88 protein-coding genes, 1 tRNA gene and 1 riboswitch (1 of these 90 cut by a window edge) are annotated in these 87,300 nt (G+C 40.4%); of the genes, 19 read left to right on the forward strand and 70 right to left on the reverse strand.

The genetic code is table 11. From position 1 onward, the window contains the following. From ADH51_RS00285 to ADH51_RS00315, 6 genes are all read right to left on the reverse strand, one after another. A protein-coding gene (locus ADH51_RS00285) for a transporter substrate-binding domain-containing protein (protein ID WP_038676552.1) crosses the window boundary here: on the reverse strand, nt 1-413 show its 5' portion. The gene continues 385 nt to the left of window position 1, outside the view; the window shows 413 of its 798 coding nt (coding positions 1-413); it begins with the start codon at nt 411-413; the stop codon falls past the left edge of the window. An 11-nt stretch (nt 414-424) separates the two neighbouring features. Next, nucleotides 425-1,237, reverse strand: a complete 813-nt coding sequence (locus ADH51_RS00290) for a transporter substrate-binding domain-containing protein (RefSeq protein WP_038676554.1) — start codon at nt 1,235-1,237, stop codon at nt 425-427. Nucleotides 1,238-1,452: 215 nt separating this feature from the next. Then, the gene (locus ADH51_RS00295) at nt 1,453-1,917 is read right to left on the reverse strand and encodes an 8-oxo-dGTP diphosphatase (RefSeq protein WP_038676556.1); all 465 of its coding nucleotides are present in this window, start codon (nt 1,915-1,917) and stop codon (nt 1,453-1,455) included. A 327-nt stretch (nt 1,918-2,244) separates the two neighbouring features. Continuing rightward, nucleotides 2,245-4,236 carry an excinuclease ABC subunit UvrB gene (gene uvrB / locus ADH51_RS00305; RefSeq protein WP_021143783.1) on the reverse strand — a complete coding sequence of 664 codons (1,992 nt, stop codon included), beginning with the start codon at nt 4,234-4,236 and terminating at the stop codon, nt 2,245-2,247. Then, complete coding sequence (locus tag ADH51_RS00310; RefSeq protein WP_048673750.1) at nt 4,226-4,846, reverse strand: hypothetical protein; 621 nt, start codon at nt 4,844-4,846, stop codon at nt 4,226-4,228. The genes uvrB and ADH51_RS00310 overlap by 11 nt, the downstream gene beginning before the upstream one ends. Nucleotides 4,847-4,916: 70 nt before the next feature. Then, the gene (locus ADH51_RS00315; RefSeq protein WP_048673752.1) at nt 4,917-5,852 is read right to left on the reverse strand and encodes a CPBP family intramembrane glutamic endopeptidase; all 936 of its coding nucleotides are present in this window, start codon (nt 5,850-5,852) and stop codon (nt 4,917-4,919) included. 199 nt (nt 5,853-6,051) lie between these two features. On the opposite strand from ADH51_RS00315, the gene ADH51_RS00320 reads away from it, so the two are divergent. Continuing rightward, nucleotides 6,052-8,250: an ABC transporter substrate-binding protein/permease gene (locus ADH51_RS00320; protein WP_048673755.1), complete on the forward strand. Its 2,199-nt coding sequence runs from the start codon at nt 6,052-6,054 to the stop codon at nt 8,248-8,250. Beyond that, entirely contained in the window at nt 8,250-8,990 is a 741-nt protein-coding gene (locus ADH51_RS00325; protein ID WP_048673757.1) for an amino acid ABC transporter ATP-binding protein, read from the forward strand. Before ADH51_RS00320 ends, ADH51_RS00325 begins: the two co-directional genes overlap by 1 nt. Nucleotides 8,991-9,065: 75 nt before the next feature. Here ADH51_RS00325 and ADH51_RS00330 read toward each other — a convergent pair whose 3' ends face one another. The 7 genes from ADH51_RS00330 to ADH51_RS00355 form a co-directional block, all read right to left on the reverse strand. After that, entirely contained in the window at nt 9,066-9,263 is a 198-nt protein-coding gene (locus ADH51_RS00330) for a hypothetical protein (protein ID WP_002884415.1), read from the reverse strand. A gap of 127 nt (nt 9,264-9,390) precedes the next feature. Then, the gene (obgE, locus tag ADH51_RS00335) at nt 9,391-10,704 is read right to left on the reverse strand and encodes a GTPase ObgE (protein WP_002891491.1); all 1,314 of its coding nucleotides are present in this window, start codon (nt 10,702-10,704) and stop codon (nt 9,391-9,393) included. 94 nt (nt 10,705-10,798) lie between these two features. Beyond that, on the reverse strand, nt 10,799-10,927 hold the full coding sequence (locus ADH51_RS09675) for a DUF4044 domain-containing protein (protein ID WP_002884629.1): 129 nt from the start codon (nt 10,925-10,927) through the stop codon (nt 10,799-10,801). An 80-nt stretch (nt 10,928-11,007) separates the two neighbouring features. After that, complete coding sequence (locus ADH51_RS00340; RefSeq protein WP_048673760.1) at nt 11,008-11,739, reverse strand: pseudouridine synthase; 732 nt, start codon at nt 11,737-11,739, stop codon at nt 11,008-11,010. Next, nucleotides 11,740-12,714: a GyrI-like domain-containing protein gene (locus ADH51_RS00345; protein WP_048673762.1), complete on the reverse strand. Its 975-nt coding sequence runs from the start codon at nt 12,712-12,714 to the stop codon at nt 11,740-11,742. A 13-nt stretch (nt 12,715-12,727) separates the two neighbouring features. Then, on the reverse strand, nt 12,728-13,111 hold the full coding sequence (locus ADH51_RS00350) for a PaaI family thioesterase (RefSeq protein ID WP_048673764.1): 384 nt from the start codon (nt 13,109-13,111) through the stop codon (nt 12,728-12,730). 93 nt (nt 13,112-13,204) lie between these two features. Then, nucleotides 13,205-13,570 carry an OsmC family protein gene (locus ADH51_RS00355; RefSeq protein WP_037611863.1) on the reverse strand — a complete coding sequence of 122 codons (366 nt, stop codon included), beginning with the start codon at nt 13,568-13,570 and terminating at the stop codon, nt 13,205-13,207. Nucleotides 13,571-13,817: 247 nt separating this feature from the next. Between ADH51_RS00355 and ADH51_RS00360 the strand changes: the two genes are divergently transcribed. After that, nucleotides 13,818-14,183 carry a hypothetical protein gene (locus ADH51_RS00360; protein WP_048673766.1) on the forward strand — a complete coding sequence of 122 codons (366 nt, stop codon included), beginning with the start codon at nt 13,818-13,820 and terminating at the stop codon, nt 14,181-14,183. Between the two features lie 115 nt (nt 14,184-14,298). After that, on the forward strand, nt 14,299-15,189 hold the full coding sequence (locus ADH51_RS00365; protein ID WP_022495785.1) for a DMT family transporter: 891 nt from the start codon (nt 14,299-14,301) through the stop codon (nt 15,187-15,189). A gap of 36 nt (nt 15,190-15,225) precedes the next feature. On the opposite strand, the gene ADH51_RS00370 is transcribed toward ADH51_RS00365, so the two are convergent. From ADH51_RS00370 to ADH51_RS00435, 14 genes are all read right to left on the reverse strand, one after another. Continuing rightward, nucleotides 15,226-15,465 (reverse strand): hypothetical protein, encoded by a 240-nt coding sequence (locus tag ADH51_RS00370; protein ID WP_002884756.1) that lies wholly within the window; start codon nt 15,463-15,465, stop codon nt 15,226-15,228. 291 nt (nt 15,466-15,756) lie between these two features. Beyond that, nucleotides 15,757-16,404, reverse strand: a complete 648-nt coding sequence (serB, locus tag ADH51_RS00375; RefSeq protein WP_048673767.1) for a phosphoserine phosphatase SerB — start codon at nt 16,402-16,404, stop codon at nt 15,757-15,759. A 111-nt stretch (nt 16,405-16,515) separates the two neighbouring features. Next, nucleotides 16,516-18,240 (reverse strand): septation ring formation regulator EzrA, encoded by a 1,725-nt coding sequence (gene ezrA / locus ADH51_RS00380; RefSeq protein ID WP_048673769.1) that lies wholly within the window; start codon nt 18,238-18,240, stop codon nt 16,516-16,518. A gap of 96 nt (nt 18,241-18,336) precedes the next feature. Then, entirely contained in the window at nt 18,337-20,289 is a 1,953-nt protein-coding gene (gyrB, locus tag ADH51_RS00385; protein ID WP_048673771.1) for a DNA topoisomerase (ATP-hydrolyzing) subunit B, read from the reverse strand. After that, complete coding sequence (locus tag ADH51_RS00390) at nt 20,290-20,850, reverse strand: HAD-IA family hydrolase (protein WP_048673773.1); 561 nt, start codon at nt 20,848-20,850, stop codon at nt 20,290-20,292. It abuts the gene before it with no gap. Nucleotides 20,851-20,935: 85 nt separating this feature from the next. Further along, on the reverse strand, nt 20,936-21,631 hold the full coding sequence (locus ADH51_RS00395) for an LrgB family protein (RefSeq protein ID WP_037598330.1): 696 nt from the start codon (nt 21,629-21,631) through the stop codon (nt 20,936-20,938). After that, a complete protein-coding gene (locus ADH51_RS00400; RefSeq protein ID WP_037598332.1) occupies nt 21,624-21,998 on the reverse strand; it encodes a CidA/LrgA family protein in 375 nt (124 codons plus the stop codon). Before ADH51_RS00400 ends, ADH51_RS00395 begins: the two co-directional genes overlap by 8 nt. A gap of 152 nt (nt 21,999-22,150) precedes the next feature. Beyond that, nucleotides 22,151-22,221, reverse strand: a tRNA-Thr gene (locus ADH51_RS00405). A gap of 57 nt (nt 22,222-22,278) precedes the next feature. After that, the gene (locus ADH51_RS00410; RefSeq protein ID WP_048673775.1) at nt 22,279-22,632 is read right to left on the reverse strand and encodes an arsenate reductase family protein; all 354 of its coding nucleotides are present in this window, start codon (nt 22,630-22,632) and stop codon (nt 22,279-22,281) included. A 34-nt stretch (nt 22,633-22,666) separates the two neighbouring features. Beyond that, entirely contained in the window at nt 22,667-23,161 is a 495-nt protein-coding gene (locus ADH51_RS00415) for a methylated-DNA--[protein]-cysteine S-methyltransferase (protein ID WP_048673777.1), read from the reverse strand. A 54-nt stretch (nt 23,162-23,215) separates the two neighbouring features. Beyond that, nucleotides 23,216-24,394: a 3-phosphoglycerate dehydrogenase family protein gene (locus tag ADH51_RS00420; RefSeq protein WP_048673779.1), complete on the reverse strand. Its 1,179-nt coding sequence runs from the start codon at nt 24,392-24,394 to the stop codon at nt 23,216-23,218. Between the two features lie 18 nt (nt 24,395-24,412). Then, complete coding sequence (locus ADH51_RS00425) at nt 24,413-24,970, reverse strand: GNAT family N-acetyltransferase (protein ID WP_002884484.1); 558 nt, start codon at nt 24,968-24,970, stop codon at nt 24,413-24,415. 12 nt (nt 24,971-24,982) lie between these two features. Continuing rightward, the gene (serC, locus tag ADH51_RS00430) at nt 24,983-26,077 is read right to left on the reverse strand and encodes a 3-phosphoserine/phosphohydroxythreonine transaminase (RefSeq protein ID WP_048673781.1); all 1,095 of its coding nucleotides are present in this window, start codon (nt 26,075-26,077) and stop codon (nt 24,983-24,985) included. Between the two features lie 154 nt (nt 26,078-26,231). Beyond that, complete coding sequence (locus ADH51_RS00435; RefSeq protein WP_048673783.1) at nt 26,232-27,125, reverse strand: ROK family protein; 894 nt, start codon at nt 27,123-27,125, stop codon at nt 26,232-26,234. 115 nt (nt 27,126-27,240) lie between these two features. On the opposite strand from ADH51_RS00435, the gene ADH51_RS00440 reads away from it, so the two are divergent. Further along, nucleotides 27,241-27,636 carry a VOC family protein gene (locus ADH51_RS00440; protein ID WP_002884456.1) on the forward strand — a complete coding sequence of 132 codons (396 nt, stop codon included), beginning with the start codon at nt 27,241-27,243 and terminating at the stop codon, nt 27,634-27,636. A gap of 43 nt (nt 27,637-27,679) precedes the next feature. Here ADH51_RS00440 and ADH51_RS00445 read toward each other — a convergent pair whose 3' ends face one another. The 8 genes from ADH51_RS00445 to folB form a co-directional block, all read right to left on the reverse strand. Beyond that, a complete protein-coding gene (locus ADH51_RS00445; RefSeq protein WP_004183097.1) occupies nt 27,680-28,579 on the reverse strand; it encodes an SPFH domain-containing protein in 900 nt (299 codons plus the stop codon). A 309-nt stretch (nt 28,580-28,888) separates the two neighbouring features. Continuing rightward, on the reverse strand, nt 28,889-29,956 hold the full coding sequence (locus ADH51_RS00450) for an ABC transporter substrate-binding protein (protein WP_002884479.1): 1,068 nt from the start codon (nt 29,954-29,956) through the stop codon (nt 28,889-28,891). After that, a complete protein-coding gene (locus tag ADH51_RS00455; protein ID WP_002884421.1) occupies nt 29,949-30,725 on the reverse strand; it encodes an ABC transporter permease in 777 nt (258 codons plus the stop codon). The genes ADH51_RS00450 and ADH51_RS00455 overlap by 8 nt, the downstream gene beginning before the upstream one ends. Then, nucleotides 30,722-31,516 (reverse strand): ABC transporter permease, encoded by a 795-nt coding sequence (locus ADH51_RS00460; protein WP_048673786.1) that lies wholly within the window; start codon nt 31,514-31,516, stop codon nt 30,722-30,724. Before ADH51_RS00460 ends, ADH51_RS00455 begins: the two co-directional genes overlap by 4 nt. Beyond that, nucleotides 31,500-32,654 carry an ABC transporter ATP-binding protein gene (locus tag ADH51_RS00465; protein WP_002884517.1) on the reverse strand — a complete coding sequence of 385 codons (1,155 nt, stop codon included), beginning with the start codon at nt 32,652-32,654 and terminating at the stop codon, nt 31,500-31,502. Before ADH51_RS00465 ends, ADH51_RS00460 begins: the two co-directional genes overlap by 17 nt. 46 nt (nt 32,655-32,700) lie before the next feature. Further along, complete coding sequence (murB, locus tag ADH51_RS00470; RefSeq protein WP_048673787.1) at nt 32,701-33,603, reverse strand: UDP-N-acetylmuramate dehydrogenase; 903 nt, start codon at nt 33,601-33,603, stop codon at nt 32,701-32,703. 189 nt (nt 33,604-33,792) lie between these two features. Then, on the reverse strand, nt 33,793-34,284 hold the full coding sequence (folK, locus tag ADH51_RS00475; RefSeq protein ID WP_048673789.1) for a 2-amino-4-hydroxy-6-hydroxymethyldihydropteridine diphosphokinase: 492 nt from the start codon (nt 34,282-34,284) through the stop codon (nt 33,793-33,795). Then, nucleotides 34,281-34,640, reverse strand: coding sequence for a dihydroneopterin aldolase (gene folB / locus ADH51_RS00480; protein ID WP_048673791.1), 360 nt, complete (start codon nt 34,638-34,640; stop codon nt 34,281-34,283). The genes folK and folB overlap by 4 nt, the downstream gene beginning before the upstream one ends. Nucleotides 34,641-34,860: 220 nt before the next feature. Between folB and ADH51_RS00485 the strand changes: the two genes are divergently transcribed. Then, nucleotides 34,861-36,312, forward strand: a complete 1,452-nt coding sequence (locus tag ADH51_RS00485) for an alpha-amylase (RefSeq protein ID WP_048673793.1) — start codon at nt 34,861-34,863, stop codon at nt 36,310-36,312. A gap of 31 nt (nt 36,313-36,343) precedes the next feature. Here the strand turns inward: ADH51_RS00485 and folP are convergent, their stop codons facing one another. From folP to ADH51_RS00530, 9 genes are all read right to left on the reverse strand, one after another. Continuing rightward, nucleotides 36,344-37,144 carry a dihydropteroate synthase gene (gene folP, locus ADH51_RS00490; RefSeq protein WP_048673794.1) on the reverse strand — a complete coding sequence of 267 codons (801 nt, stop codon included), beginning with the start codon at nt 37,142-37,144 and terminating at the stop codon, nt 36,344-36,346. Between the two features lie 8 nt (nt 37,145-37,152). Beyond that, nucleotides 37,153-37,716, reverse strand: coding sequence for a GTP cyclohydrolase I FolE (folE, locus tag ADH51_RS00495; RefSeq protein ID WP_002884345.1), 564 nt, complete (start codon nt 37,714-37,716; stop codon nt 37,153-37,155). A 145-nt stretch (nt 37,717-37,861) separates the two neighbouring features. Continuing rightward, complete coding sequence (locus ADH51_RS00500) at nt 37,862-39,706, reverse strand: APC family permease (protein WP_048673795.1); 1,845 nt, start codon at nt 39,704-39,706, stop codon at nt 37,862-37,864. A gap of 66 nt (nt 39,707-39,772) precedes the next feature. Next, nucleotides 39,773-41,035, reverse strand: coding sequence for a bifunctional folylpolyglutamate synthase/dihydrofolate synthase (locus tag ADH51_RS00505; protein ID WP_048673797.1), 1,263 nt, complete (start codon nt 41,033-41,035; stop codon nt 39,773-39,775). Between the two features lie 162 nt (nt 41,036-41,197). Continuing rightward, on the reverse strand, nt 41,198-41,446 hold the full coding sequence (locus tag ADH51_RS00510) for a KH domain-containing protein (protein WP_002884680.1): 249 nt from the start codon (nt 41,444-41,446) through the stop codon (nt 41,198-41,200). Nucleotides 41,447-41,457: 11 nt separating this feature from the next. Further along, nucleotides 41,458-41,730, reverse strand: a complete 273-nt coding sequence (gene rpsP / locus ADH51_RS00515; RefSeq protein WP_002884675.1) for a 30S ribosomal protein S16 — start codon at nt 41,728-41,730, stop codon at nt 41,458-41,460. 161 nt (nt 41,731-41,891) lie between these two features. After that, nucleotides 41,892-43,271: a hypothetical protein gene (locus ADH51_RS00520; RefSeq protein WP_048673799.1), complete on the reverse strand. Its 1,380-nt coding sequence runs from the start codon at nt 43,269-43,271 to the stop codon at nt 41,892-41,894. Nucleotides 43,272-43,382: 111 nt separating this feature from the next. Beyond that, entirely contained in the window at nt 43,383-44,561 is a 1,179-nt protein-coding gene (locus tag ADH51_RS00525) for a sensor histidine kinase (RefSeq protein WP_002884300.1), read from the reverse strand. A 310-nt stretch (nt 44,562-44,871) separates the two neighbouring features. Continuing rightward, nucleotides 44,872-45,609 (reverse strand): LytR/AlgR family response regulator transcription factor, encoded by a 738-nt coding sequence (locus tag ADH51_RS00530; protein ID WP_022496803.1) that lies wholly within the window; start codon nt 45,607-45,609, stop codon nt 44,872-44,874. A gap of 213 nt (nt 45,610-45,822) precedes the next feature. On the opposite strand from ADH51_RS00530, the gene ADH51_RS00535 reads away from it, so the two are divergent. Together ADH51_RS00535 and tehB are read left to right on the forward strand one after the other, a co-directional pair. Beyond that, complete coding sequence (locus ADH51_RS00535; RefSeq protein WP_048673802.1) at nt 45,823-47,145, forward strand: matrixin family metalloprotease; 1,323 nt, start codon at nt 45,823-45,825, stop codon at nt 47,143-47,145. 778 nt (nt 47,146-47,923) lie between these two features. Continuing rightward, nucleotides 47,924-48,802 (forward strand): SAM-dependent methyltransferase TehB, encoded by an 879-nt coding sequence (tehB, locus tag ADH51_RS00540; protein WP_048673803.1) that lies wholly within the window; start codon nt 47,924-47,926, stop codon nt 48,800-48,802. Nucleotides 48,803-48,885: 83 nt separating this feature from the next. Here tehB and ADH51_RS00545 read toward each other — a convergent pair whose 3' ends face one another. Then, entirely contained in the window at nt 48,886-49,638 is a 753-nt protein-coding gene (locus ADH51_RS00545) for a DUF4767 domain-containing protein (RefSeq protein WP_048673805.1), read from the reverse strand. A 95-nt stretch (nt 49,639-49,733) separates the two neighbouring features. After that, nucleotides 49,734-50,783: an LLM class flavin-dependent oxidoreductase gene (locus ADH51_RS00550; RefSeq protein ID WP_048673807.1), complete on the reverse strand. Its 1,050-nt coding sequence runs from the start codon at nt 50,781-50,783 to the stop codon at nt 49,734-49,736. A 542-nt stretch (nt 50,784-51,325) separates the two neighbouring features. On the opposite strand from ADH51_RS00550, the gene ADH51_RS00560 reads away from it, so the two are divergent. Beyond that, complete coding sequence (locus ADH51_RS00560) at nt 51,326-52,153, forward strand: exodeoxyribonuclease III (RefSeq protein WP_048673809.1); 828 nt, start codon at nt 51,326-51,328, stop codon at nt 52,151-52,153. Between the two features lie 72 nt (nt 52,154-52,225). Next, complete coding sequence (locus ADH51_RS00565; RefSeq protein WP_048673811.1) at nt 52,226-52,705, forward strand: QueT transporter family protein; 480 nt, start codon at nt 52,226-52,228, stop codon at nt 52,703-52,705. Nucleotides 52,706-52,743: 38 nt separating this feature from the next. On the opposite strand, the gene ADH51_RS00570 is transcribed toward ADH51_RS00565, so the two are convergent. From ADH51_RS00570 to ADH51_RS00635, 14 genes are all read right to left on the reverse strand, one after another. Then, on the reverse strand, nt 52,744-54,372 hold the full coding sequence (locus ADH51_RS00570) for a hypothetical protein (RefSeq protein ID WP_048673813.1): 1,629 nt from the start codon (nt 54,370-54,372) through the stop codon (nt 52,744-52,746). A 109-nt stretch (nt 54,373-54,481) separates the two neighbouring features. Next, entirely contained in the window at nt 54,482-55,468 is a 987-nt protein-coding gene (locus ADH51_RS00575) for a helix-turn-helix transcriptional regulator (protein ID WP_048673815.1), read from the reverse strand. An 80-nt stretch (nt 55,469-55,548) separates the two neighbouring features. Next, entirely contained in the window at nt 55,549-56,292 is a 744-nt protein-coding gene (locus ADH51_RS00580; RefSeq protein ID WP_239682160.1) for a hypothetical protein, read from the reverse strand. A 401-nt stretch (nt 56,293-56,693) separates the two neighbouring features. After that, a complete protein-coding gene (locus ADH51_RS00585) occupies nt 56,694-57,707 on the reverse strand; it encodes a diacylglycerol kinase (protein WP_048673817.1) in 1,014 nt (337 codons plus the stop codon). Nucleotides 57,708-57,716: 9 nt separating this feature from the next. Beyond that, on the reverse strand, nt 57,717-59,675 hold the full coding sequence (gene ligA / locus ADH51_RS00590) for an NAD-dependent DNA ligase LigA (protein ID WP_048673819.1): 1,959 nt from the start codon (nt 59,673-59,675) through the stop codon (nt 57,717-57,719). A gap of 50 nt (nt 59,676-59,725) precedes the next feature. Continuing rightward, nucleotides 59,726-60,235, reverse strand: a complete 510-nt coding sequence (locus ADH51_RS00595) for a QueT transporter family protein (protein WP_004183169.1) — start codon at nt 60,233-60,235, stop codon at nt 59,726-59,728. A gap of 90 nt (nt 60,236-60,325) precedes the next feature. After that, nucleotides 60,326-61,285, reverse strand: coding sequence for a YihY/virulence factor BrkB family protein (locus ADH51_RS00600; protein ID WP_037602829.1), 960 nt, complete (start codon nt 61,283-61,285; stop codon nt 60,326-60,328). A gap of 1 nt (nt 61,286) precedes the next feature. Continuing rightward, complete coding sequence (locus tag ADH51_RS00605) at nt 61,287-62,147, reverse strand: methionyl aminopeptidase (protein ID WP_004183173.1); 861 nt, start codon at nt 62,145-62,147, stop codon at nt 61,287-61,289. A gap of 44 nt (nt 62,148-62,191) precedes the next feature. Then, the gene (gene spxR / locus ADH51_RS00610) at nt 62,192-63,472 is read right to left on the reverse strand and encodes a CBS-HotDog domain-containing transcription factor SpxR (RefSeq protein ID WP_048673821.1); all 1,281 of its coding nucleotides are present in this window, start codon (nt 63,470-63,472) and stop codon (nt 62,192-62,194) included. Further along, the gene (locus ADH51_RS00615; protein WP_048673823.1) at nt 63,465-64,010 is read right to left on the reverse strand and encodes a GNAT family N-acetyltransferase; all 546 of its coding nucleotides are present in this window, start codon (nt 64,008-64,010) and stop codon (nt 63,465-63,467) included. Before ADH51_RS00615 ends, spxR begins: the two co-directional genes overlap by 8 nt. 65 nt (nt 64,011-64,075) lie before the next feature. Continuing rightward, nucleotides 64,076-65,338: a UDP-N-acetylglucosamine 1-carboxyvinyltransferase gene (locus tag ADH51_RS00620; protein WP_021143745.1), complete on the reverse strand. Its 1,263-nt coding sequence runs from the start codon at nt 65,336-65,338 to the stop codon at nt 64,076-64,078. 85 nt (nt 65,339-65,423) lie between these two features. Then, nucleotides 65,424-67,664, reverse strand: coding sequence for a DNA internalization-related competence protein ComEC/Rec2 (locus ADH51_RS00625; protein ID WP_048673825.1), 2,241 nt, complete (start codon nt 67,662-67,664; stop codon nt 65,424-65,426). Beyond that, nucleotides 67,654-68,349: a helix-hairpin-helix domain-containing protein gene (locus ADH51_RS00630; protein ID WP_037599199.1), complete on the reverse strand. Its 696-nt coding sequence runs from the start codon at nt 68,347-68,349 to the stop codon at nt 67,654-67,656. The genes ADH51_RS00625 and ADH51_RS00630 overlap by 11 nt, the downstream gene beginning before the upstream one ends. Nucleotides 68,350-68,456: 107 nt before the next feature. Continuing rightward, complete coding sequence (locus ADH51_RS00635) at nt 68,457-69,212, reverse strand: lysophospholipid acyltransferase family protein (protein WP_037599200.1); 756 nt, start codon at nt 69,210-69,212, stop codon at nt 68,457-68,459. Nucleotides 69,213-69,342: 130 nt separating this feature from the next. On the opposite strand from ADH51_RS00635, the gene ADH51_RS00640 reads away from it, so the two are divergent. Genes ADH51_RS00640 through ADH51_RS00650 form a run of 3 tightly spaced genes read left to right on the forward strand, consistent with a single transcriptional unit; the run spans nt 69,343 to nt 71,365 of the window. Beyond that, on the forward strand, nt 69,343-70,278 hold the full coding sequence (locus tag ADH51_RS00640; RefSeq protein WP_037599201.1) for a polysaccharide deacetylase family protein: 936 nt from the start codon (nt 69,343-69,345) through the stop codon (nt 70,276-70,278). A gap of 49 nt (nt 70,279-70,327) precedes the next feature. After that, complete coding sequence (locus ADH51_RS00645; RefSeq protein ID WP_037599202.1) at nt 70,328-71,092, forward strand: tRNA1(Val) (adenine(37)-N6)-methyltransferase; 765 nt, start codon at nt 70,328-70,330, stop codon at nt 71,090-71,092. A 3-nt stretch (nt 71,093-71,095) separates the two neighbouring features. Further along, nucleotides 71,096-71,365, forward strand: coding sequence for a GIY-YIG nuclease family protein (locus tag ADH51_RS00650; RefSeq protein ID WP_037599203.1), 270 nt, complete (start codon nt 71,096-71,098; stop codon nt 71,363-71,365). Between the two features lie 56 nt (nt 71,366-71,421). Here ADH51_RS00650 and ADH51_RS00655 read toward each other — a convergent pair whose 3' ends face one another. From ADH51_RS00655 to ADH51_RS00665, 3 genes are all read right to left on the reverse strand, one after another. Then, nucleotides 71,422-73,008 carry a DEAD/DEAH box helicase gene (locus tag ADH51_RS00655; protein WP_048673827.1) on the reverse strand — a complete coding sequence of 529 codons (1,587 nt, stop codon included), beginning with the start codon at nt 73,006-73,008 and terminating at the stop codon, nt 71,422-71,424. 194 nt (nt 73,009-73,202) lie between these two features. Next, nucleotides 73,203-74,108 (reverse strand): magnesium transporter CorA family protein, encoded by a 906-nt coding sequence (locus tag ADH51_RS00660; RefSeq protein WP_048673829.1) that lies wholly within the window; start codon nt 74,106-74,108, stop codon nt 73,203-73,205. 12 nt (nt 74,109-74,120) lie between these two features. Next, nucleotides 74,121-74,501 carry a PH domain-containing protein gene (locus ADH51_RS00665; RefSeq protein WP_013991039.1) on the reverse strand — a complete coding sequence of 127 codons (381 nt, stop codon included), beginning with the start codon at nt 74,499-74,501 and terminating at the stop codon, nt 74,121-74,123. A gap of 103 nt (nt 74,502-74,604) precedes the next feature. After that, a riboswitch (TPP riboswitch) is annotated at nt 74,605-74,724 on the forward strand. A gap of 81 nt (nt 74,725-74,805) precedes the next feature. On the opposite strand from ADH51_RS00665, the gene thiT reads away from it, so the two are divergent. The 3 genes from thiT to ADH51_RS00680 all read left to right on the forward strand — a co-directional run bounded on the left by thiT (nt 74,806) and on the right by ADH51_RS00680 (nt 77,708). After that, the gene (gene thiT / locus ADH51_RS00670; protein ID WP_048673832.1) at nt 74,806-75,381 is read left to right on the forward strand and encodes an energy-coupled thiamine transporter ThiT; all 576 of its coding nucleotides are present in this window, start codon (nt 74,806-74,808) and stop codon (nt 75,379-75,381) included. 168 nt (nt 75,382-75,549) lie between these two features. Then, a complete protein-coding gene (locus tag ADH51_RS00675) occupies nt 75,550-76,413 on the forward strand; it encodes a helix-turn-helix domain-containing protein (RefSeq protein ID WP_048673834.1) in 864 nt (287 codons plus the stop codon). 116 nt (nt 76,414-76,529) lie between these two features. Beyond that, entirely contained in the window at nt 76,530-77,708 is a 1,179-nt protein-coding gene (locus tag ADH51_RS00680; protein WP_048673836.1) for a ryptide export MFS transporter, read from the forward strand. Nucleotides 77,709-77,890: 182 nt separating this feature from the next. On the opposite strand, the gene ADH51_RS00685 is transcribed toward ADH51_RS00680, so the two are convergent. From ADH51_RS00685 to ADH51_RS00695, 3 genes are all read right to left on the reverse strand, one after another. Further along, nucleotides 77,891-79,435 (reverse strand): peptide chain release factor 3, encoded by a 1,545-nt coding sequence (locus tag ADH51_RS00685; RefSeq protein WP_002884210.1) that lies wholly within the window; start codon nt 79,433-79,435, stop codon nt 77,891-77,893. 349 nt (nt 79,436-79,784) lie between these two features. Beyond that, the gene (locus ADH51_RS00690; protein WP_048673838.1) at nt 79,785-80,450 is read right to left on the reverse strand and encodes a TIGR02206 family membrane protein; all 666 of its coding nucleotides are present in this window, start codon (nt 80,448-80,450) and stop codon (nt 79,785-79,787) included. A gap of 88 nt (nt 80,451-80,538) precedes the next feature. Beyond that, nucleotides 80,539-81,912: a UDP-N-acetylmuramoyl-tripeptide--D-alanyl-D-alanine ligase gene (locus ADH51_RS00695; RefSeq protein ID WP_048673839.1), complete on the reverse strand. Its 1,374-nt coding sequence runs from the start codon at nt 81,910-81,912 to the stop codon at nt 80,539-80,541. Nucleotides 81,913-82,054: 142 nt separating this feature from the next. Here ADH51_RS00695 and ADH51_RS00700 point away from each other — a divergent pair, with 142 nt between their 5' ends. From ADH51_RS00700 to ADH51_RS00710, 3 genes are read left to right on the forward strand one after another with little or no spacing between them, the layout of a single operon-like run. Further along, nucleotides 82,055-82,750, forward strand: a complete 696-nt coding sequence (locus ADH51_RS00700; RefSeq protein WP_239682161.1) for a hypothetical protein — start codon at nt 82,055-82,057, stop codon at nt 82,748-82,750. Then, the gene (locus ADH51_RS00705; RefSeq protein ID WP_048673841.1) at nt 82,719-83,447 is read left to right on the forward strand and encodes a hypothetical protein; all 729 of its coding nucleotides are present in this window, start codon (nt 82,719-82,721) and stop codon (nt 83,445-83,447) included. Before ADH51_RS00700 ends, ADH51_RS00705 begins: the two co-directional genes overlap by 32 nt. Further along, nucleotides 83,416-84,117, forward strand: a complete 702-nt coding sequence (locus ADH51_RS00710) for a hypothetical protein (RefSeq protein ID WP_048673843.1) — start codon at nt 83,416-83,418, stop codon at nt 84,115-84,117. The genes ADH51_RS00705 and ADH51_RS00710 overlap by 32 nt, the downstream gene beginning before the upstream one ends. A 99-nt stretch (nt 84,118-84,216) precedes the next feature. On the opposite strand, the gene ADH51_RS00715 is transcribed toward ADH51_RS00710, so the two are convergent. The 4 genes from ADH51_RS00715 to ADH51_RS00730 are packed head-to-tail and all read right to left on the reverse strand — an operon-like array spanning nt 84,217 to nt 87,192. Next, complete coding sequence (locus tag ADH51_RS00715) at nt 84,217-85,071, reverse strand: cysteine ABC transporter substrate-binding protein (protein ID WP_002891583.1); 855 nt, start codon at nt 85,069-85,071, stop codon at nt 84,217-84,219. A gap of 43 nt (nt 85,072-85,114) precedes the next feature. Then, entirely contained in the window at nt 85,115-85,873 is a 759-nt protein-coding gene (locus tag ADH51_RS00720) for an amino acid ABC transporter ATP-binding protein (RefSeq protein ID WP_014632733.1), read from the reverse strand. Between the two features lies 1 nt (nt 85,874). Beyond that, nucleotides 85,875-86,552, reverse strand: coding sequence for an amino acid ABC transporter permease (locus ADH51_RS00725; protein WP_014632732.1), 678 nt, complete (start codon nt 86,550-86,552; stop codon nt 85,875-85,877). Continuing rightward, nucleotides 86,512-87,192, reverse strand: a complete 681-nt coding sequence (locus ADH51_RS00730; protein WP_002884251.1) for an amino acid ABC transporter permease — start codon at nt 87,190-87,192, stop codon at nt 86,512-86,514. Before ADH51_RS00730 ends, ADH51_RS00725 begins: the two co-directional genes overlap by 41 nt. Nucleotides 87,193-87,300: the final 108 nt, after the last annotated feature.

Genomic DNA, 87,300 nt, shown 5'->3' on the forward strand with positions numbered 1-87,300 from the left:
TAGTCATTTACCTTGTCTTTTTTGACAATCACTACATTTTCTGACGTATAGTAGCTGTCTGAAAAATCATAAACCTTCTTACGTTCGTCTGTCACCGAAATCCCTGCAATGGCGATGTCAGCTTTACCACTTTGTACGTTAGCAAGAACATTATCAAAAGACATCACTGAAAATTCAACCTTTACACCGAGTTTTTCACCGATAGCTTTGGCCAACTCGATATCTGCTCCAACTAGCGTATCTTTGCCGTTAACCAACGATTTGAACTCAAAAGGCGCAAATTCAGATTCTGTTGCCACGACAATTTTCTTCTTTTCCTTAATCGTTTTGGGACTTACTCCCTGACTTCCGCTACAAGCAACTAGAAAGCAGGTAGCGACTAGAGCTGTAAGGATAAACCAATATTTCTTCATATAATAACCCCTTATTTAGTAGAACTCTTAAGTGAAAGAGTATAGGCATCTTGAACATAGCTGTCAATCTTACCTTCTTTTTTGAGTTTAGCGATAACCTTATTAACCTTTGCTTTTAGCTTATCGCTTCCTTTATGCATTGCGACGGCATAGGCATCTTTTGAATCAGACTTGAGCGTAATGTCTGACACAGCTAAGTCACTGTTTTGGTCTACATAACCTTGTGCAATGGCTTTTTCAAGAACCACTCCTTCAACTTGACCAGATTTCAATTCATTGATAGCTTCACCAGGTTGTGCCAAGGATACCACATTAGCATCTGACAAGTTGGCTTTGGCGATATTTTCTTGAATAGAACCTTTTTGAACGGCTACAGATTTTTTTGCAAAATCACCCGTTTGTTTGTAAGTTCCTGTTGCATCTTTTTTGACAACAAGAACCGTTTCAGACTCATAGTAGGTATCTGAGAAATCAAAGATTTTCTGACGTTCTTCAGTGGCTGAGATTCCGGAAATGGCGATGTCTGCCTTACCAGATTGAACATTGGCTAAGACATTATCAAAAGACATTTCAGAGAATTTGACTTTTACACCAAGCTCATCTGCAATAGCCTTAGCAATTTCGACATCTGCCCCAACAATCGTATCCTTACCATTTTGGATTGTCTTGAATTCAAAAGGAGCAAAGTGTGGATTAAGAGCAACTGTCAAAGTTCCTTTATCTTGTACCTTTTCCAAAGTGTCCTTCGACGAAGAACAAGCTGCTAAAGTCGTCAAAGCAAAGATCCCTGCAAATCCCAACAAAAGTTTTTTCCATGTTTTCATAATCAATCTCTTTTCTATATTTATTAACTTATATAAGTATAATAATGTATTATTATGCATTTGTCAATGAAAAAATGAACTTTTATTGATTAAAATTCTCATTTTTATTAATTTTATCGTCATTACAAAATCTAAAAAATGCTTATTTAAAGCTCTTCTTTCTGATTTTAACGACAAAAAAACTATTCATTCATTTGAATAAATAGTTCATATTCTTACCAAAATTCTCGGATAAAGTCATTTTCAAGACGCTCACGATAGAAAAGTTCAGAGAGTTGGTCCTCTTCAAACACGCGCAGGAGGTTGAGCATGTCATAGGCCAGCTCCATCTTAGGTACGTCCTCCCTGGCAACCCAACGGACTTCTCCCTCTTCTGTCGAATGAATGTCTCCTTCAAAGTCTGAAGTTCTATAGAGGAAAACGAGATAACGCTCGTCCTCTGTTGTGTACCAATGCTTCATACCAACCAATTTAGGATTTTTAATGGTCAATCCAGTTTCTTCCTTGACCTCACGAATAACTGACTCCACTAGCCCCTCGTGTGCTTCAATATGACCACCAGGTAGGGCAGCACCCGACCAAGAATAACGCTTGGGATCGCGAATTTGCATGACAATATTTCCATGACCATCTTCGATGAGACACATGTTGGTCAGAATAGTAGCTTGTGAACGTGACATAGATAGTCCTTTCTAGTAAGTAGTCAAGTAAAATCTTAACAATTAGTTTTTAATCGACTCTCGATGTCGCAAATGCAGATAAATAGAAGCATAGAAAGCCATAAACAATATATAACCAAACATTGGTATCCAAACAAGTTCTCTTTTTATAGTCCACATGGGCTCAAAAATAATTTGCGTATAATTCTCCCTCTCTCCCTCTCTTTCAATTTTTATACCTTCTATAGCATGCATCAGAAATACAAAAAGGTTAAAATTTAAAAAAATAAAAGCTGCAATTTTTCTCTGGCCCATCTTGTTAAAGTGTTAACCCAAGGCTCAGTGTTTCTAATCCATACTCTTCAATTCTAGCACCATATCACGGATTTGAGCCGCCAATTCAAAGTCAAGTAGTTCTGCTGCTTCATGCATTTGTTTTTGAAGTTTCTTGATAGCTTCTTGGCGTTCTTTCTTGTTCATAGCACTGTAGTCCACAGTATCCTCTGCCACTTCTGCTTCATTAGCCTTGGTAATCGAAATAAGGTCACGAATTTCTTTCTTAATGGTTTGTGGAACAATGCCATGCTCCTTATTATAGGCCATCTGGATTTCACGACGTCGAGCTGTTTCATCCATGGCTTTTTGCATAGACTCCGTAATCTTATCCGCATACATGATAACATGCCCTTCGCTATTTCGGGCAGCACGTCCAATCGTTTGGATAAGCCCACGTTCATTACGAAGGAAGCCTTCCTTATCAGCATCCAAAATAGCAACCAGACTAACCTCGGGAACATCAATCCCCTCACGAAGAAGGTTAATCCCAATAAGAACATCAAAGACACCCAAACGTAGGTCACGGATAATCTCAGTACGCTCCAAAGTCTTAATGTCAGAGTGCATGTATTTGACCTTGACACCCATTTCCTTGAGATAGTCAGTCAAGTCTTCAGCCATCTTCTTAGTCAAAGTGGTTACAAAGACACGCTCGCCTTTTTCAGTTCGGGCATTGATTTCACCAAGGAGGTCATCCATTTGTCCCATAGTTGGACGCACTTCGACTTCTGGATCAAGGAGCCCTGTCGGACGGATAATTTGCTCAACGACTGTCTCAGTTTGCTCCATCTCATAGTCACCTGGAGTGGCAGACACATAGACAATCTGATGAACATGACTCTCAAATTCTTCACGTCGAAGTGGACGGTTATCAAGCGCTGATGGCAAACGGAAACCGTAATCAACCAACATCTTCTTACGGGCCTGGTCCCCGTTATACATTCCCTTAATCTGACCCATGGTCATGTGACTTTCATCAATCATGATAAGGAAATCTTCTGGGAAGAAATCAAGCAAGGTGAACGGTGGCTCGCCCTCTTTTCGCCCATCCATGTGTCGTGAGTAATTTTCAACACCATTTGTGTAGCCCATCTCACGAAGCATTTCAACATCGTATTCTGTCCTTTGGCGGATACGTTGAGCCTCGATGAGCTTACCCTCAGCTTCAAATTGTTTAACTTGAGCTTCCATCTCTTCCATAATATTCTTGATGGCCTCTTCCATATGCTCTTCATTAGTCATAAAGTGAGTCGCCGGGAAAAGAACAAGGTGCTCGACTTCACCGAGATTGCGTCCTGTCAAACTCTCAATCTCACAAATGCGGTCAATCTCATCACCGAAAAATTCGACACGAAAGGCATGCTCATCACGGCTGGCAGGAAAAATTTCGACCACATCGCCACGCACACGGAATTTCCCACGTTGGAAATCAATATCGTTTCGCTCAAACTGGATATCAACTAGGTCATTTAGCAGCTTGTCTCGAGAAATCTCTTGGCCTGGTCGAAGGCTGACTGCTGAATCAGCATATTCTTTGGGCGAACCCAAACCGTAAATACAAGAAACAGAAGCCACAACGATAACATCATTACGCTCAAGGAGGGCCGACGTTGCTGAGTGTCGTAGCTTATCAATTTCATCGTTTACAGAGCTATCTTTTTCGATATAGGTATCTGATGATGGCACATAGGCCTCTGGCTGATAGAAATCATAGTAGGAAACGAAGTATTCCACAGCATTGTCTGGGAAAAACTCCTTGAATTCTCCGTAAAGCTGACCTGCTAAGGTTTTATTGTGGGCGATAACCAAGGTTGGTTTATTCACGCGCTGGATGACCTGACTCATGGTATAGGTCTTACCTGTCCCTGTTGCTCCCTTTAGGATTTGAGCCTTCTCCCCACCTTCGATATTATCAACCAAGGCTTCAATGGCCTGAGGTTGGTCCCCAGAAGGTTCATATTTAGAAACCAAATGAAATTGGTTGTCTTCTTTTCTATCTATCATGGTTTTTCCTTTCATTTATGTAATCATTCATCTCTTGGTCGGAGAAAAATTCTCCACTACTGATGGGAATATGTATCATTCGTGTCTCAGCAACGTATTTGCGCTTTTTTCGTGTCTGAAAACCAAGTTTTTTATCATATTTCAAGGCCGTTTTACTATCATTGAAAAAAATGTATAAAACTCTATACCTCTTCCTTTCCCAAGACCTTATATTTCCGAAATCATCGATACGTTTTAGAATATAGTATATAGTCGACGAGTGTTTGGCATCATCCATTGGCGTTGACCAGTCCTTCATAACCAAGTCAATCTCAGACAGCGGAATCTCAAAGGTGACCCGTCCACATAATCTTCCATAATAAATAAAGGTATCATTGTTAATTTCCAAAATTTTTTTATGACCTTTAAGTCTCACAATATTGTCAACTAAGTTAGTCAGAGCATGAAGAAATATTAGTAAAACGAGGAAGGCAACACAGTTATCCACAAAATTCCCAAAACGATAATCATCTATAAGAAAACAACAGAATAAACCGATGGAAGCGATAAGAAGTATAAGTTCATAGACAATCTGTACCCAAATTATACCTCGCTCAATCTTAACTATCATCTCTTCCTCTTTTCCAAACTTTCTTCTATTTTAACACAGAAGTAAAAAGACCGAGTCTTTGAACTCAGCCTTAAAAGTTTTCTTTCTTCAATTGTAATCGAAGGATGATGATACCTACCACCAGAACCACACAGGTAACGATATTCCCTTCTAGGCCAAAGGCCCCACCTGACAACCAATCAGGTACACCTGACCTGGCCTGAAAGTGCAATAAGCTGCCACCTGCATTCTGTCCACTAACTGACACGCCAACTAGATTTCCTTGCGCAAAGTTCCAAGCACCGTGAAGGGCAGCGACCCCCCAGATATTATCTGTCTTGAGCATGTAAAGGGCCATGAGAACCCCTACTAGAACAATACTGATGAGAGACAAGGCAGTAACTCCTTGATTTCCTAGGTGTAGTATTGAAAAGAGAGAACTTGAAATAGCAATTCCCCAAGAAAGGTTCAATCTATTAGTCACCGTCTGAAGCAACCAACCACGTGTCACCAGTTCCTCGGTTCCACCTTGGATAAACCAGAAAGGTATTAGAGATAGTATATATAGGATTGTTCTCTGAGAAAAGTCCACTTTTACAAATTCTAACCCTCCAAGTAAATAAGTCCCAAGGAAACTAACTAACAAGAGTAGAGTCCCAAATCCCCACCCCTTAAGCAAGTTCAACCAAATATGACCCTTAAAAAATCCTAGTGTACGAATGGGGCGTTTTTCAACAACTTTAACCCAGAAAAAGATAGCTAAGGCAGTAAAGACAAAGGTTCCCAACTGAAAATATAAGGTTGAAAACAATTTATAGGAAATCGTATTTATATCTTGGAACTGAATATTGCCATTTAATACTAAGAACCAAAGGACAATAGCCACTGGAATTCCCACAACAACCCCTGATAGAAATCCACCTATGAGGACATAACCAAAGGCAATAAAACAGGACAGCATAATCATCAGCCAACTTGGGACTTTATCATATAGGCTAGTATATTTCTCAAGCACACGTTTCTTCATTTTTTTAGCTCCTGTAACAAATCTTACATGTATTCGATTACAGTGTAACTAATTGACACAAGCTTGTCAAATTCTTCTAAAACTCTTCTCATATCTAACGAACTTTGTTATATTTCCTAACATCAAACTCTAAGAAGTTTGATAACAAGACCTTTTTTTGATAGAATAGGAAGGTATTTTATAAAGGAGACTTTTTATAATGAAGAAAAAACTTCTGACACTCTTCTTGAGTGTCATGTCAGTTTTCTTTGTTTTCGGAGCTAAGGTATCTGCCGAGACTATCTCAGTCGTTTCAGATACAGCCTATGCCCCATTTGAATTCAAAGATTCTGATCAGACCTACAAGGGTATCGACGTTGATATCATCAACGAAGTTGCCAAACGTAAAAATTGGGACGTTAACCAAACCTTCCCTGGTTTCGATGCAGCTGTCAATGCTGTTCAATCAGGCCAAGCTGACGCCCTTATGGCCGGTACTACTGTTACCGACGCACGTAAGAAGGTCTTTACTTTCTCAGACACTTATTACGACACCTCAATTGTTATCTACACACGTAGTAGCGATAAAGTCAGCGACTACAAACAATTGAAGGGTAAAACAGTCGGTGTTAAAAACGGTACCGCTTCTCAAACTTGGCTTGATAAAAATGCTAGCAAATATGGTTTCACTGTTAAAACTTTTGACACTAGCGACTTGATGAACAACAGCTTGGATTCTGGTTCTGTTGATGCAGCTATGGACGACACACCAGTTGTTAAATACGCTATTGGTCAAGGAAAAGACTACGCTATCAACATTAAGCCTGAATCTATCGGTAGCTTCGCTTTCGCTGTTAAAAAAGGTGGAAAACACGAAGATCTTATCAAAGATTTCAACGAAGCTCTTAAGGAAATGAAGAATGACGGCACCTACGACAAAATCATGAACAAATGGTTGGGTGACTCATCAAAATCTTCTTCATCAAAACCTTCAGCAGATCTTAAATTGACTGGTGATGCCAACGCAAAAGCCACTCCTGCTAAGGAAACCTACACTATCTCAATGGACTCATCTTTTGCTCCATTCGAATACCAAAATGGTTCAGGTAAATATGTAGGTATCGATGTCGATATCATCAATGCCATTGCTAAAAACCAAGGTTTCAATGTCAAATTGACAAACCCTGGTTTCGATGCATCACTTAATGCTGTACAATCTAGCCAAGCTGATGCCGTATTGGCTGGTATGACCATCACTGATGCTCGTAAACAAATCTTTGACTTCTCTGATCCTTACTACACATCAAACATTCGTTTGGCTGTAGCTAAAGGAAGTAAGGTTAAATCTTACAAGGATCTCAAAGGTAAGACTGTAGGAGCTAAAAATGGTACGTCATCTTACTCATGGTTGGAAGACCATGCTGGTGAATATGGCTTTACTGTTCGTGCTTACGATGAAGCTTCTACTATGTACGACAGCTTGAACTCTGGTTCAATCGATGCTCTTATGGATGATGAAGCCGTTCTTCTATACGCTATCCAACAAGGGCGTAACTTTACAACACCAATTGAAGGTATTGCTACTGGTGAAGTCGGCTTTGCTGTTAAAAAAGGTGCTAATCCTGAGTTGATTGAAATGTTCAACAATGGTTTGGCTGCTATCGTGAAAGATGGTACTTACGATAAGATTATCAATAAATACCTCGATAGCAACAAATCAAAAGAAGGAAGCACAAAAAAAGCTACCGATGAAACAACCATCGTAGGCTTGATTAAAAACAACTACAAACAGCTTCTCCAAGGTCTTGGAATTACCCTTGGTTTGACCCTTCTTTCATTTGCTATTGCCATGATTATCGGTGTTATCTTCGGTATGATGGCAGTTGCACCAAACAAGACACTTCGTGTGATTTCACAAGTCTTCGTTGACGTGGTTCGTGGTATCCCATTGATGATCGTTGCAGCCTTCATCTACTGGGGTATTCCTAACTTGATTGAAAACATCACTGGTCACCAGTCACCAATCAATGACTTCGTGGCAGCAACAATCGCCCTCTCACTTAACGGTGGTGCTTACATTGCCGAAATTGTGCGTGGTGGTATTGAAGCTGTCCCTATTGGTCAGATGGAAGCCAGCCGAAGCTTGGGTGTTCCTTACAATACAACAATGCGTAAGGTCATCTTGCCACAGGCGGTTCGCTTGATGTTGCCAAACTTCATCAACCAATTTGTTATCTCATTGAAAGATACAACTATCGTATCAGCTATCGGTTTGGTTGAACTCTTCCAAACTGGTAAAATCATCATTGCTCGTAACTACCAATCATTCCGTATGTATGCGATCTTGGCCATCCTTTACTTGGTTATCATCACATGCTTAACGAAATTGGCTAAACGACTAGAAAAGAGACTTAAATAATGGCTGAATTGAAAATCGATGTGCAGGACTTGCACAAATCATACGGCGACAATGAAGTCCTTAAAGGCATTGACGCCAAATTCTACGAAGGTGACGTTGTATGTATCATCGGTCCTTCAGGTTCTGGTAAATCAACCTTCCTTCGTACGCTTAACCTACTTGAGACAGTGACATCTGGTAAAGTAGTCGTTGATGGCTATGAATTATCAGACCCTAAAACAAATCTTGACAAAGCCCGTGAAAATATCGGGATGGTCTTCCAACATTTCAACCTCTTCCCACACATGACAGTCCTTGAAAACGTAACATTTGCACCTGTTGAACTTGGACGTATGAACAAGGAAGAAGCTGATAAATTAGCTATGGATCTTCTTGATCGTGTTGGACTTGCTGACAAAGCCGATGCTACACCTGATAGCTTGTCAGGTGGGCAAAAGCAACGTGTGGCAATTGCACGTGGTTTGGCGATGAATCCTGACATCATGCTCTTTGACGAACCTACTTCTGCCCTTGACCCCGAAATGGTCGGAGACGTTCTTAATGTTATGAAAGAATTGGCAGAGCAAGGTATGACCATGATTATCGTTACTCACGAAATGGGATTTGCCCGTCAGGTAGCCAACCGAGTAATCTTTACTGCGGACGGTGAGTTCCTCGAAGATGGTTCGCCAGATCAAATCTTCGATAACCCACAACACCCACGTTTGAAAGAATTCTTGGACAAGGTTCTAAACGCTTAATCATCACAACAGTTACTCTTGCTAGAGTAGCTGTTTTTGATTACCAATTTGGATAAGAAAAAAACAGAGCAAGTGCTAGACTTGCTCTGTTTCTTCATTTAATTCAGGGTGTTTTGCTGCTTCTTCCCTTGCCAAACGTTCACGCTCAAGACGGAGTTTTCGGTTAGGATTTAAGCGCGTAAAGAGTTCTTCAAGTTTCTTTGGATTCCAAACATCGGCCGCAGAAACAAAGTTCCCATCTTTATCCCTAAAGGATATCGGTTTATCTCCCATTGTAAACCTCTTATTTCAATATTTTTATATTTCACTGACTTTACGCAGTTAGTGAGGTTGATAGGCCGTCCGCCATAGCGGCTGCCGTAGACTATCAAGTGCTTGGCACTTAGAGAGTCTTTCAACGTCAATCCACAAACTCAAATTCGAAGTTACCAATACGAACGATATCGCCATCCTTAGCACCACGTTCACGAAGCGCTTCATCAACTCCCATACCACGCAATTGACGTGCAAATTTCATGATTGATTCGTCACGTTCCATGTTGGTCATAACAAAGAGTTTTTCAAGTTTCTCACCAGAAAGTACCCATGAGGCATCGTCGTCACGGCTAATTTCAAATGGACGTTCATCCTCGTTAAAGCCGTAGTAAACTTCTTCTTGTTCCATATCATCTTCGCTATAAAGCAAGAATTCGTCTGTCTCATCAAGCAATTTTGCAGTAGCTTCTAAGAGATTTTCCAAACCTTGGTGAGCCAAACTTGAAATTGGGAAAATTTGTGGCAACTCATCGAATTCATCGTAGTTAGCAGCCAATTTTTCCTTAAACTCTTTCAAGTTTTCCTCAGCCTCAGGCATGTCCATCTTATTAGCCACAATAATTTGTGGGCGTTCCATCAAGCGTAAGTTGTAAGTTTCCAACTCTTTATTGATTTGAAGGTAATCCTCGTAAGGATCACGTCCTTCACTCGCTGACATATCAATCACATGGAGGATAACACGTGTACGCTCAATGTGGCGAAGGAACTGCGTTCCCAAACCAACACCCTGACTAGCCCCCTCAATCAATCCTGGAAGGTCAGCCATAGCAAAGCTCTCACCTGACTTAGTACGGACCATTCCCAAGTTAGGAACAATTGTCGTAAAATGATAGGCACCAATCTTTGGTTTTGCTGCTGTTACCACACTGAGAATCGTTGATTTACCAACAGATGGGAAACCAACCAAACCAACATCAGCCAAAATCTTCAATTCCAATTGAAGTTCGCGTTCTTCACCTGGTTCACCATTTTCAGCGATTTCAGGAGCAGGGTTACGAGGTGTTGCAAAACGGATATTTCCTCGACCACCACGTCCACCGTGAGCAATGACAAACTCTTGGCCATCTTCAACCAAATCAGTAATAACTTTGCCGGTCTCAGCATCACGAACTGTCGTACCTGGCGGGATGCTAACGATGAGGTCTTCAGCACCTCGACCGTGCATTCCCTTGGTCATCCCTTTTTCGCCATTCTTAGCCTTGAATTTACGGTTATAACGGAAATCCATAAGGGTACGCAAGCCTTCGTCAACCTTGAAAATGACTGAGCCACCCTTACCACCGTCACCGCCCCAAGGACCGCCATTGGGTACATATTTCTCACGACGGAAAGCGACCATCCCGTCACCACCACGACCAGCTTTGACACTAATCTTGGCTGTATCTAAAAACATACTCATCTCTCTATCTCTCTTTCTGATTCATGTGTCCTATATCAAGACATTCTCATATAAAAGAATTTCCGACAGACACAAAAAAACGCTTGATAGCGTCTTAAAGGACAGCTGCGACTGCTTGGAAAATCAATGCCCCAACTGTTACTAATAGCATAATCAAAACGACCAATACTGTTAGACGTTCAAAAAATGATTTCTTACGTGGTCCGTTATCTCCAAATGCCACTTGAATTTACCTCGTTTTTTCTTCTATTATTTCACAATAATAGTAACAAAAATCTGCCCATTTCGCAACTCTTAACTAGCTTAAGCCAAAGGAATTCCAAAAACAGCTAAAGCTTCCAACTCCTCCTCGGTTAAACGTCGCCAAGCACCAAGTTCTAAATCATCTGGCAGACTTAAAGGCCCCATACTCATACGTTGTAACTCTGTCACTTCCTTACCACAAGCAGCTACCATACGCTTAACCTGATGGAATTTCCCCTCAGCAATGGTAATCTGAACCAAGCTAGTCCCAGCATCCCTATCTACGGATACAATCTCTAGTTTAGCTGGTTGGCAAGTGTGGTCTTTGAGTTCAATCCCTTTTTCAAAAGCCAGAATATCCTCCTGATCCATGATACCATCCACCTTGGCTTGATAAATCTTGTCCACATGTTTCTTTGGAGATAGCATGGCGTGGGCTAAGTCACCATTATTGGTCAATAGAAGAAGACCATGAGTGTCAATATCCAAGCGGCCAACTGGAAAAACTTGCTTATGTCTTGCTGTGTCATCGAGTAAATCGAGCACTGTCTTGTGACGGGCATCCTCTGTTGCTGAAATGACCCCCTGAGGCTTATTTAAAAGATAGTAAACAAAGGTCTCGTGTGTTAATGCTTGACCTTGAAAAGCAATCTGATCTTGCTTCTCATCAATCTGAGCCTTAGGTGACGTCTCCACTTGACCATTTACAGTCACTTGCTTCTTTTTTAGGAAGGTCTTGACCTGACTACGACTCCCGACACCACAGTCCACCAAAAACTTATCCAGACGCATCTAAACTTCCTCCTTTATTGGAATCCAAACTTCCATCTCATAATCTTCAGCCTGACGATTTCCTGGGAGATAAACCTCTACAGTGGGCTGGTCAATCATTTCAAAATGGTTCTTAGCATAGTGAAAACTCTCCCAAACAGCTGCCGTTGCCGGCCCTCTAAGTTTAAATACCGCATAAGTAGCTGGTGCTAGAGCAATCATTTCCATACTATCATCCTCACCAGCCAAGGCTGTTACATAAGTCTTGCGACTGCCATCATTGATCCGAATGCCATAGGTAGGAACAGCCAAATCATCTTGCTCTGCTAAAAAAGGTACCCAAAGGAAGTCTGTTGGCTTACCTAATTCCTCGCCTTCAAAAACCATCCCTGAAAAACTCAAAAACCCCTTCCGAACAACCCTCACATCATAACGAACGGTTACTAAATCCAACTTTTGAATCACCTTTTTCAGTTTTGTCAGCTCAACTGGAGCCTCGCCCGCTAGGACATAGGAAATCTTTTCTACAAATGCTTCTTTTTCGGCATTACCAGAGCCTATAGGAACCAAGACCCAATCTTCTGCTACAACGCTTTGATCTTCACAAAGGTAGGTAAAGTGCTTTCCTCCTTCGTTAAAAGACACATCAGCTAAACGAAAAAGAGGTTCAGGCAAATCGACAACCACCATCTCAAGCCCGTTTGCCTTAAACAAGAGCTCTTGATCCCTTAAACGAGCCTTCATAGCCAAGCTATCACTATCAATAGAAAAGCTGTTATCCGAGTCCATTACAGACTGAAAGAAGGCCTGGTGTAAACCTGAAAAAGTCCAGACAGCATGCCAACGACACATCATCTCATAATCGTCAATGGTCACCAGAAGAGAGAGCTCCTGCTGGTCAGATGCATAGGAATATGCTTGAACGCTCAATTGGTCTGGTGTCAGGTAGTCATTAACAAAGACCGCAAAGTCATCCATGGTTTGAAAATCTGACATAAACGCTCCTTTTCTATTCCTCGACCGAGCCTGTCACATACATAGTAAATGTAGCCCTTGTAAGAATTTTCTCTTCCTGATTAGTAATGACAACTTCCACCACCTTAGTCGTCTTACCGTTATGAACACACAATCCTTCAATCTTGAGTTGGTCAGACAAATTCCCTGCCTTGAGATAATTGATATTAGACTGAAGCGTCACCGCATAGTCACCTGTTGAAATGGCCACGAGCCCTGCGACCTGATCACAAAGCGTAAACAAATACCCCCCGTGAGCATTACCAAAATAATTCAGGGACTTCTCGACTACCTTAGTTGTCACGATAACATGTCCCGTTTCAAATAGTTCTTCTTGAAAATTCTCAAATACACGGATCTCATGTAGTTTATCTTCCATAGCAAGCCCTCCTATCGTTGCTCATTCCATACCTAGTGAAATGACACGTCTTTATCTACTAGTATAACACGAAGTTCATAAAGGATAACAAGCTTATTTAGCTAAGCTAATATCAACCTTAATATCTTCACGAAAAAGCTTCTTCACTCGACAATAATTATCCACAAAAGCCAAGAGTTCTTGTTCATTTTCCAAAATCAGATCCTTAGGTAAATAAATCGCAAGTGTAAAATGCCCTTCTTCATAGTTGGAATCAACCTGAATAGCAAGCTCCTCAATTCCCTGATACTTGGCAAAATAACTCTGTAGACACATGGTCACACAAGAAGCCAAAGCAATATTCACCAGGCTCATAGGTGTTTCCCCATCTTCCGTATAGCCAAAAAGTTCCACAGGTGCTCCATACCCCTCTGAAAGTGAATGGAATCGTTTGTCACCTTTAATTGTTGTTTGATACATCATATCACCTCAATCTGTTTTTATTATTATAACAAAGAGAGGCCTAAGGAACCGAGCTGAACGATTTGAAATATCTATCAAAAAAACAGAAAGCGTAAGGGTTTTTAACTCTTATTTTCCAATAGATTAGTCTTGTACAACACTGATATTACCGAGGGATTCCAGTTGAGTAAAAACGACTAGAAGCGTTTTTAAAATTTTAGTTTTTCATTTAAAATGAATTTATTAAGAAAAAAGGGAGACTATTATGAAAATATTTTCTAAATTAACTTTAGCCTCTGTCTCAGTTCTTGCCTTGTTGACCTTAGCAGCATGTGGCAACCCTAAAGACAAAACTGACTCGTCATCTTCAGCACCATCATCAAGCAAGGTGACCAAAGAATCTTCTTCAACTGATTCAAGTGCTTCAGTAAAAGTCAACAAAGATGGATCAACTGAAGTCAGCGACGGAAACGGTAACTCAGCAAAAACAAACGACAATAACACTGTAGAAGCCAACGATAGCGAAGGTAACAGCGCAACAGTTGGTCAAGATGGTTCAGTCGAAGTTAATAGCCAAGACGGTACAAACGTCAAAGTCGGATCAGACGGAACTGTCTCAATTGGTAACTAAATAAGATAAAAAAGGCTAGCTATTCTGCTAGTCTATTTTTTAGATTTAGATTGATGTAAACGCTTCCTGAAAGTGTTATAATAGGCGTGGTAATCCAAATTCAGGAGGTGAGACAATGAAAAATAAAATCATCTTGGGATGTTTGGCTGCAGCGACTTGTGAGATTCTCTTTGGGCTCAGTTTTATCTTTACCAAATCTATTACAGCACAGGTCAGTGACCTGGCTTTAATCTCTTGGCGTTTTGTCACAGCCTTCCTTTTTATTAACCTCTATTTCCTCATCAGTCGACGTCGGATAAACATTAACGGTAGGAATCTTAAACCTCTGACACGTATTGCCATCCTCAATCCGATTATCTATTTTATCTGTGAAACGATTGGCATTCGTATGACGACGGCTTCTGAAAGTGGAGCCTTTCTCGCCTGCATCCCAGTCGTTGCCCTTATCATGTCTAGCCTTATTTTAAAAGAATGGCCCAGCCGTTGGCAGGTGGTCGGTGTCATCACCACCCTCGTCGGTATCATCATGGCTGTCTTTGCTGCTGGCGGTTCTACCCACTTCTCCCTGGTGGGCTACTTGATTCTAGGTCTAGCAGTTGTCTCCTACGCCCTGTATTGCGTTGATGTTGAAAGGGCCAGTCAATTCAGTAGCCTTGAGATTACTTATTTTATGCTTGCCAGTGGTTGCATGACATTCGGACTCTTTGCACTTAGCCAAGGCTTTCTAGCAGGCGATTTGAAAGAGCTCTTGCTACTCCCTGTGACCAATCCAAAATTCACTATCACCATCCTTTATCAAGGCTTGGGATGCAGTGTTCTGGGCTATCTTCTATCAAATTTTGCCATCGCAAATATCGGGGTTAACCGAACAGCATCCTTTATTGGGATTTCGACAATTATCTCAATTCTAGCGGCTGTCGTCGTCTTAGGAGAACCCTTCTCGTATTTACAAATTTTTGCAGGAATTTTAGTCGTCTTGGGCGTCTATGTGGCCAATAAAACCTAAAACTCTCGGGAATTAATCTTCCGAGAGTTTTTAGTCTTAATCAAGCTCTGTTTGGATTAACACGACGAGTTCTTCCTCATTAGGAATGCTGCTTACCGCAGTCGGCTCAGGTAAAGCCTTATCTCCATACCCCTTAATAATATGTGATAAGAACACAGACGCTTTTGTCATGGCAAGAGGTAAAGAATCTGCCCTAATGCTACGACCAAAATCAGGAAAACTAATTTGATAACCTTCCTCAATCGTGTGAAAAATCGCTGGATATTCGTATAACATGTCTCTTCCCCCATTTCAATACTATACTCCTCTATGATATGATGCGTTTGAAGAGAAGTCAACCAAAAATCGTTATAATAAAGGTATTGAAACCATTCGAAACAACACAGCTCTAAAACAAAGATAATCAAGTTTGCATTTCAGCGGTAGGTTTGAAACCATTCGAAACAATACAGCAAAGTTAAAATAAGGCTTAGTCCGTATTCAACTTGAGAAAGTGGCACCAATTCGGTGCTTTTTTGCTGCACAAAGAGTCCCTTGGAATCATCCAAAGGACTCTTTTTATCTGTTCTATTTCTCAACCCTATCCAAAATATCAATCACCTTATACAAATCTGGTTCTGTGATTTGATAAGGCGCTTGTTCACGGACAATTGGTTTGGCACAAAAGGCGATGCCGATGCCAGCTGTCTTAATCATAGGCAAATCATTGGCTCCGTCACCCATAGCAATGGTTTGCGAGAGTTCGAGACCATTTTCTGATGCCCAATCTTTGAGTTTGGCTACCTTGACATCTTTGGTGACAATGTCACCATAGACCTTACCAGTTAAGACACCGTCAACCACCTCTAGGTGATTAGCCTTAACATAATCGATTCCTGCTTCAACTGCTAGTCTATCCACAGTCTCATGGAAACCTCCAGAAACCAAGCCTACCTTAAAGCCACGGGCGTGGAGTTCATCTACAAGTTCCTTGGCTCCCTTGTTGAAATGAATACGAGCGTAGACCTTGTCAAATATACTCTCTGGTAATCCCTTGAGGGTCGCCACACGCTCATTCAAGGCCTGTCTAAAATCCAATTCTCCACGCATGGCACGCTCTGTGATTTCAGCAACCTTTTGACCAACGCCTGCTTCTTCTCCCAATAAATCAATTACTTCTTCTTGGACAAGAGTTGAGTCTACATCCATAACTAATAAGCCTTTTACTTCCGACATAATTACCTCGATTCTTTGATGCCTATATAAGCCTTCACTAGATTTAATTTTAATATGAAATGAAAAATGGACCTTACAAAAAATTCTGGACCGTAGCCCAGAATCTTTCTCTTACATACGAATTTGTTCGCGTGTCTTCTCGTAAGATGATACAAAACGATCTGTCACACCTGGTTCAACTGTTTCCAAGGCATAAGAGATTTCTTCTAAAGATGCATCATAATCATGATCAACTTCAAACAATTTAAGCGCATGCTCAAAGCTGCTTTGAACAGCAGGTTCGAATGAACGATAGCGGTTTGAGTATTGCAAGAGTTGCTCAGTCAAGGTTGCATTTTGAACAACCAAGTAAGCAGTCTCTTCCAAATGATCAATGGCATTTTTAGATATTTCTGTCAAACGCATTACCGCATCAATATTAATACGTCCACGGCTGAGTTCATCCATAAGGGCCTCAATTTGAGCACTAGTTGAGAAGAATACACTCAAGAAGGATTGAGGAATACCTGGCAGGTTACGTTTTTCCATGTAACGCTTGATAACATGCAATTTATTAACATAAAGATCAAGCTCTTCACGTGCTTTAGCTTCGTTTTTCTCAATAGCCTGGAGATTTTCAAAGACCTCAACCTGACCGTTTTCAACAGCTGACAAGGTATTAAGACTCTTTTCAAAGATTTTCTCAAGTTCTGAGAATGGTTTTACCTGAGTTTCAAAATTTTCAAGGGTTGGAAGAACAGCCGTCTCCACACCTGAAATATCAGATGCAAAGCTACGAACATCTGCCGCATATGTTTCATCGAAGATGTAAGTCAACATGAGACGCTCAAGCTCTTCTTGAAGTTTCTTGTTGTTTTCTTTAGCATGCTTGAGATAATCTGGCAAAACTTTCTTTTGACGCATAACAACCTTATATGAGGCAATTTCACGTTCAAAAATGCTATACAAGTTGTCAATTTTTTCTTGAATCTCAGCGTTTTCTTCTTCCGCACGGTCTAAATCAAGAGAAACCAGCTCACTTGAGTTTGAACGGATAGCTTCACGAATTTCTTGGAAGCGACGCTCGATATTTTTCTCAGGGAAGTGATAATTTTGCTCAATCAACTTGCGATAGCCAGATTCCAAATCATCCAACTGATCTGGGAAATCATCTTCCAACTTAGCTACAATAGCAGGAATTTTCTCTGAAATTTGACCCAATGCAATAGTGTGCTCTTCTGCACGATCCAAAATGCTTGATGCCTCAACAGGGTCACCTGATGAGTTAAGAGTCACGAATTCTGCAAACTCAGCTTCAATGTTTTTAAGCTGCTTATTGATTTCGGTCATGGTAGAACCGAAATTATCAGAGTTTTCCTCGATTGAGTTTTGCAACTCTTCATACAAGTCTAATGCATGCTTAACGCGAGCACTGTTCTTTTCTTCTTGTTCTTTCAAGGTTGAGAGCGCCTCACGGATAGACTTGATGTCTTCTTCCACAAGATCCAACTGACTCTCAATGTTATTGATTTCACCACTAGCCTTGAAGAAATGGAAGGTATCGTTCATATTTTCAGCTTCGAAAATATGATTTTCAATATCTGCGAATGAATTTGTCGAGATATCAATCCATTTCTGATTCCATTCACGGAATGTTGTTTGACTTTGTCCAATCAAGTGAAGCTTTTTAACTTCTTCAATTTCTTCGTTAATTGGCAAGTCAAACAATTTTTGCTTGCGTTCTTCAAGCTGTGCAATCCGCGAATCATTTCGTTTTCTAATAAGAATACCGACTAAGTAAGCGATAATTACGAGCATAACTACCACTACAATCAGTAAAACAATTCCGCTAGACATAGTTTCTCCTTAATCGTCTATTATGTTCATAAATGTAGAATAACATTACGATTATATCATAGTTATCCTAGCATTGCACCCTTTTCTAAAAGAATATTAGATATCTAGAGTACTGTAAACGGCATTTTCTTCGATAAATTCGCGGCGAGGTTCAACCTTGTCTCCCATCAGCATATCGAAAATCTTATCTGCTTCTGCAGCGTCATCCACAGAAACACGTGCCATCAAACGATTTTCAGGGTCCATGGTTGTTTCCCAAAGTTGGTGGTCATCCATTTCACCCAAACCTTTATAACGTTGAACTGTAGGTTTTGAACGTCCCACACTATACTTTTCAAGAGCAGCACGCAATTTGTCTTCTTGATCGACACCAGGTTGGATGTATTCTTTAATCTCAGAACCAACCTTAACCCCATAAATTGGTGGTTGAGCAATGTAGACATAGCCTGCTTCCAAGACTGGACGCATAAAGCGGTAAATCAAAGTCAGAAGCAAAGTACGGATGTGAGCCCCATCGACATCGGCATCGGTCATGATTACCAACTTGTGGTAACGAGCCTTGCTGACATCAAATTCAGCTCCAAAACCTGTTCCCATAGCTGTGAAGAGAGAACGAATTTCTTCATTGGCTAGAATCTTATCCATGCTAGCCTTTTCAACGTTCAAAATCTTACCTCGAATTGGCAGAATAGCTTGGAATTCACGGTTACGACCTGATTTAGCAGATCCACCGGCTGAGTCCCCTTCGACAATGAAAAGTTCATTCATTTCAGCATTATTCGATGAACAGTCTGCCAACTTCCCTGGAAGGTTAGAAATTTCAAGACCTGACTTCTTACGTGTCACTTCACGGGCACGCTTAGCGGCGATACGAGCCTTAGAAGCCAAAATCCCTTTTTCAACAATCTTCTTAGCGATTGCAGGATTTTCCAAGAGGAAGCGACTCAAAGCTTCACTGAAGAGACGATTGGTAATCTTAACCACTTCAGAGTTTCCAAGCTTGGTCTTAGTTTGACCTTCAAACTGTGGGTTTGGATGTTTAACAGAGATGATAGCAGTCAAACCTTCACGAACATCATCCCCTGTCAAATTATCATCTTTTTCTTTGAGAATCTTATTCTGACGCGCATAGTCATTAATGACACGCGTTAAGGCTGTACGGAAACCTTGTTCGTGAGTACCACCTTCATGGGTGTGAATATTGTTTGCAAAACTCATCACTGTTTCATGATAGCCAGTTGTGTATTGCATAGCAACTTCAACCGAAATACCATCCATCTCACCATCAGTGTAGATAGGTTCATCAAAGATAACATCCTTGTTTTCATTGATGTATTTCACATAAGATGTGATACCACCTTCGTAGTGATAATGTTTCTCTTGTTCGAGACCTTCACGCTTATCTGTGATAGAGATACGGAGCCCCTTGTTCAAAAAGGCTAATTCTTGGATACGTTTAGCCAATTTTCCAAAATCAAACTCGGTTGTCTCTTGGAAAATCTCTGGGTCTGGCGTAAAGTGAACAGTCGTACCATGTTTCTCTGTTTCACCAATTACTGCCAAATCCGCTACCACTACCCCACGTTTATACTCTTGGAAGTGGATATGGCCATTTTTATAAACCTTAACATCAAGTTGTGTTGAGAGGGCATTAACGACCGAAGAACCAACCCCGTGCAAACCACCAGAGACCTTATAACCACCTCCGCCGAATTTACCACCAGCGTGAAGTACTGTAAAGACAGTTTCTACCGCAGGACGGCCAGTTTTTTCTTGGATATCGACTGGAATACCACGACCATCATCGACAACCGTAATAGAATTGTCCGGCTCGATAAAGACTTGAATATGAGTGGCGAAACCAGCCAAGGCCTCATCGATTGAGTTATCGACAATCTCCCATACCAAATGATGCAACCCCTCTTTTGAGGTTGAGCCAATATACATACCTGGGCGCATACGTACCGCTTCAAGTCCCTCTAGGACTTGAATCTGGCTGGCATCATATTCTTGCGCTTTTTCTTCAAGATTTTTTAATTCATCAGTCATTTATGTCACAATCTCCAATAATGATTTATGGCCGTCAACAAGCAAGGTATCCAGACCCGCTACTTTTCCTGCCTCTATATCTATCTGGCGGTCACCAATGACCAAGCCGTGTTTAATATCGTATTTTTTAATTAAATAAAGGAAACTATCTGGACTCGGCTTTCTAGCAAAACCATTTTCAGAAGTTACAACCTCTGTAAAATAAGAGGCAATTTCTGCTTTATCAAGGATGTCTAGCACCAAGTGATTACGGTGGCTAACCAAAAAATTACGCCCACCCTCGGTCACAATCTTAGCTAGGACAGCCCTAGCACCTTCAAAAAGAACAGGTTCCTGTAAATGCTTGGCTTCCTCCTGCTTATATAGGGTTCGAAAATCAGCTATATCGGGCGCAAACATAGCAATGGCAGTGCTCGTTGATACCTTAAGGGCATCATAGACTGCTTGAGGTTCTGCTGTACGCTCAAATTGTTCTAAAGTTGCTAGAAAGGCTTGGGTTGATACCTGGTAATTATCCAACAAGGTACCACCCAAATCCCAGATATAATCTCCATAATTCATAACCTTAATTATAACATAAAAGGTCAGATTTTGCTTGCTTTTCACAGCTAAAAAGGCTTGGAAAACCTATCCAAACCTTAATTTTTTATTTCAGAATCAAACTCGCTACAATAGGACTAATAAAGACATATAGAATCCCTGTTACAGCGATTGAGAGACCACCCATGGCACCTGCAACCTGACCATATCTGAAGGCAGTTCCTGTACCTACAGCGTGTCCGGTTCCTCCTAGTGAAAGTCCGATAGCGACTGGGTCTTTAATCCCAATCATTTTTAGAAAGACAGGACCTAAGACAGAGGTTAAGATACCCGTAATAACAACTACAACCAAGGTTACCGTCGTAATCCCCTGCATTTTTTCCGAAATTCCCACAGCCATGGCAGTCGTTACAGACTTAGGAAAGAGCGAAATAGCCAAAAAATAATCCATTCCAAAAAGCTTAGCAATCAAGGCCGTGTAAGTCGTATTTAGAACACAAGCAACCGTTGATCCAATTAGAATACTCTTATAGTGATGGCGCATGAGGTGTAGATTTTTATAAAAAGGAACTGCTAGCGCGACTGTTGAAGGAATAATCAAACTGTTAAGATAAGAGCCACCGACATAGTAATCCTTGTAGGAAATTCCTGTATAGTGCAAAATGACGATAATCAGGGCAGTCGATACAAGAAGAGGCGTCGTCAAAGGATTAGGGAAACGGCGATAAATCAATAGCCCTAATGTGTAAGCTAGTACAGAAAGTGTTAGCCCAAACAAGGGTGTGTTAAAAAAATTAGCCACGTTTAACCTCCTCGTAATCACCTTCAAAATGTTTTTTGATGAAACCGACGACTACTGCAATCACTACAATATTAAGAACCAAGGCTCCCATAATAATCAAAATAATAGGGACAATATTCGCTGAAATGGCATTCCAACGTTCCATAATACCGACACCTGCTGGCAAAAATAGAATAGTCATATTGGCAATTAAAAATTCTGCCACAGCATGTATATGACGTAGACGAATCCACTTAAGCTGAAGAGCAATCAGAAGCAAAAATAAGCCAATAATGCTTCCAGGAATAGGTAATTTGAAGAATGTTGACAGAGCTTCACCAATAACGGCAAACAAACAAATCAACATGAATTGAACGTAGTATTTCACGACTTGCCTCCTAGGTTTAATCACCTATTAGTCTACTCCTTTTTTTTTGAATTTCAAGAGTTTTCAGTAAATTCTTTTGAAATATTGAGACCCATAAATCAGCCCCTTTGAACATAAAAAAATCCAACCCAAAGGCTGGACTCTATCACAGATGCCACCACCGAGAATTGAACTCGGAACGGAGCATTACCATTGCTCTATTATACCATTTAACTATAGCGGCAACTGTTTTAATCTTACCATATTTCTATTTACTGTGGCAAGATTTTTTGCTTATTTTTTATAAATTTAAGTCTTGGTAAGGCGTACGGTAACCAATCTGTAAAACCTTACCATCTTTAATCAAGATAGGGCGTTTAATCAACATACCATCTGAAGCTAAGAGTTCAACAGCTTCATCAAGAGATAGCGTTGGTAGCTTATCCTTTAATCCTAGAGATCGGTAGGATTGTCCACTCGTATTAAAGAATTTCTTAAGTTCTAAATCTGACCCTGCCAAAAGCTCTTTTAAAAACTGAGCCGAAGGTGGTTTTTCCTTAATATTAATAGATTTAACATCTAAACCTAATTGATTGAGTTCCGCCTTTGCCTTACGACAAGTGCTACATTTGGGATATTCATAAAAAGTGTACATTTTTTTCTCCTTTTTTCTAGCATAAAATATCTGTCTAAGACTTGTCAAACCTAATGCCTTCTAAATGAAGTAAAAAACGCTTGGCTTCTTCTCCTGCTGCATATTTTCCTATATGACCACTACTAGGAAGTACCCGATGACAAGGGACGAGAACCAACCATGGATTCTTACCAACAGCAGTTCCTACGGCCTGTGCCGATTGACATGAAATCACTTTTCCAATCTGACTATAGGTTCTACTCTGCCCCGCAGGAATGTCCTGTAAAGCTGACCAAACCTTTAACTGGAAGGAGGTCCCTCTATCTGCTAGAGGGAGGGTATCTGGACTTGGATTATTACCTTTAAAATAAGCCTCTAACCAATCCCTCGTCATTTTCAAGATAGGATTTGAGGTGTCTACTAATTCCTCTTCCTTAATACCTGCCTGAAAATGCTTTTGTCCCTCCAACCAAATGCCATAAAGCGCTTGGTCACTTGCCACCAAACACAAGCGTCCAATAGGAGATAAATAATACTGACGATAAAACATATATTTATTATAACAAAAAGACAGGAATCTCTTGTTCCTGTCAATTAACTCTTATTATTTACCTTTAATCAAACGCACACGAACGATATTGTCGCTAGCCTCAAACTTAGCAACCAATTCATCAATCTTAGACTTGTCTGATTCATCAAGGTCAAGAAGTGTATAGGCATAGTCTCCCTTAGAACGGTTGATGATATTATCAATATTGATATTAAAATCAGAAACCGCTGTAGAGATACGAGCCACAATATTTGGCACGTTTTTATTAATCAAAGTGATACGGTATGGGGCACTCAAGGCCTGTTGAACACGTGGGAAGTTGACAGAGTTAACAATTTCACCTGTTTCCATGAAACGACGAATGGTTTGACCTGCCATAATCGCACAGTTAAGTTCTGCTTCACCTGTTGATCCACCAACGTGTGGGAAGACAGTCACATTAGGTTTGTTAAGGAGATCTTCTGTACCAAAGTCTGTGATATAGCGTTTAACCACACCTGTTTCCAAAGCATCAAAGAGGGCATCGTTATCTACCAACTCTGCACGAGCAAAGTTAATGATAGTTGTCCCTTTTTGCATGAGGTTAAAGGCATCCGCATTGAAAGTACCTTTTGTATCTGGTGTCAATGGAACGTGAACAGTGATATAGTCACAGTTTTCAAAAATCTCTTTAAGATCAGAAACACGTTTTACATGGTGAGAGATATTCCAGGCAGCTTCAATAGAAACATATGGGTCGTAACCATAGACCTTCATTCCCAAACGGTAAGCATAATTGGCAATACGTGCACCAATCGCACCAAGCCCGATAACACCCAATGTCTTACCAGTAATCTCGCTACCTGCAAACTGTTTCTTACCTGCTTCAATTTGTTTAGGAACATCGTCACCACTAAGTGTGTTAACCCAAGCATTGGCCGCAATATAGTCACGTGCTGAGAGTAAGATAGAGGCCAAAACAGCTTCTTTAACAGCGTTAGCATTGGCACCTGGAGTATTGAAGACAACAATCCCTTTTTCAGTTGCTTCGTCAACTGGGATATTGTTAGTACCTGCACCAGCACGCGCAATAGCTTTCAAGTTGTCAGGGAAGACAGTGTTATGGAGATTTTGACTACGAATGATATAGGCATCCGGATTTTCCGCTAAATCACCATCAATTTGGAAATGATTTCCAAGTTCCTTCAAACCAATTTGGTTAATATTGTTATACGTTTTTACACTAAATACCATAATTTTATTCCTCTTAAATCAATGTATCCCGTGGTGAGCTGCTTCATCAAGTTCTTGATAAAAGGCTTTCTCCCGCTTAGTTTTGATTTTCTGATAAGCAAGACGTTCACCATCAATAGGAACCTTGCCACAATAGACATAGCCAAGCTTCTCCAAAATATGCTGCATGACAGTATTCTTTTCATGCGTATCGCAACGAAAATCATGAGCATCAGTTCCCTCAATAAGACCTTGAATAAAGGTTTGAGCAATGCCTTGACCCGTAAATTCACTTAAAACGGCAATTCTATGAAAAGTAATGTAGCGCTTATTGTGGTGTTTCCAGTCCCCGTCATAGATTTTGTCGTAGGCAGGGTCTCCATCAACAATCACCGCAGCATAAGAAACGATTTGACCATCAACAATCCCTACATAGGCCTGCCCATTAAGGACATCGTCAAAGATAGTTTCTTCTGTAGGGTAACCATCAGCTCCTTGCCATTGGGTACTCCCCGCTTCTGCTAAAGCAGTTCTAGCACTCTCAATCACAGTCATGATAGCCCCAATTTCATTTGGGAAGGCTTGTCTAATTTCCATCTCTTTACCTAATTATTTATTTTCGGCTTCAAATTTCTTCATAAAGTCAATCAAGTCAAGTACACCCTGACGTGGGAAAGCGTTATAAACACTAGCACGCATACCACCTACTGAACGGTGTCCTTTGATATTCTTGAAACCAAGAGCATCTGCTTCTGCTACAAATTTAGCATCCAACTCTTTACTTGGTGTTACAAATGGAATATTGCAGACAGAACGATCCTTGGCATCTTTGACAGGATTTGTATAGAAATCAGAGGACTCAATGTAATCGTAGAGAAGACCTGATTTCTCACGTTGAATTTCAGCCATCTTGTCCACGCCACCAATTTCATTTTTAACCCAGTCAAAGACGAGTTTTGAAATATAGATGTTGAAACATGGTGGTGTATTGTAAAGTGATCCTGCTTCAGCTTGAATACGGTAATCCAACATGGCAGACAATTGTGGTTGGTCGTTAAGGAAGTCTTCACGAACGATAACCACTGTAACACCAGCAGGTCCAATATTTTTCTGAGCACCAGCATAGATAAGGGCAAAGTCCTCAACATTGTAACGAGCAGCCAAAATATTTGAAGACATATCAGCTACAATTGGCACACCATTAGTATCAGGCAAATCGTAGATAGATGTTCCTTCAATGGTATTGTTCGTTGTCAAGTGAACATAAGCAGCTTCTGAATCAATTGTCGCTGGGTCAAAGCTTGGGATGTGATCGTAAACAGTTTCTTCTGAAGAGGCCAAAAGAATTGGTTCAAAAGGAATAGTTTTTGAAAGTTTAACAGCTTCTGTATAAGCTTTTTTACCCCATGAACCACCTACAAGGTAGTAAGCTTTCTTACCTTGAGCGAGGTTAAGTGGGACCATTGTAAATTGTGTTGAAGCGCCACCTTGCAAGAAAATAACCTTATAGTTATCTGGAATAGCCATGAGTTCACGAAGTGTCGCTTCCGCATCTTTAACGATTTTGTCAAATTCTGGAGAACGGTGGGACATTTCTAGCACGGACATACCGGAATCTTGATAGTTAAGCAATTCAGCTTGGGCTTTTTCAAGCACTGGTTTTGGTAATGTAGCAGGTCCTGCTGAGAAATTATAAATTGTCATAAAGACACCTCCAAAATTTTAATGGTCCTATTATAGCGAATTTTCTGAATATTGTAAAGTGTTAACAGTAAAAAACGAACGGGATTAACCGCTCGCCTCAAAAAAGTTAGGTATTTTATGTATATTTTTAGCAGTAATTGATTTTAGTATCCGTTTATTTCTGCTTAAGAAAATAGGCTGCCCCAATTAGATTAGCTCCATTGTGATGATGACAAGCCACAATCTCGGGACGTTTAATAATTTTACCGATAAAGTCAATCTCATGGTGAACCTTATCAAACTGGCGGTTGACCTCCTCGATAAGAATCGGCTGGGCTGAAATGCCACCTCCAATAACAAAGGTTTCCATATCAAAGATAGTTTGAAGATTCAAAATGGTAATGGCTAGATTACGGCAATAGCTTTCAAAAAGCGAATTGACTGTTTTATCTCCTTCATTTATGGCCTTAAATGCGGCTAAACCATCCTTTATATCTGAATTACCTAGCACTTCATTTACCTTGGTAATTAAACCGACAGCCGACAAAGTCATGCCTCGCATCAATGAAGGATCAACTTTTTCCATTTGAACTGGTAAAAGAAAGGTCAACTCCCCCGCTTGAAAGTGGCTTCCTTGAAAAAGTTTACCATTAATAATAAATCCACCACCTAGACCTGAACCCAAAACAAGGGCTGCACCATTGGTCACTCCTTGCAAATGACCCGTCGCTAGCTCTGCCAAGGCCGCTGCTTTACCATCATTAAGAGCCATCACAGGCAGATGGTACTTGGCTTCGAGGACCTCTTTAATACGAAAGCCGTGGAAGAACCTCAATAAGCCACCATGATAAATCACACCTTCCTCAGTATCAACCGTCCCTGGAACACTAATTGCTATACCTGATAAGTCTACTTCAACTGAAGTAACTATCTGATCAATCACGTCAATAGCTTGTTCTAAGTTTTGTGGGGATGACTGCGTCGGCAGACTCTTTTTAATGGCGAACTGCTCCGAAACAAGTGCTGACTTCACCTGTGTTCCCCCAAAATCAATCGCTAAAATCGTCATAAGCATCCTCCACAGATTGTTTTTCGTCATTATAACACAAAAGAGCAAAAACTAGAAAAAACGGTTCCAAAATGCTATCATAAACTTACAGAATTAGATAAAAGGAGTATCTCACATGACTAAATTTCTACACACTTGTGTCCGTGTCAAGGACCTAGAAGCCTCACTTAAATTTTATAAAGAAGCTCTTGGTTTCAAAGAAGCTCGTCGCAATGATTTTCCAGAATATAAGTTCACCCTTGTCTATTTACAACTCGAAGATGATCCTGATTATGAGTTGGAATTAACCTATAACTACGACCATGAAGCTTATGATCTCGGGGATGGATATGGTCATATCGCCGTTGGTGTTGATGACCTAGAAGCTACACACCAAGCTCACAAAGAGGCTGGCTACACTGTTACAGACCTCTCAGGTCTTCCTGGTAAACCAAAAATGTACTACTTTATCACTGATCCAGATGGCTATAAGATTGAAGTTATCCGTTTGACGCAATTCCTAGAAAAATAAAACAAAAAAAGTCAGATCGTATAGATCTGGCTTCTTTTTGTGCTTAATTTTTATTATCTGTCTTTAAGGCTGACAAAATTTGGGTACGAATATCATCCACACCGTTTGGATTATTTGGTAGGAATAAGGTTTGATTGCCTTTAGCCGCAAAAGTATTAAGCGTATCTAAGTATTGGTTAGTCAAAAGAATAGACATAATCTGCTCTTCAGACATACCCACATTGGCCTCTTTAAGTTCTGCGATTGATTCAGCCAATCCATCAACGATAGCCTTACGTTGTTGGGCAATACCAACCCCGTGAAGACGATCTTTTTCAGCTTCAGCTTCAGCTGCTGTGACAATCTTAATCTTATCAGCTTCTGCCAATTCTTGAGCTGCGACACGCTTACGTTGAGCAGCATTGATTTCGTTCATAGACTGTTTAACTTCAGCATCTGGTTCAACTTTGGTAATCAAGGTCTTAACAATGATATAACCATAAGTTGTCATTTCTTCAGCCACTTGGTGTTGAACCTCAAGGGCAATTTCATCTTTCTTCTCAAAGAGTTCATCGAGCGTCAATTTAGGAACTGATGAACGGAGAGCATCCTCAATGTATGATTTAATTTGAGCTTCTGGACGCATGAGTTTATAGTAAGCATCTGTAACATTTTGCTCATTAACACGATATTGAGTAGCCACATTCATCATGACAAAGACATTGTCCTTTGTCTTAGTCTCAACCACAATCTCACTTTGAAGCAAACGTAATTGAATACGAGCGGCAATTTTATCGATACCAAATGGTAAACGCATATGAATCCCACTCGTTGCAATTTTTTGATAACGCCCAAAACGTTCAACGATAGCCACTGACTGTTGACGTACAACGTAAAGCATACTGATGAGAATTCCCAAAATAATCAGGAATGAAAACAGTAAAAAGAGAAGTGCTGCTTGCATGTTAAGTCCTCCAAAATAAACATTAAAATTTTCTTTGCTTTATTATAGCACAGTGATACAATTTTTCAAGAAAAATAGCATAGCTCGTTCGAAATAGTGTAAAAGAGACACTTTCTTTATCGCTTATATGTCAGCACTCTTGAAAACTTGGAAACTCCTGTTAATCGAGAGAGTTGTACGCAACAGGCGAGACTTTTCGATATAAGAAAAAGGCTGAAACGAAATCGTTTCAGCCTCTTAGTATTTTCGAAAATAAAATCGTTTGAAGAATCATTCTAGATGGCATCCAAAACTCAAATCTCAAAAGACTTACTTACGATACATTTTAACTTGAAGGTAAATATCGTTATAGATTCCGAGCCATTTTTGACCTAAGTTGTTATAGACTTCAAGGTTTTTAATGGTTGATTCTGAGGGATAAAAGGCTTTATCATCAGTGATACTCTTTGGAAGCAAGGCTTTAGCTGCTTGGTTAGGTGTGGCATAACCGATATATTCAGCATTTTGGGCTGCATTTTCTGGTTTAAGCATGAAATTGATAAAGGCATAGGCCTCTTTTTCATGCTTTACAGTCTTAGGAATCACCAGATTATCAAACCAAAGATTTGAGCCTTCAGATGGGACAACATAACGTAGGTCCTCATTTTTATCAAGCATCTCACTGGCTTCCCCTGAGAAGGTTACTCCAATGGCCGCATCACCTTGAACCATGTAGCCCTTCATCTCGTCACCAACAATAGCCTTGATATTTGGTGTTAGACTATTAAGTTTAGTTTCAGCCAAACGTAATTCAGTCATGTTCTTCGTATTCAAGCTATATCCCAGGCTATTGAGTGAGAAACCAAGGACTTCACGCGCGCCATCCACAAGCATAATCTGATTTTTGTAATCTGGTGACCAAAGATCATCCCAGTGCTGTGGTGCTTTTTTCACCAATTTTGTATTATAAACAATGCCGACAGTTCCCCAGAAATAAGGGATGGAATAGTCATTGTGAGGGTCAAAACTAAGTCCTTTAAAGCTTGAGCCAATCTGGTCAAAACCTTTGATTTTAGATTTATCCAACTTCACCAAAAGGTCTTCCTTAACCATTTTATCAATAGTATAGTCTGACGGCACAGCGATATCGTAGGTTGTTCCGCCCTGCTTAATCTTGGTATACATGGCTTCATTGGAATCAAAGGTTTCGTACTGAACCTTGATGCCCGTTTCTTTTGTAAACTTGGTCAGGAGGTCTGGGTCAATATAATCACCCCAGTTATAGATAACTAATTTGTCCGACACATTTCCTGTACGACTCTGCATGTAGGCAGAGATGCCCCAAAGGAAGAAGATAATGGCTAAGATACCTGCCAGAAATTGATAGAGTCTACGCATCCTGCTCCTCCTTCTCCTTGGTAATCGCATAATAACCTATAACTAAAAGAATAGAGAATAGGAAAACAACGGTTGACAAGGCATTGATTTCCAGAGAAATCCCCTTACGTGCACGTGAGTAAATTTCCACAGCAAGTGTTGAAAAACCATTCCCCGTTACAAAGAAGGTTACTGCAAAGTCATCCAATGAATAGGTAAAGGCCATGAAATAACCAGCAATAATACCAGGTGTCAAGTATGGCAACATAACCTCACGTAACATCTGCCATTGAGTTGCACCTAGGTCATAAGCCGCATTTACCATATCTCGATTCATTTCCTTGAGACGTGGCAACACCATGAGAACCACAATTGGGATTGAAAAAGCAATGTGACTCAATAAGACAGATACAAAGCCTAATTGGAAACCAATCAAGGTGAAGAGAATCAAGAAACTAGCACCAATCATGACGTCCGGTGCAACCATGAGCACGTTATTTAGGGATAAAATCCCAGTCTGTTGCTTTTGTTTACTCTCATAGATAAAGATAGACCCAAAGGTACCAATAATCGTTGCTAGAAGAGCGCTAAGGAAAGCTAAAAAGAAGGTTTGAGCCAGAATTAACATAAGACGGCTATCTGAAAACATGCTCTGGTAGTTATCCAGAGTAAAACCTGTGAAACTATTCATATCGCCACCACTGTTGAAAGAATAGGCGATTAAATAAAAGATTGGCAGGTAAAGGATAACAAAGACAAGAGCTAAATAGAGATTTGCAAATTTTTTCATTGACGTCTCTCCTTTGTTAACCACATTGTCGCAATCATAGCAGCAATAAGAACAACACCAATGGTTGCCCCCATTCCCCAGTTTTGTGTCGTGAGGAAGTGCTGTTCGATAGCTGTCCCTAGGGTGATAACTCGGTTACCACCAATCAAGCGTGTCAGCATAAAGAGGCTGAGACTAGGAATGAAGACCGACTGGACACCAGAGCGTACCCCATTAAGCGATAAGGGAAAAATAACCTTGGTAAAGGTCTGCCAATCATTGGCTCCCAAATCTTTACTTGCATTCACAATATTTTCATCCAAATCATCCAGTGCATTGAAAATCGGTAGAATCATAAAAGGAATTTCAATGTAGCTAGCTACGAAAATAAAGGAGAAGTCCGTAAAGAGGATTTGCATGGGTGCAATCCCAAAGAAACCAAGAAAGGCATTGATACCACCTTGTTGGCCAAAAATCCCCATAAAAGCATAGGCTTTCAGAAGGAGATTGACCCAGGTTGGCAAAATGACCAACATTAACCAAAGTTGCTTATGCTTCAGTCTGGTTAAGAGATATGCCGTCGGATAAGAGATAAGGAGAGTTACTAGAGTAATGATGGCTGCATAAAGAACCGAGTTAAAACTCATCCTTAAGTAAGTCCAACTGGAAAAGAAGGTGCCATAATTATCCAATGTAAAGTTGCCACTGATATCAAAGAAAGACTGATAGAGTAGCATGAGCACTGGAGCAACCACGAAGAGTAGGAGCCAAAGGAGGTAAGGTACCGAGAAGAGGCTAGCTGTTTTCTTCATAGCGCTCCTCCTCAATGGCATTAATCAAGCCATCTTCATGTTCTTCCACTTCCACATATTCTTCAATACGTGCATCGAACTCTTCTTCTGTCTCATTAAGACGCATGATATGAATATCCTCAGGCGTAAAATCAAGACCGATAATCTCACCCTCAATCGCCTTACGGGTTGAATGAATCATCCATTCATTGCCAAGATTGTCATAGGCAATGATTTCATAGTGGACCCCACGGAAGAGCTGAGTTTCCACGCGAACTTGCAATTTACCTTCCTCAGGAAGTGTAATCTGCAAATCTTCAGGACGAATAACCACTTCGACAGGTTCATTAGGACGCATTCCTCCATCAACAGATTCAAAACGTTTCCCATTGAACTCAACCAAATAGTCCTCAATCATAACACCTGGAAGGATGTTAGATTCTCCAATAAAGGTTGCAACGAAGTGGTTAATAGGTTCGTCATAGATATCAACCGGAGTTCCTGATTGAACAATTTCACCATCATTCATAACAAAAATCCAATCCGACATGGCCAAGGCCTCTTCTTGGTCATGGGTAACAAAGACAAAAGTAATCCCTAGACGTTGCTGCAATTCGCGCAACTCGTATTGCATTTCAGTACGTAGTTTCAAATCCAGTGCTGACAAGGGCTCATCCAAAAGGACCACACGTGGTTGGTTAATAATCGCACGGGCAATGGCCACACGTTGACGTTGACCACCTGATAATTTTTGAATTGAGCGTTTTTGATAACCATTGAGTTGAACCATCTTTAAGGCTTCTTCTACACGCTCTTCGATTTCCTTTTTAGGCACCTTTTTCAATTTAAGGGCAAAAGCCACATTGTCAAAGACATTCATATGTGGAAAGAGGGCATAAGATTGGAAAACGGTGTGGACATCCCTTTTATTGATAGGAATATCATTGATACGCTTTCCATCCAAAAGGACGTCACCACTGGTCGCATCTAAGAGACCTGCAATGATGTTCAAAATTGTTGATTTACCAGAACCAGAAGCCCCAAGTAGGGTATAGAACTTACCTTCTTCTAGTTCAAAGTTAATGTCTTTTAAAACTTGTGTGCCACTGTCTTCAAACACTTTTGAGACGTTTCGAAAGGCAATAATCGGATTAGTCAATTGTCATAAATCCTCCATGGATAGCAAATATAGGGATAGGGTTTTATTAGTTTAATTTGTCACCAATGATACGTACTTCAGGCTCTAGTGTAACACCTGAATTTTCCTTAACCTTGGCGATAACATCTGCAATAAGGTCTTCGTAATCTTTAGCTGTCCCGCGATCAACATTGACCATGAAACCAGCATGCTTAGTTGACACCTCAACGCCGCCGATACGATGTCCCTTGAGGTTAGCTTCCATAATCAGCTGACCTGCAAAGTGACCTGGTGGGCGTTTAAAGACCGAACCACATGAAGGGTATTCAAGAGGTTGTTTAAGCTCTCGCAAGTGATTAAGACGGTTCATCTCATTCTTGATTTGCTCGTAGTCTCCTGGTTTGAGGTTAAATTTAGCTGAAATAACCACTTCTCCTGTTTCTTGGAGCACTGAACGACGATAACCAAAGCGCATATCTCTTGCGTCAATCGTACGAATATCACCGTCTTTTGTAAGAACCTGAGCAGAAACCAAGATATGGGCAATCTCGCCACCATAGGCACCAGCATTCATAAAGACGGCACCACCAACACTACCTGGAATCCCCGCTGCAAATTCAAAACCTGTCAAACTTTGGAAACGGGCTACCTTGGTTGTCGCAATCAAGTTAGCTCCCGCTTCAGCTTCAATTTGATAACCATTAACTGCGATACCATTGAGCCTGTCAAACATAATCACAAAACCTCTGATACCACCGTCACGAACAATCAAGTTACTGGCATTACCAAGCACCATCCAAGGAATGTCATGCTTATTAGCAAATTTGACAATACGAGAGAGTTCATAGCGGTTACGTGGAAAGGCCAAATAATCAGCTGGACCACCAACCTTGGTATATGTATAACGTTTTAAGGGTTCGTCGAAACGAATATCAATCCCCACTAAATCTTCTTTAAGTTCATCTAACATGTTATTTCCCATACTTTTTCTATACATTGATTTCTTTATAGGTATCGTGATAGACTTCCCCATATTACTATCACTACCTATAAATGAGTGAGTATTTTTCCCTAAAAATTAGAGGAAAAATACAGCAAAAAGCCAAGTTTAATTATAGCAAAAATTCCCCATCTTGACGACAAGGAATTTCACGCAAAGCTAGTCCATAAGCTCCAATTTACGGACACCACTAGTGTTTAATTGACTCAAATAATTTTTGTAGGCTTGCCCAGTTTTAGGGTCAACCAAATCATCTGCTATCTCTACTAAGGGCACCAAAACAAAAGCTCTCTGACTCATATATGGGTGGGGCACTTTAAGATGCTCAGTCTCCCAGATTTCCTGCCCATATAGAAGAATATCTATATCTACTGTTCGAGGTCCCCAATGCTCATGACGAACGCGATCAAGGTCTTTTTCAATTTGCTGACATGATCTTAGTAAGGTTTCAGCTGGCAACTGAGTCTCAATTGACAAAGCAAGGTTCAAAAAATCAGCCTGATTTGTCAGTCCCCAAGCAGCTGTTTCGTAATAAGAGGATACTGCTTTAACCTCCGTCTCAGGTAAATCATTCAAGGCCTTCACAGCTTTTTGAAGATAGCCCTGACGGTCTCCCATATTAGATCCCAAACTCAAATAAACTCTTGTCATCGGCTACGCTCCAATTCGATACCAACACTCTTATAATGCCCATTAATTGGTGGATTTTCCTTGGTAATTCGAACTTTAATAGATTGAATTGGGGGAAACTGTGCAAATAGATCCTCACAAATCGCACCAGCTAAACGCTCAATCAAAATATACTTTTTATCTTCCACTTGTTTTTGCACGGCTTCAAAAACCAATCCATAGTGAACCGTATCATCTAGATTGTCACTCTGTGAGGCCTTAGTTAAATCAACAGTCAATTCCAAATCTACCACAAAAATTTGTCCCAGGGTTTGTTCCTCAGCAAAAGCCCCATGATAGCCATAAAAACGGCAACCATTTAAAATAATTTTATCCATAGTTTCTCCTTAAGACGACTATACTCCTCTTTATTCTAGCACAAAACAGTTGAAAAGTTGGTCTCTAATTAGTATGATATTTTAGACAGATCTGAAGTTATTGTGTTTACGCTTATGCAATCGGTTGCATAATTCTTCTGATTTGGTAAAATATAGGCACAGGAGTTAAAAAGACTCCTGATTACAAGCAAGACTATCTCAACTAATAAGGAAAAAAACTATGACTAATCAAACCGCAATGCAATACTTTGAATGGTATCTCCCAAGTGACGGACAACACTGGAACAATTTGGCTGAAGATGCCCAACATTTAGCAGACCTAGGCATCAGCCACGTTTGGATGCCACCTGCTTTTAAAGCTACCAACAAAGATGACGTTGGTTACGGAGTCTATGACCTCTTTGACCTTGGAGAATTTGACCAAAAAGGAACTGTCCGCACCAAATACGGCCTTAAAGAAGAGTATCTCAATGCTATCAACCAACTCAAAGAAGTTGGTATCGTACCTATGGCCGACGTTGTGCTTAACCACAAGGCCGCAGCCGATAAACTCGAGACCTTCGAAGTGGTCGAAGTTGACCCAGAGGACCGTACCCAAGAAATCAGCGAACCATTTGAAATCGAAGGCTGGACACACTTCACCTTTGACGGACGCAATAAGGCCTACAACGATTTTGAATGGCACTGGTACCACTTTAACGGAACTGACTTCGATGCTAAACGTAATAAAAGTGGTATCTATCTTATCCAAGGTGACAACAAAGGTTGGGCAGACAACGACTTGGTTGACAATGAGAATGGTAACTTTGACTATCTTATGTATGCTAACCTAGACTATAAACACCCTGAAGTTATTGAAAACATTTACGAATGGGCGGATTGGTTCGTTGAAACAACAGGTGTTCAAGGATTCCGCATGGATGCAATCAAGCACATCGATTCATTCTTCATGCGTAACTTTATCCGTGATGTCAAAGAAAAACAAGGTCAAGACTTCTATGTCTTTGGTGAATTTTGGAATGGTAACGAAGAGGATAACAATACCTATCTTGAAAAGATTGAAAAACGTTTTGACCTCGTTGATGTTTCCCTTCACAACAATCTACACAACGCTAGCACAGCTGGAGCTGATTATGATTTAACAACAATTTTCGATCATTCTTTGGTCAAAAATCATCCTGAACATGCCGTGACCTTCGTAGACAACCACGACACTCAACGCGGACAAGCTCTAGAATCTACTGTTGAAGAATGGTTTAAACCAGCTGCTTATGCTCTCATTCTTCTCCGTGAAGACGGTCTTCCTTGCCTATTTTATGGTGACTACTATGGCATCGAAGGTGAATTTGCCCAAGAAAATTTCCAAGAAATCCTAGATACTTTGCTCTACGCTCGTAAAGACCTTGCTTACGGAGAGCAAACAGACTACTTTGATGATCCAAACTGTATTGGATGGACACGCTCTGGCAACGAAGATGGCGCTCCATTAGCTGTAACAATCTCTAATGATGCTGCTAACAGCAAGTCTATGGAAATTGGTAGTGATTGGGCTGGACAAACCTTCTATGACATTCTTGGAAACTGCTCTGATACTGTAACCATTGACGAAGACGGATGGGGAGACTTCCCAGTTTCTGAAAAATCTGTCAGCGTTTGGACAATTCAAGACTAAGAAAAAAAGCTCAATCGAGCTTTTTTTAGTATCATAAAATCCCTAAAATGGTCTTAACAATATCACGATTGGCATCAACATTATGCACACGGACAATCTGACAGCCCTTGCTAACAGCATAGCCAGATAGAGCAGCCGTTCCCTGATCACGGTCCTTAGCTTGGGTATTTCCACCTAGTAGGTAGTTCACAACACGCTTACGAGAAATCCCAAAAAGAACAGGATAGCCCAAGGCAACGACCTTACCCAAACCTTTTAGCAGGTCAATATTGTGTTGGACATTTTTCGCAAAGCCAAAACCTGGATCAATCCAGATATTGTCCTTGGCCACTCCTGCTTCCAAGGCGGCCTGGGCTCGTTGACTGAGGAATGTACAGACATCTTCTGTGACATCATTGTATACTTCTTCTTTTTGATTATGCATGAGAATAATCGGCACATTCTTTTCAGCTGCTAAAGCTAGCATCTGACCATCATAGAGTCCAGCCCAGACGTCATTTAGAATATCTGCCCCTGCTTCAAGAGCAGCTCTGGCAGTAGCTGTCTTATAGGTATCAATACTGATGAGCACATCATATTTTGCCTTGATAGCCTGAATAACTGGCACGATACGAGCAATCTCTTCTTCCTCGGTCACAAATTCTGCTCCTGGTCCTGTAGATTCGCCACCTACATCGATAACGGCTGCTCCCTGGGCAATCATACGCTCAACCTGAGCCAACGCATCCTCTACAGTGTCAAAATCGCCACCATCTGAGAAAGAATCAGGGGTGACATTCAAGATTCCCATAATACAGGCCTTACCTGCAATCTCATGTTTGCCAATAAACATCTTAACTCCTAAAAATCACGCATCAATGAAAGAATTTCCTTGCGTTCTTCACGGTCTTCTTTATAAAGGCCCTTAGCGACAGTTGTGATTGTCTTACTTCCTGGTTTCTTAATTCCTCGCATGGTCATGCACATGTGCTCTGCTTCAACCATGACAAAAACTCCTCGAGGATTCAGAGCTTCTTCAAGTGCTGTAGCAACTTGATCTGTAAGGCGTTCTTGCAACTGCGGACGACGAGCAGCTACTTCAACGGCACGCGCTAATTTGGAAAGTCCTGTCACCTTGTCTCCACTTGGCAAATAAGCCACATGGGCCTTACCATAAAATGGAACCAAATGGTGCTCACACATAGAGTAAAAAGGAATATCCTTGACAAGGACAACTTCGTCATGGACTTCTGAAAAGACAGCTGTAAATTGATCCTTAGGGTCTTCATTTAGACCTGAAAACATTTCAGCATACATCTTAGCCACACGTTTTGGTGTGTCCAAAAGTCCCTCACGCTCAGGATTTTCACCTAGAGCTTCCAATAGTTGATAGACTGCTTGTTCTACTTTTTCTTGATTTGCCATAATTTCCTCTTTCAACGTTATAATACTATCTATTATACCTTATTTTGCTGGATTTTTCTTGCAAAAAATAAGATTTCCTAGCTACCTAAATCTCAAAAAAAGCGAAGACCACCTTTCATATAGAGGTTATCTTCGCTTATATTTTTTAGTCTTTCAAGTGGTAAGAATAGGATGAAACCACAATATTCTCACGCCATTTGAGATAATATTTCAATCGTAAACTCATTTGGTTGTGAAGCATGGTTTGCCATGATTTTTTAGGCACAAACTGAGGAATCATGACTGTCAGAGTCGCATTATCCTTCTCAGCTTGAGTGGCGACCTCGTCCACATACTGAATGGTTGACTGAGTGATTGAGCTGTACGGTGATTGGATATGAACCATCTCAATTTCAGGGAAATATTTTTTAAACTCTTGTTCAGTTTCCTTGTCCTTGTTCTCAGTATCCTTAGTAGATACATGCATGGCGATAACCTTGTCACCAATAGAACGCGCATAGGAAATAGCTCCGATATTAGCCTTGGTAACATTCCCAACGAGGATAAGAACAATATTTCCTTGATAATGGTGTTCTTCTACCGCTCCATCAATACGCAACTGTTGAGCAACACCATTATAGTGTTTTTTAATCTTAAGGAACATCCACATCAAGATTGCAATAATTGGGAAGAATGGCCAGATATCTCCTAAACGGAAAAGGAAGAGAATGAGAACAATAGCATAACAAATGAGAGCCCCCAAGATATTAGCTAAAGAATGTTTCCAGAATCCCTTACCATATTCACGAATCCAATGGATAACCATCCCCGTTTGAGAAAGAGCAAATGGAATGAATACACCGATGGTATAAAGCGGAATCAAACGTTCCGTATTTCCTCGGAAAATAAACAAAAGGGTAATGGCGCCAATTGCAAGTGTCAAGATCCCATTAGAGTATCCCATACGTGCCCCTTTTTCAAGGTACATGTGAGGCATGTATTTATTTTTCGCCATATTAAAGGACAACATCGGAAAGGCTGAAAAACCTGTGTTAGCCGCTACTGCAAGAATCATGGCAGTAGAGAATTGGAAAACGTAAAATAGAATACTACCAATCCATGACTGACCGAGAATTTCTCTAGCCATTTGTGACAAGATGGTTACTCCTGCATGAGGTGTAATACCTGTCCACCAGTTGAGGAAGGTGATTCCCGCAAACATAGCCCCCAAAATGCTAGACATAATAAAGAGGGTTGAAGCTGCATTTTTGGCCTTAGGTTTCTTAAAGAAAGGCACCGCGTTAGAGATAGCTTCTACCCCTGTCAATGAGGCAGAACCTGAAGTAAAGGCCCTTAAAATAAGAATCAAAGACACACCTGTAATTGGTTGTCCTAAATGTGCTGTGGCTGCGTTAGGCATATGACCCGTTAGAATTTGAAAGAAACCAAATCCCAATAGGAAGAGCGTCGAAACAATGAAGAGATAAACTGGTATCATCAAAGATTTTGCAGATTCACGCATTCCCCTAAGGTTCATAACCATCAAAACAAGCACCAAAATCATTGATATTTCAAGATTGAAAGGATGCAGGAAGGGAAGGGCTGAAGTAATGGCATCTGCACCTGAGGCCACTGAAACAGCAACCGTCAACATGTAATCGACCAAAAGACTACCACCAGCTATCAAGCCAAACTTAGGAGACAGATTTTCCGTCGTTACCATATAGGCGCCACCACCTTGAGGATAGGCTTTGATAACCTGTCTATAAGAGATGGTAAGACTGGCCAAAAGAACGAGAACCAAAAGTCCAATAGGGATTGACCACCAAATAGCCGCACTAGATACAGCTGTCAGAACCAAAACGACTTGCTCTGGACCATAGGCGATAGATGATAGCGCATCACTCGACAACATGGCCAAGGCCTGAATCTTGGACAATAAGTGTTCATCACCACTATCATCATGAGTTAAAGGTTCACCGATTAAAATGTTTTTCAGACGTTGAAACATTGTGATCTCCTTACTTTTAAAACATACGAGGGCTATTATACGCCCCTAAATGTCATCTTTCAAGTCTTAACCATCACTTGCCTGCTCTAAAACCCATTTTCTGACCTGAGAAATGAAGTATAGAGATCCCGTAATCACATAAAGTTTCTTATTGTCAGTCGTCACATGTCCTTTAATCCATGTTTTGAAGTCTGGTACCTGATTATAAGCCTCTGGGTATTTATCTAATTTAACACTATTTGGATAGTCAAAACTCGTTACAGTCAAGTCACCAACCGATTTTAGTTGGGCAAGCATGCCATCAATAGGCTTGGTGTCAATCGCCGCAAAGAGAAGTTCAATCTCCTTATCTGCATATTCTGATTGCAACAAGTCAATCAAAACTTTAACACTCTCATTATTATGAGCACCATCAATCATGAGATTAGGTCTTAAAAATTCTGTTCGACCTCGCCAATTGGCATGAGCCAGTGCATCCTTTATGAGTTCAGGCGTTACTTTAGGATAATCTTTTTGAAGCAATAAAGAAGCCATGATAGCCAAGCTAGCATTTGCTACTTGGTGTTGACCGGCCATAGCCAAGGCTATATCATCTAACCTTTGCTCTCCATAGGTAAAATCAAAGGAATGACTTGACCCTTCAGCTGTGAAATCTCTCCCCAGCTCATAGGTCTTAGAACCTTCTTCACGCGCCTTCTTCTCGAAAATATCTCGAACATCAGTACGGTCAGTCGCATAAATAAAGGGAGCCCCATTCTTCAAAACACCAGCTTTTTCTGCTGCAATTTCAGCATGGGTATTTCCCAAAATAGCCTGGTGGTCCAAACCAATCGAAGGACATAGGACCGCCAAGGGCTTAAAGAGATTAGTCGAATCATGAAGACCACCCATTCCCGCTTCAATGAATGCGATATCAACAGGATGGACCTGACCAAAATAGAGGAACATCAAGACTGTGATAATTTCAAACTCTGTCGCATTTTCATGCTCTGTCTCTTTTGGTAGACGTTCAACCACAGGCTTCACACGATTAACCAGGTCAAGTAAGTCCTCTTCTGAAATCATCTGACCATTAAGAGAGATTCGTTCCTTGAAGTCAATAATATAGGGTGAAGTAAAGGTTCCAACTTCATAACCTGCTTGGGTGAAAATGGTTTGGAGGGCATTGACTGTAGACCCTTTGCCGTTTGTTCCCACGATATGCACAGCCTTGAGATTATCTTGTGGATTTCCCAACTCTTTAAGCATCCAAGCCATACGCTCCAAGCCAGGCTTGATGCCAAATTTTAATTGTCCATGAATCCAATCCAACGCTTCCTGATAAGTCATAATTACTCCTTTTTTAGGCTAATGCTTCAACTTAGTCATTAAGCTGACCTCTAAACTAGATTTCTAGTTTTTCCTTGAGCTTAATGCTTTGACGCTCTTATTATACCAAAGACTCCTAGGTATAACCAAAATATGCAAAAAAGGCAACCCTAGGGTCACCTCTTAAGCTTTCTCTTTTTCGTCAATAACAAGACGAACTTTTTTACCTTGAGTAGGTACCGAATAGACAATCGCTCTTATCGCCGTAATAGTACGTCCTTTTTTCCCGATAACACGCCCAATATCGGCTGGGGCAAGATCAAGATGGTACTCCAAAAACTCAGGACCGTCAATAATTTTGATGGTCAACTGATCTGGTGAAGCAATTAAAGGTTTAACGATAGCGATAATAAGATTTTCAATGGTATCCATAGGCTAAAAAATTATTTTGAGAATTTTGATTCGTGGAATTTCTTCATAACGCCTTCTTTTGAAAGGATGTTACGAACTGTATCTGAAGGTTGTGCACCTTTAGACAACCACTCAAGAACACGTTCTTCTTTAAGTGTTACTTGGTTTTCTTCAACGAGTGGGTTGTAAGTACCAACTGTTTCGATGAAACGTCCATCACGTGGAGCACGTGAATCTGCAACGTTAATACGGTAGAAAGGTTTTTTCTTAGAACCCATACGAGTCAAACGGATTTTTACTGCCATTTTTAATATCTCTTTTCTTTAGTTTTTTATTATGGTGAGGGCACTTATCGCCCCTCGACCTTAACTAGTATACCATATCATTTTCATGTGTCAAGAAAAAAACTTGACAGACTTAAGATTTCTACAAAAAAGTTAGAGTCAAACTCTAACTTCCTTTTCGACTATTTCTTAGCTGTAGTCTTATGATTTTTTTCATAAGCTACCTTTGCTTCAGCATATTCAGCTTCTAAACCCTTAGCCGCTGCCTTCGACACTTTCTCGTATGTATCACGACTGGTCAACTTGCCATCCTCGTTGTAGGTAGAAACAACCAAGGTATCTTTATTTACAGTATAAGATTTGGTACGTTTCCCTTTACGGTAGAGTCGGTAGTTATCTACGTTATCTGAAATATAGTAATCTACTAGATTCTTATCTGCATTAGGATAAAGTTGCGAGACAACTTTAGTCAACTCACGTTTAAATTCTGAAACTTCTTTAGTATAGGTGATCGATTTATTCCACTGATCAACAACTTGATATTCCTTCAAATAATCTGAAGCTGTAAAAGTAGGCTGATCCTCCTCACCTTTTTTATAAAAGTAAGAATGTGTTTGTAAATTATTAGACTGATCAACTTTAAGGAAAGAGACGTAAATTTCATCTTTATCTTCATGTTCTTTCAGAGCATTGGTTAACTTTCCAGAATTTTCGTCCAAGACCTTAGACGATTTTAATTCCCAAGTCCCCTCAATGTTCCCCGAAGCATTACGCCAAAAACCGTATACTCCACCAACAAGCAACATCAAAACAACAGCAACAAGACTAGAAATCAAGGCTCCTTTGCCCCAATTTTTGGCCTTTTGCGATTTTTGATTAGCGTTTTGAATCGTTTCTAGAAGACGAACCTGACTTTCCAATCTCTTTTCTAGTTTGGCAACTGTCTGTTCTTCCTTAGATTTAGCTTTAGCAGCTAATTTTTCAGCCTTTTTCTTATCACGAGCAGCTTGACGAGCAAGCTTCTTAGCTGCTTTTTCTTCCTTATGATCAAGTTTTGTCAAATCCTCAGACAATCCAAGATGCTGTGCTTGGTTACTGAAAACTGGAATAGATTGATTAGGCTCACTCGAGGTGTTAACAGAATGATTTCCTGCATCTGGACGGGTTGGCGCATAGCTTGCCAAACGCTCTTTAGCCTCTGCGACGCGTTTGCGTTGTTCCTCTTCTTTTTGAATATCCTCAGCCTGACGGCCCGACTGAATGGTTCTTACTTGACCAACAGTCTCTTGAGATAGGGCCTTTCTCTTTTCTTGGGCCGCATTTGCCATAGCCTCTTGCGCGTTGTCACGCTCTTTCTGAGACTGGGCTAGTGCTCTGGCAGTTGCGGTTCCTTCTTCAAACTGTTGTTCAGCTGATGATTCTCCTTGATCAGCTGCTTGTTTAGCCTCTGCACCTTCAGAGAGAACAAACTCTCCTCGCTCCAAGGCTTCTTTAAAGTCGATTGGTCTTGGTTTTCGGCCATTCACAGCCTCAAAGTACTCTAACCATTCGTCTTTCAACATAATAAATCCCCCTGAATTAAAAAACACATGATTAACTTCCCTATTTTACCATACTTTTTAACATAAAAATAGGGATTAACAAGAATTCTAAAAATTCTTATTAAATCCCCATTAATCTTCTTTTGGTGTAATAGACAATAATTGGACAAAACGGTGTTGTGCTGATTCCGTTTCAAGCGTGACATTATCATATCTAAAGAGAATCTCTTCGATATTTGCCAAGCCCAATCCTCGACCTGTTCCTTTTGTTGAAAATCCTCTTTGTTTCAAAGGAGCCACATCAATAGAAGCTTCCTTAGTTGAATTCTCAACAACAATAACGGATTGATTTTCCATCTTAAAGATAGCGATAGATAATTTTGGTTCATCTGCTAATACAGTAGCTTCTATAGCATTATCACACAGAATAGATATGATTGTAATCAAGTCGAGTGGACGCATATCTGTGAAGAAGACACCCTCTTCAACCTCAACATGACATTGAATACCTTTATCAAAAGCCTCGGCTACTTTAGATGACAACAGACTCTTAAGCGGCATGTTGGTCACACGAGTTAATTTTGCCAAATCAAACTTTTGCTGCTTCAAATCTGATGCCGAATCTTTCAAGACACTATCATAAATCATCTTGATTTGGTCGATGTCTTTCATCTGAATGGCTTCATTAAGCGAAATCATAACATTAGTATAGTCGTGACGGAAACTGCGTAACGTTTCGTAAAGACTTTCGACTTGTTCAGAATACTTCTCTAGGTCATCCAAGTGACGACGATTTTCTTTTCTTCGCTCATTTTCAAAGTACTCATCTGCGTATCTATTGACACTGTAAACAGCATAAAGAATCGCTATATAGCCAATCAAGGTTATAATATGGCCAGCATAGTACAAATCAAAGAAACGCGAAGCCACAACTACGGAATAGTTCATAATCACATAACTAATCAAAACAAAGTTAGTGAAAAACATTATCCGACCAAATTTGCGATCTCGCTCCAAAACCCTCAAATATTTAAAATCAATATTAAGAAGTTTGGAAAGAGCGACAAATGTTGGAATAATTAAAAGGTCAAAGAAAATGAAATAAAGATAACTTTTGTTAAGGAAATCCGATGTGATACCAAATCCCGGCATCAAAAAGTAGGCATAACCATTAAAAATCAAAAGATAAAGAACAAGAGGATAGAAAGCATAAAATGCCAACATATTGGTGGTTCTTTCCTTGCCATAGAAATAAGCATAGAAAAGAAGGTAGAACGGTGTCATAAAGGACAAACCGACATTATATGACATCCCCAGTATCCCCCCTATACATTCAACTAAGAACGCAATAGGAAGAATCATACGTGGTATCTTGACCAAGCTGGTCTTTTCGTAAATCCACTGTATGACGATGAAATGCAAAAGATATTCTAATGCAATTTGCAAATTGAGCATCATTTAATGGTTAGCCACCTCCTTCTAGTAATCTTAAATAAGCAGTAAAAAGCCACATTACTATTTTAGCACACTTCCTGCTATTATATGAGATAAAATTGAATAGTTATTTCGAATTTCAGAAAACTTTCAATAATGATTAGAGAAGAAGGGGAAAATCTGAACCTTAACGATTTTTCAATCGTTCCAAAAGTTCCTTTTTACGTGTCCGCGATAGGAGGCATGACTCGTCTCCCTCAAAGAAGACCATATTAGCCGTACGATCCACACTTGTCACATTACTCACATTGACAACAAAAGAGCGATGCGTTTGGAAGAAAATATCATCCAATTTCGCTACTTCTGCAATTTTTCCATAGAATTCTACTAGGTTTGACTTGGTGTGAGCTATCAACTTATGTGGCACAGGGGCTGTTTCAATGTATAAAATGTCATCATAAGGAATATTAACATCATTTTTATCCGTTTTTACCGTCAGACTCTGTGCCTTGGTTTCTTGCTCAACCTGCGAATACGCAAAATCTAAAAGTTCTACCAAGGCTCTCTTAAGATCTGCATCTTCCATGGATTTATCAACAAAGTCCAGAGCTTGAATCTTATAACGGAAGGTCAAGGGCATAAACTCAGAGTAGGCCGTAACAAAAGCGATTTGTGCTTTCAAGTCTTCCTTACGGATTTCAAGCCCAATATCTAGTCCCTGCTTCGTTTGATTTTTAAGGTCAATATCCAAAAGATAAACCATGGATTTACCCGAACCTCTATCAGCATCTAACAATTCCTGACCTTGCTCATAAAAGGTAATCCCATCAACAACGGCCTTCGACTCCTCAACTGCTTCGTCCAATAAACGGCTAACACGATGACGCTGCAAGGCATCATCTTCAAGGACGATAATAGAAAGCATCTTATTTCCCTCTTTCTTTCTAATATACTTTAATATACCTATTTAACATTTTATCATAATTAATCGGAGAATATTCCTTTTTTTACAGCATAAAGTCTTTTTAACTTACCTCATTTCATTTATAAAACAATTGTTATCTTCTTGTCACTTTATCTTCATTTTTAGATGTTATCATGAGAGCTGTTTTTGTTTTATATTAAAAAGGAGAAAGTTATGTTACGTTCTTTTAAAACACAAGGGACTAAGACAAAGACTATCTTAACCCTTGCAACTGTTGGTATCATTAGTGCTTTTCTTGTGGGAAGTCCTCAGCATGCCTCTGCGGATCAAACCTATGTTTCAGATCCTAACCAGGCTATGACATTTTCTGAACTTGAAACAACTACAAATACCAATACCATCACTCAAACAGGTGTATCTAGTGAAACACCTACTACTGTGACTACTGTGTCACATACCTCTGTAGATGATCTTCATACACATGAAAATGACTATGAACAAACGCCCACAAATACTCCGACTTTTGAGGAATTGAAACAAGATAGTCAAACAGCTAGCAGTACTGTCGACAGCCAGACTGGTAGCAAAACCTATGGGACTAGAATTCCGACAAATACAGATAGCAATCATAAGGCTGTAGAAAATCACTCTGAACCAAAGACCGAAACTGTCGCTCAAGCACAAACCTGGTCAAAAGATGGTGCTACATGGGTATCAACAGAAATTAATAATGGTAAAGTTCATAAGATTCTATCTACTTATATTCCAAAACCATTAACACCTTCTACAAAGCCCACGACAACAGCTACAACAAAACCTAAACAATCAACTCCTGCTGTTAGTCAACCTAAAAAACCAGCCACAGTCGCTAACAAACCTACAACATCTACAACTCAACCTAAGAAACCAACAACTGTTGTAAACAAGCCAGCGCCTTCTACAACGACACAACCTAAGAAGCCAACAACGACTGTCACTAAACCTACAGCTCCTAAAGCTACTCCTATCCAACCTGCTAAACCAGTGGACCGAATTGCTCAAGTATGGCAAAAGAATAACGAACTGGTAAAAGAGAATTACGACACTCCTCACTGGTCAACTAAGGAAGCAACAGTCTTCATCAATGCTAAAAATCCTGAAATCGTGAATGCCTACAAACAAGCTATCACTTCTTGGAATAACACTGGTGCCTTTAATTTCTTGCTCACTAACGATAAACAAAAAGCTAACATCATTGCTGATGAACGTTATGAAGGTAATGTAGCAGCTCCTCTTGGGGTTACCTACTCTACTTACTACCTCCCAACTAAGCAATATAGTAATGCTACTGTTTACTTGAACACCTTCCATGTTCAAAACAATTATTATCAAAAGAATGGTGGAAAACTCCTTAACACTGCGCAACACGAATTAGGCCACTCAATTGGACTTGAGCACAACAGTGCTGTTGCCTCTGTAATGGAACCTAAAGGTGGTAAGACAAGTATCCAACCAGTTGATATTAACAATGTTAAGAAGCTCTATAGCAAGATTTAAGTTCTTACACCATCACTATAATTTATAAGCAGACCTATCAGGTTCTGTTTTTTTTATACAAGTGAGATGACCATTCAAGACCAGAAAATGACTGTTCATGATTTTTTCTTACATATTTTAAAGATATGTAAAGTTTTCTCCATTTTTTTTGGTAAAATAGAAAATGTAAAGAGAGACCGGATGAGTTAGAAAACTCAACTTTGTTAGTTTTTGCTCATTATTCTCATAAACAGAATAAAAATAGTCTAGGAACCCTTCTTAACATTTATACCTATCTTCCCCAAACACTTTTCCCCCATTCCTAGATTTCCAGATCTCTCCTAATAAAGAACGTCTAGCAACAGCAGCTAGGCGTTCTTTATTGTATCTAAAGCACATAGGCCTTGATATTAACCTAGTAGATTAGTAATCGTTCAAAATAATTCTCACAAAATTACCATTCAAGATCAGAAAATGACTGTTCATGATTTTTTCTTACATATTTTAAAAATATGTAAGTTTTCTCTGATTTTTTTGGTACAATAGATAATGTAAAGAGAGACCTAATGAGTTATAGATAAATGTTTTATCATTTAAAACTTATTGTTCTCATAGACATTTTCTAAATAGTCTAGGAACCCTTCTTAACATTTATACCTATCTTCCCCAAACACTTTTCCCCATTCCTAGATTATCAGATCTCTCACAAGAAAAGCGTCTAGCTCACCCGGCTAGACCTTTTTTCTTTTTCCATACTTTTGCTATAATAGAGCCATACCGTTTGAAAGGAACTCATAAAATGACTATAGATCAGCAACTTCTTTGCTACAAACGTTTACCAAACTGGACAGCTACAACACTTCCGGAAATGGTGACGCAAAAACACAATACTAAGGTGGGAACTTGGGCTAAATTGACCATTCTATCGGGATCTCTTCACTTCTACGAATTAGACGAAGAGGGAGAGGTTACTGCAGAGCATCTCTTTACCCCCGAGACAGAGATTCCTTTTGTTGAACCACAAGCTTGGCATCGCATCGCTGCTGCTTCAGATGATTTGGAATGCTATCTTTCTTTTTACTGTAAACCCGAAGACTACATGGCTAAAAAGTATGATACTAAGGCCCACTCCGAGGTTCTTGAAGCAGTCCAATCTGGCCATATCAAACCTGGTCGTACCCTTGACCTAGGCTGTGGTCACGGTCGTAACGCTCTTTATTTGGCATCTCTTGGGCATGATGTTACAGCCGTTGATGTTAATAACGAAGCTACACAACGCATCCAAATGATTGCAGATGAGGAAAATTACAATGTTAGAGCTGGCTACTACGATATCAATGCTGCTGCTCTTCCTGAGTCTGAGACCTTTGACTTCATCCTATCAACAGTAGTCTTTATGTTCCTTGATCCCGATCAAATTTCGGCTATTATCAAGAATATACAAGAGCGTACTGTCGTTGGTGGTTACAATCTAATTGTCTGTGCCATGGATACCGAGGAACACCCTTGTACCATGCCTTTCCCATTTACATTTGAAGAGGGGGAGTTGAAAAATTATTATAGTGACTGGGAGTTAGTCAAGTATAATGAAAATCTTGGTCACCTTCACCGTTTGGATGAATATGGCAATCCCATCGCCCTTCAATTTGCAACCATGTTAGCTAAGAAGGTTAAATAAGAGCGAATGACTGTAGAAGAGCTGAACACAGCTTGACTTGTCTTCAAAGTAAAAACTAGGAACCCAGTCGGATTCCTAGTTTTTTAATTGTTTACAATGTCTGCATATCCTGATTTAAGGTCTGCATTTTCTGTTTCTTTGACATAATAGACACCACCATTGGTAGTTGGTGAATAAAGCACAAAGGGAGTCCCATCTTTTTTAATGGTGAAGAAATAACGGTGAACAGATACATTTTCCCATCTCTCGTAAACGGAAACAATGGTATACTCAGAACTGCTATTACCATTTGCAGCATAAGTAGCATCCACAGTCTGGTTATGGTCCGACATCCAACGGATAGGCAAGGAAGAGGCTTCATTGGTAATTTCTTTGTATCCAGGCTGATTCATCTGATTGCCCCAAGAAACCATCAAACTAGCAAGTTGACTAGCTTTGTCATTGGTCCAACGTGGATTTTCAGTATAGGCTTCCTTAGCATGGTTAGCATCAGGTGTGTCAATACTTGCACTGCTAGATTCACTTGTCTTCGTATTTTCGGCCGATGAAGTACTTGGCTTGGCACTAGCCTTATCTGTCGATGAGAATATCGAGCTAGCCACTGTGGCAGATGACTTAGTCTGTTTGACGTTCTTCAGTGAACTAGAGACTAGAGTCAAGCCAATACCAACTACTATCGCTACCAGAGCCCCCAGAAGAATATAGATATAATTATAATTTTTCGAGATTCCAATAAGGCCAGACTGATAAGCTAATTGTAGTTCATCAGGTTTCGGTTTACGCCCCTGAACTTGCTCAAAACGACTTATCCATTCTGCTTCTGACAGCTTTCGCATAATTTTCCTCTTCTCTTTATCAATTATCTTCCATCCTATCATAGAACAGTGATGATGACAATAGTAGAGAGAACTTGAGATTTACCTTCAAGCTATTATCCTTTATTTTCAAAATAACGACGAACAATCGGCGCCACTTCTTCACCATAAAGTTTAATAGCCTTTAGAACGTCTTCATGTGGCATAGAACCAATTGGGAGATGAAGCATGAAGCGATCTAGCTGTAAATCCTCAATAATACGAATGATTTTTTGAGCAACGTGAGCAGGGTCCCCAACGAACATGGCTCCGTTTGGTCCAACACTAGCATAGTACTGCTCTTTAGTCATTTCAGACCAGTGTGGGCGATCCTTAGCAATGTTATCCACTGTTTGTTTTGTTGGATAAAAATAATTCTCTATCGCTTGGAAATTATTTTCTTCAATCCACCCCCAAGAATGAGCAGCCACCTTAAGTTGTTCATCCGAATAACCATTTCGAGCACCAATTTCCTTATAAACCTCAACTAATTTTGCAAAGGCCTTCGGATTTCCTCCAATTGTAGCATAGGCAATTGGCAGACCTTTTTCCGCAATTTGAATGGTCGACTCAATGTGACCACCTGTCGCTACCCATACCGGAAAATCATCTTGGACTGCTCGCGGATACACAGGGCGATTGTCAACAGATTGAGTATGCTTACCTTGCCAAGTTAAATTCGTTTGTTTTTTCACTTCCAGAAGCATATCTAGTTTTTCATTGAAAAGTTCATCATAGTCTGAAAGATCATAGCCAAAAAGTGGAAAACTCTCAACAAAAGAACCTCTACCCGCCATGATTTCTGCACGGCCACTTGACAGAGCATCAATGGTTGCATACTGCTGATAGACACGAACCGGGTCAATAGATGACAAAATGGTTACTGCACTAGATAAACGAATCTTCTTGGTATTCACAGCACCTGCTGCAAGAACAATTTCCGGTGCCGATACCGCAAAATCTTCACGGTGATGCTCTCCAATCGCATAAATATCTAGTCCAACCTGATCCGCCAATTCAATTTCTTCAACGAGGTCTCGAATACGTTGGTCATGAGAGATAGCTTTTCCAGTCGATTCTAGGAGGGTTGTTTCTCCAAAAGTTGAAATGCCAAGTTCAATCGTCATAAATCTTTCCTCCAGTAATTCTTTTATTTGTTATGAGAATAACATTATCGCTAACTAGTGATAAATAAAAAAGCCTAAGACTCTATTTTCCAAGAAAGGCTAATAGGGTTAGGCAGAAAAGGAGAACTAAAACACCCATGACCACTAGGAGACTAAGCTTATAGCCTAGGGGATTTCTAGGATTTAAACTAGTTCCAAGACCACTCCTACGAAGGACAAATAAGGGTTCCGAGGGAGATTGATTAAGGTTGTAATGCAAGAGATACCTTAAGCAAAATAGAAAGAAGAGACTCATCCCTGGAAAAATGGCAAGGGGAAGAATAATTCCCTGTGACAGACTAGCCATAATGGTAAGAATGATTTGTATCAACAAGAGCACCCAAAACAAGTAATAAATGTAGGATTGCTTTTTCATTAATATGTACCTCTCAATCTAAGATTAGTATACTCCTCCTAGCTTCTCTTATCAATCCCATAACTCGCCTGACACCTTATTTTCTGCTACAATAGAAAGGAAGTATTCAAAAAAGGAAACTGTACACATGAAATTAATTTCTTGGAATATTGATTCCCTAAATGCCGCCCTTACTAGTGATTCTGCACGCGCTCAATTATCACGTGCTGTTATCGACACTTTAGCCGCTGAAAATGCAGATATCATTGCTATTCAAGAGACAAAACTGTCTGCTAAAGGGCCGACTAAAAAACATCTGCAAATCTTGGAAGACTACTTCCCTGACTATGACAATACTTGGCGTTCATCTGTTGAACCTGCCCGTAAAGGTTATGCTGGAACCATGTTCTTGTATAAAAAAGAACTGAATCCAGTCATTACCTATCCTGAAATCGGAGCACCTTCAACCATGGACTGTGAAGGACGCATCATCACTCTCGAATTTGACCAATTCTTTGTGACACAGGTCTACACACCAAACGCTGGTGATGGCCTCAAACGTCTGCTTGAACGTCAAATCTGGGATGAAAAATATGCGGATTACCTAGCTGAATTAGACGCTCAGAAACCAGTTCTTGCGACTGGTGACTACAATGTTGCCCACAAGGAAATCGACTTGGCTAATCCTTCAAGTAATCGTCGTTCACCAGGATTTACAGATGAAGAACGTGCTGGTTTCACTAACCTCCTTGCAAAAGGTTTCACCGATACCTACCGTCACCTCAATGGCGACGTTACAGGAGCCTACACATGGTGGGCCCAACGTAGTAAAACATCTAAAATCAACAATACAGGCTGGAGAATCGACTACTGGTTGACTTCAAATCGTATTGCCGATAAGGTCACAAAATCAGACATGATTGACTCTGGTGATCGCCAAGACCACACACCTATTGTCTTAGAGATTGATTTATAAAATAACTCTAGACCTAAATCACAAAAAGAGTAGAACTGCTACTCTTTTACTATGCCCAATTAAGGAGAAATGATGAAAACCAAACTTAATACCACTCAAAAGCTCGTTCTGTCAGCTATTATGATGGCTCTTTACATCGCTATCCTCTTTGTGTCTCAAGCCATTCCCTTTGGTGCGGTTCAGATGCGTCTGGCCACCGCTTTATATGGATTAACCTACATCTTCCCATTTTTGGTTTTCCCAATTAGTCTGGCTAATGCCATCGCAAACTCTTTTGGAGGTTTGGGATTGATTGACGTGGTTGGTGGTTTCTGTGCTAGCTTTTTAACAACCGGTAGCATCTACCTCATCCGTAAAGCTAAGTTATCTAGCTGGTTCATCATCCTTCCAATCCTACTCATTCCTGCCTTAGTGGTACCAATCTGGCTTAGCGCCTTACTCAAACTTCCTTATTTTGCTCTCGTTATTAATCTCCTCTTAGGACAATTAGTGCCTTCAATCTTGGGGGCTGTACTAGTACGAGAGTTAACTAAGCGAGGATACAAAGACTGACAGACAAAAGTATCTCTGCAAATTGCAGAGATACTTTTTTAGTAATGATATGCTTTCTTGTAAGCTTCTCTTGGTGTCAGTTTATCACCAGAGATAAGCAAACGGTAGTCAACATTAGTAGGATCTTTTTGATAGTCATCAACCCAATCTTGATTCATTTCGAGGTAAAGATTATAAGTTCCCAACTCAGTCGAAACGGTACCTACCTTGTAAAAATCTTTATAACGCTTTTGGTTATCCGTTTTTTTCAATTTTTCATATCGATAATAGGTTCTGGCAAAGTCAGTGAACTGGTATTCTTTCTTATCTTTTCCAGAGCCAGTTGTGACTTCAATGGTGCCCTTGTTATTAGTTAAATGTAAATCATAATCATAATCATTGTGACTATTCACTTGGAAGACACCTGAAGTGATGTCACTGTCATCAGAGAATGTCTGAATATCAGCGAACTTAGCAGCCTGCCATGAAGTAGGGACTCCTTCATATTCACCATCGCTCTGTAGACCTAGAAGTGACCAATAATGACCGAGATAGAAGGTATTAGACTTCTCACGATCTGTCACCAGTTCACCTACCATCTTAAGGTTTTCAGCACCCAGACGGTATGGGTTAGAGAGATAACCAAAGACTGGGAAGAAATAAATGATGACTGTAAAGGTCAAGAGAGTCTTCATATTAATCTTATTGATAGCCCAGAAGAAATAGGCAGCTGAGAACAAGAGAGCGTAAGCAGCACCATAGCTAAACTTATGCGCATGGGCAATCAAAAGTAAAATGAAGAAAATAGGTTGGATAGGACGAACCTTATGATAGATGATAGAGAAAACGTCCTCCTTGTCTTCCTCAGATTTGAAAATCAAGGACAAGACAATGGTCAAGAGTACAAAGAAGGCACCGAAGCCGAAACCAACATCATTTGGACGGAAGAAATAAGCCAAGATGGACATATCCATCACCAAAAGCCAGACAGATGCAAATTTAATCATGTTGTTACCAAATTTTGCAGCCGTTTGACTAGGTGTCTTCAAAGGTACCTCAAAGGCTTGTGCAAGTGCTCTTTCTTTGGCTTGGCGTTCAGCCTCTATTGCCGCTTTCATTTCCTTAGTACGGCGTTCCTTTTGGAACAAATGGGCAACCTTAGTCGGTTCATCTTGCCTTGACTTAGTGATGCTTAAGAAGAGTAAGTACTGCATGGCGAAAATGAGAGCCGTGTTTCCACCGTATTCTAGGAAAGAACCATTCCAAATACTAGAAACAACTGCAAAAACGATGTAACCTCCAAGTGAGATCAAAACCGTCAAGAGCAAATGAATCCAACGATAGCAGTAAGTGTATTTATCAGTTGTATCTCGTCTCAAAAACGTGTCACGTGGGTAAAGATACCAGATAACGAAGATAAGTTCAATGGCCTGAACTGCTGTTAGAAAACCAACATAGTTGAAGCCAAAAACGGCTGCTACCACATTGATGAGATAGGAAATAATAGCCAAAACTCGCAGACTGGTGCGCTTAGACAAGAGTCCAATACTCATCAGGGTGATAGTTGAGAAGGCAGAAAAACCAGCGCCCATCTTATTATCAAAGATAAACACATTGACAAAGGCAAAAATCAAGATTCCTAGAAGAGTTAAGACTTGTTTTTGCATTTCTTTTTTCTTTTCTTTCATATTTTCCCTCCTTATGAAAATGATAACGCTTCCGTATTCCTATTTTAACACAATTATACTATTTTTGTCAGATTTGAAAAGACATTCGGATAATCGAATGCCTTTTTTATTAATTATCCATTGCTTCAATCTTAAGGAAAACAAAATCTCCATCAAAGCGTTGAATATACTTTTGAAAGCCTAATAAACTAAAGGTTTCAATCTCATAACGGACCTGATCAACACCATCACTAGTGCTTTCCTCTAACAGTTTAAGTTTTGGAATATCGGATTCCAAGACATCACGGTAAAGTCCTTTATACTCAAAGGTAATTCGAGCCCACTCATTACCAGAAAGCATTGAGAAAGCCTGGTAACGCACCTGCTCATCTGTAATAAGACGGTCTTTTTGTTCTGGACTAAGCGTGAAAGCCAAATCATTTTCAGATTTGTGAATGGTCTGGAAACAATCCACACGGAAATAACGGATTTCAGAGAACTGATAATCACAAGTAAAGTTATCATCCAGTTTGTAAGAAATACAGTAGAAATAATGGTTATCAAAAATGACTGAAATCGGAAAGACCTTATATTCCTCCACTTTTTCTCCTGGCTTACGGTAACTAAAAGACAAAGGACGTTGGTCCACAATGGCATCGAAAATGGCTGAAATAGCTGGTAAGAGTGACTTATCTTGATCCTGATAAATCTTAAGTTCTTGATAACTATCTAGTTCTAGCTCAGTCAATCGCTTGATACGTCTGCGCTCCTTGTCGTCTACAGCCCTCTCAACAAAGATGTTGATAATTTCTGCTACTTCATCCTTTCGAAGGGCACGACTCTCTAAAAGAATCTTAGATAGGATAACTGCCTGATTGTATTTAAGGTTACCATAGCCCTGTTCATACTGGGCATGATAGGAACCGTATTTTCTGGAATACTTAACCTTCATATTTGGACGTAACTCAGTCAAATTTTCCTTGAGTTCACTCACGTCCTCTTTAAGTGTACGCTCACTTATGCCAAAGCGAGCTAGGTAGTCCATTTTTGAAATGTCATTTCCCTTTTCCAATTCGGACATAAAATACAAGAGACGTTTGGTTTTTGATGCTGTCATTATAAAATCCCCCTTTATAATCAAACCTCTTATTACTAAAAAATTGCTGTTTAGTTATTCATTATCATAGATAGTTATCCCTAGTAACGACGAGCCACAGAATTATAGCTCAAATAATAGTCCTTTTTCTTTTCGTTATACTCAAAAGATAGTCTTAACAATTGTGCTTTCTCAAAAGGACTATTCTGATCAGTGTAATCAAGATCAACTGACTTATGCATGATTCCTGATGAATGGACGTTGATACTTCTCCAGGACCTTTTTGCCTGAGAATGTTCCCTCACTACCTCAGACAAGGATGTTACTGGACCCGGATAGTCTTGGTCTTTAGTACGTAAGCTATTTATCTGCTCTTCCGTCCAATTACTGCTATAATTATCAACCTCAGTGACGCCCTCAAGGGGATAAGTCGCTATTCCACCATCATAGACAAAGCGTCCCTTTTCGTCCTTCACAAAAGAGAGATCACTATACTCATTGCCATCTCCACGATTATATCTCACCTTGAGACCACTAGACTCCATCTCGACATAATTGCCCTTACCATGACTTTTAATAATCGAACGTAAGGTATCCGCCTTGGGTTTCAGATTTTCAAAATCTTCTTCCGTCCAGTTATAAATCGCAGACTCATCTTCGTAGTCTTTGGGATCATCACTATCGGGTTTATCCTCATCAAGATCTGACTGAGACACCTGCTGAATCAACCTGTATTTTTTCATAGCCCCTCGATAGACAGAACCACCTAAAGTGGCAAAGAAGGATAGCCCAATCAAGCCAACCACGATTGCGGTGAAGAGAAATCTACCTAGCTTCTGTCCCATTCTAAAGAGAATGGTAGCAAGGACAAAACATGCCACAATTACAGCCAGATACACAATTATCGGCTTATACTTCCAAGATAAGAAGACCGAGCCCCAGCTCACACTTAAGAGTATCAGTGGTAGAGCAAGAGTCAAAAAGAAATATCGCTTCTCAGCTTTTTCCTCCTGAAAAGCAGATTCAAACTCTGGCCCTTTATTACTAAAAGCCGACTCGAAAGCCTGATCACCATTCTTTAGATGATCATCACTTAAATAATGTTCATTCTCTTTATTAAACCTCTACTCCTCTAAATATTCTATATAACAATTTCCCAGTTTTTTCTATTGTAACAAATGAAAGCGTCATTTTCTACAGATATACTTAAAAAGCAACCTGTCTTAGGTTGCTTAAAGGATTAACACTAGTCATTCTCAATTTTTTCAGCTTCTGTACTGAATTTTTGTGCAATAGCTTCGAGAGCTAATTCGTCTGTATCTGGAAGAGTGATGGCATCATCAGAAATCTCATCAATATTTGCATAGAATTCAATATGATTTTTAAGGTTTTGAAGCTGGATAGGTGCATCACCACCGTATTCGCCATCGAGGTTAATCATCATACGATCATCACTTAAAGGCTCAATAAACAGCGAACTCGTTTTGATATAGGAAATTCTCTTGTCGTAGATGTGTTTACCACCTTGGAGAACCTGACGAATAAGGTCTACCAATTCAAAGAGGTTTGCTGTCTTAACCATGATTAGTGTAAATTTACCATCATCCAGTTTAGCATCTGGGGCAATCGTTTCAAAGCCACCAACTGAATTGGTCAAGGCAACGAAAATCATAGAAAGACCACCTTCAAAGACACCCTCATCATGCGTAATGCGGACAGGAACCTTCTTAACTTGTGGCAGCAACTCTGCCCCCTTAACAAGGTAAGCCAAATAACCAAGCACTGTCTTTAAGCGGCTAGGCACACTATAAGTTAGTTCCGTAAAGGAACCCGCAGCTGCAATATTGATGAAGTATTTGTCAGCATAGGCACGACCAATATCCATTTGAAGAGTTTGATTTTTAGCAATAACCTTGGCTGCTTCAACAGGATTTCCTCTTGGAATCTTTAAAGCGCGTGCAAAGTCATTTGTTGTCCCCGTTGGAATAACCGCCATTTGTGGGCGCTTTTTGAGTGGGGCAATCCCAGAAACAACCTCATTGATTGTTCCATCGCCACCTGCAGCAATAACTAAGTCAAAGCCTGCTTTGGCTGCACGAGTGGCCTCATTTTTTGCTGAGTTCTCATCTGGTGTTGTTTGAAAGGCTGACGCTTCAAAGCCAGCACCTTCCAGAATATCCAAGACCTCGGCAACTTTTTTTTTCATAATTTCTTGTCCAGATGTTGGATTATAAATTAAGCGGGCACGTTTTTGTTTCATATTGAACTCCTATAAATCCAGCAACCAAGCCTCATCTTTTACGTCAATTCCTAGGCTTTGTGCTTTTTCCAACTTACTTCCGGCATCACTACCAGCAACTACTAAATCTGTTTTCTTAGAGACAGAACCTGTCACCTTAGCACCCAGAGCTTCTAGTTTTGCCTTTGCTTCACTACGTTTAAGATGCTCCAATTTCCCTGTCAAAACAACTGTCTTTCCAGATAGGATGGCATCATCTGCTACCTTTTGCCCAAGGTAGGACAAATTAACTCCATAAGTCTCCAGTTCTTTAAGAAGAACCTGAGCTTCTTCCTTGGCAAAATAGCGCTGGATGGATTTGGCAATAACTTCTCCTAAACCATCTACTGCAGCAATGGCCTCAACATCGGCACTTGCCAACTCCTTAATAGTTCCAAAAGCTTCTAGCAACTGCTTGCTAACCTTGGCACCGACATGACGAATACCCAAGCCATAGAGCAATTTCTCAGCAGAGTTTTCTTTTGATGTTTGAATGGCTGTATAAAGTTTCTCTGCTGATTTTTCCTTAAAACCTTCTAATTGGAGGAAATCCTGACTGTTCAAGCCATAGATATCAGCCACATCTTTAACCAATTCAGCTTTAAAGAGCTTTTCTACCACTGAAGGTCCCATCCCTGCGATATTCATGGCATCTCGAGAGGCAAAATGGATGAGGCCTTCCTTAATCTGAGCAGGACAAGAAGGATTGATACAACGTAGGGCAACTTCATCTTCAAAATGCAAGAGACCACTGCCACAAGATGGACATTGCGTCGGTACTTCCATCGGCTCCTGTGTCGTACGTTTACTTTCTACCACTCGAAGTACAGCAGGAATAATATCACCAGCTTTGTAGACAATAACAGTGTCACCGATACGAATGTCTTTTTCAGCAATATAATCCACATTATGAAGGGTAGCACGACTAACCGTTGTCCCTGCTAATTGCACCGGAGTTAAATTAGCAGTCGGCGTTACTACACCCGTACGACCTACCTGCCAGTCCACTGAGAGAAGTTCTGCTTCCTTTTCCTCAGCAGGGAATTTATAAGCAATGGCCCAACGTGGTGCCTTAACTGTAAAACCTAGCTCTTCTTGCATAGCCAAACTATTGACTTTGATAACAACACCATCAATATCATAAGCCAAGTCATCGCGATTTTCTCCAACAGCTTGAATAAAGTCCCAAATCTCATCCATCGATGATGTGACAATGCGTCGTGGATTAACAGAGAAACCGAGTTCTGCCACTTCATTTAAGACATCATTTTGTGTTAGACGCTCCGTTGGACTAGCTTCCTGATAAAGGAAAGTCGCCAAACGACGCTCTGCAACCACTTTGGTATCTAATTGACGAAGAGTTCCTGCTGCAGCATTACGTGGATTGGCAAATTCGGCCTCACCATTTTCCTGGCGTTGGATGTTGATGCGTTCAAACTCAGCCCGTGGCAGGTAACACTCCCCACGCACCGTAATATTAAGAGGTTGGTCCAACTTCAGAGGAATATCTGAGATCCGCTTGACATTTTCAGTGATATTCTCACCTACAGAACCATCACCACGTGTCGCACCTACCTGAAGAATACCATCCACATAGGTCAACGAGATAGAAAGCCCATCGATTTTGAGTTCAGCCATATAATCAGCATTAGGAAATTCGTCCTTAACCCTCTTATCAAAGGCATCTAGCTCTTCTCGTGAAAAAGCATCCTGCAAACTATAAAGCGGATACTCATGTTGATATTTTTCAAAACCATCAAGTACCAGCCCTCCCACACGATGTGTTGGACTATCTGCTTGGACAAGTTCTGGATGTTCAGCCTCCAAAGCTACAAGCTCACGATAAAGCTTATCATACTCGGCATCTGACACTGATGGATTATCTTCCGTATAATACTCTTTTGCATACTGGTTAAGTTTAACAACCAGCTCTTTCATTCGTTTTTCCATAGGAACATTTTAACATAAAAGCAGAAAAAAACGCCTTTACAGACGTTAATTTAGGAAACAAAATCAATAACTTTGGCCAATTTCTTAATAAGAATTGCACCAACTAAGAGAGAAGCCAATTCTCCCATAGCAACAGTGAACCAAGTTGCCCAAAATGGTGCCTGAGTAACCAAGGTCAACTCAGCCGCAATTGTCACCATGAAGAATGAGAAGTAAAAGGCAAAGTAAACATGAGCCTTGTCAAAAAGTCCACCTAAAATATCTTGGTTCTTAAATCGGTCGAAGAAATAAACACCTGAACCGACAAAGACCAGTGTCGAGAGACTTCCGACAACCACATCAATCATGTTAAAGCTAAAGAAATTAGCAATCACACAGCCCAAAGTCACGGCAATGATATACTTGCGATTATAAAATCCTAACAGATTGAACATTTCTGCAATTCGGAACTGGTAGGGACCATACGAAATTAAGTTAAAAGGTGGCACAACAGTCAAGACTACATAAAGAGCTGCCACAATAGCAATATGTGTTAAATCACGAACAGTTTGTTTTTTCATTTTTCCTCCATAATCATTATCTTTTTATTATCTACAAAGGATAATATTCCCGTCAAAAGAGCCTGGATCTCACCAAGCTCTCTTTATCATCTAGGAATCATCCTCATCTTTTTTGTGTTTTTTGCTGTCACTACCATCTCCAGAAAAGCTCTGAATAATAGTAATCACATCTCCTCTTCTACTTTTCAGTTCACCTTGTCTAAGCTCTTGATAGGTCGCATTAAAGACGGCCCCCAAAATCAAAATTCTGGCCAAGAAGATGAACCAAAGCATGAAGACGAAAATCATAATGGATCCAAATAACTTGATATCAACTAATCGACTCAAGGTACGAATCACATAAGTTCCAAACAAGTTGCTTAAATAGCCAATCACTAAAGTCGTAAAGATAGTCCCTGGCATAACATAGCGGATTTTTCGAATCTTCACATTCGGAAGCACAAAATAAAGCACCATCATTCCCAGAAAGACAACTGCAATACTCAGAGGCTGGATACTATTTAAAATAAACTGAGTCATCTTGGAACCAATAGGATAGGTCTGTGTAATAACTCTAAGGACCGACTGAATAATCGTAGACAGCATTAGTGCAAAGGTGAGCAGGAACAAGATGACCAGACTCATGAAACCACCAACAATGTGACTAATAAAGACATCACGGTGTTCTGAAGCACCATATACCTTGTTAATCGCCTTTTGAAGCGAAGACAAGGACTTAATCATTGTCCAGAATCCCGTCAAAGAGGCAACTCCCAACAACTGTCCAGAAGGTGTCGAGAAGATATCCTGAACAACGTTGGCTGCAGGTGCATAAAACTGCTTAGGAAGGTGCTCATTCATAAACTTCAAGAGATCAGTCGTATCAATATTCAGATAGGGAAAGACATTGGCCGCAATGACAATGAGCGGAAAAACCGTCAAAATGAGATAGTAAGCCACTGCGATAGTTGAAATATCTATCTCTGCACTACGATAATGCCTAAGATAAACCTGCAAAGGGCGCCATTGGAGTTTATCCAATAGACGGGCCATTAAGCCTTGTCGTTTCATATTAGTAAGTTCTTTCTTCGCCTTGAGAAGTCAAAATTACTGGACCATCCTTAGTAATAACAAATTGGTGCTCATATTGACAAGAAAGTCCACCGTCAAGAGTTTTGTGAGCCCAGCCAGTTTCAAGGTCCGTATCGATTTCCCAAGTACCAGTGTTAATCATTGGCTCAATAGTCAAAACCATTCCTTCTTTAAGACGGAGACCTCGTCCAGCCACCCCATAGTTTGGCACCATTGGTTCTTCGTGCATTGTTGGTCCAACTCCGTGTCCAACCAAGTCACGAACAACACCGTAACCACGACTTTCAGCGTATTCTTGGATAGCTGCACCGATATCACCGATACGGTTACCGACTACCGCTTGTTCAATACCAAGGTACATAGCCTCACGTGTTACTTCCATAAGTTTTTTCACTTCGTCAGATGGCGTTCCAATCGCATAAGCCCAACATGAGTCAGCCAAACCGCCAGAATATGATTCCGTGTATTTTTTAACCTGAGCAACATTGTCAAAGTCCAATTTTGACACATCAAGGACTGACTTATCGATAGGTTCTGACAAGACCATATCAACTTTCAAGAGGTCACCATCTTTCAAAATATAGTGACGTGGAAAGGCATGTGCCACTTCGTCATTAAGGCCACAGCATGTTGCATAAGGGTAATCCATAATGCTTCCCTCAACTCCAATCTGAAGGGGAAGAACATTTTCTTCTTTACAACGACGACGTACATACTCTTCTACTTCCCACATATCCACTCCTGGTTTCAAGAGGTCACGTAGACCAATGTGAATGCTAGCAAGAAAATCCCCTGCCCTATCCATTGCTTCAATTTCACGTGCTGATTTTAATGTAATCATTATTTTCTCCGTTTTCTTTATATCTTTTATTTTTTTATTCGTTACTAAGTTTTCTTAACCACAACAACTGATTTGCAGACGGTATGATTTCCGTGTGTAACCATAAGGTCCAGATGAGCTCTACGTCTGGTCTCAGCGATAATACTTGGTGTAATCGTCACCTTGTCATCAATCTGAGCCGCCTGAAGAAAGTAAAGCATCATCTCTTCAATTACAAGACCATTTTGCTCCTGCTTTTCCATGATACGATAGACAACCTCTTTAACCATCTCTGCAAGAACACCCTGAGTGAGATTTCCAGAATTGTCAATCATAGTAGGCTCGACCTCAAAGCTGAAAGCATGCTTGTCCTGGTTCAGGTTAGCTATCATTTGATCGCTAAAGGTATGCAAGTTGCCACGATTATTGTCCTGAAGTTCTTCCAAAACCTGACGACGGGTGATGACACCTAGATAGTGTTTTTCTTCATCCACAACAGGAATGATATCAAAGTCTTCAAAAATCATCTTTTGGGCAACAGTTGCCAGACTAGTCTCAAGTCGTGTCACCGTCGGCTTTGTCATGATTGCCTTAAGCATGGTCGTCGGTTGCTGATTAGACACATCCCGCATGGTCACAATCCCAATCACTTTTTCAGACTCAGATAAAATTGGAAAACGTACCAAGTTGGTCCGTTTAACCAAATTCTGAAAATCCCTGACCGTCATTTCTGGAGTCATGTAGTTGTAGTCTTCTCGTCTGGTATAGACTTGAGCTACAGTCTTGATGTCTGTTTTGATGCGGACATTCGAAAGTGCCTGGTTAATCATGGTTGCCACGGTAAAGGTATCGTAAGTTGTTACCATAACTGGAAATTGCTTCAAACGAGAAAGCTCTTTTACCCTATCGGAAACCTGAAAGCCCCCCGTCACTAGAATAGCATTATTGTGTTCTAGGGCAAGCAATTGAATATCCTCACGGTCCCCAACAATAAGAAGGTCTCCCTTGGTTAAATAACGGGTGATATTCTCAATAGTCATGGCTCCAATATAGAACTTACTGAAGACACGTTCCAGACCTTCATGACCAGAGATAACCTCAGACTCTGTAATCTCTGCAATCTCCGCAAAGGTCAGCCTGTCAAGGCGAACTTGGACTTTCTTTTCAATTCGAACCGTCCCACTCCGAGGACGAGTCTCAACCAGCCCTCGATTTTCAGCTTCTTTAATGGCTCGATAGGCAGTTCCATCAGAAACCTGTAAGTGATTCGAAATACTACGCACACTAACACGCTTACCGATAGGTAAGGCCTCTAGATAATCTAGAATTTCTTGATGTTTACTCACAGTTCTCCTCCTTCTCAAAGCGGAGATAATCACGCATGGTACGGGTGTATCGGTCTGCTCCCTTAAAGCGGGACACAAGTTTAAAGCCAGACTTCTCCGCTACACGAATCGATGCCTTATTTTCCAAGTGGGCAATAAGAATAATACGATCCATTCCCATAGCTGTCAAAGCCAAATTTGACAGACAAGTAACTGCCTCTGTCATTAAGCCTCTACCCCAGTATGAGGCATTCAAAAAATAGCCAAGCTCTGCAGTCCGTTTCTGGACATCTATCTTTTCAAAACGAACGACGCCAATCATCTTTTCTAACTCTTTATCTACAATAGCCCATACACCTAGAGGCTCCTTCATGAAGTAATGAACCAAAAGGCAATCCGTTTCATGCTGTGTTTGAGTGGCAGGAAAGAAAAATTGTAGATTCTTAGGATTTGATACAATTTCGTGTAAATCAAAACGATCCAAAAAGATGAGTGGTCTAAAAGAAAGGCGCTCCGACTCAAAGAAGGCAAAAGCACCCAGACTAGTCCAAATATCCATGATAGTATTATAACACAGTTTTAGAAATGGAAAAAGGCTCAACCACTAGGGGTTGAACCTTAGACTTAATCTTCAATCAAACGAATATCTGCACCAAGGTCAGAAAGTTTTTCAATGATATTTGAATACCCACGAAGGATAAACTCAATATTGGTAATTTCAGTTTGACCTTCTGCCATAAGACCTGCCGTAACAAGCGCAGCACCTGCACGCAAATCACTGGCTTTTACTGGCGCACCTGAGAGTTGCGTTGGACCATTGTAAACAATTTGTCCACCGAGTACCTGAATATCAGCACCCATACGAGCCAATTCAGGAACGTGGTTCACACGCTTCTCATAAATCGTATCAATAATTTTTCCTCGACCACTTGCTTTCAGTAACAAAGGTGTCATCGGTTGTTGTAAATCCGTCGCAAAACCTGGATAAGGCGATGTCTTAATGTCAACAGGTTTTAAATCACCTTGCTCTTCAACAAAGATGGCATCTTCTTCAACTGTCATACGAACACCCATTGCTTCAAGTTTAGCAATAAAACTTTCAAGGTGTTCATAAAGAACATTTTTAACCTTAATTCCCTTACCGATAGCCGCGGCCATAGCAATATAGGAACCCGCTTCAATACGGTCTGGAATAACCTGGTGACGAGTGCCATGTAAGCTTTCTACACCGTCAATGGTGATCACTTCTGTACCAGCACCACGTACTCGCGCACCCATATTATTCAAAAGTGTTGCCACATCAATAATCTCAGGTTCACGCGCTGCATTTTCAATGACCGTACGACCGTCAGCCTTAGCCGCTGCCAACATGGTATTGATAGTCGCTCCAACACTGACCGTATCCATGTAGATATGAGCACCCTTAATGCGTTGACCAGCATCAGTCGCAATACGCATAGACTCTGCTTCATAGGAAATGCTTGCACCCATCGCTTCAAACGCCTTAAGGTGAAGGTCAATAGGACGTGGTCCCAAATCACAGCCACCAGGCAAACCTACTGTTGCTTGACCGTAACGTCCAAGCAAGCTACCGTAGAAATAGTAAGAAGCACGAAGACTGTTAATCTTACCAAATGGCATTGGCATATCCTTAACGCCTCGTGGATCAATTTCAAGTGTTTCGCCATCACGCTTAACAGAGCCACCCATTACTTCTATAATTTCAATAAGGTTATCGACGTCGCTGATTGCTGGCACCCCGTCAAGAGTAACCACTCCATCAGATAAAATAATTGCTGGAATCAATGCAACAACTGAATTTTTAGCCCCTGATACTGTAACTTCTCCCTGAAGTTTCTTACCACCATTGATGATAATTTTACGCATACTGTTCAATCTTTCTTATACTGGAATATTAGCTTTTACATTCTACCATAGATTGAGGTACATGACAAATTAAGAACTCTAACAATTATCGGACAGTTTCACTTGACCACATAAACCACCCTTTAAAACGTATGGCTCCGTCTTTATCTGTTCGTAAAACCTTAATGTGACGTTGCTTAAAACGTTCTAATGTTTCATCATTTGGATGTTTATAACGATTGTTCTCACCAGCTGAAACAAGGGCAAGGGAGGGCTGCAACTGGTCCAAAAACGCTTCAGATGATGACCCTTTTGAACCATGGTGTCCGGCTTTGAGGACACTGGCCTTTAAATTAGGATAGCTGACCATCAGTTCCTCCTCTCCTTCTTTTTCCAGATCACCCGTAAACAAAAAACTACTTCCTAATAGTTTTCCGTAAAGAACTATGGAATCGTTGTTACCACCATCACCAACTTTATTTGGATAAAGAACCTGTAGCTTACTTCCCATCATGGGTAAGTTGTCTCCAGCCTTTAGAGTGCGAACTGGGCGTTTTAAAGTTCGAAGTCGTTTCACAAAACTAAGCTTAGTCAAAGCTCCTTGACTGATACAGATTTCCTTAATCTTAAACCGCTTGGCTACTTCTTCCAAATCACCAATATGGTCTGTATCCGTATGAGTCAGGACTAGATGGTCAATTTTAGACACTCCCCTAGCCTGTAGATAGGGAATCAAGGTTTTCTCCGCATTGCTCGTCTGACTAGCCTCTTGCCATTTTTCCTTTAGGCCGAAAGTCACCTTGCCACCCACATCAATCAGGATGGTATCGCCTTTCATACTCCTCAGAAAAATACTATCTCCCTGACCAACGTCAACCATAGTCACCTCATTGGTTAAAGGATGTTTGACCCAGACCATCAAAAGACCAAAAATCATCAAAAGGCAAATCCTAAACTGAGGCTTTTTCCAAAAATCAAAGAGCAGAACCAATACAGCTATCATCAAGCCAAACTGAAACAAACTAGGTTTCCCTAGAATCAAAGGCTGGCCTATCCAGGATTGTATCCAAGTCAAAAAGGTCTCCATCCATTCAAAAAGTGGGTTGATTTGAGAAAAGATTACCAACCCTGAAAGGACAAAGAAGACCGTCAAGACAGGTAAGAGAAAGCTATCAAAGACTATCGAAAACATCGCAGTCAGAATTAAACTCACCGGTTGAAAGGTCCCATAATAGTAAGTTAGAAAGGGCAAAATCCCAAGACTCAATACCAAGCTCGTACAGATTGACTTTTTAAGAGATGACATCTCCTCAAAATCAAACAAACACAACAAAAAGGCATAGGAACAACTTAAAACACCTCCCACTGTCAAAAGAAAATGAGGTAAAAAGAGAAACATTAGAAGCAAGGTTATTCCCATATTGTCCAGTTTTTTAATACCAAACTCAGCCAACAAACTTTGAATCAAGGAACGTAGGACAGAAGCTGTCCAACCTGTCATTAAGCCATAGCATAAGGAAAAAGGCAGCAAGATAATAAATAGATAATCTTTAGGAAGGCCCAAGCGTAGGAGTCCGTAGCGAAACCATCCCAGAAAAAAGCCCACTTGCATCCCCGAAAGTGCGAATAGATGAATAATACCTAAGCTTGTGTAAAGCTGACTTTGCTCATCAAACTCCTTATCCAAATACCCAAAGAGCAGACCTGTCATATAGTGTCTCATAGGATTAGGAAAATGCGTCTGAATATGAACCAAAGCCCTCCTCCTCAGTTGATGGAAAAAAGCTAGGGGAGATGTGTTTTTTTGAGACACCACATGATCCAAGCGCTCAATCTGAGCCATTCGATAAATGCCTTGACTGGCTAGATAAGACTGATAATTAAACCCTTGAAAATTACGTTGACCAGTTACTGGGGATAACTTTATTTTCCCTTTTAATACCAAGGTTTGACTAGTAGTCTTAAAAAAATACTGCTCCTTCTCAGATTTGAGTCGGTAAAAAACCTGATAGGTTTGTCCCTTTGCCTTTCCAATAGCTGATAATTGCTCACCATTAACCGATAGCGTATCAGCAACCAGAGTCACTTGATTGATTGCAGTAGGAGCTTGTTTATCTTGTATGGTAGCTCTGTGTTGCAAGAATAAAAAGTAAATCAAAAAGAAACTACCTACAAGCCCCACCAACTTTAGGGCTGCCTTATTCTTCCAATGATGCTTCAAAAAACATCCTAAAAGAAAAGACAACGCCCCAATAGCATAAACATTAGTGGCAAAAATCGTAAAATAAAGAGCAGCTATTAAAAGAGTCAAGGAAAAAAGATTGATGGGAGCTTTTTTAAGCCACATAGAGGGACTCTCTGATTTTATCTAAAGTTTTATCACCAATTCCTGAGACATTTTTCAAGTCATCTACGGATTGAAAACCTCCATGACTTTCACGATAGGCAATGATATCCTCAGCACGCTTAGCGCCAATTCCAGAAATGGTTTGTAACTCCTCTGAAGTCGCTGTGTTTAAGTTGATTTTGCCATCCTTAGCACTAGTTTGCCCTCCTTTGTCAGAGACCTGACCAGTTCCTGATTGACCAAGAACAGAAAGGTTTTCATCCTTAGTTGCCACATAGATAACCTCTTCGTCTGACAGGCTTGCAGCTAAATTAACACTCTTAGCATCCGCATCCTCAGTCATTCCCCCAGCAGCTTTGATGGCATCAGTCACCCTAGCGCTTGCTTTTAAAGTATAAACACCCGGATTAGCCACAGCCCCCTTAACATCTACCGTTACTTTTGACTTCTCCTTTTCACTTCCTTCAGTCTTTGACTGGGAAGACGCCTCAGAAAGAGACTGTGAACTTTGTTTGGAGGAGGAGGTTGACAAAGCTGTCACATCTGTATAAGACGTCTCCGCCTCCATGCTGTTGCCGGCACCACAAGTCATCCATAGAAAGAAGCAAAAAATCACCATCAGTACAGCGATGACACTCACAAACAGACGATTATCTTTGACATAGGCTAGAATCTTTTCCTTCACGCTATTCTCCTTAATTGATATATTTTCTTTCTTATTCGTAAAAAATTAAAAAAATATATCAAAAAGTAAAAAACTCCATCAGATCTATGTCTGACAGAGTTATTTGCTTATTTCTGCGTTTCTTTGGCACGGTGTTTTTCAGGGTTCCAAACAAAGCTAGCTACATATGAGAAAGCCATGGTCAAAAGCACTGCAATGATAGCCACAAGAGCGAGAGGTACACGGTAAATATATGTCAATGGGTTTGGTTTTTTGCCTGTTTGATAGCTCAAAGCTTCTTCATCGAGACGATCAAATTCAGACTGGATACGACGAGCAACCTCTTGAATATTTTCGTCATTCAAACGCTTCAAATCTGAAATATCAATAGGATTACCATAGTTCATATCCACACGTTCACCCGTCAAGAGCCCCTTGAGCTCACGAGGTCCTTGATAGACAACTGGCATAATCTTAACCTTGGCCATCTTAGCGATGACCGCAACTCCACCCTTAACATCAGAAGAATGACGGCTACCACTTGGGAACATAATCAAACTACGATTACTCTTCTTAAGCATGTTAACAGGGTACTTGATAGCTTCTTGACCAGGATTTTCACGGTCAATTGGGAAGGCGCCACACATGCGAATCCACCAACCAAAGATACGACTCTTGAAGAGTTCTTTCTTAGCCATGAAAATAAACTGCTTAGGACGGGCTGAAAAAGCCATATAAACAGGGTCCCACCACGTTCGGTGCGGAGCAACCAAGATGTAGTTTTCATCCTTGTTCAATAATTTATCGCGATTGTGGTAATGGGCATTACCATTGATAATCCAAAGAAGGAAGACAACAAGCCCACGTAAATAAGCGTAAAACACGTTTTTACCTCTTTTTCTACAAGTTTTTTACTATTATACCAAAAAAAGGAGATCTTTTTTCATCGAATTTCTTTGTAAAAGTCTTGAAAATGGTGTGGCACTTTCTAATAGTTTGAGCTATAATGTAACTATGAAAAAAAGTATTGAGATTATAGGGAAAAATCGAAAGGCACTTAATCTTTGCCTCATTATTGCAAACTTGGCTGTTTTGGCTATCCTAGGCTTTGTCCTATTCCAACGCCATAACACGAAATCTGAACAAGTAGCCAAGGCTGAAAAGACTGAACAAGTCGCTAATAGCACAACTTCATCTTCAGAAAAAGCTAAAGAAGATGATAAGACACAACTTAAAAAAGGTAGTAACCACAGCATCGCAGCTTCTGACTATGCTTACGATGTTACTGCTGTGAATAATACTATTCGAGGCAAGTCTCAGGATATCGACGACAAGGTAGTCTTTTTAACGTTTGACGACGGGATTGATCCAACACTGACCCCACAAGTCATGAGTATTTTGAAAGAATATGGTGTTCATGCCACATTCTTCCACATTGGTTACACCATTACACAAGAAAATGCGGACATCCTCAAACGCCAAATTACAGAAGGACATGCTATTGCCAACCATAGCCTCAGCCACAACTTTAATCTCCTTTATCCAGGACGTGTTCCTAATCAAAGTCAGATTGTTTCTGAGGTTAACCAAACCATGGCTAATTTCCAAGCCATCCTAGGTAAAGACTTCAAAACAAGAATTTTCCGTTATCCTGGTGGTCATATGTCATGGCAAGGTCTAGAAAGTACTGACCAAGCTCTCGCCAAGGAAGGTGTCCAGTGGATTGACTGGAATATGCTTTGTGGAGATGCAGAACCAGCCTCTGTTCGCCCAACGACATCTGAAACCATGATGGCCTACTTGGATGGTTCACAAAAATATTTCCCTGAGAGTCATGTTAAGGTTGTCCTTATGCACGACACTGCTGGTAAGGAGCTCACAGTTCAGACCCTTCCACAAATCATCGAATACTTCAAAGATCAAGGCTACACCTTTGGTGTCCTGGAGTAATCACTCACAACAGTTCCTTTGGGAGCTGTTTTTTGTTACAATAAAAGTTATGACAAATCCAATTTTAAAAGATGGAGAACGCATTGACCAACTCTTCTCCACAGATGTAAAAATCATTCAAAATAAGGAGGTCTTCAGCTATTCTATCGACAGTGTCCTCCTCTCGCGATTCCCAAAAATTCCAAAGAAGGGGTTAATCGTCGACCTCTGTTCGGGAAATGGTGCCGTTGGCCTCTTTGCTAGTACACGCACTGAGGCACCAATTACCTTGGTTGAACTACAAGAACGCCTGGCTGACATGGCCAAACGTTCCGTCACTCTCAACCAACTAGAGGACCAGGTGACCGTTGTCAATGACGACCTGAAAAATTTGCTTGACCATGCCCCACGATCTCAGGTGGACCTTATTCTCTGTAACCCTCCCTACTTTAAGGCGACAGAAACATCCAAGAAGAATCTGTCCGAGCACTACCTCTTAGCCCGTCACGAAATCACGACCAATCTAGAAGAAATTTGCCAGGTCGCTCGTCATGCCCTCAAATCTAACGGACGTATTGCCATGGTGCATCGTCCTGACCGCTTTTTGGATATCATCGATACTATGCGCCAGTATAATCTAGCGCCTAAACGCATCCAGTTTATCTATCCTAAAATGGGACGTGAGGCTAACATGCTCCTGATTGAAGCCATTAAAGACGGTTCGACAGATGGCTTGAAAATCCTTCCACCTCTCTTTGTTCACAAGGAAAATGGTGACTATACCGACGAAATCTTTGAGATTTACTTTGGAAAAAAGACTGAGGGTGAGTCCTAAACGATGATAGAAAAGGATAGCAAGGCCTACATGTATGTGGTTGAGTGTGCCGATGGCACCCTCTATACAGGCTATACCACAGACGTCGAACGCCGCCTCAAAACCCATAACTCAGGCAAAGGCGCCAAGTACACCAGAGCCCGCCTACCAGTTAAACTCCTCTACACAGAAGCCTTCGCCAGCAAACCAGAAGCCATGAGCGCCGAAACACTCTTTAAGAAAAAAAGCCGAGAGAAAAAACTAGCTTATATCAAAGAACACACGGAAAAATAACCGTGTGTTTTTTTGATATTAATTGAAAAACGCTCTATTTTCATAGAGCGTTTTCATTATTTATCACCCTTGTTACGGATAACAAAGCCGTTTTTCTTTTCACTTGAGGTACGGTGTGGGCGTTTGTTGCCACGGTTTTCGAAGTCACGGCTATTCTTCTTAGACTTGCGTTTGAAGTCACGACGGCCACCATCTCGGTCATCGCGGTTACGGTCGCCACGGTATCCACCACGACGGTTGTTATCGCGACCACGGTTGCCACGGCCACCTTTGCCGCCTTTACCACCAAAGCCACCACCTGATGGTTTGAATGGCAATGGTTTTTCACGTGCAATTTCCACTTCTGGCATTGTCTCTGGGTCTTGAACGGTCAAGCTCAAGATGTAAAGTGCCAATTCTTCAGGAGTGAATTCTTGAGCCAATTTAACCGCATCACCCTTGAACTTGTCAAAGTTAGAACGGATAGCTTCATCCGCAAAGTCACGTTCGATCTTCTTAAGGGCAACTTTCTTCTTAGCTTGGAAGGCTTCTTGAGCTGTTGGTGGCTTAAGGCCTTTCATGCGTTTCTTGGTCAAATTTTCGATGATTCCCAAGTAACCCATTTCGTTTGGTGCTACGAAAGTAATAGATTGACCTGATTGGCCTGCACGTCCTGTACGTCCAATACGGTGAACGTAGCTTTCTGGATCTTGTGGAATATCGTAGTTGTAGACGTGAGTGACACCTGAAATGTCAAGACCACGCGCTGCAACGTCTGTCGCAACCAAGATATCGATTTGGTCGTTCTTGAAGTCACGGATAACACGAAGACGCTTGTTTTGGTCAAGGTCACCGTGGATACCTTCTGCACGGAAACCACGAAGTTTCAAACCACGTGTCAACTCATCCACACGACGTTTGGTACGACCAAAGACAATTGACAATTCTGGTTGGTCAACGTCCATAAGGCGAGTCATGGTATCAAACTTCTCTTGTTCCTTCACTCGGATAAAGTATTGGTCAACGTTAACATTGGTCAATTCTTTAGCCTTGATTTTCACATGCTCAGGGTCTTTCATGAACTGCACACCAATACGTTTGATGGCATCAGGCATAGTTGCTGAGAAAAGGAGAGTTTGACGTTCTTCTGGTACTCGGCTAATGATAGCTTCAATGTCTTCAAGGAAGCCCATGTTAAGCATTTCATCCGCTTCATCCAAAATCAAAGTCTCAATGTTATTGAGTTTAAGAGCCTTACGTTTGATAAGGTCAAGGAGACGACCTGGTGTCCCTACAACGATGTGGGCACCTGAACGGAGGGCCTTGATTTGTTTTTCAATGCTAGAACCACCGTAAACTGAGCGAACTTTAACGCCTTTGTCACGACCAAAACGGAAAAGCTCTTCTTGAGATTGCACTGCCAACTCACGTGTTGGGGCAATAACAAGGGCTTGGATTGTATTTTCTTCTGTACGAATTTTATCTAGGGTAGGCAAACCAAAGGCAGCTGTTTTACCAGTACCAGTTTGGGCCTGACCGATAACATCCTTACCTTCAAGAGCGAGTGGAATTGTCAACTCTTGGATAGGTGATGGTTTTTCAAAACCAACAGCTACAACAGCTGATTGGATGTCTTCTGATAGGTTTAAATCTGTAAATTTCAAAGTATTCTTCTTTCTATTTGAAGGCGGTGCGAAGCCACCTTATGAGACTTGGTTGTGTAGTAGATTAACTACCTGTATTTAATAGTCGTTTATTTTAACAACTCATCTAGTCTATCATATTTAGAAATAAAAAGACAGAAAATAACGTTTTAAAACCGCCTCCAATTTAAGAAGACGGTTTCACTCACTAATTATTATTTATGGACCAACCAACGTAGGTAGCGGGCCAAGACCAAACAAAGAATTACACTACCGATAATGATGAAAATCCAGGCCGGACTGACAGTCATAAACGGTAAAGGAACATTCATCCCAAAGAAACCGGTAATGACGGCGAGCACTCCCAAGAGTACCTCAATAATAGTCAAATTACTCAAGTTGTTGTTCAGATTATTGTTTAGGATATTATTATAAGAACCTGATAGTTGCTGTAAGACCTTAGAAATGAGGTCCGTCATGGCTACTAACTGTCTAGCTTCAATCATAGCATCATCAAACTGTTCTTTTTCGACCTCGTTGAGACGACGATAAATGGCGTGTCCCTTGATGTGCTCCAAAAGGAGACGGTTTTGTGTAGCGGCAGCCACCAAATAGACCATGCCTGTTTCCAAATCTGAAAGGTCGTAAAGATTCTTACTTGTCGTAGTCTGCCTTAGACGTCGACTAACCTCATCTTTTTGCTGATCCAAACGTTCAATGACGGGATAGTAGGCATTTGAAATCATCTCAAGTCCTGCAAAGAGCAATTTATAAATGGACAAATCCTCATGGTTATCCACATAGTCTTGCATTTTGTTAATCACATAAGCATTATCCTCGTTACTAATGGTCACCAAACGCGTATCTTGTACAATAAAGGTCAGAGGAATGGTTTCATAGTATTCCTTGTCCTTCTCAAGAGCCAGGACATTATAGATAAAGGTAATTGTCCCATTCTCACGGTTGTAGTCCATGTGGGCTCGTTCATTTTTATCCAAGGCATACTCTATGGTTTCCTGATCAATATCATACTTGGTATAAAGGTAGGACTGCTCAGAAATAATATCTGAGTCAATATTAATCCAGTGACGCTTATAACCCAGTTCTTTTTCAATAAACATTTTTCTTCCTCATTACTTTAGCACTGCTGCTGCCAAAGCTTGTTGAATTTCAAAGACATTATTATCACTCTTAAATTGAAGGACCTCTGCGGGCTCCAATGCTGATGAAATCCAAATCTTAAGTTCAGCATCTAGGTCAAAGTGCCCTGAACTTTCTACAGTAAAACGAGAAATCGAGTGATAAGGGATAGACTTGTAGGAAGTCTTCTTCCCTGTAACACCTTGCTTATCGACTAAAATCAAGCGCTTCTCTGTAAAGACAATCAAGTCACGAACAAGGACATAGGCTAACTCCACTTGTTCACCTGGAATTAAGATGCCCTCCAATTGGCGCTCAACTTTATCATTATCTTTTTTAGATGCGTTACCAAGCAGTCCTGAAAAAAGTCCCATAGTTGTTTCTCCTTTTTTATTGTAAAGATAATCCTTGCTTTAACTATACCACAATTTTAGGATTTCAGACACTTGCAGAAATGGGTTTCTAGTAGTACAATTAAAGAGTCACAAGAGGAGCAATTGCTGAGAATGGCTAGCTTGATTTTTTCGTCAAGACCTGCCTAAACTCTTACCACCTGATCAGGTTAGGACCTGCGTAGGGATGTGTCTCAAAATAGATTGAAATAGAGGAACTTCTATGACGTCGTTTTGATGTGGCAAAAAACAGCCAATCAAGACGATTGGTATAGGAGGTTTTTTTATGTCGAAAACGAATATTCGACCAATGATTGAGGTTGCCCTTTTTGCAACCATTGCTTATATCCTGGACCTAGTTACCCAGCCCATGTCACTAGGCCCTTGGATTTCCCTTTCCTTTAAGATGGTACCTATCTTTCTCCTCAGTTTTCGCTGGGGCTTAAAAGCTGGTGCTATGGGCGGTCTTATCTGGGGACTACTTCAAGTGGTGACAGGACAGGCAGCCGGTGGTTGGCTAACCTTAACACAAGGTTTTCTGGAATATTTTGTCGCCTTTAGTCTGATTGGTATCAGTGGTGTGGTCAAACCAGCCCTTGATAAAGCCATTAAACAAGGCAATAGAGTCAAGTCTCTGATGGTGATTACTGAGGGGATTCTGCTTGGTAGTTTTGCTCGTTACCTCATTCACTTTATAGCCGGTGTCATCTTTTGGGGAAGCTATGCCCCTAAAGGACAAAGCCCTTTTCTCTATTCATTTATTGTCAATAGCTCATCCTTCCTTGGAGAAACATTGGCCAGCCTCATCGTTTTCTTCGCCCTACAACGATTCCTAGGCAGGTTACTCAATACGGAAAAATAAAAGAAACCATAGGACAGTCTTAAGTGGCAGTCCTATGGTTTTTCTTGTTTATATAAAAAACAGCAATTATTGCCTATTCACAGTAATAACCTCACTTTTGTTTTACTATTTTTTATGTTAAGATACAAAAAGATATATGTTCCCATATATGCAAACTGGAGGTTTCCCATGCAAAAATTTGGAGAAATTTTTAAAAAATTTCGCGAATCAAGAGGGATACGATTAAAAGATGTCGCAAAAGCTGGTATCTCGACATCTCAACTGTCTCGTTTTGAAAAAGGTCAGACAGACTTAACCATTACAAAGTTTATGTTGATATTGGACGAGATTAATATGCCTATTGACGAATTCATGTATGCTGTCCATGATTTTCATCGTGATGAACTGAATGAACTATTAGCAAAGATTCAGTTTTTTGTATCAACTCATGATATTAATGGATTAAAGAAACTACTTAATTCCCAACTAAAATCAGAACATAAACGAGAAAAATTTCATCACATTAATACTATTTTATTAAAAATTCGCTTGCAGGATTTATCGGGAGAAAGCTATTATACACAGCAGGACCTAACCGATTTAACCGATTATCTATTTAGTGTTGAGTACTGGGGTTATTATGAATTATTAATTTTTGCAAATACCTTAGATGTGTTGAACCATGAGACTCTTATGGTTTTGGCAAAGGAGATGTCTAGAAGGTCTGATTTTTACAAAGAGATTCCTAATAATCGACGCATGATATCAACCATGTTATTAAATGTTTATATTACATGTATAGAAAGAGGAGAGCTCATTGATGCACTGTATTTCGAAAAACAATTAAACCAATGCTTTTTTATCGAGACTGAAATCTATGAACGATTGGTTTTTCAATATGCACAAAATTATTATCAATATAAAAAAGAAGGAAGCAATCAGTCTATTATCGAAATGAAGAAATGTATTGGTGCCATGAAATTGGCAGGGAGCGAGCATATTGCAAAGACTTATGAAGCACATTTGAAAAAATTGATAGAGGAAAATAGTTAGCAAGCATATATGGGAAATTATTAAATAAGATTATTATTCTTGTAAAATTATTTTGTTTAAAAAATATGTGAATCCAATTTCATTTCCAGATTTGGTAACCAATATGGAGAAACGATATGTCTAAATCCTTTCTGAAATTACTTATCTCTCAGTTATTTGCTAACTTAGCTGACATTTTTCTCAGGGTATCTCTCATTGCAAATATCTACGTCATTACAAAATCCGTTATTGCAACCTCAATGGTTCCGATTCTAATCGGATTGTCAGCTTTCGTGGCAAGCCTTCTGGTGCCATTAGTAACTAAAAAACTAGCCTTAAATAGAGTGCTTTCATTCACTCAATGTGGAAAGACTTTTTTATTAGCAATACTCCTTGTAATGCTCATTAAGGCTCAATTTGTTCCAGCCTTAGGAATGTATATCTTTGTTGTCGCTATTTCTATCTTAGATGGCTTTGCGTCGCCCGTATCTTATGCCATGATTCCTAGATATGCCACAAATTTGGGAAAGGCAAATGCTGCCTTATCAATGAGTGGTGAGGGAGTACAATTGATTGGTTGGGGACTAGGCGGTCTCTTATATACTTCGCTTGGTCTTTTTCCCACACTGTTGATAGTCTTACTCCTTTATCTCCTCTCCACTTTTGTGATGCTCTTTCTTCCTCAGGCTAAAATAGAGCAGTTAGAAGCGGAGACAAATATTGATACTCTAGTAAAAGGATGGAAGTTAGTTGCAAAAAATCCTAAATTAAAGTTATTTGTTCAAGCAAATTTATTAGAGGACTTCTCCAATACAATCTGGGTATCGTCTGTAATCCTTGTTTTTGTAACCGAGGTGTTAAAACAAACTGAAAGTTACTGGGGCTACTCAAATACAGCCTATTCCCTTGGTATCATTTTAGGTGGAATAATTGTCTACAAACTATCCGAAAAGTTTTTAGCGCATAAGTGGAAAAGTATTCTCTTTTCACTCTTAGCAATGGCGACCATCACAGCCAGTATCCTCTTTTTCTCAAATACACAAACATTTTTAATTTTCTCCAGTTTAATCGGCTTCTTTTCTCAGTTAAAAGAAGTACCTGAAAGTGTCTTTCTTCAGGAAACTGTCGATGAAAATCAGTTAGTACATGTTTATTCTGTATTTGAAGTCATTTCAACCCTTGCTTTTTCAGTTTTCGTCTTTCTGATGAGTTCTATTACTGAAAAATTTGGAATTACAACAAGTTTCTGGCTATCAACAATTTGTATACTTTTAGAAGCTGGCTTGATTTATCATAATCGTAATTATCTAAAGTAATTAATCATAGGTATACTTGATAACTATTAGGTTTATAAAAATATAGGACTATCTGATTAGATAGTCCTATATTTTGTGTTGTTTTAGAGACGTGGCGTAGTTAGTGAGACGGCTAGCTAGCCACAAGATAGTGGCTAGCGTCAAAAGATGAACGATTTAAAATCGTCATCTTTTGTGCCGTATTACATCTTCTCTTCCAATGTTACATCTGGATATTTATCCGCAAACCAACGGAGGGCAAAGTCATTTTCAAAGAGAAATACTGGTTGGTCAAAGCGGTCTTTAGCCAAGATATTTCGGCTTGATGACATGCGTTCATCAAGGTCCTCAGGTTGGATCCAACGCACAGTCTTTTTACCCATTGGTGTCATAACAACTTCAGCATTGTATTCATTTTCCATACGATGTTTGAAGACTTCAAACTGAAGTTGACCAACGGCACCAAGCATATATTCGCCTGTTTGGTAGTTGGTGTAGAGCTGGATAGCTCCTTCTTGCACCAATTGTTCAATTCCTTTGTGGAAGGACTTCTGTTTCATGACGTTTTTAGCAGAAACTTTCATGAACAACTCTGGCGTAAAGGTTGGTAGTGGCTCAAATTCAAATTTGTTTTTACCTACAGTAAGGGTATCACCAACCTGGTAAGTTCCTGTATCGTAAACCCCGATAATATCTCCAGCCACGGCATTTTCGACATTTTCACGAGATTCGGCCATGAACTGAGTGACGTTAGAGAGCTTAGCTCCTTTACCAGTACGGGTTAGGTTAACACTCATACCACGCTCGAATTCACCAGACACGATACGAACAAAGGCAATACGGTCACGGTGACGTGGGTCCATGTTGGCTTGGATTTTGAAAACAAAACCAGAGAAATCCTTGTTAAGAGGATCAATCTCATCACCATCAACTGTCTTGTGGCCATGTGGTTCTGGCGCAAATTTAAGGAAGGTATCGAGGAAGGTTTGAACCCCAAAGTTAGTAAGGGCAGAACCGAAGAAGACCGGTGTCAGTTCACCAGCTAAAATCGCTTCCTCAGAGAATTCATTACCCGCTTCTGTCAAGAGTTCAATATCTTCTTTAGCTTGCTCATAGAATGGGTTGTTGGCAAAAAGAGTATCACCATCTTCAATCTTGGCAAAGCGCTCGTCACCTTTATAGAGCTCCAAGCGTTCATTATAGAGGTCATAAAGTCCTTCGAAGGCTTTACCCATACCGATAGGCCAGTTCATTGGGTAGCTAGCAATACCAAGCACTTCTTCCAACTCTTCCAAGAGGTCAAGTGGCTCACGTCCATCACGGTCCAATTTATTCATGAAGGTGAAGACAGGAATCCCACGGTGTTTGACAACTTCGAAAAGTTTTTTGGTTTGGGCCTCAATACCTTTGGCTGAGTCAACGACCATGACGGCAGCGTCAACCGCCATAAGGGTACGGTAGGTATCTTCTGAGAAGTCCTCGTGCCCTGGGGTATCTAGGATATTGACACGTTTGCCGGCATAGTCAAACTGCATCACAGATGAGGTTACTGAGATACCACGTTGTTTCTCAATATCCATCCAGTCTGATTTAGCAAAGTTTCCAGTTTTCTTACCTTTTACAGTACCAGCTTCACGGATTTCACCCCCAAAGTAAAGCAATTGTTCAGTGATTGTTGTTTTACCAGCATCGGGGTGAGAGATGATGGCAAAAGTACGGCGTTTTTTGATTTCGTCTTGGATACTCATAGTTTTCTTTCTTCTTTGAAAATAATCTTTTTGTTACTTTTCCTTAGTGGTATGGATGTCAGCAGCTTCTTTGTAAATCTCAGAAACTCCATGTCCCAGAGCTACTAATAGCAATAGGTTTTTTACCAGAACGAAAAGCAAGATCGTTGTAGCACTTCTTTCAGAAAATTTCTGTCTTTTGAAAGCTACATTTGTTGTCGAGGCTTGCGATAATTCTCGCAGGCACAGCTCTTTTATTATATCCAAATTACAGTGTGAAAGCAATTCTGAAAGCGTTTTGTGTTAGAATAAAACAAATAAAATGAAAAAACACGCTATCAACTTTCTGATAGCGTGTTTCTTCATTTATTTAATATTTGTCTTCAAAATGCTCCAGACCTTTTTTCATGATTATCATGAGAATAATCAGAGCTCCTGAAACGGCAAGATATTTGACAAATAAGGGAGTTCCCATAATAAATGGCGTGTGTTTAAGCATGCCGTAGTTTCCACCGATAGTCTGATTAACTATTACCAAAGCTAGATTCAATAATAAGGTAGCCACCACAATCAGCCACTGGCTGATGGGATGAGTTTTATAACTATTAAAAATGACATTCAGGCTATTGACCAGTAGGGCATAGTGGCCAATTAGGAAAGAAAAGCCTGTGATATGAGGAAACTCATAGGGATCAAATACTGGATAAATCAATGCACAGTAAGTCCCGACAACTCCCATAATAGCAAAATAGCTCTTTATCTTACTATTTTTCAAGAGGAGAACAGCAAACATTGCCATGCGGCAATGGTAAAGGGGGAGACTAATATAAAGAGGAAAGCCCTGCCAGAGGTACCAAGTGTATAGGGCAAAGAGTTGAATGGCTTGGATAATGAGAAAGGTCCAACGCCACATATTATTCTTATACCAACGCCAGCTCAAGTAACTCAGAAGTACCATTGACAAAAGCATAAGCAAATAATAGGGCAAAGGTATCTGGGGTGGATGAGTTTGGGTGGTTGTCAAAAATTCCTTCATTCTCTTCTCCTGCTGAAATTACTATGCCTGCTATTATATCAAATTTCAGGGTAAAGCAAAAACCTGCTTGGAGAGCAGGTTAGAGAACTTAATTCTTAGCTTGGAGTTCTTCCACGACCTTGGCTAGGTTCATAGAGTTAGAGCCCTTAAGCAAGATTTGATCGTGCTCGCCTAGGCTTTCTTTGATTTGTTTGACCATAGCGTCAAATTGGTCTTCGTCAGCTGTTTTCTTGAAATAATAAACATGACCAAGAGGGAACATTTGACTAGCAAGTTGTGATAATTCTGCAATGTCTTCACCGTAGAAAATCACCGTATCAATAGCATCTGGTGTCAGACTTAGAATCATCTGTGTGTGAAGTTGAACAGACTGTTCACCGAGTTCTTTCATATCAGCTAGGACAGCAATTTTCTTGCCTCCTTCATTCTTAGGAATGGCTGAGAAGGTCTCCAAAATGAGCTTCATGGCTGTTGGATTAGCATTGTAGACGTCGGAAAGAATATCAGCACCATTAGCTGCTTTTTTCCATTCGGTACGATTTTTTGTGAGTTGCAAGTTAGCAAGAGCTGAGAGGATATTTTCCTCAGTTACACCCAAGTGTTTTGCGACATAGGCAGCAACCATGGCATTTGTGGCATTGTATTTTCCAGTGACTGGCAAGGTAACTTGTCCATCTAGGAAGTTAGTTGAGAAGGTGAGGTGGTCCTTGAATTCTGTCAAGTCAGAGACTGTAAGCTCTGCACCATCCCCAAAGCGTACCACTTCAAGATTGCTTGGCAAGAAAGGATCTACGATTGGATCACTTGGCACAAGCAAGAGGCTACCTTCAGGCATACCGTCTTGCATTTGCATTTTACCTTGGGCAATCTTGTCACGGCTACCGAAGAATTCCAAATGAGCCTCTCCGATTAAGGTAACAACGGCTGTTTTTGGCTTCGCCAAGGTTGACAAGAGGTGAATGTCTCCCATGTGGTCTTGTCCCATCTCAAGGACGATTTTCTCTGTATCATCAGGCATGTGGAGGGCTGTATAAGGAAGACCAATCTCGTTGTTGTAATTTCCTTGAGTTTTGTAAGTACGATAGGTTGTTGCCAAGATATCATGAATCATGTCCTTGGTTGTTGTCTTACCATTAGAACCAGTCACAGCAATAACATCAACCTCAGTCTTTTCAAGATAGTAGGCAGCTAGTTTTTGGAAGGCTTCAAGAGCGTCATCAACTAGGATGTGGGCTTGATCGGCCGGTAATTCTTTTTCTGTGAATGTCGCTAGAGCACCATTGTCAAAGGCTGTTTGGATAAAATCGTGCCCGTCACGCGCACCTTTTAGTGGTAAAAAGAGGTCACCCGCTGTAATCTTACGGCTATCAAACTCAATTTGGTTAATGGCAACATCTTCATAGGCTGTGACATCATTTTTAGCGCCAACAACCTTGGCAATTTCATGGAGTGTCAGTTTCATCTTAAAATCCTCTGTTTTATTTTTACAAGTCTGGCAAGAAATAAGATTTTCTTGCCTACAATCACTCCCAATTATATCACAAATCAGGCTAGCTTTTGCTTGGAAGACGAATTTGTTACAATGGTTGATGAAAGGATTAGGCATGACAAAGAAAAAATTAATCAACCTCTCTAAAGGAGAGGAAAATATAAATAGCGCCTGTCAAAGTATCGAAGAACCTAAAGGATGGCACCTTAATTGGAGAAAGATAATCCCACTAGAGCCAACAGCCGAATTGATTATTTTAGTGCTACTGGCACTGCTGTATGGTGGTTTTTATTATTATGATCATTATACAGTCAATGAAGATAACATATATGGTCTCTGGCAGTCTGATCATCATAAGTTAGCGATTTCCTATAAGCATATTCGGAAACGAGGAAATATTGACTGGCAAGTCGTACAGGATGGTAAGTATATTATCTATGCTGCTAGAACTCACCCAGTCAAACGGCTTAATGACGGAACTCTTCACATGGAGCTCTACACTGTGGAAGGCTACCTGACAGACCTACCCACCAAGGACGGCTTCAGCTATATGGATTTCTATCTTCGCAAAAACAATTATCTTACCTATGACGGTGAGTCCTACAAGCGTATCAATTCTGGAAACAAGTCCATCACTTGGAAAGATGGTTCTACCAGCCCTTATGGTGAACGAAAAACCACTATAGATGAGGTTTTTGAAGCCCTCTATTTGATACTTATGGGGATTTGCTCAGTTCTTATCATTACAGAGGCTCGGCAAAAGAGGAGAGAAAAACTAAGTGAGACACCAATCAAAAAGAAAATACGCTGACCGAAAGAAACTCAATCGAAAGTATCATTCACAAAAAGCATATCGAAAAGAACAAAAACGTAAAACCGGATGGCGAGCACGCTGGGATAAATTTACAGACCGTTTAGCCAACATTTTTGGGATATGTTTCCTACTCATGATACCGATTTTCATCGTTTATATGATTTTCTTTGACGATGGGGTTTCTAAAGATGGTATCTACGGTCTGTGGCAATCTGAAAATCATAAGATTGCCATATCATATGAAGAAGGTTCAAAGGGAAGTAAGCGTGATTGGGACATTGTTCAAGATGGAAATGTCCTCATTAAAGATGCACGCGTTGATGATATTAAACGCTTAGAGGATGGCACCCTCTACATTGAAGTTTATGCCAAGGAAAGTCTGTTTTCAGACCTTCCCACAAAGAACGGCTACAACTATTTAAATATGTATGTCCGTAAAGACAATTATTTGACCTATGATGGCGAATCCTACAAACGGATTGATGATGAAAACAAGAGCATTACCTGGAATGATGGTTCAAAATCCCTTTATGGTCAACGAATAACCTTGTTTGATCGTCTGAAACCTTATATCGTATTTGGAATTATTGGTTCTATGATTTTGTATGTCATTTTTGTCGATTGGAGAATAAAAAGAAATCTAAAAAGGAAAAATAGGCTAAATGAGGCATCAACTAAAGAGAAAATACGCTGACCGACAGAAAATTAATATAAGTGACCATTCACAAAATGAATATCGAAGAACACAAAAGTACAAAACTGGATGGCGAGCACGTTGGGGTAAATTCAAAGACCGTTTAGTCAAGATTTTGAGTATTTGTTTTCTAATCATGGTACCTATAGTCAACATCTATATTAGATTCTTTTATGATGGTATCAGTGAAAATAGTATCTACGGGCTATGGCAGTCTGAAAACCACAAGCTTGCTATTTCCTATAACGAAGGAGGAAGAAGTCGTAAGTACGATTGGGAGATTGTACAAGATGGAAAACTCCTTATCAAAAATGCTCGAACTCAGAAAACTAAAGGTCTTAAAGATGGAACCATTTACATTGAAGTTTACGCCAAGGAAAGTCTGTTTTCAGACCTTCCCACAAAGCACGGCTATAACTATTTGAATATGTATGTACGGAAGGATCATTATTTGACTTATAATGATGAGTCCTACAAAAGGATTGATGATAGGGACAAAATCATTACTTGGAAAGATGGCTCTACCTCGGTCTATGGTGAACGCAAAACTTTTTTTGATTATATTGACTCTTTTCTTTTTTGGGGAATGGTGGAAACCGCTTTCTTGTCAATTATTGTCATTGGGTGGAGAAACATAAAAAGCAAAAAGGTGAGAAAAAAATCACCCTAAAACAAAACAACCACTCCTGCTTATATCTAGCTCAGCTAGAAGCAGGAGTGGTTGTTTTATTCTTGTTAAGCAAGACTTCCCCTTAGAGAGGAATTAGTCTTATTTCACTTCGCCACCTTCAACCACGAGATCATCAGCTTTAGCTGCATCACCGTAAGTTGGGTGAAGTGTTTTTTCATAATCTTTGTGGAAGAAATTCTCTTCGCCAAGTTTCTTAATGTCTTTATTGATAAAGTCAAGGAGTTCTTTGTTACCTTTTTGAACGGCTGGGGCAATAGTATCTGGGTTACCAAGTGATGTGATTCCAACTTCGTAGCCTTTATTTTCTAGAGCCCAAGCAAGAACTTCTGTATTATCAGTTGAGAAGGCATCACCACGACCATCAAGGAGGGCTTGGTAAGCATCGCTATATTGGTCATACTTTTGCAATTTGATATTTGGGTAGTTCTTTTCAAAGTAAGTTTCAGCAGTTGTCCCCTTAGTAACAATCAAAGTCTTACCTTCAAGCTCTTTAACGTCCTTAATGACCTTATCTTTAGGTGATACCACACCGATTGAGACTTTCATATAAGGAAGAGCGAAGTCCACTTGTTTCTTACGTTCATCAGTTACTGTGAAGTTGGCAAGCGTAATATCTACCTTGTTTGAAATCAAGAATTCTGCACGGTTGGCCGCATCTACTGAGACGTATTTAGGTTTAACACCCAAGTCTTTAGCCAAACGGTTACCAAGTTCAATATCGTAACCTTGGTAAGCACCCTTGTTATCTACATAACCGAAAGGTTTCTTGTCCGCAAAAACGGCGATACGGAGTTCACCACTCTTCTTAATTTCTTCAATAGTACGTGCTTTGGCTGTTGATTTACCAGAGCTACTGTTACTTGAGCAAGCAGTCACTGCCACCAAGGCAAAGACGAGGGCTAATAGGGCAAAAATTTTCTTTGTTAATTTCATAAATATCTCCTAAAATATTATATTTTTTATTAAAAACAATGGGTTACAAATAGGCACCAAACTGACTAAAATCAAAGACATTGAGGAACTCTTGAGCCCGTTGTGTCTTCGGATGATTGAAGAATTCTTCAGCAGTCCCTTCCTCAGCGATGACTCCCTTATCCATAAAGATAATACGGTCAGCGATGGCACGCGCAAACTGAAGCTCATGGGTGACAATCAACATGGTACGCCCTTCTTGAGCGAGGTCATTAATCAATTCCAGAACTTCACGAACCATCTCAGGGTCAAGCGAAGCTGTCACCTCGTCAAAGAGGATAACTTCAGGATGCATAAGCAGGGAACGGACAATAGCCACACGCTGCTTTTGACCTCCTGACAGTTGTCGTGCGAAGCTATGCTTCTTGTCCAGAAGTCCCACACGGTCCAAAAGTTTCTCAGCCTCCGCAATGACTTCTTCCTTGTTACGTCCTTGAGCTTTGACCGGCCCCAAAATCAGATTTTGCAGGATGTCCAAGTGTGGAAAGAGGTCATAACTTTGAAAGACCATTCCGATTTTCTGACGAATCAAGTGGAAATCCTTCTTACTGCCAGTGATAGACTTGCCATCCAGGAGAATATCGCCTCCTTGAATGGTCTCCAAGCCATTGATGCAACGTAGCAAGGTCGATTTCCCACAACCTGAGGAACCCAGGATAACAACGACTTCACCTTGTTTAACATCCAAGGAGATGCCTTTGAGAATCTCATTGTCCCCAAAGGACTTTCTCAAATCCTTGATTTGTAAAATGCTTTCTGTCATCTTAATTCCTCCAACGATTTTCAAGATAAGTAGACAGCTTAGATACTGGGTAACAAATGGCAAAATAAAGAATCAAAATCGTGCCATAAATCCAGAAAGAAGCTGTTGGAATAGTCAGGCGGTTACTGTCGATAATCTGCTGACCAACCTTGGTCACCTCAACCACGCCAATCAAAACCACCAAGGACGTGGTTTTAATCATACGTGTCACCAGGTTAATAGCCTGAGGCAACAAGCGACGCAAGACCTGTGGAATAATCACATAGGTATAGAGTTGCCCATTGGTCAAGCCAAGGGCCCTTCCGCTCTCAAACTGGTGTTTAGGTAGCGATGTAATTGATCCACGCACCAAATCACCCATCTCAGCCGTTCCCCAAAGGGTAAAGACGATAATAGCCGATAGTTCGCCTGAGATGTTGATGTTAAAATTCCTAGCCAGACCAAAATAAACAATAAAGAGCAAGACCAACTGGGGCATGATACGAATAAATTCCAGATAAATACGTGACAAGAAACGAACAATCTTAGACTTCGAAGTCATGACAATCCCAAAAAGGGTTCCTAGTAAAAGGGACAGAAGAACTGAGACAATGGAAATTCCAATAGTTACGCCTAAACCTTGTAAGATACGTAGGAAATTATTCCCCTGAAGAAGAACCTGAAAGCCCGAATCCTGCATAGCGTAACCTCCTTTCAATCCAACTAAAGACTAGAGAAATCGGCAGCAACATCAAGAGATAAGCCACCACCAACATGCCTAGAGCCACATCGGTTTCGTAGTAAAGACCAATCAAATCCTTGGCCACATACATCAAATCCGCCAAGGCTACCGCTGAGAATACTGACGTTTCCTTGATAAGGAAGATGACGTTAGCACTAAATGACGGAAGCGCCACAGCCACTGCCTGAGGAAGGACCACATAGCGAAAGACTTGGAATGGCGTCAAACCAATAGACAAACCCACTTCATGCTGGGTCTGACTAACAGCCTCTAGACCACTTCGGAAGGACTCCGCCATATAGGAACCACCCAAGAAAATCAAACCTACCACAGCACAAGCCTCTGACGATAGAACCAAACCTATACGAGGCAAGCCAAAGTAGAGAAAGAAGAGCTGAATCAAGAGCGGCGTATTACGAGATAACTCAATATAAGCCGTCGAAAGCTGACTCAAAATCGGCACTCGGTAATGACGAATAACACTCACCACCAAGCCCAAAAGGAAGGAACCAAGAATCCCCAGAACGGCAATATGTAAGGTTAAAAAGAATGCCTTCTGATAAAAGGGCAAATATTGTTGAACAATGGACCAGTCCAAAACTTACCTCCTCATTTAAGATACAAAGGGCGTATAGAATTCCGTAAGCAAATAGGAAACTGACGACGTGTGCTGGCACACTAGGAAGTTTATCTTTTGCTCTAGGAA

Origin of the sequence: Streptococcus sp. 449_SSPC, assembly GCF_001073005.1 — a bacterium.
GTDB lineage: Bacteria > Bacillota > Bacilli > Lactobacillales > Streptococcaceae > Streptococcus > Streptococcus salivarius_F.

Bases quoted from the DNA above. Each gene is read 5' to 3' on its own strand.
- ADH51_RS00290 (WP_038676554.1), bottom strand. From the start codon at position 1,237: ATGAAAACATGGAAAAAACTTTTGTTGGGATTTGCAGGGATCTTTGCT.
- ADH51_RS00295 (WP_038676556.1), bottom strand. From the start codon at position 1,917: ATGTCACGTTCACAAGCTACTATTCTGACCAACATGTGTCTCATCGAA.
- uvrB (WP_021143783.1), bottom strand. From the start codon at position 4,236: ATGATAGATAGAAAAGAAGACAACCAATTTCATTTGGTTTCTAAATAT.
- ADH51_RS00310 (WP_048673750.1), bottom strand. From the start codon at position 4,846: ATGATAGTTAAGATTGAGCGAGGTATAATTTGGGTACAGATTGTCTAT.
- ADH51_RS00315 (WP_048673752.1), bottom strand. From the start codon at position 5,852: ATGAAGAAACGTGTGCTTGAGAAATATACTAGCCTATATGATAAAGTC.
- ADH51_RS00320 (WP_048673755.1), top strand. From the start codon at position 6,052: ATGAAGAAAAAACTTCTGACACTCTTCTTGAGTGTCATGTCAGTTTTC.
- ADH51_RS00325 (WP_048673757.1), top strand. From the start codon at position 8,250: ATGGCTGAATTGAAAATCGATGTGCAGGACTTGCACAAATCATACGGC.
- ADH51_RS00330 (WP_002884415.1), bottom strand. From the start codon at position 9,263: ATGGGAGATAAACCGATATCCTTTAGGGATAAAGATGGGAACTTTGTT.
- obgE (WP_002891491.1), bottom strand. From the start codon at position 10,704: ATGAGTATGTTTTTAGATACAGCCAAGATTAGTGTCAAAGCTGGTCGT.
- ADH51_RS00340 (WP_048673760.1), bottom strand. From the start codon at position 11,739: ATGCGTCTGGATAAGTTTTTGGTGGACTGTGGTGTCGGGAGTCGTAGT.
- ADH51_RS00345 (WP_048673762.1), bottom strand. From the start codon at position 12,714: ATGTCAGATTTTCAAACCATGGATGACTTTGCGGTCTTTGTTAATGAC.
- ADH51_RS00350 (WP_048673764.1), bottom strand. From the start codon at position 13,111: ATGGAAGATAAACTACATGAGATCCGTGTATTTGAGAATTTTCAAGAA.
- ADH51_RS00355 (WP_037611863.1), bottom strand. From the start codon at position 13,570: ATGTATCAAACAACAATTAAAGGTGACAAACGATTCCATTCACTTTCA.
- ADH51_RS00360 (WP_048673766.1), top strand. From the start codon at position 13,818: ATGAAAATATTTTCTAAATTAACTTTAGCCTCTGTCTCAGTTCTTGCC.
- ADH51_RS00365 (WP_022495785.1), top strand. From the start codon at position 14,299: ATGAAAAATAAAATCATCTTGGGATGTTTGGCTGCAGCGACTTGTGAG.
- ADH51_RS00370 (WP_002884756.1), bottom strand. From the start codon at position 15,465: ATGTTATACGAATATCCAGCGATTTTTCACACGATTGAGGAAGGTTAT.
- serB (WP_048673767.1), bottom strand. From the start codon at position 16,404: ATGTCGGAAGTAAAAGGCTTATTAGTTATGGATGTAGACTCAACTCTT.
- ezrA (WP_048673769.1), bottom strand. From the start codon at position 18,240: ATGTCTAGCGGAATTGTTTTACTGATTGTAGTGGTAGTTATGCTCGTA.
- gyrB (WP_048673771.1), bottom strand. From the start codon at position 20,289: ATGACTGATGAATTAAAAAATCTTGAAGAAAAAGCGCAAGAATATGAT.
- ADH51_RS00390 (WP_048673773.1), bottom strand. From the start codon at position 20,850: ATGAATTATGGAGATTATATCTGGGATTTGGGTGGTACCTTGTTGGAT.
- ADH51_RS00410 (WP_048673775.1), bottom strand. From the start codon at position 22,632: ATGTACACTTTTTATGAATATCCCAAATGTAGCACTTGTCGTAAGGCA.
- ADH51_RS00415 (WP_048673777.1), bottom strand. From the start codon at position 23,161: ATGTTTTATCGTCAGTATTATTTATCTCCTATTGGACGCTTGTGTTTG.
- ADH51_RS00420 (WP_048673779.1), bottom strand. From the start codon at position 24,394: ATGGTATTTAGTGTAAAAACGTATAACAATATTAACCAAATTGGTTTG.
- ADH51_RS00425 (WP_002884484.1), bottom strand. From the start codon at position 24,970: ATGGAAATTAGACAAGCCTTCCCAAATGAAATTGGGGCTATCATGACT.
- serC (WP_048673781.1), bottom strand. From the start codon at position 26,077: ATGACAATTTATAATTTCTCAGCAGGACCTGCTACATTACCAAAACCA.
- ADH51_RS00435 (WP_048673783.1), bottom strand. From the start codon at position 27,125: ATGACGATTTTAGCGATTGATTTTGGGGGAACACAGGTGAAGTCAGCA.
- ADH51_RS00440 (WP_002884456.1), top strand. From the start codon at position 27,241: ATGACTAAATTTCTACACACTTGTGTCCGTGTCAAGGACCTAGAAGCC.
- ADH51_RS00445 (WP_004183097.1), bottom strand. From the start codon at position 28,579: ATGCAAGCAGCACTTCTCTTTTTACTGTTTTCATTCCTGATTATTTTG.
- ADH51_RS00450 (WP_002884479.1), bottom strand. From the start codon at position 29,956: ATGCGTAGACTCTATCAATTTCTGGCAGGTATCTTAGCCATTATCTTC.
- ADH51_RS00455 (WP_002884421.1), bottom strand. From the start codon at position 30,725: ATGAAAAAATTTGCAAATCTCTATTTAGCTCTTGTCTTTGTTATCCTT.
- ADH51_RS00460 (WP_048673786.1), bottom strand. From the start codon at position 31,516: ATGAAGAAAACAGCTAGCCTCTTCTCGGTACCTTACCTCCTTTGGCTC.
- murB (WP_048673787.1), bottom strand. From the start codon at position 33,603: ATGTTAGATGAACTTAAAGAAGATTTAGTGGGGATTGATATTCGTTTC.
- folK (WP_048673789.1), bottom strand. From the start codon at position 34,284: ATGACAAGAGTTTATTTGAGTTTGGGATCTAATATGGGAGACCGTCAG.
- folB (WP_048673791.1), bottom strand. From the start codon at position 34,640: ATGGATAAAATTATTTTAAATGGTTGCCGTTTTTATGGCTATCATGGG.
- ADH51_RS00485 (WP_048673793.1), top strand. From the start codon at position 34,861: ATGACTAATCAAACCGCAATGCAATACTTTGAATGGTATCTCCCAAGT.
- folP (WP_048673794.1), bottom strand. From the start codon at position 37,144: ATGTTTATTGGCAAACATGAGATTGCAGGTAAGGCCTGTATTATGGGA.
- folE (WP_002884345.1), bottom strand. From the start codon at position 37,716: ATGGCAAATCAAGAAAAAGTAGAACAAGCAGTCTATCAACTATTGGAA.
- ADH51_RS00500 (WP_048673795.1), bottom strand. From the start codon at position 39,706: ATGTTTCAACGTCTGAAAAACATTTTAATCGGTGAACCTTTAACTCAT.
- ADH51_RS00505 (WP_048673797.1), bottom strand. From the start codon at position 41,035: ATGACTTATCAGGAAGCGTTGGATTGGATTCATGGACAATTAAAATTT.
- ADH51_RS00510 (WP_002884680.1), bottom strand. From the start codon at position 41,446: ATGGATACCATTGAAAATCTTATTATCGCTATCGTTAAACCTTTAATT.
- rpsP (WP_002884675.1), bottom strand. From the start codon at position 41,730: ATGGCAGTAAAAATCCGTTTGACTCGTATGGGTTCTAAGAAAAAACCT.
- ADH51_RS00520 (WP_048673799.1), bottom strand. From the start codon at position 43,271: ATGTTGAAAGACGAATGGTTAGAGTACTTTGAGGCTGTGAATGGCCGA.
- ADH51_RS00525 (WP_002884300.1), bottom strand. From the start codon at position 44,561: ATGTCATATAATGTCGGTTTGTCCTTTATGACACCGTTCTACCTTCTT.
- ADH51_RS00530 (WP_022496803.1), bottom strand. From the start codon at position 45,609: ATGCTTTCTATTATCGTCCTTGAAGATGATGCCTTGCAGCGTCATCGT.
- ADH51_RS00535 (WP_048673802.1), top strand. From the start codon at position 45,823: ATGTTACGTTCTTTTAAAACACAAGGGACTAAGACAAAGACTATCTTA.
- tehB (WP_048673803.1), top strand. From the start codon at position 47,924: ATGACTATAGATCAGCAACTTCTTTGCTACAAACGTTTACCAAACTGG.
- ADH51_RS00545 (WP_048673805.1), bottom strand. From the start codon at position 49,638: ATGCGAAAGCTGTCAGAAGCAGAATGGATAAGTCGTTTTGAGCAAGTT.
- ADH51_RS00550 (WP_048673807.1), bottom strand. From the start codon at position 50,783: ATGACGATTGAACTTGGCATTTCAACTTTTGGAGAAACAACCCTCCTA.
- ADH51_RS00560 (WP_048673809.1), top strand. From the start codon at position 51,326: ATGAAATTAATTTCTTGGAATATTGATTCCCTAAATGCCGCCCTTACT.
- ADH51_RS00565 (WP_048673811.1), top strand. From the start codon at position 52,226: ATGAAAACCAAACTTAATACCACTCAAAAGCTCGTTCTGTCAGCTATT.
- ADH51_RS00570 (WP_048673813.1), bottom strand. From the start codon at position 54,372: ATGAAAGAAAAGAAAAAAGAAATGCAAAAACAAGTCTTAACTCTTCTA.
- ADH51_RS00575 (WP_048673815.1), bottom strand. From the start codon at position 55,468: ATGACAGCATCAAAAACCAAACGTCTCTTGTATTTTATGTCCGAATTG.
- ADH51_RS00580 (WP_239682160.1), bottom strand. From the start codon at position 56,292: ATGGGACAGAAGCTAGGTAGATTTCTCTTCACCGCAATCGTGGTTGGC.
- ADH51_RS00585 (WP_048673817.1), bottom strand. From the start codon at position 57,707: ATGAAACAAAAACGTGCCCGCTTAATTTATAATCCAACATCTGGACAA.
- ligA (WP_048673819.1), bottom strand. From the start codon at position 59,675: ATGGAAAAACGAATGAAAGAGCTGGTTGTTAAACTTAACCAGTATGCA.
- ADH51_RS00595 (WP_004183169.1), bottom strand. From the start codon at position 60,235: ATGAAAAAACAAACTGTTCGTGATTTAACACATATTGCTATTGTGGCA.
- ADH51_RS00600 (WP_037602829.1), bottom strand. From the start codon at position 61,285: ATGAAACGACAAGGCTTAATGGCCCGTCTATTGGATAAACTCCAATGG.
- ADH51_RS00605 (WP_004183173.1), bottom strand. From the start codon at position 62,147: ATGATTACATTAAAATCAGCACGTGAAATTGAAGCAATGGATAGGGCA.
- ADH51_RS00615 (WP_048673823.1), bottom strand. From the start codon at position 64,010: ATGGATATTTGGACTAGTCTGGGTGCTTTTGCCTTCTTTGAGTCGGAG.
- ADH51_RS00620 (WP_021143745.1), bottom strand. From the start codon at position 65,338: ATGCGTAAAATTATCATCAATGGTGGTAAGAAACTTCAGGGAGAAGTT.
- ADH51_RS00625 (WP_048673825.1), bottom strand. From the start codon at position 67,664: ATGTGGCTTAAAAAAGCTCCCATCAATCTTTTTTCCTTGACTCTTTTA.
- ADH51_RS00640 (WP_037599201.1), top strand. From the start codon at position 69,343: ATGAAAAAAAGTATTGAGATTATAGGGAAAAATCGAAAGGCACTTAAT.
- ADH51_RS00645 (WP_037599202.1), top strand. From the start codon at position 70,328: ATGACAAATCCAATTTTAAAAGATGGAGAACGCATTGACCAACTCTTC.
- ADH51_RS00650 (WP_037599203.1), top strand. From the start codon at position 71,096: ATGATAGAAAAGGATAGCAAGGCCTACATGTATGTGGTTGAGTGTGCC.
- ADH51_RS00660 (WP_048673829.1), bottom strand. From the start codon at position 74,108: ATGTTTATTGAAAAAGAACTGGGTTATAAGCGTCACTGGATTAATATT.
- ADH51_RS00665 (WP_013991039.1), bottom strand. From the start codon at position 74,501: ATGGGACTTTTTTCAGGACTGCTTGGTAACGCATCTAAAAAAGATAAT.
- thiT (WP_048673832.1), top strand. From the start codon at position 74,806: ATGTCGAAAACGAATATTCGACCAATGATTGAGGTTGCCCTTTTTGCA.
- ADH51_RS00675 (WP_048673834.1), top strand. From the start codon at position 75,550: ATGCAAAAATTTGGAGAAATTTTTAAAAAATTTCGCGAATCAAGAGGG.
- ADH51_RS00680 (WP_048673836.1), top strand. From the start codon at position 76,530: ATGTCTAAATCCTTTCTGAAATTACTTATCTCTCAGTTATTTGCTAAC.
- ADH51_RS00685 (WP_002884210.1), bottom strand. From the start codon at position 79,435: ATGAGTATCCAAGACGAAATCAAAAAACGCCGTACTTTTGCCATCATC.
- ADH51_RS00690 (WP_048673838.1), bottom strand. From the start codon at position 80,450: ATGAAGGAATTTTTGACAACCACCCAAACTCATCCACCCCAGATACCT.
- ADH51_RS00695 (WP_048673839.1), bottom strand. From the start codon at position 81,912: ATGAAACTGACACTCCATGAAATTGCCAAGGTTGTTGGCGCTAAAAAT.
- ADH51_RS00700 (WP_239682161.1), top strand. From the start codon at position 82,055: ATGACAAAGAAAAAATTAATCAACCTCTCTAAAGGAGAGGAAAATATA.
- ADH51_RS00710 (WP_048673843.1), top strand. From the start codon at position 83,416: ATGAGGCATCAACTAAAGAGAAAATACGCTGACCGACAGAAAATTAAT.
- ADH51_RS00715 (WP_002891583.1), bottom strand. From the start codon at position 85,071: ATGAAATTAACAAAGAAAATTTTTGCCCTATTAGCCCTCGTCTTTGCC.
- ADH51_RS00720 (WP_014632733.1), bottom strand. From the start codon at position 85,873: ATGACAGAAAGCATTTTACAAATCAAGGATTTGAGAAAGTCCTTTGGG.
- ADH51_RS00725 (WP_014632732.1), bottom strand. From the start codon at position 86,552: ATGCAGGATTCGGGCTTTCAGGTTCTTCTTCAGGGGAATAATTTCCTA.